We start from the raw sequence: 112,744 nt of genomic DNA, 5'->3' as shown, positions 1-112,744 counted from the left end.
ATCGAACCGCGCGGTGTCCGCCCCGATGATCGGCGCAAGGGCCCGCGCAAGGTGGGCGGCTATATCGCGGGTAAGCGTGGGCGTCCGGGCAACATCCGGCATCAGGGGCGGCGCAAATAGCGCACCGCTCAATCGGTGGAATAATCAGCGGGGATGATGAAAAGCGGGCAGGGCAGATTGCCCGCCGCGCTGGAAAAATGCGTCACCAGCGGGCCCGGATTGTTCCCTTTGGCCGCCCCCAGCACCAGCGCTGCGATCCCGGGGTGCTTGGCAAGGTAATCGCTGATCACCTTCTGGCTGCTGCCGATCATCACCGAAATCGTCGGCATGATCCCGCTTTCCGCAAGCAGATTGCCTGCCACCGCATGGGCGAGCATTTCGGCGCGATCCCGCGCTTCGGCCTCGATCGTGGCCTGCACGCCGCCAAAGGCACTAAAGCTTTGCTGTGCCACCAGCGCAAGCAGATGCACAGCACCGCCGCAGCCCGCAGCTTGCGCCGCAGCATAGCGCAGCGCCGCCGAGGCTTCTTCGCTTTCGTCGATGATCACCAGAAAAGTGCGCATGGCATGCCCCGTTCGCCCGACCTATCCCTGCATTCGTATGGTTTGGCAAGACCGTGCGCGGCAAGCCTTGCGAGGGGGCCGCAAATTGGCCAGAGAGCCAGGGCAAGATGATCGTGTGTTCGGGAGTGGAAGTTCATCATGGCCTTGGAAATCAGGATGCCGGCCTTGTCGCCGACAATGGAGGAAGGCACGCTGGCGCGCTGGCTCGTCAAGGTGGGCGATACCATCCAGTCGGGCGACATCATGGCCGAGATCGAAACCGACAAGGCAACGATGGAATTCGAAGCGGTTGATGAAGGCGTGATCGCCGAAATCCTGATCGAGGCCGGAACAGATAACGTGAAGGTCGGCACCGTAATTGCCCGGCTCGCGGTCGAAGGCGAGGACACCGCACCGGCAGGCGCACCAGCACCCACGGCGGCGCCTGCGCCTGTGGTTTCAGATGCCGCTGCGGCGGCCTCGGCGGCGGATGGTCCGGCGGCGACACCGACAGCGCGCCGTCTGGCGGCGCTTCACGGCGTTGATCTGGCGAGCCTCACGGGTACCGGCCCCAAGGGCAAGATCACTAAGGAAGATGTCGAGGGAGCGATGGGTTCGGGTCAAAGCGGATCACCAGCGCCTCCTCCTGCTGCGGCCTCCGTGGCAGCCTCGGGCGAACGTGTGATCGCCTCACCGCTCGCCAAGCAAATCGCCGCATCGCGCGGAGTTGATCTGGCGCTGGTCAGCGGCACTGGCCCCAATGGCCGGATCATCAAGGCCGATGTCGAAAGCTTCGATCCTGCCAGCGTGGCGGCTTCCGTCCCTGCGGCCGCAGTCAGCGCACCCGCGCCCACACCGGCTTCTGACGTCGCAGGCGGCGCGCCTTACACCGAAGACAAGCTGTCCAATGTCCGCAAGGTGATCGCCCGCCGCCTCACCGAAAGCAAGCAGACCGTGCCGCACTTCTACCTCACGGTGGATATCCGGCTTGATCCGCTGCTCAAGCTGCGTTCGGAACTCAATGCCGTGCTTGAGCCCGATGGCGTGAAGCTTTCGGTCAATGATTTCCTGATCAAGGCGCTTGCCCGGGCGCTGGTGCGGGTGCCGCAATGCAATGTCAGCTTCCACGGCGACACGCTGCGCCGCTATGCCCGCGCCGATATCTCGGTGGCGGTGGCTGCGCCATCAGGCCTTATCACCCCGGTCATCACCGAGGCGGACAGCAAGAGCCTGCGCGTGATCTCGACCGAGATGAAGGCGCTTGCGGCCAAGGCGCGCGATGGCAAGCTGATGCCGCATGAATATCAGGGCGGCACGGCGAGCCTTTCCAACCTCGGCATGTTCGGGATCAAGCAGTTCGACGCGGTGATCAACCCGCCGCAGGGCATGATCCTCGCCGTCGGGGCGGGCCAGCAGCAGCCTTATGTGGTCGATGGCGCGCTGGCGGTTGCCACCGTGATGCATGCATCGGGCAGCTTCGATCACCGCGCGATCGATGGCGCGGACGGGGCGCAGCTGATGGAGGCGCTGAAGAGCCTCGTCGAGAACCCGATGGGGCTGGTGGTCTAACGCGATGCCCACGGGCGAACTGACGATCAGGGCAACCGCCATGCCCGCCGACACCAACCCCTATGGCGGGGTGTTCGGCGGATGGCTGATGGCGCAGATGGCGTTGGGCGCGGGCTCGCTCGCAAGCCGCGTGGGGCAGGGCAAGGCCGTGGTCGTCTCCGCAACCGATTTCGCCTTTCCCGGCGCGATGGCGGTGGGGGATGAGCTCTCGGTCTATTGCGACCTGCTCGCCACCGGCACCACTTCGCTCACCATCGCCGCCGAGGCTATGGCCCGTGAACGCAATGGCGAGGCGACCCAAACCGTCGCGCGCGGAACCTTCAAATTCGTGCTGATCGGCGAGGACGGCCGTCCGCGCGCCCTTACGAACAAACCCTCTCTTATCCTCCCCAAGGAAAGTTGAAATGGCTAATGATTATGATGTGATCGTGCTCGGCTCCGGCCCCGGCGGCTATGTGGCGGCGATCCGCTGCGCGCAGCTCGGGCTCAAGACGGCGATCGTCGAACGTGAGAACCTCGGCGGCATCTGCCTCAACTGGGGCTGCATCCCGACCAAGGCGATGCTGCGCTCGGCGGAGATCTTCCACTACATGCAGCACGCGGGCGATTACGGCCTCGTCGCGCAGGGAATCGAGGCGGATCTGGCCGCTATCGTCAAGCGCAGCCGCGGGGTGGCCAAGCAGCTCAACCAGGGCATCGGCCACCTGATGAAAAAGAACAAGGTCACCGTCCACATGGGTACCGGCACGCTCACTGGTGCGAACAGCCTGACGGTGAAAGGCGAAAAGGGCGAGGAAGCCCTCACCGCCAAGCACATCATCGTCGCCACCGGCGCACGCGCGCGCGATCTGCCCTTCGCCCCGGCGGACGGCAAGCGCGTGTGGACCTATCGCCACGCCATGACCCCGACCGAACTTCCGGCCAAGCTGCTGGTGATCGGATCGGGCGCGATCGGGATCGAGTTTGCCAGCTTCTACAACGACTTGGGAAGTGATGTGACGGTGGTGGAGATGCTCGACCGGATCGTTCCGGTGGAAGACGCGGATATTTCAAGCTTCCTCGAAAAGAGCCTCAAGAAGCAAGGCATCACCATCATGACCGGCGCCGGGGTGGAGGCCATCACGGTGTCCGACAAGGGCATCACCGCCACCATCAAGGACAAGGCCGGCAACGCCGCCACCAGCGACTTCACCTATGTCATCGTCGCCATCGGCATCGTGCCCAACACCGAGAATATCGGCCTCGAAGGGCTGGCCGAGATGGAGCGCGGGTTCATCCAGATCGATCCCTATGGCCGCACCAAGACGCCGGGCCTCTGGGCCATCGGCGACTGCACGCCCGGGCCGTGGCTGGCGCACAAGGCGAGCCATGAAGGTGTGACCTGCGCCGAAGCCATCGCGCAGGAACTCGGCAACACCGAAGTGCACCCGCATCCGCTCAACCGCAACGCCATCCCCGGCTGCACCTACTGCCACCCGCAGATCGCCAGCGTCGGCCTTACCGAAGCCAAGGCGAAGGAAGCGGGCTACGACATCAAGGTCGGCAGCTTCCCGTTCATCGGCAATGGGAAGGCCATCGCGCTCGGCGAGGCCGAAGGCTTCATCAAGACGGTGTTCGATGCGAAGACCGGCGAACTTCTCGGCGCGCACATGGTCGGCGCGGAAGTGACCGAGCTGATCCACGGCTACACCATCGGCAAGACGCTCGAGACGACCGAGGCGGAGCTGATGCAAACGGTGTTCCCGCACCCGACGCTGTCGGAAATGATGCATGAAAGCGTGCTCGACGCTTACGGGCGGGCGCTGCATTTCTGAAGGCATGTCTGGCGAAAAAGAAAAACCCTCGCATTTAATCAACTGATCGAAGCTAGGGCAATCCCTGCCATTCTTTAGGAACATTCATAGTGATGTCCTTGGGTGAGCCATCGCGAAGAACTTTCAATTGCATCGGCTGCGGCCCGTTAATGGAGTTCCTCCAATTCGTTGCGGTCGCAGGTAGATCATTAACTTGGATCACAATGTCGCCAGGAAAAATATCAGCATCAAAGGCGGGCGAGTTATCGCGCACAAATTGCACAACAAATGCATGGCGCGTTCCAATTTTTTTCATCTCCTCGCTCGAAAGATCGCGGACTTTTAGGCCAGAGCCTTTGCGAGGAATTTCCTTGAAATAAATTGCGGTCTTCGCGTACCGATTATTTGTGTAAGGAACAAATGAAGTCTGCGTTCCTTGAGTAGTAGTAGTGCCTGAATATGTGCCTTGCGCGTACCCTCTGGGTGTTTGTATTGATGCGGTGCCATTTGTATAAGTTGTAGTTGTGTTAGGCAAAACTAGCGGAAGAATACCAGTCTGGGAGGAAATAAGGTTGGTCGAAACGATCATATAACGCGCATGAATTTTTTTCCCTAAGCGCTCGCCATCATTTGTCTTGCTGTTGCTAGAGTTAAAGCTAGTGTACCCAACTGCTACAAATCCTCGGCGAAACATTGCCTCCAAATCTTTGTCTATATCCCCAAATGAAGGTAGCACCTCCGGCTCAGTAGTCGCATCGATCGCCCCTTCCTGGGGGACCGCGACGAAAAACTTCTCCCAATCGTTAGCGACTGCTGGCTGGGCAAATAATGCCAACAAAAACCAAGCCATCTTCCGCATAATTTCCCCCTAGTGCTTATTAGCCATGGTTCGCTGCGGCGTTATCAAGCCGCGCGCTCCTCCATGGCGAGTTGGCCATAGGCCACCCCTGTCAGCGCAAGCAAGACGGCGTAGCCACCGTGAACAAGAAGCGTCCCGCCGCTTGCGCCGATCATGAGGTAGTAAAGGTCGGCTCCGGGTATGACCACGGCCGCCACAAGCCAGACGAGCGCCGCCTCGCGATAGGATTTCCACAGGGCAAGCGGCAGGGCAATCGCGATGGGCCAGAGGTCCAGCAAGCCCTTGAACTGCCCGACCAGGAAGGCGAGCCTCGTTTCGGCCTCGTTCTGCGCAAGGAAACCGGTGCGTTCGGCGATAACGTCTGGGCCGCCGAACAACCAACCGAGGCCCGGCACGATCAACATGATGGCAGAAACAACGGCCAAGGCGTGAGCGACCCAATTCCAGCGCATCGATAGCGACTCTCTCAACATTCTGCATTCTTGGATGCAAGAGTATCACACGATAAGCAAGGATTTCAATGGGATAGGAAGAAATGGCGGACAGGGTGGGATTCGAACCCACGGTAGGCTTGCACCTACGGCGGTTTTCAAGACCGCTGCCTTAAACCACTCGGCCACCTGTCCGCACAGGGCACGCCCTCTAGCTCGTGTTCGTGCGGCTGTCACGACACTTCGCGCATTGGCGCTGGCGGCAATCTGTGACACAGTCAGCGGATGAACTTGCGCTTTGCTTTTCCTGCCCTTGCCCTGCTGACCATCGGCCCGGGTGCTACCCTGCTGGTCCATCCCGCACCGGCGGTTGCCCAGATGGGATCAGCCCAATCCTTCGATGCCTATCTCGAAACACTCAAGGCGCGGGCGCGTGCCGAAGGTGTGAGCGAGGCCACAATTGAACGCATGACTGCGGGACTGACCCCCAATGACCGCGTGATCCTGCTCGATCGTAACCAGCCCGGCAGTGGCACGTCGAGCGGGTTTCCGCGTCTTTCGCCCTATATCGCGACCCATGTGAACAGCGAACGGATCAATACCGGGCGCCGCGTCTATAGGGATTATCCCGGGGCGCTCGCTGCCATCGAGCAGCAATATGGCGTGCCCGGTGCGATCATCGTCGCGATCTTCGGGCACGAAACCAGCTATGGCCGCGTCAAAGGTGATTTCGATCTCGCGCGCAGCCTTGCCACGCTGGCATGGGAAGGGCGCCGCCGCGAACTCTTTGCCAATGAATTCATAGCCCTGCTCAAGATAGCTGACAGAGGTTTTGCGCGTTACGAACTGGTCGGCAGCTATGCCGGCGCCTTTGGCAATCCGCAATTCCTCCCGAGCGTCTATCTGCGCCTTGCCACCGACGGCGATGGGGACGGGCGCGCTGATATCTTCGCCAATCGGGCGGATACCTTCGCCTCGATTGCCAATTACTTCCGCGATGCCGGTTGGCGGCGGGGCGAGCCGTGGGGCGTGCGCGCCAGCGTGCCCGAGGGCTTCAACCCCGATCTCTATCGCCATCGCCTGGCCGCGCCGGTCTGCCCGCGGGTGCATGAGCGCCATAGCCAGTGGAAAACCGTGCGCGAGTGGCGCAGCCTTGGCGTCACGCCGTTCCGGACGATCGCGGATGATACGCTGGCGACCATCTTCCAGCCCGATGGCCCCGGCACCCCGGCATGGCTGCTCACCGGCAATTACCGGGTTATCCTCGAATATAACTGCTCGAACTACTACGCGATGAGCGTGGGCCTGCTGGCTGACGAAATCGTGAACTAGTCGCTGCGGGTGCCTCGCCTTTGCGGGCGGGCGCGCTTATGGAATCGGGCGTGACGAAGGCTGTTTTCTCCCTGATCGCGCGCTTGGCGCTGGTGCTGACGCTGGCCGCCGGTGCTGCTGTGCCTGTTGCCGCCCAGCGTAACCCGGCGCCAGTGACGCCAGAGCTCCCGCCTGCGGCGAGCGCACCTGTTGCCATGCTGGTCGATGTCTCGAACGGACAGGTGCTGCATGCCCGCAACCCGCAGCGGCGGTTTGTGCCAGCCTCGGTCACCAAGGTGATGACGCTTTACCTCGCGTTCGAGCTAATCGCGGAAGGCCGGCTTGACCCTGATCGGATGATGGTGATGAGCCCTGCGGTGTTCCGCGACTGGCGGCGCAAGGGCTCGAACATGTTCCTCAACCTCGGCGATCAGGTGCTGGTACGCGATTTGCTGATGGGGATCGCCAATGTCTCGGCCAATGATGGGGCCGCCGTGCTGGCTGAAGGCTTTTCCGGCTCGGTTCCGGCGTGGACAGACGCCATGAACGCCAAGGCCAGCGCCATCGGCATGACGGGCAGCTATTTTGCGAGCCCCAATGGTTGGCCCGATGAAGGCCGCACGTTCACCACCGCCGCAGATCTCGTGCTGCTGGCACGCACCATGATCCGGCAGCACCCGACGCTCTTCCGGCAATATATCGGGCACCCCGGGTTCATCTATAACGGGATTGCGCAGGTCAATCACGATCCCCTGACCGGGCGCTTCCCCGGCGCTGACGGGATCAAGACCGGCTTCACCAACGAAGCGGGGTTCAATTATCTCGGAACCGCCCGGCGCGGGGATCAGCGGCTTGTGATGGTGCTTGCAGGCGTCCCCGATGGTCGCACCCGCGCCCAGTTGGCGCGCCGCTACATGGAATGGGGCTTCACCGCTTTTGAGCGCCGCCCGCTATATCCGCGCGGGGCGGTGATCGGCGAGGCGCGTGTCCAGAACGGGGCCGCGCGCAAGGTTGCGCTGGTGCCGGAAAGCGCGGTGGCGATCAATCTGCCGCAAGGTCACCGCGCGCCGCTCACAGCAACCATCGACTATGATGGGCCGCTGAAAGCCCCGGTTATGGCGGGGCAGGAGGTCGCGATGCTGAGCATTACCTCACCCGGCATGGCGCCTGCTCGCATTCCGCTGGTCGCGCGCGAGGATGTGGCGCTGGCCGGCCCGCTGGATCGGCTGGTGAATGGGCTGGCCGGGTGGCTGCCGTGGTGATGCCGGGGCGGTTCATCGCCTTTGAAGGCGGCGAGGGCGCGGGCAAATCGACTCAGGCCCGCCTGCTGGCAGAAGCCTTGCGGGCGCAAGGGCGCTGCGTGGCTGTCACCCGCGAACCGGGTGGAACCCCCGGAGCCGAGGCGATCCGCGCGCTTTTGCTCGCACCGCCCGGAGCCAAAGATGGGCGCGCGGGATGGACGCCCGAAGCCGAAGCGCTGCTGTTCGCGGCGGCGCGGGCCGATCACGTGGCGCATCTGATCCGGCCAACCTTGGCGCGGGGCGAATGGGTGATCTGCGACCGCTTTGTCGATTCAAGCCGCGCCTATCAGGGCGGAGCAGGGGGCCTTGGCGACGAAGCGATCCTTGCGCTGCACCAGTTCGGGAGCGGCGGATTGCGGCCCGATCTGGTGATCCTGCTCGAAGCGGACGAAGCGCTTGCGGCCGAACGGCTGCGCGCGCGCGATGGCGATACCAGCGATGCCATTGGCGGGCGGGGCCTTGCCTATCACCGCGCGGTCGCGGCGCGGTTCCGGCGGCTTGCCGAAGATGATCCGCAAGGCTTTGCGATCATCGATGGCACCGGTTCTCCCGCCGCTGTCCATGCCCGGGTGATGGCCGCGCTTGCGCCGCTGCTGGAGGCCCGCGCGCCATGATCGCCTGGCCCAACCACACCGCCGCCTGGGCCGCATGGCGCGATGCGCTGGCGGGGGAGCGGATGCATCATGGTTGGCTGCTCGCGGGCAAGGCGGGCCTTGGCAAGATGGATTTCGCGCTCGCCGCGGCGCGTGAACTGGTCGCCGAACCCGGCGTGCCGCAGCCTGCGGGCGATCACCCCGATATCATCGTGCTCACCTATGGCCCCAAGGACGACAAGGCCGAGAAAGCTGCCGCCGATGGCAAGCCCTATGATCTCGCCCGCAGCATCCGCATCAAGCAGATCCGGGCGATGCAGAAGCGGCTGACGACCCGGCCAACGCTCGGCCAGCGGCGCGCCATCATCATTCATCCGGCGGATGATCTCGAAGTGGCAGCGGCCAATGCGCTGCTCAAGAGCCTCGAAGAGCCGCCGCAGGGCACCTTCTTCCTGCTGGTGGTCAACCGCGCGGCGCGGCTCCTGCCGACCATCCGTTCGCGCTGCCGGATGCTGCGCTTCCCGGTGCTGACGGATGCCGAGTTGGGAGCCATGCTTGCAGCGCAGGGCATTCCCGCCGATCCCGCCATGCTGGCTGCGGCGGAAGGCTCGTTCGGCGCGGCACTGCGCTATGCGGCACAGGATCTCGCGCCGGTCGCCGAAGCGATCGAGACGCTGATCACCCGCGGCGATCCGGGCTTTACGACGCGCGGCAGGCTGGCGGCGCTGATCGGCCCGCGCGCGGATCGCGAGCGGGTGCAGGCGGTGCTGGAGCTGGCGCAATCGCTCACCGCGCGCTGCGCCCGCACCACTGCGCACGAAGGCCACCGGCTGAAACTGGTCGATACCCACGCCGCGCTGGTGCAACTGGCCGTGGAAGCACCGACCTACAATTTCGATCCCGCCATGCTGCCCTTCGAGATCGGCAGCTTGCTTGTCGCCGCGGCCCCCGCTAGCGAAGCGGCCCATGGCTGACCGAGATCTCACCCCCTTCTACATCACCACCGCCATCAGTTACCCCAATGGCCGGCCGCATATCGGCCACGCCTATGAGGCGATTGCCGCCGATGTCATCGCGCGCTTCCAGCGCCTGATGGGGCGGCCCGTGCGGTTCCAGACCGGCACCGACGAACACGGCCTCAAGATGGCGCGCAAGGCCGAGGAGCAGGGCCGTACCCCGCGCTCGCTCGCGGATGAAATGTCCGGCTATTTCCGTGTGATGTGCGATGCTCTGAATATCTCTTATGATCGCTTTATTCGCACCTCGGAGCCCGATCACCACCGCGCCAGTCAGGCGATCTGGGAGCGGATGGCCGCCAGCGGCGATCTCTACCTCGATCGCTACGAAGGCTGGTATTCGGTGCGCGACGAGGCGTTCTACGATGAAAGCGAGCTGGTTGCAGGCGAGGGCGGGGAACGCCTGTCGCCGCAAGGCACGCCGGTCGAATGGACGGTCGAGGAAAGCTGGTTCTTCCGCCTTTCCAAGTATCAGGAACCGCTGCTCGAATTGCTGAACACGCCAGGCTTTCTCGAACCCGTCAGCCGCCGCAACGAGATGATCGCCTTTGTCGAACAAGGCCTGCGCGATCTCTCGGTCAGCCGCACCAGTTTTGACTGGGGGGTGAAGGTGCCCGGTTCGGACAATCACGTGATGTATGTCTGGGTCGATGCGCTGACCAATTATCTCACCGGGCTCGGCTATCCCGATGACACGGCGATGATGCGCGAATTCTGGCCGGCGAGCCTGCACCTGATCGGCAAGGATATCGTGCGCTTCCACACGATCTACTGGCCGGCCTTCCTGATGAGCGCGGGTCTGCCGGTGCCGCAGAAGGTGTTCGGGCACGGCTTCCTGCTCAATCGCGGGCAGAAGGAATCGAAATCGCTCGGCAATGTTACCGATCCGCTCGATCTGGCTGAGTCATTCGGGGTGGATGCCTTGCGCTATTTCCTGATGCGCGAAGTCGCCTTCGGACAGGATGGCAGCTATTCGCCTGAAGCCATTGTTTTGCGTGCCAATGCCGAGCTTGCCAACAGCTTCGGCAATCTGGCGCAGCGCACGCTGTCGATGATTGCCAAGAACATGGATGGGGCGCTTGCGGCCTTCGAGGTTGCCGAAGCTGATGCCGCCCTGCTTGCGACAGTGCAAACGGCTTGCGCCGACGAACTCCCGCGTGAATTCAACGATCTGTCGTTCTCGACCGGGATCGAGGCCTGGCTGCGCGCGGTTTATGCGTGCAACCAATATGTCGATGAGCAGGCGCCGTGGGCACTCAAGAAGACAGATCCCACCCGGATGAAGGCGGTGCTGCAAACGCTGTTCATGGCGCTGCGCGATCTCGCGATTGCGATCCAGCCCGTGGTGCCGAGCAAGGCAGCGTCCTTGCTCGACCAGCTTGGCATTCCCGAAGCCGAGCGCAACTTTTCCGCCCTTGAAGACCGCGCATGGTTCAACCGGCTCGTCGCGAGCGGCGACACCGTCGCCCCGCCGACCCCGCTGTTCCCCCGGCTGGAACTGCCCGCCGATGAGGGGGCAAGCGCCTGATGCTGATCGACAGCCATTGCCACCTTGAATACAAGGGCCTCATCGAGGAGCAGGCCATGGTGATTGCCCGTGCGCGGGCGGCCGGGGTAGGGGCCTTCCTCAACATCTCGACCCGGCAGAGCGAGTGGGATCAGGTGATCGCTACCGCCGCGCGTGAGCCGGATATCTTCGCCAGCGTCGGCATTCATCCGCACGAGGCCGATGCCCACGCCGATCTCGGCCGCGCGGTGCTGCTGGCGGCGACCCACCATCCCAAGGTCATTGCGATCGGGGAAACCGGGCTCGATTACTATTACGACAAGTCGGACAGAGCCGTGCAGCAAGCGCTGTTCCGCATGCATATTGATGTCGCGCGCGAAACGCAGTTGCCGCTGATCATCCATACCCGCGATGCGGAGGACGAAACCCACGCAATCCTCGCCGATGAAATGGGCAAGGGCGCTTTCCCCGCGCTGATCCACTGCTTTACTGCATCGGCCGATTTTGCCGAGAAGGTGCTGGCACTGGGGCTGACAATCTCGCTGTCGGGGATTGTCACCTTCAAGAATGCCAAGGACTTGCAGGATATTGCAAAGATCATTCCGCAAGATCGCTTGCTGGTGGAAACCGATAGTCCTTTCCTTGCGCCAGTGCCCAACCGGGGCAAGGTGTGCGAGCCTGCCTTCGTCGCTGACACCGCGCGATTTGTCGCGGAACTGCGCGGGGTTTCACCCGCAGTCCTCGCCCGGCAAACCACCGCCAACTTCGCCCGCCTGTTCGCAAAGGCCGGGCTGTGAAGCTGATCATGCTCGGCTCGGGCACGTCAACCGGGGTGCCCCGCGTTGGCGGCCCGGACGGGACGGGTGATTGGGGCGACTGTGATCCGGACGAGCCGCGCAACCGGCGGACGCGGGTTTCGATCATTGTCGAAAGCGCGGAAGGCGCGCGGCTGCTGGTCGATACGTCAAGCGATTGCCGCGCGCAGTTGCTCGCCAATCGTATCCCTTCGATCGATGCGGTGTTCTGGACGCATGATCATGCCGATCATTGCCACGGCATCGATGATCTCAGGGTCATGCGCTATGGCCGTGCCGGGCCGATACCCGGTTTTGCCGCGGCGGAAACCGTGCGGCGGCTTCGTCAGCGCTTTGGCTATGTCTTTGCCGGGCAGGATGGCTATCCGACGATTTGCACGATCGACACATTGGATCGCCTGCGGATGATCGCTGGCTTTGGCGTGGACTGGTGCCAGATGGCGCATGGCAGCGGCGAGACGACGGCCTATCGCTTTGAAGCGGATGGCAAGAGTATCGCTTATGCAACGGATTTCAGTGCCATTTCTGATGACATGATCGATCTGTTCTACAAAGTTGATATTCTGGTGAGCGATTGCCTGCGCCGTGAACCGCATCCCACCCATGCGCATCTCGCAATGGCGATTGAGCTGGCTGAACGCTGCAAGGCGGGCCGCGTCGTGCTCAGCCATCTCGACAAGAGCATGGATTACCGCACGCTGTGCGATGAAGTGCCGGAATTCGTTACCGTCGGGTTTGATGGGCTGGAGCTGGTGGCATGAACGAATGGTCGCAAGGTCAGATGATCTCGCTGGTCGCGATGGTCGGCTGGCTGATCCTGGTGGTGAGCGGGTTTGCGTCTTACTGGCTTGGCGCGCGGCAGATTGTGGGGATGGCGCTGGTGTGGGCCGCGATCTTTCTTGGCGCCTTTGTGGTTGTGCTGCTGTTGATGTGAGGGCGGCCGGGCTTGGGAGCCTCTGCACGTCTTGCCTAATTTAACATAATATATATTATCAATCTTGAATTGAGGTCTCCTTGCGATGCACGACCCCGCCACATCTCCCCCCATCAACCGACTGCTGGCCATCATGGCGCGGCTGCGCGATCCCCGCGAAGGCTGCGACTGGGATCTCGCGCAGGATTTCGCCAGCATCGCGCCCTATACGATCGAAGAAGCCTACGAAGTCGCCGATGCCATCGCCCGCAGCGATATGGCCGATCTGCGCGATGAGCTCGGCGATCTGCTCCTCCAAGTCGTGTTCCACGCCCGCATGGCCGAAGAAGCCGGCCTGTTCGGTTTCGATGACGTCGCCGCCAGCATCAGCGCCAAGATGGAAGCGCGCCATCCGCATATTTTCGGCGATCAGACCGGCGCGATGGATGAAGCGCGTTGGGAAGACCTCAAGGAAAAGGAACGCCAGAACAAAGGCGTAGAAAGCGCACTTGATGGCGTTGCTCTGGCGCTTCCGGCGCTGCTGCGGGCGGAAAAGCTTCAGAAACGCGCCGCGCGCACCGGGTTTGACTGGCCCGATCCCGCGGGCTCCGAGGCCAAGATTGCCGAGGAATTGGCCGAATTCAAGGATGCTCCGCCTGAGACCAAGCGTGAGGAAGCGGGCGATCTGCTATTCGCGGTGGTCAATTTCCTGCGCGCCCACGGCATCCCTGCCGAAGAGGCCTTGCGCGCGGCCAATGCCAAATTCGAACGCCGTTTCAAAGGGATGGAAGCGCTGGCCGAAGGCCGCTTTGCCACGCTCAACCTCGAAGAGCAGGAAAGCCTGTGGCGGAAAGTCAAAGCCGCCGAAAAAGGCGGCTGAAGAGCTACGCCGACAAGGCGGCGAATTGGCCCAGCTCCTTGGGGTTGAGGCGCACTGTCACCCGGCGTTGCGGGCCGCTTTCGCCGTCGGCCACATCGGCCTCGGCAATCACCTCGCCATGGGCATGCAGCCACGCCATGCGGCGGCCATCGCTGAGCGGCAGCATCACGGTAATTTCCTGCGCCCCGCCGGTCAGCATCGTGGCAAGCTGTTCCTCCAGCGCCGCGACCCCTTCCCCGGTCGCGGCTGACAGCATCACCGCCACCTGCCCTTCGGCGGCCTCGGTCAATTCGGCGCGCACATCAGCGGGCAGCAGGTCGCACTTGTTCCACACTTCAAGGATCGGGATCGCACTGATGCCGGTTGTGTCATCAACCACGCCAAGATCGGCAAGGACGTCCATCACCTGCTTTTTCTGCGCGGCGTGTGAAGGATTGGCCATATCGCGCACGTGGCAGATGATGTCCGCGCCCGTCACCTCTTCAAGCGTGGCGCGGAACGCCGCGACAAGCTGCGTCGGCAGATCGGAGATAAAGCCCACGGTATCGGACAGGATCGCCTTTTCGACGCCCGGCAGCCGGATCGCGCGCATGGTCGGATCAAGCGTTGCGAATAGCAGGTCTTCGGCCATGACATCAGCGCCGGTCAGCCGGTTGAACAGCGTGGATTTGCCCGCGTTGGTATAGCCGACCAGCGCGATCACCGGCCACGGCGCGCGCCCCCGCCGTTCTCGGTGGAGCGCGCGGGTTTTGCGGACCTGTTCCAATTCGCGCCGCAACCGGCCCATCCGCTGGCGGATCATCCGCCGGTCTGCCTCGATTTGGGTTTCCCCCGGCCCGCCAAGGAAGCCGAAGCCGCCGCGCTGACGCTCCAAGTGAGTCCAGCTACGCACCAGACGGCTCTGCTGATAATCGAGATGCGCGAGTTCGACCTGCAAGCGCCCTTCGGCTGTGGCCGCACGCTCACCGAAAATCTCGAGGATCAGCCCAGTCCGGTCGATCACCTTGCGCTTGAGCCGGGTTTCGAGATTGCGCTGCTGGATTGGCGTCAAGGCGCCATCCACGATCACCAATTCGGCTTCGTGCTGTTCGCACCACACCGCGATCTTTTCGACCTGGCCTGAGCCGAACAGCGTGTTCGGCTGCATCTGGCGAATGGGCAGGATCGCGGCGTGCGCGATCACAACGCCGATCGCCAGCGCCAGTCCGCAAGCCTCTTCGAGCCGTTCGCCCGCATCAATATCATAGCGCAAGGCTCTGATATCAGGGCACAGGACAAGCGCCCGCGCGCCGCGCGTCACCTCGTCCAGCAGGGTTTCATCAAAGCTCAGTCGTCTGCCCTATCGTCAAAATCATCGTCATAATCCTCGCCATCATCGCCATCGCTGGTGAGGTCCACCGGCTGCGCGGGCTGGATGGTCGAGACGGCATGCTTATAGGCCAGTTGCACCGCGCCGTCACGTTCGAGCAGCATGCAGAACAGATCATAGGCGGCAATGCGCCCTTGCAGCATCACGCCATTCACCAGGAACATCGTCACCTGCACATGGGCATCGCTCACCCGGCTGAGGAAGATATCCTGAAGCAGCTTGGCATTCTTGCCGCCGCCGCGTTGCTGGAACTGATCGGGGTTGAGCGACTGGCTCGGCATGATGGTGGAAATGGCGTGCTTGTATACAAGCTGCGATTGGCCATCGCGACGCAGCAGGATCGAGAAATTGTCAAACCACGTGACAATCCCCTGCAATTTCACGCCTTTGACAAGGAACATGGTGACCGGCACCTTGTTCTTGCGCAGCAGGTTCAGAAAAGCATCTTGCAGGCTGCCTTGCCGGCCACCCGCTGTGTTGCCACCACCGCCTGATTTTGCGGAGGCTGCCTCGCTGGTGGCGGGCCGAGGGCGCGGAGAGAGAGTTCGCCCGGTGGACATGTTCAATGCTCCTGTTCTTGGCTGGCCTTCGATGAGACCGGCAAATTGGCGAGACTATCCACGCCGGATGCTCGCAGGCGCACTAAATGGCGTGTCGCTGCCTTAGACGCAATGATTCAATGCAAGGGCAGTTCCCCCTGCCCGAGGCGCGGGCTTATTCTTCGCCCTCACCGCTGCGGCGATCAACCATGCCGAGCAGCTTCAATTTGCGGTGCAGGGCTGATCGCTCCATCCCGATAAAAGCCGCAGTTTTCGAGATATTGCCCGAAAAGCGGCGGATCTGGACGGCAAGATATTCGCGCTCGAAGCTTTCGCGCGCCTCACGCAGCGGCACACCCATCATCGCAAGGATGGTCTCGCCGCTGGCATTGGCCTGTTTGCCGGTGATTTCGGGTGGGAGCATGTCACGCTCGATCTGGGTCAGGCGCTCACGCGGGGTCATGATCACGGTGCGCTCGACGACATTGCGCAGCTGGCGGACATTGCCCGGCCAGTCATAGGCTTGCAGCGCGGCCATGGCATCGGGGAGCACTTCGGGCGGGGCGAGCCCCTGATCATTGGCGTAGCGGGTGAAGAAGTGTTCGGCGAGGGTCGGGATGTCCTCGCGCCGCTGGGCCAGCGGCGGAATCGCCACCGGCACCACATTGAGGCGGTAGAACAGATCCTCGCGGAAACGCTTTTCCTCCATTTCCAGCGTCAGATCACGGGTGGTGGAGGATACCACGCGCACATCAACCCCGATCTGGCGCGTGCCGCCAACCCGCACAAAGCTCTGGTCGGTCAGCACCCGCAGGATGCGCGCCTGCGTGGACAGCGGCATATCGGCGATCTCGTCGAGATAGAGCGTGCCGCCATCCGCCAGTTCGAGCAGACCGGGGCGCACCTGCTTGCCGCCGGATTCCTCGCCAAACAGCTCCTGTTCGAAGCGTTCGGGGGTTATGCGCGCCGAATTGACGAGGACGAAGGCATTGTCGGCCCGGCCGCTCCATGCGTGAAGCAAGCGTGCCGCCACTTCCTTGCCCGCCCCCGCCGGCCCCGAAATCAGCACCCGACTACCGGTGTTGGCAACCCGCTTGAGCGTCGCGCGCACCGCATTGATCGCAGGCGAATTGCCGGTGAACTCACCGCCGCCCCAGCTTCCTTCGCGCAGCCGCGAATTCTCGCGGCGCAGGCGTTCGGTCTCGGTGGCGCGTTCGACCAGCAGCAGCAGGCGCTCGGCCGAGAAGGGCTTTTCGATGAAGTCCATCGCCCCGCGGCTGACCGCGGATACCGCGGTGTCGATATTGCCGTGGCCCGAGAAGATGATCACCGGCAGGTTGGGTTCACGCGCCTTGATCGCATCAAGCAACTCCAGCCCGTCCATCTTGCTGCCATGCAACCACACATCGAGCAACACCAGCGACGGGCGGCGCTCGTCAATGGCGGCCAGCGCAGCGGTGCTGTCGCCCGCCGTGCGGCAGACGTAACCCTCATCGCCAAGCACGCCCGCGACCAGATCACGAATGTCGCGTTCATCATCAACAATCAGGATTTCAAGCGCCATCAGAATGTGCCTTTGCGGTGGTTCGGTGGGCAGAAAGTGGGGTGTGGTCAGCCATCACGCCGCGCCTCCCCCCGCCAGGGACGGGGTGCGAGCAAAGCGCAAGGTCACCAGCGTGCCGCCGCTGGCGCTGCTGGCAAAGCTGATCTCGCCGCCATGCTCGTCGATGATCTTGTTGACGATGGCAAGGCCAAGACCCGTGCCCTTTTCGCGGGTGGTGACATAGGGCTCGATGATGCGCTCGCGATCAGCCGGAAGGCCGATGCCATTATCCTCGATGGTGATCGCGATGGTTTCGCCCAGATCCTTCATGGTGACGGCGATCTTGCCCTGATAGCCACCGCGCGCTTCGGCGGTCCGGGCCTCGATCGCCTCGACCGCGTTCTTGAGCACATTCGTCATCGCCTGGCCGAACTGGTGGCGATCGCACAAGATCTCGCGATCCGTGATCGCCTCGCTGGAAATGGCAAAGCCGATCTCGGAATGCGCGACTTCTTGCAGGAACACTGCCTGCCGGACGAGATCGACAGCATCCTCGCGCCGGAACACCGGCTTGGGGAGCCGCGCGAAGGAGGAGAATTCATCGACCATTTTGCGCAGATCATCGACCTGACGGCGGATGGTGTCGGTCAGCTCGTCAAACAGCGCGCGATCATCCTCGCCGACCTGCTTGCCATAGCGCCGCTTGAGCCGTTCGGTGGCAAGCTGGATCGGAGTCAGCGGGTTCTTGATCTCATGGGCGATGCGCCGCGCCACATCCGACCATGCCGCCTGCCGCTGATCGAGGATCTGGCGGGTGATATCCTCAAAGGTGATGACATAGCCGCGGCTGCCCGGCGCGACGCGCACCGCCAGGGTGAGCAATTCACTGCCCTTGGCATGGGTGATGACTGCCCTGCCCTTGCCTTCGCGCGCCATCTGGCTGAGCTCGGGCGACAATTCCTCAAGCGCACGGCCAATCATCGCCCCGCCTTCGGCACTATCGGGCGCAAGCAGATTCTGCGCGAAACTGTTGATGAGCGTGATGCGCCCTGCATCATCGAGCGAGATCACACCGGCTGTCACTGATTCCAGCACGGCTTCGGTAAAGGCGCGGCGATCATCGATCTGGCGGTTGGCGCTGACGAGCGCCTGCGTCTGCTTTTCAAGCTGCGCCGTCATCCGGTTGAAGGCGCGGTTGAGCAGCCCGATTTCATCCGGGCCGGTGCGTCCATCCACCCGGAGCGCGAAATTGCCCTGCCCCACCTCGCGCGCGGCGCCCACCAGATTGGTGAGCGGTTCGACCTGCCGATCCGCAAAGCGCAGCGCGAACCAGATCGCAAGGCCCACCAGCAACAGGCTGACCGTCACCAGCGCGATGTTGAAGCGCAATTGCAGCGTGCGCGCGCTGCCGGTGAGCCGCTCATAGGCCACCACGATCGATTGCGCGCGCGTCCACGAATTGAACATCGATTCCTCGGTGGTGCGCGCATTGTAGAGGAAAATGCCCGCGGTCGGATCGATGGCGGAGAGCGCTTCGATCCGTTCAGGATTGCCCGAGACCACCACAAATTCGCCCGCATCGAGCCGGGGAAGCGCCGCCTTGGTGAATTCGAGCGGGCTGTTATCTTCGGTCAGATTGAGGATTGCCGCGGTCCGCAGCGAACCATCAGCCATGCGTTGCAGGATCGCGCTTTCGGAGATTTTGCGGCCCTGCGCTTGCAAGGCGTAGAAATCGGGAAAGTCGCGGTCGGTGATATCGAACCGTTCGAGGATGAGGCGCATGTCGCTCGCCATGGTGAGCGTTTCCTGCTGCACATCGCGCTGGTTCGCGTCGTAGTAATTCTGCGCGAGCGCATTGGCGTTTTCCATCAGCCCGCGCGAATCATCGGAAAACCAGAAATCGACCCCGGTCTGGAACAGGAAGGCGGCAAAGCCCGCCACCAGCAGCGTCGGCAGCGCTGCCACCATCGAGAAGAAGAACACCAATCGCACATGCAGCCGCGCAGTGCTGCCCGCCGCCCGCTTGAGCGCAAGCCTGCGTCCCCACAGCACCAGCAAGGCCATGGCGGGAACCAGCGTTGCCATCAGCAACAGCGATACTTGCATGGTGGGAAGCAAATCCGCCTCCCCCGGTGTGCGGGTATAGGCAAGGTAAGTCGCGCCGATCGCCATCACCAGCGCAAGCCCTGCGACCAGTTCCAGCCAGCCAAAGAAATTGGCGCGCCGTGCGCTCAGCACAAAACGCCGCCACCAGCGGGGTGGGCGATTGAGCGCAAGCGGGGAAGATTGACGCGGAAGGCCGACCATCGTTGCAGTGTTACAACACTGGTGTGGCAATCAGGCAAGGGTAAATCGGCAGGTAACCCACCGATGGGCTCATTTGAGCCGGGCACCCGGCCCGGTCTCGAGATCAAGTTCGCTGATCCGCTTGCGCAAGGTGTTGCGATTGATGCCCAGCAGTTCGGCGGCGCGCAGCTGGTTGCCACCGGTCCGGGCCAGCGCATGTTCGATCAGCGGACGCTCGAACACAGCCAGCACCCGGCGATAGATCGTGCCGGGGGCCGGGTTTTCCTCGGCGAGCCAGTGTGTCAGCGCTGCGGCGACACCGCAATCGGGAACCGGCCCGGCAGCCAGCGGCGCCGGGGCCTCATCTCCGATAATGTCGGCCACACTGGCGGCATCGATCACATCCTCGCGCGCCATCAGCGCAAGGCGATAAACCACATTGCGCAATTCGCGGACATTGCCGCGCCAGCTGCGCGCTTCGAGCTTCCTGATCGCATCGGCTGACAAGTGCCGGCGCGGCAAGCCATCTTCGGCCGCAAGGATCAGAAAATGCTGGGCCAGCGCCTCGATATCCTCGCGCCGCTCGCGCAGGGCGGGCAATTCGATCGGCACGACATTGAGACGGTAGAACAGGTCTTCGCGGAAGGTGCCCGCCGCGATCATCGGGGCAAGCGCGCGGTTGGTCGCCGCGATAATCCGCACATTGACCGCAATTTCCTGCCGCCCGCCAACCCGGCGGATACGCCCCGATTGCAGCGCGCGCAGCAGCCGGGTCTGGGCTTCGGCCGGCATGTCGCCGATCTCATCAAGAAACAGCGTGCCGCCATTGGCCTGTTCGAACTTGCCGATCGCCTGCGCCACCGCGCCGGTGAAAGCGCCTTTTTCGTGGCCGAACAGCTCGCTTTCCACCAGATCCGCAGGGATCGCCGCCGTGTTGACCGCGACGAAGGGGCCGGTGCGGCGATTGCCAAGCTGATGGATGGCTTCGGCCACCAATTCCTTGCCGGTGCCGCTTTCCCCGGTGATCAGCACGGTGAGATCATTGCGCAGCACGCGGGTGATCATGCGATAGACCCCCTGCATCGCCGGGCTACGCCCGACCAGCGGCATCCGCTCGCCATCGCCCGCATTCCCGATCTCGTCGACCCCGCCCGCGCTGCGTGCGCTCGCCGCCTGCTTCACCGCGTGAACCAGCTCATCAAGATCAAAGGGCTTGGGGAAATATTCGAACGCCTCGCTTTCGCTGGCGCGCACCGCCGTATCGAGCGTATTCTGTGCTGACAGCACGATCACTGGCAGATCGCCGGCACGTGCCCGCGCCGCGGCAAGCCCTTCGAGCCCGTCGCCATCTTCGAGCATCACATCGGTCAGCATCACATCGAAGCTCTGCTGGCCAAGCCACCGGTCTCGCTCGGCAATGCTCGCGCAATGGGTGATGGCAAAGCCTTCATCCTCAAGCGCGGCGGTGATCACGGTTGCGATGGCGCGATCATCCTCGACCAGCAGGACGTGCCGTTGTGTGCGTTTGCCCATCAGCCTGCCCTCCGGCGCGGAGCCTGCGGCAGATGCAGACGGAAATGGGTGAGCCCGCTGCGCAGGTCGCGATCATGGCTGACATTGCCGCGCATGTCGCGCACCAGCTTGCGCACCAGCGCGAGGCCAAGCCCCTGCCCCGCAGGCTTGGAAGAAACGAAAGGCTCGAACACATGATCGCGCAGCGCCGGATCAATCCCGGGGCCATTGTCAGAAACCGTAATCTCGATCGGCAGCGGGATCGCTTCACCCATGCGGATGGCGCTGAAATTGAGCCCGCTGACAAACCGCGTCTGCACCGTGATTTCAGGCGCGCCGTTTGTCAGCACGGCAGCATCGCGCGCATTCGAGATGAGATTGATCAAGACCTGCTCAAGCGCATCGCGATTGGCCAGCACCGGGGGCAACGAGGGATCAAACTCCTCGCGGATTTCAATCGCCGCGTCACCGCCCGCCTGCACCGTGGCGATGGCCGAACGGATCGCTTCGTAAGGATTGCACGGTTCGAGCGCGCCAATGCGCGTGCTGCCAAGCGCCTGCATCCGATCAATCAGCCGGGCAATGCGATCGACCTCATCGGTGATCATCCGCGCAAGTTTGCGATCTTCGGGCGCTAGCTTGCGTTCGGCAAGCTGCCCGGCGCCGCGAATGGCAGCGAGCGGGTTCTTGATTTCGTGCGCGAGAATGGCCGGGGCGCTCAACATCGCTTCACCGCTTTGATCGGGGGCGTTATCCTCATGCCCGAGAGCCGAGAGCGTGATAACCCGCCATCCGGGATGATTGCCCAGCGGGGAGGCGGTGAGGTTGACCCGCATTTCCGTCTCACCGATCACGAGCGTCAGATCGCGCACCACCAGCGCCGCGTCATTCACAGCGAGCCGCTGCGCCACCCGCGGATCGCTGATGCCAAGCCGATCCGTCAGATGCGTGCCAATCAGGCGCTTGGCACTGATGCCGAGCAGGTTTTCAGCAGCATGATTGGCCTCGGCAATGCAGCCTGCGTCATCGATCAGCAGCAGCGCAAACACCAAGCCACTGATCTGCGCGCGCGCGCTGGGGCGATCATCGCTTGCGGGCGAGGCCAGAACCGCCGCCACTTCCCCCGGCGCCGTGCTGTCGGCCACGTTCAGGCCGCCTCGCGCAGCAGGAACGGGGTGTAGAACCGCTCGATCTCGCCCAGCACCTGATCGGGATCATCGATGAAGTTCGCCATGTTGCGGAACTCGGCCGAGCCATGCATCCCCTTGGTGTACCAACCGAGATGCTTGCGCGCCATCTTGGTGCCGGTGTCGCGGCCATAGTGATCGAGCATGCGGTGGTAATGCTCCACCAGCACGGCATATTGTTCGTTGATTGCCGGATCGGGCAAAGCTTCGCCGGTGCGCCACCAATGCATGATCTGGCCGAGCAGCCACGGCTTGCCATAGGCGCCGCGCCCGATCATCACGCCATCGGCACCCGACAGCTCAAGCGCTTTGGCCGCATCGGCGATGCCGCAGATATCGCCGTTGACGATAACGGGGACGGTCACTGCGTCCTTGACCTTGCGGATAAAGGCCCAGTCGGCGTGGCCCTTGTACATCTGGTTGCGGGTGCGACCGTGGACGGTGATCATCCGCACACCGAGATCTTCGGCGATCCGCGCCAGTTCCGGCGCGTTGAGGCTGGCATGATCCCACCCCATCCGCATCTTTACGGTAACAGGAACCTTCACCGCATTCACGGTCGCTTCCATCAGTTTCACCGCCAGCGGCACTTCGCGCATCAGCGCGCTGCCCGCAAACTGGCCGACAACCTTGCGCACCGGACAGCCGAAATTGATGTCGATGATCGCCGCGCCATTGCCTTCCTGGATCTTCGCCGCTTCGGCCATGCTGGCGGGATCGCAGCCGACAAGCTGCATCGACACCGGCTCTTCGATCCGGTCCCACGCGGTCTTCTGGGTGCTCACGCGGGTTTCGCGGATCGCCGCCTCGCTCGCCACCATCTCGGTGACATTGAGGCCTGATCCATAGCGGCGCACAAGCGTGCGGAAGGGCATATCCGTCACCCCTGTCATCGGGGCGAGCACCACCGGCTCGGCCACCACGACGGGTCCGATCTGGATCGGCTTCATCGCCGGGGGAGTGGGTAGCGCGGTCATGGTGAGAGGGCTTTGCCTAAATTATGGGCAGCGCATAGTGGATTGCACAAAGCCCGTCCAGCGCTTAAGCGCTGCGCCGCTATGGCAGGTGCGCCTCCCTCCCTTCCCCCTTTTGCAGCCATCATCGTTGCCGCAGGCAAGGGGCTGCGCGTGGGCGGTGATACGCCCAAGCAATTCCGCAACTGGCGCGGCAAGCCAGTGCTGCGCCATTCAGCCGAGGCCTTGCTGGCAGCCGGTGCGGCTCCGCTGATCGTGATGACGAGCGCGGATGGCGCGGCGGCAGCCAACGCAGCGCTGGCAGGCCTGCCCTTTACCCTCGCACAGGGCGGCGCGACCCGGCAGGAATCGGTGCTCGACGGGTTGGAAGCGCTCGCAGCACAGGCGCCGCAAGCCGTGCTGATCCATGATGCCGCGCGGCCCGATCTGCCGCGCGCCGTGATCGCCCGGCTGCTCGGCGCGCTCGCCGATCAGCCGGGCGCCATTCCGGTGCTGCCGGTGGTGGATTCGCTTGCGGTTGATGATGGTGCCGGGCAGATGGTCGGCAAGGCCGAACGCGAGATGCTGCGCCGCGTGCAGACCCCGCAGGCCTTCCGCTACGCCGATATCCTCGCCGCGCACCGCGCCTGGGCCGGGCCGTTGGATGCGGGCGATGATGCGCAGGTGCTTGCGGTCAGCGGTGGTTCAGTCGCGCTGGTCGAAGGCGATGAACGCCTCAAGAAGATCACATTTGCCGAGGATTTCGTGGACACGACTGCACCTGCATTTCGCATCGGCCAAGGCTATGACGTCCACCGCCTCGAGACAGGTGAGGAGCTCTGGCTGTGCGGGGTGCAGATCCCGCATGACAAGGGCCTTTCCGGCCATTCCGATGCCGATGTCGCGCTCCATGCCATCACCGATGCGGTGCTGGGCGCGATTGGCGCGGGCGATATCGGCACGCATTTCCCGCCCAGCGATCCGCAATGGCGCGGCGCACGGTCGGCGCAGTTCCTTGAACATGCCGTGTCGCTCGCGCGCGAGGCGGGCTATACTGTTGCCAATTGCGACCTCACGCTGATTTGCGAAGCCCCGAAGATCGGGCCGCACCGGCCTGCCATGCGCGCGGCCGTTGCCCGGATCATGGACCTTGGCGAAGATGCTGTCAGCATCAAGGCGACCACGACCGAACGGCTTGGCTTTACCGGCCGGGGCGAAGGCATCGCCGCGCAAGCTATCGTCCTGCTGCAACGCGCCTGAACAGGAAAGACCACGATGAAACTCACCCAAGCTCTGGCCCCCGCACTGGCTTTGGCCGCCCTTGCCCAAGCGCAGGCGGCGCAGGCCCAACAAGCCTGCGTGCCGCCCGCTGATCTGGGCGATACCATCATCTATGCCCTGCCGATTGCCTATGATGCGGCGCGCACATCCTGTGCCAGACAATTTGCGAAGGACGGCTTTATCGCCCGCGGCGGTGACAAGTTCATCTCTGGCTTCCGCGCGCGCCAGAATGCCGCGTGGCCCGGCGCGATGCGCACGATGCAGGCACTGGTCGCCGGACAGCAAGGTGCGGGCAAGACCGGGGATCTTGATCTGGCAGGGCTGGCCAAATCGCTCCCGCCCGAAACCCTGCGCCCGCTGGTGGATGGCCTGATGGGGCAGATGATTGCAGGCGAAATCAAGCCGGCAAGCTGCGGCAAGATCGAACGGGCGATGGAATTGCTCAGCCCCTTGCCGGTCGACAATGTCGCCGGGCTGATGGGCTTCATGCTCGAAATCGCCGACATCAAGGAGCCGAGCATTTGCCCGGCCCAGATCCTCAAGAACACGCGCTGAGAAAAGACCCCCCCATGCCGCTTCATCTGGTTCCTGCTGATATCGCCGCGCTCGCCGAACGCGTCGTCGCCGAGAATGCGGCGCAAGGACGCAAGGTCGCGGTCGCGGAAAGCTGCACCGGCGGCTTGGTGGCGGGATCGCTTACCGAAATCGCGGGATCATCGGCGGTGTTGGAGCGTGGCTTTGTGACCTATTCGAACGAAGCCAAGATGGAAATGCTGGGGGTCGCGCAGGATATCATCGAAACCTTCGGCGCGGTCTCGATCGCCTGTGCGTGGTCGATGGCCAAAGGCGCGCTAGAACGCTCACATGCTGATGTTGCGGTGGCAATCAGCGGGGTGGCCGGGCCGGGTGGCGGCACCGCGCTCAAGCCGGTTGGCACAGTGGTCTTCGCGCGAGTCGTGCGCAACAGCGATGGCGAACCGGAGGGCGAACTCAAATTCTTCGAAGGTGGCGAAGGCCCCGATGGCCGCGCCACGATCCGCCATCAGGCGACGCTTTGCGCGCTCGAACTGCTGTTGCCGTAAAGCTGCGCGGCGCGGGTTTCGAAGGCTTCCACCATCTTGCGAAAGGCCTTGTCGAAATACTGGCCGGCGATCTTCTCGAACAGGCGGTTCTTGAAGGTGAATTCCACGAGGAAATCGATCTCGCAGGTGTGATCGTCGATCGCGCGGAAGGTCCAGACATTGTCGAGGTCGGAAAGCGGCCCGTCGACATAATGCACGTCGATCTCGTGCGGCCGTGCCTTTTTCACGCGCGAGGTGAAGCTTTCGCGGATGGCCTTGAAGCCCACCACCATGTCGGCGATCATCTCGGTTTCGCTGTTCGAGCGCACGCGGGTGGCGATCACCCACGGCAGAAACTCGGCATAGCGGCCGACATCCGCGACCAGATCGAACATCTGCTCGGCGCTGTAGGGGAGCCTGCGGGTTTCGCGGATGCCGGGCATCAGGCTTTCGCCAGCTTCGCCTCACGCGCGGCGCGCATTTTGGCGAAATCATCGCCCGCGTGATAGCTCGAACGGGTCAGCGGGCTGGATGCGACCTGCAGGAAGCCCTTGGCCCGAGCGATCGCGCCATAGGCCTCGAAGGCTTTGGGCGTGACGAATTCCTCTACATGCGCGTGCTTGGGCGTGGGCTGGAGATATTGCCCCATGGTGATGAAATCGACTTCGGCCGAGCGCATGTCGTCCATCACCTGGTGGACTTCGAGCCGCTGTTCGCCCAGCCCCAGCATGATCCCCGATTTGGTGAAGATCAGCGCATTATGCGCCTTGACCTCTTCGAGCAGGCGCAGCGAGGCATAGTAGCGCGCACCGGGGCGGATCGTGGGATAGAGCCGCGGCACGGTTTCGAGATTGTGGTTGTAAACATCCGGCCCGGCCTCGCAGATCATCTCGACCGCGCTGCGCATCTTGCCGCGGAAATCAGGCGTGAGGATCTCGATCGTGGTGTTCGGCGTGGTGCGGCGCAGCGCCTCGATCACCTTGACGAATTGCGATGCGCCGCCATCGGGCAAATCATCGCGGTCAACGCTGGTGATGACGATATGTTCAAGGCCCATCTTGGCCGCCGCGATTGCGGTGTGTTCGGGCTCAAGCGGATCAACCGCGCGCGGCATCCCGGTCTTGACGTTACAGAACGCGCAGGCCCGGGTGCAGACATCGCCAAGGATCATCACCGTGGCGTGCTTCTTCGTCCAGCATTCGCCGATATTGGGGCACGCCGCTTCTTCACACACGGTGTGAAGGTTGAGCTCGCGCATCAGCTTGCGGGTTTCTTTATACCCCTCGCTGACGGGCGCACGCACCCGGATCCAGTCGGGCTTACGCTGGCGCGCGGGACGCTCGGCAGGCTGTTGCGGTTGCGGGGTGCTGGCAAGATCGTTCATGGGGCTCATTTAGGCGCGCACAGGCACACTGGCAACGCCGGTGCGTCATCAAAAACCGCAAACGCGCTTGCAGAGGGCAAAAGAAAAGCGCCGACCTCGCGGCCGGCGCTCTGCTTGTCCGTGGTGGATCAGCGGGCTCAGCCGCCGATCTGCACGCCGTTCATCTTCTGCTTGGCATAGGCGCTCCACAGCATCGCGACCGGAGCGCGCGCCGGTTCGTCAACCTTGGCAAAGGTTTCGATCGCCGCCGCGTAATTGCCCATGCCGATCTGCGCCATCCCCATCCGCTGGAGCACTTCACCGCGCGGCGCGCCCGGCATCGCAAGCGCCTTTTCGAAATAACCAGCGGCCTTGGCATAGTCGCCATAGCTGAGGAAAGTACGGGCCGCGTTCAGCACCTGCGCCAAAGTCGCCCCCGGCTTGTTGGCGGCCGCTTCGGTGGCCGGCAATTCGGTGCGGTCACTCGCAAGGGTGCGGTTGGCCACGGTCATCTGTTCGTTCACCCAGGTATCGCTGCGGTTGACCGTTCCGCTGGCGAAGCCCTTGTCGATCAGCTCCTTGACTTCCTTCGGGTAACGGGCGGCGCGCGCCAGTTCGACGAATGCGAGGTAATCCTGCCCACGTTCAAGCGTGCCGACATCGCGCGACAGGCGCAGCAGATCGAGCAGCGCCTCTTCGTTGCCGCGATCATCCAGCAGGGCCAGATTGCGCACGATGGTGATCGAATCGCGCCAGATCAGCGCGCGGGCATCTTCGGCGAGCCACAATTGCAGCAGGTCATAGGTCTGCGGGGCGAGTTGGTTGTCGAGCCCGGTCTTGATGCCGTAGCCGAACCAGCCCTGCTCGATCGAGCCGACCTCGGCCTTGCGCGCCGCCATGGCGACCTTGAGCGCTTCAAAGCCCTCATCAAACATGCCATCGCCCATGTAGAGCTGCGCCAGCTGATACCTCATGATAGCGTCCGAAAGCTGCTCGTTCGTGAACTTGTTGTCGATCGCGCGCTGCAGGTAGGTGCGTGCCTGCGGCGAGTTCTTCATGCGGTAATTGAGCTGGAAGCCGATGTAGTTGAATTGTCCCAGCTGCTCAGCCGGAACCTTGCCGCTGTTCAGCATCAATTCGAGGCCGCGCAGCTGCATCGCATCGTCCTGACCCTTCACCGCGGCCGAATAGGACATTTGCCCGGCCTGGAGCTGTTCGTCGGGCGACACTGCCAGCGCGGTCAGCTCTTGCAGCTTGGGCGAAAGCGTCGCGAGATCAGCGCCCGCAGCAATCTGCGCTTCAAGCGCCTTGTAGGCTTCGATAAATTCCTTGGAATAGACGGGCTTGGCGGCGTTCTTGTCGTCCTTCTTCTTTTGCGCATGGGCCACATCGGCAAAGCCGAAGGTACCGACCAGCGCCGTTCCACTGACAAGAGCCACGGCCAGCGCCAGCTGGCGACCAAGACGCAGGGGACGGTGGGCGAGGAAAGGCGAAGTCATGGCAAGCTATCTCCCAAATATTCCATGGCACGCGCGCCAAACAACGCGCTGCTTGTGTGCGTTCATGCCGGGCCGCTCTTGAACGCAAGCCAGCGATTTTGCAATTCCCTCTAGGTGAGGCGGGCTGAACGGGCTTTGAATGGTGCAAGGCAGAGGCCATGCCGTGACAAAAGGGCGGCAAATGTGGAAAAACTGCCCGAAGTTCCCGTCATGTTCCCGCTGACTTGTAGCGCATTGGCACTGTCGGGCCTACATTGGCGCCATTCCCGAGCGCCCGATGCGCGCCACCCCTTTTTCGGAAATGGTCTGAACCTTGAGCGACGACAGCGACATCATCGATTCCCCTGCCCCTGTCCCGATGGGCGGCTTTGAACGCATCGACATCGTCGATGAAATGAAGTCGAGCTATCTCGACTATGCGATGAGCGTGATTGTCTCGCGCGCGCTGCCCGATGTGCGCGACGGGTTGAAGCCGGTGCACCGCCGCATTCTCTTCGCCAGCCAGGAAGGCGGCTTTGTCGCCGGGCGCCCCTATCGCAAGAGCGCGAAGATCGTCGGGGACGTGATGGGTAACTATCACCCGCACGGCGATGCCGCGATCTATGATGCGCTGGCGCGCATGACCCAGCCCTGGTCGATGCGGGTGCCGCTGATCGACGGGCAAGGCAATTTCGGCTCGATGGACCCCGATCCGCCCGCTTCGATGCGCTACACCGAAGCGCGATTGGCGCGAGTGGCGAATTCGCTGCTCGATGATCTCGACAAGGATACGGTCGATTTCACCGAGAACTATGACGGCAGCCGGCAGGAGCCGACGGTGCTGCCCGCCCGCTTTCCCAACCTGCTCGTCAACGGCGCGGGCGGGATCGCGGTTGGCATGGCGACCAATGTGCCGCCGCACAATCTGGGCGAAGTGATCGATGCCTGCTTTGCCTATATGGACAACCCGGCGATCTCTTCGGAAGAATTGATCCAATATGTGCCCGGCCCGGATTTCCCCACCGCGCCGCTGATCCTCGGCACGCATGGCGCCCGGCAGGCCTACACGACCGGGCGCGGCTCGATCCTGATGCGCTGCCGTCACGAAATCGAGACCGGCCGGAATGATCGGCAGAGCATCGTCTTCACCTCGATTCCCTATCAGGTCGGCAAATCGAACCTTGTCGAAAAGATTGCCGAAGCCGCCAAGGACAAGCGGATCGAAGGCATTTCGGATATCCGCGATGAATCTTCGCGCGAAGGCGTGCGGGTGGTCATCGATCTCAAGCGTGATGCCACCGCCGAGGTGGTGCTCAACCAGATCTGGCGGCACACGCCGGCGCAATCCAGCTTCCCCGCCAACATGCTGGCGATCCGCGGCGGGCGGCCCGAAACCCTTACCCTGCGCGACATCATCCAGAGCTTCATCACCTTCCGCGAGGAAGTGATCACCCGGCGCACCAAGTATGAACTCGCCAAGGCGCGCGAACGGGCGCACCTGTTGCTGGGCCTTGTCGTCGCAGTGTCGAACCTCGACGAAGTCGTGGCGATGATCCGCAGCGCGTCCAACCCTGCCGAAGCGCGCGCGCGTCTCCTCGCCAAGGAATGGCCGATCGGCGATATCGCGCAATATATCCGTCTGGTCGAAGCGATCGAGCCAAGCGCGGATGAAAGCGGCGGCACCTATCGCCTGTCCGAACGGCAGGTGAAAGCGATCCTCGAACTGCGCCTGCACCGCCTTACGGCGCTTGGCCGTGACGAAATCGGTGATGAGCTGAAGGAACTCGCGCTCGCCATCGAGGAATATCTCGCCATTCTGGCTGACCGCGTGAAGCTCTATGCGGTGATGCGCGAGGAGCTGGCCGAAATCCGCGCAACCTATGCGACCCCGCGCCTCTCCGAAATCGCACCCGCTTGGGATGGTCTTGAAGATGAAGACCTGATCGAGCGCGAGGAGATGGTCGTTACCGTCACGCATGATGGCTATATCAAGCGCACCGCGCTCAACACCTTCCGCGCGCAGGCCCGCGGCGGCAAGGGCCGTTCGGGCATGGCGACCAAGGACGAGGACGCCATCGTCGAGCTCTTCGTCACCAGCACGCACAACCCGGTGCTGTTCTTCACCAACACCGGCCGCGTCTATCGCATGAAGGTGTGGAAGCTCCCCGAGGGCGGGCCGCAGACCAAGGGCCGCCCGATGGTGAACCTCCTGCCGCTGGGCGATGAGGAACGGGTCACCAACGTTCTCCCCCTGCCCGAGGACGAGGCCGAATGGGCCGATCTCAACATCGTGTTCGCGACCGAACAGGGCATGGTGCGGCGCAATTCGATGGACGCCTTCGCCAACATCCCCACCGCGGGCAAATATGCGATGGGCTTTGTCGAGGGATCGGGCGACCGGCTGATCGGGGTGCAATTGCTGCGTGAGGAGCAGGAGATTTTCCTCGCCTCCGACAGCGGCAAGGCGATCCGCTTCTCCGCCACCGATGCCCGCGAAACCAAGAGCCGCACCGGCATTGGCGTGCGCGGGATGAGCCTCAAGAAGGGCGGCAAGGTGGTGAGCCTTGCGGTGCTCGATCCGCTGTCTGCCGATATGGAAACCCGCGAGGCCTATCTGCGCGCGGCGGCGTGGAAGAACAACGAGAACGCCCCCACCCTTCCCGCCGAGCAGATGGCAGCGATGGCCGAGGCCGAGGAATTCATCCTCACCATCACGGCCAACGGCTATGGCAAGATTTCCTCGGCCTATGAATACCGCACCACCGGGCGCGGCGGCCAGGGGATCACCAATATCGGCCAGCCTGAAAGCAATCCCGAGCGCAACGGCCCGGTGGTGGCAAGCTTTGCCGTCCACCACGGATCGCAGCTCATGCTGGTGACCGATCAGGCCAAGCTGATCCGGCTCGGGATCGATTTCCGCCACCTGATCGAAGGCGGGTTCGACAGCCTTAAGGGCTTTGCGATTTCCGGGCGTGGTTCCTCGGGTGTGCGGATCTTCGATGTCGCCAAGGGCGAACACATCGTGGGTGCGGCCCTGATCGAAGGCGCGGACGATGAAGAAACCGAGGCCGAGCCGGACGCGGTGAGCGGCGGCGAACCCTCCGTCACCTGACGGTGCGTTCGCCCCGCAAGGTCTGCACCACCCCGGTCGCGATCATCAGCTGGCCGGCATAATAAAGCGGCCAGATGAGATAGGTCGGCACGGGTTCGAGGCTCACCGGCCCCATGCGCGAGAAGATCAGCCAGTCGCTGACGATGAACAGCACTGCCCCGGTGCCGACACGGTAGCGGGGGAAGCGGCTGAGCCATGCTGTCGCCGCCATAGCGCCCAGCGCCGCCGCATAGAGCGCGATCTCGGGCTTGAGGCTGAGCAGGTAACTCACCAGCGGGGTGCTGATCAGCAGCGCCGCCGCCAGCAGCTTCTGGCTTGGCGTGGTGCGAATACGGCGCTGGCGCAGGTAGAACGCCACAGCCACCAGATGGGAGGCAAGGAACAGCGCGCCGCCCGCGTTGAAATCAAGTTCGAGCACCATGTCCCCCGCTGCTGACAGCGCGAGGGCCAGCACGAAGATCGCCCCGTCGAGCCCCTGCCCTGCCCGCCGCCACGCATAGGTCGCAAGCAGGCCCACGGCGGCGCCCTTGAGGGCAATCAGCCACACCTCCCCAAGCGGATTGTCGCGCAGGAAATAGTAGGCAACCGCCGCCGCCACGCTGGCGAGCAGCCACGGGCGATGTTCGATCAACGCCTGTTTTGCCATGATCTGCCGCCCTCCTTTGTCGCTTGCCCCAGCACAAATGCTTGCAGGCGGGCTAACACGCAATTACCCCGCCCGCCATGTTGGCAAGCACCCGAACACATGATGTGCACATAATTGGCGGCGGGCTCGCAGGCAGCGAGGCGGCATGGCAACTGGCGCAGGCCGGTGTCAGGGTGCGGCTGTCGGAAATGCGCGGCAGCGGTTCGATGACCCCGGCGCATCAGACCGATGGATTGGCGGAGCTCGTCTGCTCCAATTCCTTCCGCTCGGATGATGATACCAAAAATGCGGTGGGCCTGCTGCATCACGAGATGCGCGAACTCGGCAGCCTGATCATGCAGGCCGGTCACACCGCGCGGGTGCCAGCGGGCAGCGCCATGGCGGTGGACCGCGATGTCTTCTCTGCCGAAGTCGAGAAGGCTTTGCGCCAGCACCCCAATGTGACCATCGTGCGCGAGCGGGTGGATGCCCTTCCCGAAGCGGGCCTCACCATCGTCGCTACCGGGCCACTGACAGCAGAAAGCCTTGCGGCCAGCATCGTCAAGGCGACCGGGGCAGAGCGGCTCGCCTTTTTCGATGCGATCGCGCCGATCGTCTATCGCGACAGCATTGATATGAGTAAATGCTGGATCCAGTCACGCTGGAACAAGCGCACCGATGCCTCCAACGAAGGCGGCGATTACATCAACTGCCCGATGACGAAGGAGCAGTATCTCGCCTTTCATCGCGGTCTGATCGAAGGCGAAAAGGGCGAGTTCAAGGCGTGGGAGAAAGACACGCCCTACTTTGATGGCTGCATGCCGATCGAAGTCATGGCCGAGCGCGGGGTTGATACCCTGCGGTTCGGCCCGATGAAGGGCGTGGGGCTCGATAACCCCTACGATACCTCACCCGAATTCCCGCAAGGCCGCTGGCCCTATGCCGTCGTGCAATTGCGGCAGGACAACAAGCTTGGCACGCTGTGGAACATGGTCGGCTTCCAGACGAAGCTGAAATATGCCGCGCAGGTCGAACTGTTCCGCACCATTCCGGGGCTGGAGAATGCCGAATTCGCGCGCCTTGGCGGGCTGCATCGCAACACCTTCCTCAATTCACCCGAGGTGCTTGATCGCCAATTGCGGCTGCGCGCCGCGCCGCATATCCGCTTTGCGGGACAAGTTACCGGGTGCGAGGGCTATGTCGAAAGCGCTGCCATCGGACTTGTCGCCGGATTGATGACAGCCTGCGAACTCGCCGGGCAAAGCTGGCAACCCCTACCCGCGACCACCGCGCTCGGCGCGCTGCTGTCGCACATCACCGGCGATGCGGCGGCCGACACCTTTCAGCCGATGAATGTGAATTTCGGGCTGTTCCCGCCGCTGCACGAAGTGGGCAAGAAACAACGCAAGGAAGCCTATACCGAACGGGCCAAAGCGGATCTGGCGCGCTGGATCCGCGAGACCCGCTCGAAGGTTCCCGCCTAGCTCAGCACTTGCAGGTTGGCTTTTTCGCAGCCGCCTTGGGCGCGGTGGTGGCAAATTCTGCGCGGGTCAGATGGCCGTTGCCATCGCTATCCGCCCCGGCGAACTTATCGACCGTGGCGACCGCCCATTCCTCGAAAGTGAGCAGATTATTGCCATCCTTGTCGAGCTTGCGGAAAGGATCGGTGCGGGCGGCCAGCAATTCGTTGCGGCTGATGAGATTGTCGCGGTTGCGATCAAAGCGATCAAACCGCATTTCTTCGCGGGTGCGCGCGGTCACTTCAGGGGGAACCGGGCCTTTGCGCTCCCCCGGATCAGCGAGCGGCAGAGCATCATCGGGCGGTACCGGTGCGAGCGCGGGCGGCGGCGGGGCCTTGGCCTCAATCTCGGCGCGGCCCTGCCACCAGAACATGCCGATACCCGCGAACATCAGCGCCAGCACGGCTCCCAGAATGGTTCGCTGCATGGTCTGCGCCCCGCTGCCCGCCTACAATGGCGCGAGAATAAACCCAATCAACGCAAAAGGATAGCTGCCTTTGCCGCCTGAATGGCGGCACCGCGCCCTTCCATCAGAGGACGCCCGCCCCGCCCCAGCGCGCGCGCTCCCAAAGCGCCCAACACAGCAAGCGGGCGCGCAGGTGGATCGAGCCGGGCGCGCGTTTCTGCCGCGGCAAGCCCGAGCCGGACCAGCAGATCGCGCTCCGCCGGGCTGGAAACCCCGGCCGCCAGATCGGCAAGCGCCCACACCTGCGCAGCGGTGAGCGCCTTGGCAAACCCGCCGGTTCCTTCGCCGCAGCCGCAAGCGATGACCAGCGCCGCGCCGCGCCCGGCCGCAAAGGCCAGCACTTTGTCTTCACCCAGCGGTTGAGGATCGAGCAGATGTTCCCAGCCATCCACCATGCCGATCAGCGCCGCGCTGTCCCCGCCCCAGCTTTGTCCGATGGCATCAAGCACGCGGTCGCCCTGTGGCCGCTTCGCGAACGGCTGCTGCAAGGTCTCGCGCCACCATGCCAATCGCAATTGGCCCAGCATCGGTTCGGAGGTCTTGGCGACCAGCTGTGACAAGCGCTGGTCGAGCGCCAGCGCAGCCTCCAACTGTGCGCGCTGGCCCACCGGGCAGTAGCCCAGCGCAATCCGCGATGCGAGCGGCAAGAGGTCTTGATCAATCATAACCATCATGTCGCCGCTATGCCGGATTGACGAGGTCTGGCAAACATTGTGTCTCTTAACGAGGCCCTGCGCCAATCACGTAGTCTTTCGGACATGGTCTTTCGGACATGCTTAGCCGATCCTTAACCATGTGGCTTGAGACTCCGCTCACTATTTGCGGGTAAAAATTACGTTTGCATAGTCACTCGCACGCTTTGGGTCGGGTGCCTGGATGAAGGGCGTGTTAAGGAATGAGCCAGCGAATATTGCGGCGCAGACCGTTCTTGCGAGCGCTTCTGCGGGACACTTCGGCAAACACACTGGTGATCGCCGCGGCCTCGCTCGTGCCGCTGATTGCGACAATCGGTGGGGCAGTCGACATGAGTCGCGTCTATCTCACGGAGTCCCGTTTGCAATCCGCTTGCGATGCGGGCGCTCTTGCTGCGCGTCGCTCGATGCGCGGGGTGACGTGGACTGGTGAAGACCGGACGACTGGCGAGAATTTCTTCAACATGAACTTTCCTACGGGCAAGTATGGCACCAGCGGTCTTGCTGTCGAGTACTCCGCGAGCAACGATGGTAAGGTTACGGGTGTAGCCTCCACCTCGGTACCGATGACCTTGATGGCGCTGTTCCGGTCGGACAGCGTCCAAGTGTCGGTCGCCTGCACAGCAGATCTCAATCTTCCCAACACTGATGTCATGCTGGTGCTGGATACGACGCTGTCAATGAATGACCCTAATCCGGGCGATAGCATCCGTCGCATCGATGCGCTGACCAATGCGGTTATGTCATTCTACGATACGCTTGAGGCAGCCAAACCGGTGGGTGCCAATGTGCGTTATGGCTTTGTCCCCTACTCGCACACGGTAAATGTCGGCATGCTGCTGCACCGCGACTGGATCCAAGATTTCGGAACCTATGATTCGCGCGAGCCCGACGGGATTCATACCTGGCAGACACAGGGCAGTGCACCAAGCCAGACAATTACCAGCAGCACTTGGCGTACCTTGGGCGGCACCAACCAGACTCGCCCGCGCTATCAGGCGCCATCAGAAAACTGCCCGACCAGCCTGCCGCGCGAAAATTGGAGTGACACTTACACAGGCTGGAGCGCTTGGGATCCGTCAGCGAGCGCCCTACCGCGTAGCAGGACCCGTATTCGCACGCGCAATGGCACTGAGTTTTCGATCGCCCGTGACGCCAACGGCAATTGCTGGGTTACGCCGCGCGATTTCAACAATTTCCGCGAAGAACAAACGGAAACTGTCCGGGAAAACCCCAATGCCGGCAATCAGCCGGGGGTCAACACCAACACCGCACGACACTGGATCTATCGCCCGATCGATTATGATATGCGCCCGCTCAAGGGCTCAGGTCCTGGCGACGCTCCGGTATCGGGCGGCTCCTTCAACGCGCCTGTCAATGATAACCAGACGGATCGTGTGATCCGCTGGCCCGATGGCGACCGCGCCTGCATCGAGGAACGTGCCACACGTCGCACGAGCGAAACACTGCTGACTCCGCGTTACGACATGGATGTCGATCTGATCCCTGATCCAGACAATCCGGCGACACAGTGGCGCCCCTATCTGCCAGCGGTTGTCTACACGCGGAATGTCACCTCCGGAAACCGCGAGGCCGAGCAGCGCGTTTCCACCAACCCGCATCAAAATGGACAATGGATCTTCAGCCAGCTCGCGCCGACAAGCACACGGACGATCAGTCTCACCAGCACGCAGAACTACTTCAACCCGTTTGGCGGCAACTTCGGCGTTTACGAGGGCGCCTGTCCATCTCCTGCGCGCAAAATGGGCAGCATCACTCGCATGCAATTGCAGAGCTACATGAGCTCGCTTCGTCCGCAGGGGTATACGTATCACGAAATTGGCATGCTGTGGGGGCTGAGGCTTATTTCGCGCGAGGGGCTTTTCGCGCAGGAACACCGTAGTGCCGATGGGAATGGTGCGGTCCAGCGTCACATGATCCTTATGGTTGATGGCCAGAAGGATACCCGGCCCTTTACCTATTCGGCCTGGGGCGTGGCAGCGACTGCACGCAGGCGCACGCCCACTAATGCATTTCCTTCTCGCGCTATGGAAGACGCCGTTTCTGAAGAAAGGCTTGCCGAGCTTTGCACAGTCGCGAAGGATAACAAGAACATCACCTTGTGGGTCATCGCCTTCGGTACGAATCTTGACGAACAGCTTGTCGCCTGCGCTTCTCCCGGCCGCGCTTTCGAGGCACGCAATGCCGCAGAATTGACCGCGACTTTCACCAATATTGCGACACAGATGGCCGAACTGAGGCTTTCGGAATGATCGGACGGCGGCGAGCGGGGCGGGCATCGGCATGCTCGCTTCGCAAGGATCAGAAGGGCGCAACCATCGTCGAGTTTGCGATCGTCGCGCCCGTGCTCATTGCAATCCTCGTTTTCCTGTTCGACACCGGATACCTGCTTTATGCCAGCGCCATCCTGCGGGGCGAAGTCAATGCGGCTGGCCGATCATCGACCCTCGAAACGGCCAATGACACGACTCGCGCCGACTACGACGCGCAGGTCAGCGCCCAGGTCCAGCGGTTGGTTCCCCATGGGACAGTGTCCTTCACTCGGACAGCTTACAACACATATGGTCTTGCGCAGTCACGGGCAGAGCAATTCAACGACACAAATGGCAACAATGTCTGTGACAATGGCGAATCTTTCGTCGATGCCAATTTCAACGGTCGGTTCGACCTGGATGGTGGCCGTGATGGTGGTGGCGGCGCCCGGGACGTGGTGATATATACTGCAACGCTCGAATATGATCGGCTTTTTCCGGCAGACGCTGTCCTGGGATTTGACAGGACCGTTCGTATCGACGCCACGACCTTGCTGCGCAACCAACCGTTTGACGCGCAATCCGTGCCGCCGACGAGGACTTGCCCATGATCAGTCGACAACTTGCGCCCTTTGGCATCCGGCTGTTCGACTGCCTGCGCAACAATAGCAGCGGCCTTGCCCTTACGGAATTCGCATTCGCTCTGCCGATCCTAATGATGCTGATGGCTTCCGGTCTCGAGCTGGCCAATTATGTGATGACAACCAAACGCATGGGCGACCTTGCCGTGCTGGTGGCAGATAATGCTGCGCGAATGGGCACGCGCGGCACCCTCAATATCAATCAGATATCCGAGGCCGAGATTAATGACGTCTTCATTGGCGCGACCTTGCAGAGCGGCAATATGGATATCCAGACCCATGGACGCATCATTCTCTCCAGCTTGCAGAGGAACGCAGATGGCGGCCAATGGATCGCATGGCAGAGATGCCTTGGCGGTCTAGATGTCGACTCCGCTTATGGTCAGGAGGGAGAGGGTGCAACAGGCACAAGCTTTCCCGGCATGGGGCCCTCAGACCGGCGGATCGAAGCCGCCGCCGGATCGGCCGTGATGGTGGTGGAAGTTTCATACGAGTACCAACCTGCGGTCGGGCTGATCGCGCTCCCCTCAACCCGAATGACGGAGCTTGCCGCCTTTATCGTGCGAGAAGCGCGCGACCTGACGGCCACCCCCCGTAATCCGGAAGGAGTTGCCGTCTCGCAATGTGATTGACGGCACGCCGGTCAGCGATAGCAGACCTGACGCGCTGCCGCCGCAATGCGCGGCGCATCGATCAGAGCCAGCTTTTCGAGGTTCGCGGCGTAGGGCAGCGGCACATCTTCGTTGCAGACCCGCATGACCGGGGCATCGAGATGATCGAAGCCCTCCTCCATGCAGATCGCGATGATCTCGCTCGCGATGGAGCAGGTCGGCCAGCCTTCCTCGGCCACAACAAGCCGGTTGGTCTTGGCAAGGCTTTCCAGCACGGTTGCCTTGTCGAGCGGACGCAGGGTGCGCAGATCGATCACTTCGGCATCGATCCCTTCTTCGGCCAGCGTTGCCGCGGCTTCAAGCGCAAGACCCACGCCAATCGAATAGGATACGATGGTTACGTCCTTGCCCGCGCGCATGATCCGCGCCTTGCCGATGGGCAGGACATAATCCTCGACATCGGGGACATCGAAGCTGCGGCCATAGACCAGCTCGTTCTCGAGGAAGACAACCGGATCCTCGCAGCGGATCGCGGCTTTCATCAGCCCCTTGGCATCGGCTGCATCATAGGGCGCGATCACGGTCAGGCCCGGCACGCTCGCATACCACGGGCCGAAGTTCTGCGAGTGCTGCGCGCCAACGCGGCTCGCCGCACCGTTCGGACCGCGGAACACGATCGGGCAGCGCATCTGGCCGCCTGACATGTAATTGGTCTTCGCGGCCGAGTTGATGATGTGATCTATGGCCTGCATCGCGAAGTTGAAGGTCATGAATTCAACAATCGGGCGCAGACCGCCCATGGCTGCGCCCGAGCCGATCCCGGCAAAGCCATATTCGGTGATCGGCGTGTCGATCACGCGCTTCGGACCGAATTCGGCAAGCAAGCCCTGCGTGACCTTGTAGGCGCCCTGATACTCGGCGACTTCCTCGCCCATCACGAACACGCGCGGATCGCGGCGCATTTCTTCGGCCATCGCATCGCGCAGCGCTTCGCGCACCGTGGTGCTGGTGAAGCTGGTGCCTGCCGGGATCGCCGGATCAGCCTTTGCCGCGGCGGCCGCAACCGGCGCAGGCTTTTCAACCTTGGGGGCTGCTGCCGGAGCAGGCGCGGCCTTGGCAGCGGGCGCTGCCGTGTCCTCACCCTCGGCCGCGATCAGCGCGATCACGGTGCCGACCGCCACATCCTCGCTCCCCGCCGGGACCATGATTTTCGTGAGCACGCCTTCATCGACGGCTTCGAATTCCATCGTGGCCTTGTCGGTTTCGATCTCGGCCAGAATATCGCCTGCGCTGATCACATCGCCTTCAGCCTTGAGCCAGCGGGCGAGATTGCCTTGCTCCATCGTCGGCGAAAGGGCCGGCATCTTGAGTTCGATCGCCATGGCTCAATACTCCTCCACCAACACATCGGTGTAGAGTTCGGCCGCACCCGGCTCGGGCGAGTTCTCCGCGAAATCAGCGGATTCGGCCACTTGGGCGCGGATTGCCTTGTCGATGACCTTCAATTCGTCCTCGGTCTTGCCGGTTTCCATCAGGGTCTTCTTGAGCCCCTCGATCGGATCGTGATGATCGCGCTGTTCCTGCACTTCCTCGCGGGTGCGATACTTGGCAGGGTCAGACATCGAGTGGCCGCGATAGCGATAGGTGTTGCATTCCATCAGCACCGGCCCATTGCCCGCGCGCACATGGGCGAAGGCGACTTCGGCGGCGGCGCGCACTTCGAGCACGTCCATGCCATTCACTTCCATGCCGGGAATGCGGAAAGCGGTGCCGCGGCGGTAGAAGCGGGTTTCGGCCGAGGACCGCTTGGTTGCGGTGCCCATCGCATACTGGTTGTCCTCGACCACGAAGACAATCGGCAGCTTCCACAAGGCCGCCATGTTGAAGGTTTCATAGACCTGGCCCTGATTGGCCGCGCCATCGCCGAAATAGGCAAGGCACAGCCCGCCATCATTATTATATTGGTGCGCCAGCGCGAGGCCCCCACCCAGCGCCACCTGCGCGCCGACAATGCCGTGGCCGCCGTAAAACTTGTGCTCGGTCGAGAACATGTGCATCGACCCGCCCTTGCCCTTGGAAATCCCGGCTTCACGGCCCGTCAGCTCGGCCATGATCACCTTGGGATCGATCCCGTAGGCGAGCATGTGGCCATGGTCGCGGTAGCCGGTGATCACGCTGTCGCGCGCCGGATCCAGCGCCGATTGCAAGCCGATAGCGACCGCTTCCTGCCCGATATAGAGGTGGCAGAACCCGCCGATCAGACCGAGCCCATAAAGCTGGCCCGCCTTTTCCTCGAACCGTCGGATCAGCAGCATCTGACGGTAGAATTCGAGCATTTCCGCCTCGGATGCCTTGTAGCGCTTGTTTGCTTCAAAGGCGTCCTGCAACGAGTGCAACAGGAAGTCCGCGTCGTCAGACGAAGCTGGGGCGGAAGCCGGTTTGCCCGGACTGGAAGGCTGCTTGGCCAAGATCGATGTCCCTCTCTCTGGCGCACTCATGGGGAGGAGCTTGCGCGCCCATTGCTATAAGCGCTGGGCTAGGCAGAACGCAACGTCAAGCCGATCATGCAATGCTATGCGCAGACATAAAATGTCGCGCGGCTGGTTGGAAAATTCATTCGTCTTCGAGCGTGATGACGACTTCGTCTTCGCCCAGAACGCCGAGATTTTCGCGGACGAGTTCGCTGGCCAGATCGGGATCAGCGGCCTGCGGATCGAGCAGCATCACCCGGTTGCGCAGCGCATCGCGCTTGGCCGTGAGTTCGGCAATCTCGGCCTTGCGCTGATCCAGCGCGGAGAGGTTCTCGCTCCATGCAAGCAGCCCCGTCGGCCCGGCAATGGCAAAGCCCGTCAACGCCAGCAGGACTGCGAGCGCTGCAAATTGCCGTAACTGTTCGCGCTGTGGTTTACGCATGATCTGCAAGGTTCCCCGTTCCTGACCTTCACAGAATCACACTTGCGGGTTGGCTGCAAGCCTAATGCGCCGAGGCGGGATCATTATGCGCATCAATAACTGCGCGGGAGGCCGAGAACGTGTTCGGCGAGATAGGAGAGGATGAGGTTCGTCGAGATCGGCGCCACGGTGTAGAGCCGCGCTTCGCGGAACTTGCGCTCGACATCGTACTCTTCGGCGAATCCGAAGCCGCCGAAGGTCTGCACGCACATGTCGGCCGCCGCCCAGCTCGCTTCGGAGGCGAGCAGCTTGGCCATGTTGGCCTCCTCGCCCGGATTGCGGCCTTCGTCGTAAACCCGCGCGGCGTGATACACCATCAGCTCGGCGGCCCGCATCTGCGCGTAGCAGCGCGCGATCGGGAACTGCACGCCCTGGTTCTGGCCGATGGGCCGCGCGAACACGCTGCGATCCTTGGCATAGCCCGTCGCCTTCTCGATGAACCACTTGGCGTCCCCGATGCATTCGGCGGCGATCAGGATGCGCTCGGCGTTCATGCCGGAGAGGATGTAGCGGAAGCCCTTCCCCTCCTCACCCACCAGCGCCGAAGCGGGAATGCGCAGATCATCGAAGAACACTTCGCACGAGGAGTGATTCATCATCGTGCGGATCGGCTTGATCGTCATGCCGCCCGCCAGCGCAGCCTGCATATCAACGAGGAAGATCGAGAGCCCTTCGGTCTTGCTCGCCACCTCCTCGCGCGGGGTGGTGCGGGCGAGCAGCAGCATCAGATCGGAATGTTCGGCGCGGCTGGTCCAGATCTTCTGGCCGGTGATGACGTATTCGTCCCCGTCGCGGACGGCGCGGGTCTTGAGGCTGAGCGTGTCGGTGCCGCTGGTGGGTTCGCTGACGCCAAAGGCCTGCAACCGCAATTCACCGCTGGCAATGCGGGGGAGATAGGCCGCCTTCTGCTCGGGCGAGCCGTAACGCAGGAGCGTGTTCATGATGTACATCTGGGCGTGGGCGCTGGAGCCGTTGCACCCTGACGCCTGAATCTCCTCCATGATCACGCAGGCCGCCGCCAAACTGAGGCCGCTGCCGCCATGCTCAACCGGGATCAGCGCGGCGAGGAAACCTGCCTTGGTCAGCGCGTCGACGAATTCCGCCGGGTACGCCCGCACCGCATCCTTGGCGCGCCAATATTCCCCCGGAAAGCCATCGCACAGCGCGCGCACCGCGCGGCGGATTTCGGCCAGTTCCTCGGGCTCGTGGGCGGACTCGGACACGCATGCTCTCCTGTCTGAAGGCGATTGGCTTGCCGCTTCACGCGTCCCAAGTCCACCTCACCATTAGGACTGCTTTCGGACAAGACTTGACCCGTGGCAATCCCGTTTCGATCTGCTACTGACTGAAAAAACGGGAGAATCCACCATGCAGATCATCGCGCACGATCCCGCTCGCTTTACCGATCTTCCGGACTATCCTTTCGCCGAAAACTGGCTGCCGATCGATCTTGGCGATGGCCTTACCGCCCGGATGCACTACCTTGATGAAGGGCCAAAAGACGCCCCGCCGCTGCTGCTGTTCCACGGCGAACCTTCATGGTCCTACCTCTACCGCAAGATGATCCCGCTGCTGGTGGACGCGGGCTTTCGCTGCCTCGCCCCCGACCTCATCGGCTTCGGCAAGAGCAACAAGCCGGATGACCCCTCCTTCTACACCTATGCCCGCCACGTCGACTGGCTCAAGCAATGGCGCAATGCCGTGGTGCCGGACATCGCCGGGCTGTTCTGTCAGGACTGGGGCGGCCTGCTCGGCTTGCGCATGGCCGGGCAGGAACCAGGTCGCTTTGCTTTCGTCGTCGCGAGCAACACCTTCCTGCCGACCGGAGGTGGCAAGGCCTCACCCGGCTTTCTGGCGTGGCGCGAATTCGCCAAATCCTCGCCCGAATTCCGCATTGGCGGGATCATGCACCGCGGCTGCCAGAGCGGGCTCAGCCCCGAAGAGATCGCCGCCTATGATGCCCCCTTCCCGGACGAAGCGAGCAAGGCCGGCGCCCGCGCCTTCCCGCAGCTCGTGCCGATCGAGGATGACAAGGACGGGGTGGCTGACAACATCGCCGCGTGGCAGGGCCTCGCGGGCTTCGACAAGCCCTTCCTCACCCTGTTCGGCGAAGATGATCCCGTGCTCGGCCAAACCGCCCCCCTGCTCACAAGCCGCATCAAGGGGGCCGCAGGCCAGCCTCATGCGATGCTCCCCAAGTGCGGCCATTTCAGCCAGGAAGACCACCCCCGCGCCTTGTCCGATGGCGTGATCGCGATGGCGCGCAAGGCAGGGTTTCTGGTTTGAGCAAGCACCCCTCTCCTGCCACGCTGACCCGCGCCCAGGAATGGGCGCTGACCCTGTGTGTCGCGGTGGTCACGGCCAATGCCTATTACATTCATCCGATCATTGGCGAGGTCGCGCGCGACTTCGAGATCAGCGAAGCGCGCATCGGGATAGTCCCAGCGCTCAACCAGTTGGCGCTGGCGCTCGGCATCCTGCTGTTGCTGCCGCTGGGCGATATCTATTCGAACCGCCGCCTGTGTATCATCTTTGTCAGCGGCCAGACCTTTTGCATGCTCGGCATGGCGCTGGCAGACGGGTTGGCGCTGTTCACGCTCGCCTCGACGCTGTTGGGTTTCGTGACGATTGCCCCCTATCTCATCCCGGCCTTCGCCTCGAAGCGCGTGGCCCCTGCGCGCCTCGGTCAGGTCACCGCGCTGCTGACCGCCGGCGTGCTGTTCGGCATTCTCGTCGCGCGGGTGGGCGCGGGGCTGGTGGCCGAATATGCCGATTGGCGGATCATCTACTGGGCCGCCTTTGCGCTGATGGTGATGGTGACCCTCGCCTTGCCACTGGTGATGAAGAGCGAGCTTGCCACAAGCAAGCAGCACGGCGGCAGCTATGCGCGCCTGATTGCCTCGGTTTTTCATCTCGCCCGCGAACACCGCGACATGCGGATTTCGGCGCTGATCCAGGGGCTCAATTTCGCAAGTTTCACCGCGACCTGGCTGGCGCTGGCGCTCCATCTGACCAGCGATGCGATGGGCTATGGCACGGATGTGGTCGGCTATCTGGCCGGGATTGCCGCGATCAGCATTTTCTCGACCCCGCGGCTCGGGCGGTGGGCTGACAAAATCGGCGCGCGGCGCGCGCGGCTGATTGTGTCCGTGGTGCAGATTGCCGGGGTCAGCCTGCTTTATCCGCTGGGCTTTCATGTCTTGACCCTGCTGGTGCCGCTGCTGATCATCAACATGGTGGGGCCGAGCATTGATGTGACGGGCCGGATGACTTTCCTTGCGCTCGCCCCGGAGATCCGCACCCGGCTGACGACCTTCTATGTGGTTGCGATGTTCATCGGCGGGGCCATCGGCAGCGTCGCGGGCACGGCCACCTATGATGCGGGCGGATGGGGCGGCACATGCCTTTTGCTGCTGGCCAACGCGCTCGGCATTCTGGCACTGTCGTGGCATGCCGACCGGCAATTTCGCGCGCAGGAAAAGTGGTGACCCCGGCGCGATTCGAACGCGCGGCCCCCAGATTAGGAATCTGATGCTCTATCCGGCTGAGCTACGGGGTCCCGCGGCGAGCAATAGCAGGGTGAGCGTGGGGCGCAATATCGGCCCGTAGGGCCGCAAGGCGAAGGGCCTCAAGCAGTGCAACGATAGGCCAACAAGAACGCCCGCCCGCAGTGGGTGCAGCTATGCTGCGCGTCTAGCGAGGACCGCATCGCGGAGGCGATGCGGAAGACAAACACGTTTCAATTCAACTTTTCGGGCGGCGCGACCGGAAACAGGATTGGCGCCACCGGCACGCCTTCCTCGGCAAGCGCCTTGGCTTCGGCAAGACTGGCCTGCCCGTGGATCGGCGCCGGGCTCTCTTCGCCATAATGCATCGCACGGGATTTCTCGGCGAAGGCATCGCCCACCCAGGTGCTTTGCTTGAGCGCTTCGGCCTGTGCAGTGGCGATGGCTTTGAGCGCCTGCGCCATTTCGGGCGGGATCGGCAGGTTGGTCGCGTGGTGCGGAGCATCCGCGGGCGCAGCGGCAGGGACGGCCGCGGGGCGCTGGTTGCCCTTGGCAGGCACGGCCGGAGCCATGGGCGCCTTGGTCACCGCCGCAGAGCCACAATGCGGGCATTCGACCAGCCCACGCGCGCGCTGGCTTTCGTAATCGGCAGACGAACCGAACCAGCCTTCAAAGCGGTGGCCGCCCTCGCAGGAAAGATCGAAGACAATCATGACAAATCAGGATTTGGGAATGGGTCGGCGGTTGGCAAGAGCGGGCACCTGCGCGCGCACTTCGGCGATGCGGTTCAGATCGATCTCGCAGAAGGCGAGACCGGACGCGTCACCGCCCATGTCGAGCAACACCTCGCCCCATGGATCAACCACCAGCGAATGGCCAAAAGTCTCGCGGCCATCGGCGTGATGCCCGACCTGCGCGGGCGCGATGACAAAGGCGCTTGCCTCGATCGCGCGGGCGCGCAGCAGGGTGTGCCAATGCGCGCGCCCCGTCGGCACGGTGAAGGCGGCCGGCACCGCGATGCAATCGCAGCGGCGATTGCCAAGCGCCTCATAAAGCGCGGGAAAGCGCATATCGTAGCAGATCGACAGGCCAAGCCGCCCGACAGGCGTATCCTCGACCGTCACCACCGCCCTGCCCGGCTCATAAGCCGCGCTTTCCCGCCACGCCTCGCCCGTTGCGAGCGCGACATCGAACATATGGATCTTGTCGTAGGTGATCGGCGGTGCCAGATCGGGGCGGAAATAATGGCTGCGATTGGCCCACTTGCCGCCCGCTGTCGCCACCGGCATCGAGCCGATCGCGATTTCGAGGTGCTGCTTGGCTGCAATTTCCGAGATGCGGTCGATCATCTCGGATGGGCCATCGCTTTCGATCCACGCGCGCGCCCGCGCCCGGTCCCGGTCGAGCAGCAGCGACATTTCCGGCGTGAACAGCGCCAATGCGCCCTGCTCGGCACATTGCTTCGCGGCATCTTCGATCACCGCGAGATTGGCGTCGGGATCAATCCCCGAACACATCTGGAGAATGGCGATTTGCGGCATCAGCCTGCCAAAAGCGCGTCAAGCTTGCCCGCCGCTTCGAGCGCCGCGAGATCATCCGAGCCACCGACATGATAATCGCCGATGAAGATCTGTGGCACGGTCATCGCGTGCGGGGCGCGTTCGCGCATCTCGATCTGCTTGGGCCCGCCCATGGTGATGTCATATTCGGTGAATTCCGCGCCCTTTTCGGTCAGCAGACGCTTGGCCCGAACACAGAAGGGGCAGGCAAACTTGGTGTAGATATCGATTTGCGGGCGGGCCATCATCACCTCTTGAAACAGATTGTCGCCTCACCAGATAATGGCTGTTGCCACGTTTCGCCAGTCTCGGGAAACAGCGGTAACTTTCCCAGCGGGTGCTGCATGAGGCAGGCCCGCGCACTGAACCAAATTGCTCAGACAAGAGGATTTGTACCATGTCGCGTTTTGACCTGACCCCTTACCGCCGCAGCACTGTGGGCTTTGACCGCCTGTTCGACCTGCTCGAAAATCAGGCGCGCCTGAATGCCGGCGACAATTACCCCCCCTTCAACATTTCGCGCAGCGGCGAAGACAATTATCGCATCACGCTTGCTGTCGCCGGGTTCCGCCCGCAGGATATCGACATCACTGCCCAGCAAAACCTGCTGGTGGTGCAAGGCAAGAAGCGCGAAGAGCTGGATGATGGCTCGCAGTTCATCCATGTCGGGATCGCCAATCGCGGTTTCGAACGGCGTTTCGAACTGGCCGATTTCGTCCGCGTGGAACGCGCTGATCTCGCCGATGGCCTGCTGATCATCGATCTGGTGCGCGAAGTCCCCGAAGCGATGAAGCCCAAGAAGATCCCGGTCGGCGGCCAGCAGCCCTTGCAGGTTGTCACCAACGAAGCGGATGATCGCTCGTCCAACGCGGCCTGATCGCAGATTCTTCTGATCGGAAAACAAGAGAGGGCGGATCTTGCGATCCGCCCTCTCGCGGCTTGCGCCGCCCTGTCCGATCACATCCGTCCGGGTCGCAGAAGACGGACAAGACCGAGACAAGCTCTGTGTTTGCCTGAGAACCGTCCTGATCGGACGATCCCTACAAGCGGAAACTTTTTTGTGCCTTCGCGCCGCCTTGCGCAGCGTTGCTAGGCTGTCTTTAAGGCTGCCTTAAGATTTCGCGCAAGAGCAAACTTACATTCTTGTTAAGTACGGTGAAGCTGCACGGCCCGGTTCCGCAAGCCCCATCCCGAATTGGCACAACCCTGCCCGCAAATCTTGAACCCGATCACGGCTTTCCCGCGCGATCAGACAAGCCGCGATTGCTCCACCGCCGCGGCAATGAAGCCGGCGAACAGGGGATGCGGATCAAACGGCTTTGATTTGAGCTCGGGGTGGAACTGCACACCAATGAACCACGGGTGCTCCGGCCGCTCCACAATCTCGGGGAGCAGGCCATCGGGCGACATCCCTGCGAAAATGAGGCCCTGCTTTTCCAGCGGCTCGATATAGGCGCTGTTGACTTCGTAGCGGTGGCGGTGGCGCTCGGAAATCAGCTCGGACCCGCCATAGATGCGCGAGACATGGCTGTTGGCGCTGAGCTTGGCGGGATAGGCGCCAAGCCGCATCGTCCCGCCCAGATCGCCGCCCGATTGGCGCTGTTGCAGGCCTTCCTTGCTCATCCATTCGGTGATGATCCCCACGACCGGCGTATCGGTTTCGCCGAACTCGGTCGAGGAGGCCTTGGAGAAGCCCGCGGCGCGCGCGCCTTCGATGCAGGCCATCTGCATCCCCAGACAAATCCCGAAGAACGGCACGTTCCGGGTGCGGGCAAAGCGCACGCTGGCAATCTTGCCTTCGCTGCCCCGTTCGCCAAAGCCGCCCGGCACCAGAATGCCATGCATCGGTTCGAGCGCGGAAATCATCGCGGCTTCATCATCGCCTTCGAAGATTTCGGCATCGATCCACTTGATGTTGACCTTGACCCGGTTGGCGAGCCCGCCGTGGATCAGCGCTTCGTTGAGACTCTTGTAGGCATCTTGCAGGCCGACATATTTGCCCACCACCGCAATCGTGACTTCGCCTTCGGGGTTGAAATAGCGATCGGTGACATCGTGCCACGCCGTCAGATCGGGAGTCGGCGCATCGGTAATGCCGAAACTGCGCAGCACTTCGGCATCGAGCCCTTCGGCATGATATTGCAGCGGCACCGAATAGATCGAGGGGGCATCCAGCGCCGGGATCACGGCTTCGGGCCGCACATTGCAGAACTGCGCGATCTTGCGCCGGTCGCTTTCGGGAATCGGGTGCTCGGCGCGGCACAGCAGGATATCGGGCTTGATGCCAAGGCTGGCAAGCTCGCGCACCGAATGCTGGGTCGGCTTGGTCTTCAGCTCACCCGCCGCGGCGATATAGGGCACCAGCGTGACGTGAACGGACAGCGTCTGGAGCGGTTCGAGCTCGTTCCGCAGCTGACGGATCGCCTCCATGAAGGGCAGCGATTCGATGTCGCCCACCGTGCCGCCGATTTCGCACAGGATGAAATCGTGATCGTCCTGATCGGCGAGCGCGAAGGCCTTGATCTCGTCGGTCACGTGCGGGATCACCTGCACCGTCGCGCCAAGATAATCGCCGCGCCGTTCGCGCGCGATGATGTCGCGGTACACCCGGCCCGAGGTGATGTTGTCGCTCTGCCGCGCGGAAACGCCGGTGAAGCGTTCGTAATGCCCGAGATCAAGATCGGTCTCGGCCCCGTCGTCGGTCACATAGACTTCGCCGTGCTGATACGGGCTCATCGTGCCCGGATCGACGTTGAGATAGGGATCGAACTTGCGGATGCGGACCTTGTAGCCACGCGCCTGCAAAAGGGCCGCCAGAGAGGCTGCCATGAGACCTTTGCCGAGCGAGGAGACCACGCCGCCGGTGATAAAAATGAACCGCGCCATGGGAGTTGGGCCTTAAGCTGCGAGATGGATTCGAGGCAAGCGAATTGCGCTGGCCCGGGGCCAGCCATCCACAGCCTGGTTGCAAGATGGGGCCGGTCAGACCGGCGGTTGGACACTATGCAGGCATAGAGACGCGCTGGGCGCCGCTACGATTCCCGCACAGCTATCCCTGAAAGGGAAGGATTATTCCGCGAGCGGATCGGCGGCCGGAGGCGCGGCCTCCGGCGTTGCGGCTTGCGGGGCCGCTGCCGGCGCATCAGCTGGCGGAGCGCCGACCGGATCAGCGAGCAGATCATTGCTGCCGGCCGGCGGGGTCACGCTACGATCCAGCGTGGTGCTGACCGTCGAAGCCCCGCTTTCGCGCACCGCGAGCGCGGCCAGCACGATCGAGAGCGTGACGAAAGCCACCGCCAACCACTTGGTTGCGCGGGTCATGAAATCAGCCGCACCGCGCGCGCCAAGGGCACCCGACGGGCTGCCGCCAATGCCCAGCCCGCCGCCTTCGGAGCGCTGCATCAGCACCACGCCAACAAGCGCAGCGGCAATCAGCGCCTGCACCACAGTGAGAAAAAGAAACAGCGACATGAAACAGCTCTTATCTGGAAGATCAGCCCATCATCTAGGCGGGGTTGGTGCTCGCGGCAAGGGCAGCAAGCGCGAATTGGCATTGGGGCTCAATTGTCGGAGGGTTCCCCGACAGCCAGTGCGATGCCCATGAAACTGTCGGCAGTGAGGCTTGCACCGCCCACCAGCGCGCCGCCGACATCGGCAACCCGCAGGATTTCCCCGGCATTCTCGGGCTTGACCGAACCGCCGTATAGAATTCGCACATCGCCGCCCTGCTCTTCGCCGAATTGCTCGATCAGCAATGCGCGGATGGCGGCGTGCATTTCGCCGATATCCTGCGGGGTTGCGGTGTTGCCGGTGCCGATCGCCCAGATCGGTTCATAGGCAATGGTGATGCGCTCCGCGATATCGGCAAAGCCTTCGGGCAGCCGGGGAAGCGAAGCGGCCAACTGGCCGCGCACGAAAGCAATCGCCTCGCCGCTTTCGCGGGTTGCGGCGTTTTCGCCGCAGCACAGGATGATCTTGAGACCCGCAGCCAGCGCTGCCTCGGCCTTGGCGCGCACCAGATCGTTGCTTTCACCGTGGCCTTCACGCCGTTCGGAATGGCCAAGGATCACGAATTGTGCGCCCGCATCGGCGAGCATGGCGGCCGAGATATCGCCGGTGAACGCGCCGCCTTCGGCCTCGTGGCAATCCTGCGCACCGACAGCGATCAGTTCGGCTTCGCGGTGGATCGGGTGAATGAGTGTGTAGGGCGGCGCAATCGCCACCTCGACCTTGAGGAGCCGCTGCGCCGCGCGATCAATCGCACGCGCTTCGGACAGCATGGCGCGGGTGCCATGCATCTTCCAGTTTCCGACAATATATGGCCGACGCGCCATTGCAGTGTCCTGTTATAAAGCGAGAGAGAGGGAGGTCTGTTCTGTGATTCCCGGCGCCTTTAGGGCCGTCGGGGCCGCCGCGCTAGAGCAGGAACCGCTGCCAGTCAAAGCAACCGGGCTGATTTTGCGGGTGCTGCGAGCGCAAAATGACCAAGAGGCATGTTGCCGCGCGGCGCTCGCGCCGATAAAGCGCACCGCACACAACACCCTCGCGTGTTGCCATCATCTGACACCGCTGTCCGGCCCCCGCCTGGCATCGGAGGGATCATCTGACCTATGCTTTCGCTGTTCCGCCGCTTTTTCCAGTCCAAGATCGGCCTGCCGCTGTTTATCGGCTTTCTGGTGCTGATGGCCTTTGCTTTCGCCGCGGCCGACATCACCGGCACGTCCTTCAGCGGGGTTTCCGCCAGCAGCCGGGTGGCAGTGGTCGGCGGAGAGCCGCTTCCGGCATCCGAAGTCACAAGCGGCGCGCAGATCGCGCTCGAACAGGTGCGGGCGCAGGTTGACCCGACGATCACCATGCCGGCCTTCATCGCACAGGATGGGTTGGATGAAGTCGTCAAGCAATTGATCGATCGCTATGCCATCGGCGCTTTCGCCCAGAAATACGGCCTGCGCGCCGGGAAAAACCTGATTGATAGCGAAATCCTCACCATCCCTGCGTTCCGCGGGGCGACGGGCGAATTTGATCAGACCATCTATCAGGCTGCGCTGCGCCAGCGCGGGATTACCGATGCGACGCTGCGCCGCGATCTGCGCGATGGCCTGCTCGAACAGCAATTGTTTGAATCGACCATGGGCGCCCCGCGCATGCCGGAAAAGGTCGCGCGGCACTATGCATCGCTTGTGCTGGAACGGCGGCAGGGCGAAATCGCGCTGATCCCTTCGGCCGCCTTCGCTCCCACCGCCGATCCGACCGCGCAGCAGCTTGACGCGTGGTACAAGGATAATCGCGCGCGTTTTGTCCGCCCGGAACGCCGCGTGCTGCGTTTTGCGGTGTTCAGCGCCGATCAGCTAGGCCTTGATCCCACCCCGAGCGAAGCCGAAATCGCCGCCCGCTTCAAAGCCAATGCCGATGCCTACAAGGCCAGCGAACAGCGCGCTGTCAGCTATTTCATCGTCCCGACCGAAGATGCAGCCAAGAGCTTTGTCACCCGCCTCAAGGGCGGCATGACGCTCGAAGCGGCCGCGCGTGATGCCGGTTTCAATGTCGCCAAGGGCGATCTGCGCGGCAAGGACGAGCTGGCCAATTCCACCAGCCTCGCCTTTGCCGAGAGCGTTTTCAAGGCGAGTGAGCGCGGCGTTGTCGAGCCGACAAGCGGCACGCTGGGGTGGTATGTCGCCCGGGTCGACCGGGTGGTGCGCACACCGGCGCGCACGCTGGCGCAGGCCTCGTCTGAAATCGCCGCGCAGCTGCGTCAGGAAAAGCTCGCAGCGGCTGTGGCCCAGCGCACCAGCGAGATCGAAGCCGAGATCGACAATGGCACCGCACTGGCGGAAGTCGCCAAGGCCTATAATCTCAAGGTTGATACCACGCCCGAATTGCTCGCCGATGGCCGCATCTATGGGCCGCAGGGCGGACAGGTTATCGCGCAGCTGATGCCGTTGGTGGCGACCGCATTCCAGATGGAAGAAAGCGCGCCGCAGCTTGCCGAACTGACGCCGGGCCGCGAATTCATCATCTTCGATGTCGCCCGGATCGAGGAATCGCGCGCCGCGCCGCTCGCTGATATCCGGGCCGAGGCTGTCGAGGGCTGGAAGCGTGCCGAAGGCGCCAAGCTGGCGCGTGCCGCAGCGGATCGCGTGCTAAAGAAAGTCGTGGCCGGCACCCCGCTGGCTACCGCGCTCGCCGCCGAGAACAAGCCGGGGTTCGAGCGTGAAACCGTCAATCTCAAACGGCGTGAACTGATAGCGCGGCGCGATGGCAATGTTCCGCCGCCGCTGGTGCTGATGTTCAGCATGGCACAGGGTTCAGCCAAGAAGCTTGAAGCCCCCCGCGACCTCGGCTGGTATGTGGTCGATCTCGCTGCGATCACGACTGATCCGGTCGATTCCGAGCCGGGGCTGGTTGACCAGACCCGCCGTTCACTCGCCCCGACCTTGTCGCAGGAATATCGTGCGCAGGTGACGGCGGCGATCCGCAAGGAAGTCGGGGTTGAGCGCAACGAAGCGGCCATCGAAGCCCTGCGCAAGCAGCTCGCTGGCGGCGTCTAGGCTTGTCTGACCGCGCTGAAACCGTTTGATGTCTGATCCTGCCTCTCCTGCCGCGCTTCCTGCCGGTGCGCTTGAAAATGCCGCTGCGGCGGTGCAGGCACTGAGTGTCGGCAAGGCCGCGCTGGTATGGCGGCGGGTGATCGCCGACAGCGACACCCCGGTGGGCGCAGCGCGCCGCCTGATGATCGAAGGGCGCGGCGATTTCCTGCTTGAATCGGTCGAAGGCGGCGAAGTGCGCGGGCGTTACAGCCTGCTCGGCCTCGATCCTGATCTGGTGTTCCGAGCAAGCGATGCGCGCGCCGCGATCAACCGTAATTGGCAGGTCGATCGCGAGGCCTTCACGCCGTGCGCAGGCGATGCGCTGGTGGAATTGCGGGCATTGGTCGCGGCCTGCCGGATTGCCGATATTCCCGCCGCGCTGCCCCCGGCCCTCGCCTGCCTTGTCGGCTATTTCGGCTACGAGACCATCGGCCTCGTCGAAAAACTGCCGCGGGCTGCGCCGAGCCCGCTCGAATTGCCTGACATGCTGTTCGTGCGCCCGACGCTCATTCTGGTGTTTGACAGCCTGACCGATGAATTGTTCGCCATTGCGCCGATCTGGCAGGCGGAGGAACCGGCCCGCGCCGTCGCAGCGGCGGGTGAGCGGATCGATGCCTGCCTCGCCGCGCTTGGCCACCCGCGCCCTGCCGAACCGCGCGCACCGCTTGATGTCGCCCTGCCCGAACTGACACCGGTTTTGCCGGGTGAGGCCTACAAGGCGATGGCGCGCAAGGCGAAGGAGTATATCCTCGCAGGTGACATTTTTCAGGTGGTGCTGGCACAGCGCTTTACCTGCGATTTCCCGCTGCCGCCGCTGTCGCTCTACCGCGCCTTGCGCCGGGTGAACCCCTCGCCGTTTCTCTATTTCCTCGATCTGCCGGGCTTTGCGCTGGTCGGATCAAGCCCGGAAATCCTTGTCCGCGTGCGCGATGGGGAGGTGACGATCCGCCCGATTGCGGGCACGCGTCCGCGCGGCAAGACCCGCGAGGAAGATGCCGCGAACGAAGCCAGCCTGCTTGCCGATCCCAAGGAACTGGCCGAGCATCTCATGCTGCTGGATCTCGGGCGCAATGATGTGGGCCGCGTGGCCGCGGCGGGCAGTGTTACCGTCACCGACAGCTTCACCATCGAGCGTTACAGCCATGTGATGCACATCGTCAGCAATGTGGTGGGCAAGCTGGCCGCGCCGCATGATGCGCTCGATGCCCTGTTTGCCGGGTTCCCGGCGGGCACAGTCTCCGGCGCGCCGAAAATCCGCGCCTGCGAAGTGATTGCCGAACTCGAAGGCGAGACGCGCGGTGCCTATGCCGGCGGGGTCGGCTATTTCGCGCCCGATGGTTCGGTCGATTCCTGCATCGTGCTGCGCACCGCTGTCATCAAGGATGGGGTGATGCATGTGCAGGCGGGCGCGGGGATCGTCGCCGACAGCGATCCTGATTACGAGCTTGCCGAATGCAAGGCCAAGGCCGGGGCGCTGATCGCCGCCGCGCGCGAAGCCATGCGGATCGCGGCCGAACCGGAGTTCGGCCAGTGAAGCGCCTCGGTCTTGCCGTGATCATCACCATGCTCGCCGCGTGTTCGGAACAGCCCGCCGGTGAACCGGTGATGCGCGCGCGGCTTGATGGCAAACCCATCGCGGCTGCAACGGCGGCGCCAAAGCCCGATCCCTCACCCAGCGCCAGTGAAGCGCCCTCGGCCTGCCGTCAGGTGGTGTTCGAGGACGTGCCGCTCACCCATTGCATCGCCGATCCGGCGCAGCACCGCATCGCCATGGCCAATGCCGCAGCCGACGGGCAACCCTTCGGCTCGCTCGCGGCTTTTGCGGCCAGCACCGATGCTGCCACCATTGCCTTTGCCATGAATGGCGGGGCCTTTGGCGATGATCTCAAGGCGCTTGGCTACTATGTCGAAGGCGGCGAACGGCTCAGCGAATTCAACCGCGGCGATGCGCCCGAAGGCAATACCAACAATTTCTTCATGAAACCCAACGGCGCGTTCTTCGGCAGCGGCGGCACCTGGCGCGTGCTTTCGACCGACGCCTTCTACGCCACGGTCTCCGATCGCCCGCAATTCGGTACGCAGTCCGGGCCGATGCTGGTGATCGGGGGCAAGCTGCACCCGGAGATTCAGGACAACGGCCCCTCGCGCGCGGTGCGCAATGGCGTTGGCGTCGATGCCAAGGGCCTTGCGCATTTCGTGATTTCCGATGCGCCGGTCAGCTTCGGACAATTGGCGCGGTTTTTCCGTGACGAGTTGAAAACACCCCATGCGCTCAGTCTTGATTCCAAGGTGTCAGCGCTGTGGGACCCGGCGCGGGGACGGCTCGACAAGGCGCGCAACGGCCCGATCATCGTGGTGACGAAACGCGAAAAGGCGAACGCAGAATGATCCTCGTCATCGACAATTACGACAGCTTCACGTTCAACCTCGTCCATTACCTGATGGAATTGGGGGCGGACGTGCGCGTCGTGCGCAATGATGCGCTGACCGCTGCCGAGGCGCTGGCGAGCGGGGCGCAGGGCTTTCTCATTTCGCCCGGTCCCTGCACCCCGAGCGAGGCCGGGATCAGCCTTGATCTGGTCGCGGCCTGCGCAGACGCGGTCAAGCCGCTGCTTGGCGTGTGTCTGGGCCATCAGGCGATCGGCCAGCATTTCGGCGGGCGCGTGGTGCGCGGCGGCCTGATGCATGGCAAGACTTCACCCGTGACGCATGACGGCAGCGGCGTGTTCTCCGGGCTGCCCTCCCCCTTCACCGCGACCCGTTATCACTCGCTGGTGGTCGAAGATGCACCCGCTTGTCTTATCGCCAATGCCGAGGCGACAACGCCGGGGCTGGACGGCAGCAGCGTGATGGGTTTCCGCCATGCCAGCCTCCCGATCCACGGGGTGCAGTTCCACCCGGAAAGCATAGCCACCGAGCATGGCCATGCCCTGCTCGCCAATTTCCTCACGATCTGCGGCATGAACCCGCGCATGCCCGAAAGGCTGATCGGATGAGCGCCCTCCCCGATATCACCACCCCTCTGACCGAGGCCGAGGCCGAAGCCGCCTTCGGCATCATCCTCGACGGCGCCCCGTCAGAAGCCGAAATCGGCGCCTTCCTGATTGCGCTTTCGGCGCGCGGCGAAACGGCAAGCGAGATTGCCGGGGCAGCGCGGGCGCTGCGTGCCCGGCTGATCCCGATCGCCGCACCCGACAACGCCATTGATGTCTGCGGCACCGGCGGTGATGGGCATCATACGCTCAATGTTTCGACCGCGGTCAGTCTGGTGGTGGCAGCATGCGGCGTGCCAGTAGCCAAGCACGGCAACCGCGCAGCCTCGTCCAAGGCGGGCGCGGCCGATACGCTCGAAGCGCTGGGGCTCGATATGGATGCCGCCGGGCGCAGCGCGGAAAAGACGCTCGCGGAAATCGGCATCTGCTTTCTCTTTGCCAAGAATCACCACCCGGCGATGGGCCGCATCCAACCGATCCGCCGCAAGATCGGGCAGCGCACCATCTTCAATCTGATGGGGCCGCTGTCCAATCCGGCAGGTGTGCAAAGCCAGCTGATCGGGATTGCCCGCCCGGCCTATGTGCCGATCTATGCCGATGCGCTGGCCCGGCTTGGCACGGCGCGTTCGCTGATTGTCTCGGGCGATGAAGGGCTCGACGAATTGAGCCTTGCCGGGGGCAACGAAGTCGCGCTTGTCAGCCGCAGCGGGTTCGAAATGCGGCGGGTCGATCCGGGCGTGGCCGGGCTGCCCTCTGCGCCGGTCGAAGCGATCCGCGGCGGTGATGCCACGCATAATGCTGCCGCGCTCAAGGCCCTGCTGATGGGCGCGCCCGGCCCCTATCGCGATGCGGTGCTGTTCAACGCGGCGGCGGCGCTGCTGGTCGCAGGGGTCGGCAGCGGATGGCATGATCGGGTGGCATGCGCTGCCGAGGCGCTTGATTCCGGCCGTGCCAGGACGCTGCTGGAACGCTGGATCACGCTGGCGGTTTGAGAAAGACATGAACAAGCTCGAAGAAATCTGCGCCGCCAAGCGCCTCGTCGTGGATGCCCGCAAGCTTGCGACCAGCGATGCCGCGCTGGCCGCTGCCGCGCGCACCCAGACCCCGCCGCGCGGATTCGAAGCGGCGCTCCGCGCGTGCGCCGAAACCGGCTTCGCCCTGATTGCCGAGATCAAGAAAGCCAGCCCGTCCAAGGGCCTGATCCGCGAGGATTTCCAGCCCGCCGATCATGCCCGCGCCTATCAGGCGGGCGGTGCGGCGTGTCTTTCGGTGCTGACCGATGCGCCCTATTTCCAGGGGCACGAAGATTACCTGATTGCCGCACGTGCCGCCTGCGATCTGCCGGTGCTGCGCAAGGATTTCATGGTCGATCCGTGGCAATGCCTCGAAGCGCGCGCGATCGGGGCGGACGCGATCCTGATCATCGTGGCCGCACTGGAAGACAGCGTGATGGCCGAGATCGAGGCCGCAGCGCGTGAGCTGGGGATGGATGTGCTGATCGAAGTGCATGACGAGACCGAGCTGGAACGCGCGGTGACGGTGCTCGATTCGCGGCTGATCGGGGTCAATAACCGCGATCTCAAAACCTTCACCACCTCGCTCGCGGTGACCGAACGGCTTGCCCCGCTGATGCCCGAAGGCACGTTGGTTGTCGGCGAAAGCGGGATCAACAGCCACGGCGATTGCGTGCGGTTGGCCAAGGCCGGGGTGCGCACGTTCCTTGTCGGGGAAAGCCTGATGCGGGCGGATGATATGGCCGCCGCTACGGCCGCGCTGCTGGATGGCGCCGCCTGATCAAAGCGCTGACTGTCCTAATGCGTCCGAACGTGGCAAGACCTTCGGCATGACGCGCCCCGATCCTGTTTGCCGGACGTTTTCGGTATCGCCTGCAGGGGTGGTTTTTCCCGCTTATAACAGTGTCTCAATTGTCTCCATCACAGCTTGTGGCGCGCAAAAATGAACGAACAACACCCGGCCGGCCTCACGCATCTCGATTCTGAAGGCGCGGCCCGCATGGTCGATGTTGGCGGCAAGCCGGCAACGGCGCGGCGCGCTGTCGCAAGCGGCATCATCACCATGTCTCCCGAAGCGCTCGCGGCTATCCGGGCGGGCGATGCGCCCAAGGGTGATGTGCTCGGCACGGCGCGGCTGGCGGGGATCATGGCCGCCAAGCGCACCGGCGACGTGATCCCGCTGTGCCATCCGCTCGGGCTCGAAGCCGTAAGCGTCGATTTCGCTTTCGAGGATACCGCAATCCGCGTGACCGCCACCGCCTCGCTCACCGGCAAGACCGGGGTGGAGATGGAAGCCATGGTGGCGGCCAGTGTGGCCTTGCTGACGATCTACGACATGGCCAAGGCGATCGATAAGGGCATGGTCATCGCCGAAGTCCGCCTGATCGCGAAGTCGGGCGGAAAGTCGGGCGACTGGAAAGCCCCTGCGGGATGAGCGCGGCGCTCAGTCTGGAGGAGGCGCAAGCGCGGCTGCTTGCGCTGGCGCCTGCCCTTGCGCCGGAGGCTTGCGCGGTGGAGCAAGCGCTCGGGCGGTATCTCGCCGCCGATCTGTCCGCCGCGCGCACCCAACCCCCGGCTGACCTTTCGGCGATGGATGGCTATGCCCTGGGCGGGCAGGGCCCGTGGCAGCGCATGGGCGAAAGCCGCGCGGGCGCGCCCTTTGCTGGTTCTCTCTCCACAGGCCAATGCGTGCGCATCTCCACCGGCGCGCATCTGCCGCACGGGGCTGATCGGGTGTTGCTGCAAGAAGACGCCCACCTCGCCGGTGATACAATCAGCACCGATCAGGACCCAGCAGCAGGAAGCCATGTCAGGGCGCGCGGGTTTGACTTTCGCGAAGGGGATCGCCTGCTCGTGCGCGGGACGGCCATGACCCCGGCCCGCATCGCGTTGGTTCTGGCGGCGGGGCATGGCCAAGTTTCCGTGGCGCGCCCGGCGCGGATTGCGATCCTCGATACGGGGGATGAACTGGCTTCCGATCCGGCGCACTGCGCGCCCCACCAGATACCCGCCAGCAACGGCGGCATGCTGGCCGCCATGCTGGCGCCGCTCGGCTGCGAGGTTATCCGGCTTGGCCCCATCGGGGATGATCATGCCGCGCTGGCCGCAGCCCTTTCACAGGCCGAAAGCGCCGACATCCTCATCACCTCGGGCGGCGCATCGGTAGGCGATCACGATCTCGTGCAGGACGCGCTCACCCGCTGGGGCGCGCAGATCGCCTTCTGGCGGATCGCCATCAAGCCCGGCAAGCCGATGATGGTGGCGACCCGCGGCGCGCAAGTGGTGCTCGGCCTGCCCGGCAACCCGGTATCGTGTTTTGTGACGGCCTTCCTGTTTGCACTTCCGCTGGTGCGCGCGGCGATGGGCGCAGCCGCGCCCCTGCCCAGGCGTCATGCGCTGGTGGCAGGCGAGGCTTTGCCTGCCGTGGGCAAGCGGCGCGAATTCCTGCGTGCGGTGCTGGGCCCTGATGGCGCGCGGCTCAGCGGATCGCAGGACTCCAGCGCGCTGGCCTCGCTCGCCGCTGCGGACTGCCTGATTGATCGGCCTGCCGACAGCCCTGCCCTGCCCGCAGGCAGCACGATCACGGGCTTCCTTCTCCATAATGGCTGAATTGCGCCACTTTCCCATGTGGGCGCGCTTGACTCGGGTGTCGGAGTTGCCTAATTGTTCTGCATCCGTTCACCTTATTGGCGGATGGAACGTGCGCTGATCGCACCCGTGGACGGATCGTTCCGGGTGCCTTGGCAAGCACGCGAGCGATTATCATGAGCCGCTTCTTGGGAAGAGGCTTGTGGGTGCGACCACGGGAGATGTCTCAATGCTGACGGCCAAGCAGCACGAATTGATCCGCTTCATCCAGCAACGGCTTGAAGAAACCGGCGTCTCGCCGAGTTTCGAGGAAATGAAGGAAGCGCTCGATCTCAAGAGCAAATCGGGTGTCCATCGCCTGATCTCCGCGCTGGAAGAACGCGGCTTTATTCGCCGCCTGCCCAATCGGGCGCGTGCGCTCGAAGTCATCCGCCAGCCTGAGGATGCGACCCCGGCACCGCGCCCTGCGCTGCGGCTTGCGGCGGATAATGCGCCTGCGCCTGCGGCACCCAAGCTGCGCGAGGCAGCGAATGATGTGATTGATATCCCCCTGCACGGGCGGATTGCAGCGGGCGCCCCGATCGAAGCGCTCGAAGGCCAGACGTCGCTTCCCGTACCGGCCGCGCTGCTCGGTCCGGGAGAGCACTATGCGCTCGAGGTATCGGGGGATTCGATGGTCGAAGCCGGGATCTTCGATGGCGATTTCGCGCTGGTCCGGCGCACCAGCACCGCGCGCGAGGGCGAGATTGTCGTCGCGCTGGTGCGGGGCGAGGAAGCGACGCTCAAATATCTGCGCAAGGAAGCGGGCAAGGTGCGGCTCGATCCGGCCAATGCCATGTATGATCCGCAATATTATGAACCGCACGAGGTTGAGGTTCAGGGCAAGCTCGCCGGGCTTCTGCGGCGCTATCGGTGATCGGGATTGCGCTGCGTCTTCGGCCTTTCGCGGGATTGAAGGCGCGGCGCAACTTCTCGGTGCGCTTGCCACCAGCCATGCGCGCCCTGATCCTCGGCAACGCTGCGGATGCGCGCGCGTTCAAGATAAATCGCAAGCCCGCCCGTCTGATCAAGCATCCGGCGATCCGCCTTCAGCCAGTGCGGCCGGCAGGAATAGGGCAGGTAACGCTCCGCAATCACGATGTCGCTGCGCATGCAGGCGGCGGCGAGTGCCCGCTCTTCGATACGGATCCCGTTGCGCGCCATCAGCACGCGCCATTCCCGCCCGGCGCGGGCGATGGTCATCAGGCAAAATGCTTCCGAGCATTGCGCACCGGGCCAGTGGGTGATGGGCACCAGCTCACCGGCATGGCCCGCCAGCTCGATCAGATTGTCGCGGGTGTAATCTGATCGGCTGTCGCGCAAAGAGAGCAAACGGCGCGTGCCGCTGTCCATCACCACGAGCCCGACCTGCCGACCATCGCGGCTGACAAGGATATCGGGGACAGGGGTGGCAGCGATCATCGCCAGCGCCAGCAGGATCGGGGCGAAGCCAAGCAGACGCACACGCCCCTGCCACAAGGCAAGCCAGAGCGCGCCGATGGCGAACACACCCATGGTCGCACGGCTGATCTGCGGCATCAGCGTGACCGAACCGGGCAGCGCCGCCGTGGCATGCGCAAGCGCGAGCAGCCAATCCAGGGCAAGCTGGACGAGCCACCACACTGGCCCGCCCCAGCCCACCAGATCAAGCAGCAATGCGAGCGCGATCAGCGGCATCGCCACGAAAGTCACCAGCGGGATCGCCAGGAGATTGGCAAAGGCTCCGTAAAGCCCCGCGCGATGAAAATGGAAGAGCACGATCGGCATCAGGGCCAGTTCGATCACGAGCCCGGTCGCAAAAAGCAGCACGGCCTTGCGCCCCAAGCGCCAAAGGGCGGCCTCATCACGCGGGGCGAGGAAGGCCCGCACCGGCGCGCACGCCGACAGCGCGACAATCGCCACCACCGCAGCAAAGCTCATCTGGAAGCTTGGCCCGATAGCGCTCTCCGGCCAGAGCAGCAGCACGAAGCCTGCTGCAATTGCCACCATCCGCAGCGACAGGGCGTCCCGCCCCAGCGCCAGCGCCATCAGCACCAGCATCGCCGCCGCACAGGCCCGCACGGTTGGCACCTCGGCGCCGGTAAGCAAGGTGTAGCCCAGCCCCGCCAAGGCGCCGCAGCCCGCTGCCACCACCGGCAAGCACAGCCGCAAGGCAAGGGTCGTCGACAGCGCCAGCAACCGGATCGCCAAAGCATAGGCCGCCGCCACTACCGCGCTTACATGCAGCCCGCTGATCGAAAGCAGATGAGTCAGCCCCGCATCGCGCATCGCCGCTTCATCACGCGCATCGATCGCACCGCGATCACCGCTGGCAAAGGCTGCCGCAATCGCACCGGCGGAACCTGCGACGCGCGCCCGGACATGGGCGGCGAGCGCCCGTTGCATTGCGGGAAGACCACTATCGCGCGGGGCGGCGGTGATGATCTGTACCTCACCCAGCGCGCTCCCGGTTGCTGCGAGGCCCTTGAACCAGGCAGCCCGCGCAAAATCATAGGAACCCGGCAACATCGGCGGCGCGGGTGGCATGAGGCGCGCGCGCAAGCGGATCACCGCGCCCTCGGCCACGGCATCACGCGCTGCGGCAAGCTGATCAGCCGGCACATTGACCCTGATCTTGATCGCGGCACCGGTGTCAGCATCGCGCACCGCCAGCGTCAGGCGCGAGCGCGCTTCAGCGGGCTGATCCTCGCGCTCCAGCACATAGCCATCAACCTGCATGATCATGGGGCGCGCAATCGGGACTGCACCCACCAGCTCGGACCGCGCCCAGATCACAGCCACCCCGGCGCTGAACACGAGGCCGCAAGCGATGGCGGCCTGCCGCAGATGGCTGCGGCTCGCCTCCGCCGCGCTGCCAAAGGGCCACAGCAGCATTGCCCCCAGCGCGAGCAGGGCGCCGCCGGCTATCGCCGCCCACCATTGCCACGGGCTTGCCAGCATGAACCAGGCGAAGATCCCCGCCATGAACATGACCGCGAGCCACGGCGCCTTGTCAAACCCGGCCTTGCTGAGGAAATCCTCCACGGCGCCCGCCGCAGCCGGGCCCATCGCACCGAGCGATGCCCTGCTGGACAATCGCCCCCCACTTTGCCAAGGGGCAGCGCGATGCAGCGCGGCCTCCGGGCGTTCGTCGCCCTCGCCTGCCATCGGAATGATCGGTGCGTCACGCATCGGCCACTCCCTCGCTCGGCCCAGTGTGAACTAACCCGCTCGATAGAAACAGGAATTCCTGCCATATGGCAAGTGCAAGCAACGCAGATCACGTTCCGGTGACCCGCAAGGTCGTGACTCGTTTTGCGCCCTCGCCGACCGGCTTTCTCCATATTGGCGGCGCCCGCACCGCGCTGTTCAACTGGCTCTATGCCCGCCACCATGGTGGCACGTATCTGCTGCGCATCGAGGATACCGACCGCGCCCGTTCCACCGAACCCGCGATTGCCGCGATTTTTGACGGGCTCGCGTGGCTCGGCCTGCAAGGGGACGAGCCACCGGTTTTCCAGTTTGCCCGCTCCGAACGTCATGCCGCGGTCGCGCACCAACTGCTCGAAGCCGGCCATGCCTATCGCTGCTATCTGACGCAGGACGAGCTCGCTGCGCGGCGCGAACGCGCACAGGCCGAACGGCGCGCGTTCCGGATCGACAGCGAATGGCGCGATGCCACGCCCGATCAATGGCCCGAAGGCCAAGCCTATGTGGTGCGCATCAAGGCCCCCCGCAGCGGTGAAACCACGATTGCCGATGCCGTGCAGGGTGCCATCACCGTGCAGAACGCCGAGCTGGATGATTTTGTCATCCTGCGCTCGGACGGCACCCCGACCTACATGCTCGCAGTGGTGGTCGACGATCACGATATGGGCGTGACCCACGTGATCCGCGGCGATGATCACCTCAACAACGCCTTTCGCCAGCTGGTGGTGATCCGCGCAATGGATGCCATCGAAGGCGGCTGGCCCGATCCGGTCTATGCCCATATCCCGCTGATCCACGGGGCCGATGGCGCCAAGCTGTCCAAGCGGCACGGCGCGCTTGGTGTCGATAGCTATCGTGACGAGATGGGCATTCTGCCCGAAGCGCTGTTCAATTACCTGCTGCGTCTTGGCTGGGGCCATGGCGATCGCGAGGAGATCACCCGCGAGGAAGCGATCACGCTGTTCGATCTTGCTGGCGTCGGCAAAAGCCCGTCGCGCTTTGACCTGAAAAAGCTCGAAAATCTCAACGGGCACTATCTGCGGGCGGCCGATGATGCGCGCCTGGCGGGGCTTGTGGCTGAACGGATGGGCCATGATCCCGATCTTGCGCTGTTGGCAGAGGCCATGCCGGTGCTTAAACCGCGCGCGAAGAACCTCAATGAACTGGTTGAAAGTGCTGCCTTTCTCTTTGCAACGCGCCCGCTTGCCATGACCGAGAAAGCCGCCGAATTGCTCACCGATGAGGCGCGTGCAACATTGCGCGCAATTTACACAGCGCTCGCAGCGCAAAACGACTGGACAAGCGAGACGCTCGAAGCCACTACCAAATCGCTCGCCGAGGAACTGGGATTGGGCCTTGGCAAGCTTGCGCAACCCATGCGCGCGGCGCTGACGGGGACGACAACCTCGCCCGGCATCTTCGATGTTCTGGTCCTTCTCGGACGGGATGAAGCTCTGGCCCGGATCGACGCGCAGGCTGCGTAAGCTGCGACCATAACTTGGACAGGAGACACACCTTGGCAGACAAGCTTGCGAAACTCGAAATCGGCGGCCAGTCTTACGAATACCCGGTGATCGGGGGCAGCACCGGCCCCGACGTGATCGACATTCGCAAGCTTTATGCGCAAACGGGTGCCTTCACCTTCGATCCCGGCTTCACCTCAACCGCAAGCTGCGAAAGCGCACTCACCTATATTGATGGCGATGAAGGCGTGCTGCTGCACCGCGGCTATCCGATTGGCCAGCTCGCCGAACATTCGAGCTTCATGGAAGTCTCCTACCTGCTGCTCAATGGCGAATTGCCGAGCAAGGACGAGCTCGACGACTTCACCTACACCATCACCCGTCACACCATGCTGCACGAACAGCTGATGACATTCTACCGGGGCTTCCGCCGCGATGCGCACCCGATGGCGATCATGTGCGGTGTGGTGGGCGCGCTCTCGGCGTTCTATCACGACAGCACCGACATTTCCGATCCCGAACACCGCAAGATCAGTTCGCACCGCCTGATCGCGAAGATGCCGACGATTGCCGCGATGGCTTACAAGTATTCGATCGGTCAGCCGTTCATGTATCCGGACAATTCGCTGTCCTACACCGGCAATTTCCTGCGCATGACCTTTGGCGTTCCGGCCGAGGAATATGAAGTGATCCCGGCGGTGGAACGCGCAATGGATCGCATCTTCATCCTGCACGCTGATCACGAACAGAACGCCTCGACTTCGACCGTGCGCCTCGCCGGCTCATCAGGGGCAAACCCGTTTGCCTGCATCGCGGCCGGGATCGCCTGCCTGTGGGGTCCGGCGCATGGCGGGGCCAACGAAGCCGCGCTCAACATGCTCAAGGAAATCGGCACGCCCGACAAGATCAAGCACTATATCGAGCGCGCCAAGGACAAGAATGATCCGTTCCGTCTGATGGGCTTCGGCCACCGCGTCTACAAGAACTACGATCCGCGCGCGACGGTAATGCAGAAGACGGTGCGCGAGGTGTTTAACGCGCTCAAGGTCAATGATCCGCTGTTCGAGACCGCGCTCCAGCTCGAAGAAATCGCGCTCAACGATGATTACTTCATCGAGAAGAAGCTGTTCCCGAATGTCGATTTCTACTCGGGCATCATCCTCTCGGCGATCGGCTTCCCGACCACGATGTTCACCGCGCTCTTCGCGCTGGCCCGCACCGTGGGCTGGGTGGCGCAGTGGAATGAGATGATTTCCGATCCCGGCCAGAAGATCGGCCGTCCGCGCCAGCTCTATACCGGCCCGACGCAGCGCGATTACGTGCCGCTGGACAACCGCTGAACCGGGACGAGCGGCAAGCCATCGCGATGATCAAGCTTGCCCTCACCTTCCTTGGCGGCCTGCTGATGGCCTTCGGCGCCCTGTGGGCGCTGCAAGGTCTCGGCATTATCGCTTGGCCACCGCAAAGCGCCATGCTCGCCCAGCGCGAGTGGGCGCTTTACGGCGCCATTGCAGCCACTATCGGGTTGGTGATCCTGTGGTTGGCGAGCCGGATCGGCCGCACCCGGTAATCAGTCCGCGCGCGGCAATTCGAGCATGAACGAGGCGCCTTCGCCCTCGCGGCTGATCACTGACAAATCGCCGCCCATCGCACGGGCAAGCAAGCGGGCGATGTAGAGCCCGAGGCCCGATCCCTTGTCGCTGCCGCCGGCGCTGTCGCGGCCGAGCCGTTCGAACTTCTCGAAGATCCTGAGCACTTGCTCGGCGCTGATCCCCGGCCCTTCATCCCGCACGACAACGGCAACCCGCCCGTTCTCGGTCGTCACAGCGCTGATCCACACCGCGCTGCCTTCGGGCGAATAGGCAATCGCATTGCTGACAAGATTGATGAGGATTTGCAGCACCCGGCGGAACTCGGCCCGCGCCAGCACTGTGCCATCCGCGCCGGCCACATGCAGCGCGATGCGCCGATCATGGGCTCGCACGCCGAGAATGCCGACCGCCTTGCGCGCCGCATCGACCAGATCGACCTCTTCGGCGAGCGTTGTGAACCCCGGCGCTTCGACCACTTCGAGATCGGCGAGATCATCCAGCAGGCCCGCGAGGTGCTGCGCGGCATTCGCGATTGTCGCAGCGTAATGGCAATAATCCTGATGGAGTGGCCCCGCGAGCCGTGCACGGATCGTCTCGGCATTGGCGGCAATGCGCGCCAGCGGCTGGCGCAAAGCCGGGGTGAGCGTGCGGGCAAAGAGACGGCTGTCTTCGCGCGTTGCGGACGCAGGCGGCGTTGCCTCCTCCGCCAGCGATTCGTCAGCAATCAATAGCAACTCGAAGCCAAGCGGTTCGCGCCCGCCGCCATATTCGGCAATCGGCATCAAGCGCGCGCGCCAGTTGCGCGCCGAACCCGGCACTTCGCACGCGGCGCCATCAAGCAGCCGCCAATGCAACGGGCGGCGGTGGGCAATATCAGGCAGCGCGATCAGATCGCTCCACAAGGCACCCGGCTGCGCGGCCAGCGCGTCGGCGAGGCCTGCACCATCCGCGCTCAGCACACCAATAGTCTGGACATGCTGGCGTGCATCAAGCCGCAGCGTGATCTCGGCGCTCGCACGGTCGATGGCATCGAGATAATGGGCCAACGCATGGCTGCTGGCGAAAGCGGCCGGGCTGCGCTGCCAGCTTTCAACGAGCAATTCGCAGCCGCCCCCGGCCTCGATCCCGCGCGGATTGATCCGCACGAAGCCGCTGATCATATCCTCGCCATCGAAGGCCGAGAATGCCCGCGCAATCCGTAGTCCGATGGCGCGGGCGTGCTGCACCTGTTCGAGCAATTCGGGAATGGCGAGCGTGCCCGGCAGCGATCCGCCACAGCGCTCCTGCAACAGGGCCAGCGGCGTATCCGCAATCAGCAGCCGATCCCGCTCATCGGTCAGGCCGCGAGCGGCGGCGAAGCTTTCGGCCTGCTCCATCACCTAGCCACGCTCCAGCGCGATCGCATCAAGCTCGCCAAGACGCGCGCGGGCCTGCTGCGGCGTGATCTCAGCGATGTCCGCCAGCCACCCGCCCGGTGCCGCGATCAGCAGCATCTGGCGTTCGATCCCCGCAAGATCGAGCCCCGCAGCGCGCAGGCCCAGCGCCAGTCTCGGCGATTGTTGTTCGTGGCAGGCGTGAATGGCACCGGCGCGCTCCATGCCGGCCAGCGCGGCGAGCCCTTGGGCAAAGAGTGCAAGGCCCGCCCGGTCAAAAGCGAGGCACGCCACCACCGCACGGCGCATCGCGACGACGAGGCGTTCGAGCAACGCCAGACGGGTCGCCGCCTCGTCATAGCTCGCCATCAGCGCAGCCAGGCCTGCGGCGCTGCCGGGCTGGTCGCGGTTCGCGCCGATCTGCAAGGCTGTCCGGAACAGATCGGCGGGCAGTTCCGCAAGCGGCAATTCCATGCGCCGTTGGCTTTGCATGAACCGCGTCTGCGCCGCGAGCACGTTCATCGAGAGCTCGGCCACGGCCTGATCATCCGATGCGATCAGCTCTTGCAGCAGCGGGCTCAGCACCGGATCGAGCGAGAGCCGCTGTTCGAAACGCTCCGCCAACTGGCTCTCGAGCGCCAGCGTGTGAATATGCGCCAGCAACGCCTCATGCACCCCGAGCTGCACCACCAGCGCATCGATCTCGGTCGCCGCGTGATCACTCACCGCGGCCGGGCCGCGGCCACCGGCATGAAGCTGTGTCGCCAGATCGCGCAGCATCCCACGCACCCGCGCGACAACAGCTTCGCTCACCAGCGAGGGCCCATCGTTGGCCAGCAAATGGCGCAGCACCGGCAAGGTCGCAACCGCCGCACGCTGGCTACGGGCAAGCTCCGCCGCGAGCAAATGCCCGGGACGAAGATGCGCAGCGTGATCGGCAGAAAAGGTGCCCATAAAATCGCTTATAGGCCGTGATCGTTAATTCCGCCCCAAGAGATTCAAATTCAGTCTCATTACGGGAAGGGTCTTTCAGCTTTCATGAACAAACACTGCGCCAGCGCACCCAGCGCCAGCAGCGCGGTGGCCTCTGCCAGAAGGCCAAACCCGGCGGCGAGCGCGAGCACAGCAAGCTGCGCTGTGCGATCCCGCCAACAGGCTTTCACACCGGGTGGCGCCGCCTGTTCGGCCAGACGAATCGTGCCAATCGCCAGCAGGCCAAGCGCTGCGATCGGCCCCAGCCCCAGCGTCGCCGCCAGCACAGTAGCGGCGAGGACATCGCGTCCCGGCTCGCGCAGGTGGGTGAATGCCGCAGGCAGCTCCCGATCCAGCAGGCTTTGCCGGATCCGGGCAAGGTTCCCCGCCATATCGAAAGCAAGGCTGCCCAGCACCGCGGCAATCACGGCGGCAAGCGGCCAGCCCCACAACGCGCAGCCAAGCGCGATCAGCAAAAGCGCAAGACCGCCGATAGTGGCGCCCGGCGCGGCAATTTGCAGCCGCAGCACACCCATCCGCGCCGCCAGCACCGCCGCAAGCGCAAGCCCCGGTGCGTTCCACACTGCGGGCTGGCGGTGCTGCGCGATCAAGGCGTGTTCTTGGGCCGTGATCGCTGCGCTATCGCGCGCCCAGAACCAATCGCGCGGCGCGCGCTCGGAGGGCGACAGCACATGGCACGGGGTCCCGGCTTGCAGCGCCATGCGCAGCAGCAGCGAGATCGCGTTGCTTTCGGGCGCGAAGGCATCGAGGTTCTGCGCCGGAGCCGCGCGCATCAGCGCAACCCCCGCCCAGCACCGCGCGGCATCAATGCGCTCGCAATCGGCGGGAAAGGCCGTCGCTTGCGGATCATCATCGGGCAAACAAAGCACGATCTTGCGCAGCGGCTTGGCAGTCCCTTGCGGGGCCAGCAGCGGGGTCAGCAGCGCGCGATCGGGCACCAGCCCATCGCCCAGCATCAGCAATTCATCTTCGGCATGGAGCACCGCAGCCAGATCGGCAAAGCGGGCAAGGCGCTGGAAGGCGAGCCCCTTGGCTTTGCAGGCCTCTTCGAGAGCGACAACCGCCGCGCTCTTGCGCGCGGCCAGCACGATTATCCGCTGGCAGCCCAAGGCCTCGGCAACACCGGCCTGCCACGCCAGCACGCTGCGTTCCGCCAGCATGAGATCGGCGCGCAGGGCACCTTCATCGGTCGCCAGAAGGGCAGACAGCAAACCCGTGCGCATCAAATTCCCTTTGCCCGCCAAACCACTCCGCTGGGGTCAGAGCCTGTCGCATGACTATGCCACAGCACGGCTGGCGGGCAAGCCTGCGCATGCCGCAAGGGGTGTTGGCGGAATGGAACTGAAAAGGCTGCTCAGCGGGTGAAGCGGGCGAGAATGGCTTCGATCTGGCGGATCACCGCCGGTTCGCCCGGCGCGCTTGTCAGGGCGTTTTCCGCCGCAGCCATCAATTCATCGGCGTTGAAACTGGCTGCAAGGCCTTTCAACCGCATCGCAGCGACAGTCCAGTTGCCGTCGCATCTTGCACGGGTCAACAGATCGAGTTGGCGCCGCGCGCTCTCGACAAAGGCCGCGCGCAATTCATGCAGCAGGGCTGCATCGTCCCCGGCTGCTGCCGCGATTGTCGCATCGAGTGCACCATTATCAAAAGCCATGGCCCGCTTGTGCGAGAGTTTGGGTTAAAGAAGGGTTTATCCGTGCCCTTGGTGTGGTAGGATGGCGCATGGCAGAGAGGCACAGATTTCGCGCGTTGGACACCACCGCAGGTGGGGTCACGGATGGTCGGCAGGATGACACATCGTTGCTGCTTGATGAAGCCAGCATGCTGGCCGAGCCGGACATGATGGCGACCGCGCAGGATGATCCCGAAGCAGAAACGCGCGCCAGCACCCGCCTTGGGCCGCTGGTTCTGGCGATTCTGGCTGTCGCGGGCTGGAGCGGATTTTATCTGTGGGCGGTGCGCGGCGCCCTGCCCGTTACCCCGCGTGTTGGCGCTGGTCTGATCGCCGAATGGGCGATCCCGGTGCTGCTGATCGGCATCGTGTGGCTGATCGGGATGCGCCATTCGCGCGCCGAAGCGGGACGCTTTGCCGACAGCGCGGCCCTGCTGCGCCGTGAAAGCGCCTTGCTTGAAGAGCGGCTTACCATCGTCAACCGCGAGCTTAGCCTCGCACGCGAATTCCTTGGCACCCAATCGCGCGAACTCGAATCGCTGGGTCGTATCGCGGCTGAACGGATTTCCCAGCACGCGACCGAACTGCAAAGCCTGATCCGCCACAACGGCGCCGAAGTGAGCGCGATTGCCACCACCTCGGAAAGCGCGCTCAGCAATATGAACTTGCTGCGCGACAATCTGCCGGTGGTGACCAATTCCGCGCGCGATGCCACCAACCAGATCGGCAATGCCGGGCGCACCGCGCAGGAACAGGTGGATCGGCTGATCGCCGCATTCGAGCGGTTGAACCAGTTTGGGACCGCCACCACTGCACAGGTCAAAACCCTTGAAGGACGGATCGGCACCACGCTTGGCACCTTCGAGGAACAGGTTGGCCGGATCGAAACGCTGGTGTCCGATCGCTTTGCCGCGCTGCAAAGCCAGGTGACGAGCAGCCGCACCGAGATTGCGACACTCGAAGCCGAAGCGCTGGCCGCGCTCGAGACGCGCCTTGCCGAATTGCAAAGCGCCGCCGCGCACTATGATGCCGCGCTCGCCCAGCGTGCAGGCGCGTTTGAAGAACAGATCGAACAGCGTCAGGCCGCGTTTGAAACGCGCGAGGCACAGGCCAGCGAAGTGCTTGCCCAGCGGCTTGCCGAACTTGATGATGCGCTCGCACAGCGGCGCGAAGCCCAGCTTGCCGAAACCGGCAAGCTGGTCAGCCACGGTGCCGAGTTGTCGGCGCAGCTTGATGCGCTCAACGCCATGATCGGCCGTATCCAGCAGGCGAGCATCACCGCCCGTGACGAGTTGGGCCAAGGCCTTGGTGCCTTTGGCGAGCAATTGGCGGCCAAACAGGCGGCGGTCGACGAGACCCGCAACGCACTTACCGGTTTGACCGAAGCCAGCATCCGCATGCTCGAAATCATCCAGTCAGGCGCGCGCTTTGTCCGCGAGGATCTGGCCGGGAGCATTGCCGAAGCTTCCGGCACTATCGCCGAAGCCAGCACCAAGGCGTCGGCAACGCAGGGGCTGATGCTGCAAAGCGCCGCCGAGGGCGCAAGGCTTTCCGACTATCTGGTGACGACCCGGGGCGAAGTCGCGGCCACCGATGCCGCCATCCGCGAACTCGAAGCGGGCTTTGCCGCGCTCAATGATGATGCACTGGCGCGCCTGCAAGGCCTGCGCGGCGGCTTTGCCCGCCTCGCCGAAGAAAGCGGGGCGTTGACGCAAGAGAGCCAGGACGCGCTGCGCAAGGCGCTGGGCGACATCGAAGCCACGCTGGCACAAAGTCTTGCCAAGCTTGACGAGGCGGCGCGCAGCCAACTTCCCGCGCTGGCAGAGACGATGGCAAGCGATACGGTCGCCGCGCTCGAACGCAGCCTGCGCCATGAAGCCGCCGCGACAATCGGCAAGCTCGAACAATCCGCCGCCCATGCATCGGGCGTCGGGCGTGAAGCCGTGGTGCAGCTGCGCGATCAGCTTGCGCTAGTGAACGAATTGACGGGCAATCTTGAACAGCGGGTCGCGCGCGCACGCGAACTGGCCGAAGAACAGGTCAATAATGATTTCGCCCGGCGCATGGCGCTGATCACCGATAGCCTCAACTCTGCTGCCATCGACATTACCGGCGCCCTTTCCACCGAAGTCTCCGACACCGCATGGGAGGCCTATCTCAAGGGGGATCGCGGCATCTTCACGCGCCGCGCCGTGCGCCTGATCGACAGCGGAACTTCACGCGAGATTGTCGATCTCTACCAGCGGGATGAGGCATTCCGCGCCCATGTCAGCCGCTACATCCATGATTTCGAAGCCATGCTGCGCACGCTGCTATCCGCACGCGGCGGCAACGTGATGAGCGTGACGATGCTGGGATCGGATATGGGCAAGCTTTACGTGGCGCTGGCGCAGGCGATCCAGCGGCTGCGCGCCTAGTCGTTCAAGACGGAGGGCGGCTTGGGCAGGAAATCAAGATCCGCCATCGTCACCCAGCCCTGCTCATAATTGACGACGAACAGCGTGGTCAGCACGGCGGCGACCACAGTTGCGCGCGCGGCCAGACGGCGCGGGTTGAAATTGACGGGCGCGGATTCGGCCTGGCCCGGCACCAGCGGCTCACCCGCTTCTTCAGCGGTGCGCACACCGAAGGGCAGCATCAGAAACGCGCTGAACACCCAGAACAGGAAATAGATCGCGAGGATCGAGGTGATCTGCATCAGGCGGTGGCCCCGTGCGCTTGCGGCATCAGCACGCGCACTTGCGGGCGCTTGCCCGACCAGCGCTGCGCCGCGCGCCGCGTGGCAAGGCGGGCCGCTTCGTGCACCGCGGCGGGATCGCGCGCCGCTGCGCCCTTCAATTGCTGGAGCGCGACGAGAATATCGCTCTGCGCTTCGGCGATGAAATCGGGCATGTCTTCATCGAGCGGCAGGCCAATCGCTTCGATCAGCGGCGGCGCGCCCTTGGTCAGCACCACCACGATCACCCCTTCCCCGGCGATCCGGCGGCGCATGGTGATCGCCTCGCCATTGGCCGGGGCGATGATATCGCCATCAAGCACCAGACGGCCGGCGCGCACCTGCGCAAGCACGCCCGGTTCCCCGGGCGCAAGCCGCACCAGATCGCCATTGGCCTGCACCACCGATTTCGGAATGCCGCACTCCTTGCCCACCCGTGCCTGTTCGCGCATGTGCCGCATCTCGCCATGCACCGGCACGAGGATTTCAGGGCGCAGCCAGCCATAAAGCGCTTCGAGCTCGGGCCGGCCGGGATGGCCTGAAACATGGATGAAGGCTTGCCGGTCGGTCACCATCGTGATCCCGCGCGCGGCGAGCTGGTTCTGGATCCGGCCAATCGCAATTTCATTGCCGGGGATCTGGCGCGAGGAAAACAGCACCACATCGCCCGCGACCAGTTCGATCGGGTGGTTCTTTTCCGCAATGCGGGCCAGCGCCGCGCGCGGTTCGCCCTGCCCGCCGGTGGCGATGATCAGAACCTCGCCGCGCGGCAGCCGCATCGCGGTGTCAAAGTCCACCGGCTGCGGGAAATCGGCGAGATAGCCATTATCCTGCGCCACATCGATGATCCGATCGAGCGAACGGCCTGCGACACAGATCTGACGCCCGGTCTCGCGCGCGATATCGCCCAAGGTCTGAAGCCGCGCGACATTGCTGGCAAAGGTGGTAACGACCACCCGCTTGCCGGTGTGACGGGCGATCTCTTCCATCATCGCGCGATAGACCGCACCTTCGGAGCCCGAGGGTTTGGGATTGAACACATTGGTGGAATCGCACACCAGTGCGAGCACGCCTTCATCGCCGATGGCGCGCAGGTCTTCCTCGGTGGTCGGCTCGCCGATGATCGGTTCTTCATCGAGCTTCCAATCGCCGGTGTGGAAGATCCGCCCGTATGGCGTGTCAATCAGCAACGCATTGCCTTCGGCGATGGAGTGGGCCAGCGGGAGGTAGGTCACGGTAAAGGGGCCAAGCGCAATCTGGCCGTGATCCTCTTCGATGATGTTGAGTTCAACCTTGCCGAGCAGCCCGGCTTCCTCAAGCTTGCGCGCCACCAGATCAGCGGTGAACGGCGTCGCATAGAGCGGCACGCCCAGCTCGCCCGCGAAGTATGGCACCGCTCCGATGTGATCTTCGTGCGCGTGGGTCAGCACAATACCAATCAGATCATCGGCGCGTTCCTCGATGAAGTCGAGATCGGCAAACACCAGATCAACGCCGGGATATTCATTGCCCGAAAAGGTCATGCCCAGATCGACCATCAGCCATTTGCCCTGACAGCCATAGAGATTGACATTCATCCCAATCTCGCCCGAGCCGCCGAGTGCCAGAAACAGCAATTCGTCTTCGGGGGTAAAGTCTTTTTTCAATTCGGTTCCCGTTCGTAAATCCGGATCAGGCCAAAGCCTGCCGCGCCAGAATGGCGAGCCCATCAAGGGTCAGGTCTGCATCGACATGGTCGAAGATTTCGGTGGCATCATCAAACAGGATCGCCAAACCGCCGGTCGCCACCACCTTGGCGGGACGGCCGATTTCCGCCTGCATCCGTGCGATCAATCCTTCCATCATAGCGACATAGCCCCAGAACACCCCGATCAGCATCTGATCTTCGGTGTTGCGCCCGATCACGCTGCGGCTTTCGGGCGCGCGGATCGCGATGCGGGGAAGCTTGGCCGTCTTGCCCACCAACGCATCGAGCGACAGGTTGATCCCCGGCGCGATCGATCCGCCTTTGTAGGCGCCGGTGAAGTCGACCATTTCGAACTTGGTGGCGGTGCCGAAATCGACCACGATCAGATCCCCACCATATTTGTGATGCGCGGCAAGGATGTTGAGCGCGCGGTCGGCGCCGAGCGAAGAAGGCTGATCGACATCAAGCGCAAAGGGCCAAGCCGCCTTGCCCTGCCCGGCAAAAACCGGGGTGATGCCGAAATATTTCTGGCACAGCACAGTCAGGTTATGATCGGCCCGCGGCACCACCGAGGCGACAATCACATGCGCGATCTCGCTGCGATCCACGCCTTCGATCTTGAGCAGCTGGAGCAACCACACCGCATATTCATCCCCCGTCCGGCGCGGATCGGTGGCGATGCGCCAGCGCGCCCGCGTGGTATGCGTGCCGTCCGGGTTCAGATCGAACAGCGCAAAGACCACATTGGTGTTTCCGACATCAGCGCCGAGCAACATGGGGTTAGCCTTTCTTCAAACCAGATCGCCTGCGCGAATGACACGTTCTGTCCCGTCCGCCAAGCGCAGCCGCAAGGCGCCATCGGATTCTTCGAGCCCGGCGAAGGTGCCCGACAGTCTGACGCCTTCCGCATCATGGACTGTCAGCGCCGATCCCTGGCTGTGGATCGAGGCGTTGAGAAAGGCGCGCAAAGTGGCCGCAAGACCGAAGCTGCGCCAATCGGCGAGCCGTGTCGCAAAATGGCGGGCAAGGCTTGCGACAAAGGTTGCAAGCTGCGGTTCCACGCCATGATCGGCAAGAGCCGCCGTCTTGCGGTCGGGCAATTGCGGCGCGCGGGCAAGGTTCACCCCGATGCCCACCACCACATGACCGCGCACCATCTCGAGCAGGATGCCCGAAAGCTTGCCCCCGTCGAGCAGCACATCATTGGGCCATTTGAGCGCGAGCGCCTCGTCGCTGCCCAAAGCCTCGGCAGCCGCGTCGCGCACAGCGAGCGCGGCAACAAAGCTGAGCGAGGCCGGTGGCGGCGCAAGATCGGACAGCTGCACCGCGCATGATCCCATGAAATTGCCCGCGCCATCAAACCAGGTGCGGCCTTGCCTGCCGCGCCCCGCGGTCTGGCGCCGAGCGACCAGCCACTCGCCCTCGCGCACCGGCTCTCCCGCGCGCAAGGCGGCCGCGAGATCGGCGTTGGTCGAGCCGGTCTCCTCGATCAGCCGGAAAGCCCCCGAGGCGATGGTCACACCGCGAGGAACAGCGCGCCGGCCGCCTTTGCGGCAAGATCGGTCAGCGACGGCGTCAGCAGATAGCCGAGCGGCGAGATGATCAGCGCGGTGAGCGCCAGCAGCGCCCAATGCGCCGCGCCGCTCTTACCGGTCACGACACCGGCAGGCTCATCAAAGAACATCACCTTGACGAACTTGATGTAGTAGAAGGCCCCGATGACGCTGGCAGCAATGGCAATCGCGCCAAAGGCCACCAATCCGGCCTCAACCGTCGCCTGGAAGATCACGAACTTGCTGTAGAAGCCGAGCAGCGGCGGAATCCCGGCAAGGCTGAACATGAACAGCAAGAGCGCCCAGGCAATCGCCGGCTGTGTCAGCGAAAGCCCGCGAATATCCGCGAAGGTTTCAAACAGCGCGCCATCCTCGCCGCGCAGCATCAGCAGGGCAACAAAGCTGCCCACGCTCATCGCGACATAGATGAACAGATAGACGAGCATTGCCGCGGCGCCTGCCTCGTTGGCCACGGCAAGGCCGAGCAGGATGAAGCCGATATTGTTGATCGAGGAATAGGCCAGCAGGCGCTTGAGATTTTCCTGCCCGATCGCGCCGAGCGCGCCGAACACGATCGAGGCCAGCGCCGCAAACATCACAATCTGCTGCCATGCGAGAACTTGCCCGCCGAACACCTCGAACACCACCCGCGCGGTGAGCGCAACGCCAGCGACCTTGGGCGCGGTGGCGAAGAACGCCGTAACCGGGGTTGGCGCACCTTCATAGACATCGGGCGTCCACATATGGAACGGCACCGCCGAAATCTTGAAGGCGAGCCCCGCCATCACAAAGATGAGACCGAACATCGCGCCCAGTTCCAACTCGCCTTCGAGCCCGGCGCGCACGCCAGTGAAGCTAGTGCTGCCGGTGAAGCCGTAAAGCAGGCTCATCCCGTACAGGATGATCCCCGAAGCGAGCGCGCCCAACACGAAATACTTGAGGCCCGCTTCGCCCGAACGCAGATCGCGGCGCAGGATCGCCGCGAGCACATAGGCAGTAAGACTGTTGAGTTCGAGCCCGAGATAAAGGCTCATGAAATCGCTCGCCGAAACCATGACGCTCATGCCGACACAGGCGAACACCACCAGGATCGGATATTCGGCGCGCAGGCCCCGCTCGGTCCCGGCCGCCGCGCTGTTGAAGAAGGCCGGCGCAATGATCAGGGCCGCAATCGCGGCAAGATAGATCAGCGCCTTGGCAAATAGCGCAAAGCTGTCGATCCGCAGCAGGCCGCCAAAGGCAAGGGTTTCCGGCCCGTCAGTGCCGAAATGCAGCCCCGGCACCAGCATGAACCCGGCCGCAAACAGCGCGGCGACCGCAAGAATGCTGACAAGCCGCGCGGCCTTGTCGCCGCTGAAAGCCGCCACCATCAACAGCGCAAGGCCCGCGCCCGTCAGCAGCAATTCAGGCGCGATCAGCGCAAAGGAATGGGCGAAGTCCATTAGTGTGCGCCCTCCTCATGAGACGCGGTATGCTCAAGGGCGTTGGCGGCGTGTTCGCGCGGCGTGCCCATCACAGGGTTGCTGTCGCTTGCCGGGGCGGCGGTTGCGATACGCGCATCAAGCGCGGCGATATCGGCGCGCATCGGCGCAAGAAAGCTTTCGGGATAGACGCCCATCCACAGCACCACCGCGGCGATCGGCACCATCATGGCCCATTCGCGCGGCCTGATATCCTTCATCGCAGCAGCATCGGCGTTCTTCTGACCGCCGAAAGCAACGCGGCGATAGAGGTAAAGCATGTAGGCCGCGCCCAGAATGATCCCGGTGGTCGACACCAGCGCCACCAGCGTCGAGGTCTGATAAATGCCCGCAAGCGAGAGGAACTCACCGACAAAGCCGCTCGTCCCCGGCAGGCCAATGCTCGCCATGGTGAAAAGCAGGAAGAACAGCGCGTAATGGGGCATGTTGATGGCAAGGCCGCCGTAGCGGGCGATTTCGCGGGTGTGGAGGCGATCATAGATCACGCCCACGCACAGGAACAACGCACCCGAAACGAGGCCGTGGCTGAGCATGACGATCATCGCGCCCTCAAGCCCCTGCACATTGAAGGCAAACAGGCCGACGGTGACAATCGCCATGTGCGCGACAGAGGAATAAGCGATCAGCTTCTTCATATCGGCCTGCACCAGCGCGACCAGCGAGGTGTAGACCACGGCAATCATCGACAGCGTGAAGACCAGCCATGCAAACTGCGCCGATGCTTCGGGGAACATCGGGAGGCTGAAGCGGATGAAGCCATAGCCGCCCAGCTTCAGCAACACGCCCGCGAGGATCACGGAACCCGCCGTCGGCGCCTGCACGTGGGCATCGGGGAGCCAGGTGTGGAGCGGCCACATCGGCACCTTCACCGCGAAGCTGGCGAAGAACGCGAGCCACAGCCATGTCTGCGCGGCAGGCGGGAAATCATACTGCATCAGCGTCGGGATGTCGGAGGTGCCGGCCTCGGCCACCATCCAGAACATCGCGATCAGCATCAGCACCGAGCCGATCAGGGTGTAGAGGAAGAATTTGTAGCTCGCATAGATGCGGTTATCGCCGCCCCACACCCCGATGATCAGATACATCGGGATCAGGCCCGCTTCGAAAAAGACGTAGAACAGGAAAATGTCCTGCGCGGCGAAGGTGCCGATCATCAGCACTTCCATGAACAGGAAGGCCGCCATGTATTCGCCCACGCGCTTGGTGATCGCTTCCCAGCTTGCAAGGATGCAGATCGGCATCAGGAACACGCTCAGCATGATCAGCAGCAGCGCAATGCCATCAATCCCGAGCGCATAGCTGAAGCCCGCGAACAGCTCGGCGCGTTCGGTGAACTGCCACTGCGCACCGCCAATGTCGTAATTCGACCACAGCACCAGCCCGAGCGCGAAGGTAACCAGCGTCGCACCCAAAGCCGTCCACCGCGCCAGCGCAGCAGGAGAAAACAGGCAGATGGCCGCGCCTGCCATGGGCACGAGCATCATAGTTGAAAGAATGGGAAGGCCTTCCATTACGAAGCGCGCTCCTAGAACAGGACAAAGGTGACGGCGGCGATCAGGCCAAGCAGCATGATCAGCGCGTAGGTGTTGAGATAGCCGGTCTGCATCCGCTTGGCCGCGACCGAGCCGCGCGCCACTGCATCCGCCACCCCGTTGGGGCCAAAGCGATCAATGATGCCGACATCGCCCGCCTGCCAGAACAGCTTGCCCAGCGCAAAAGCGGGCTTGACGAAGATCGCGTCATAGAGCTCGTCGAAGTACCACTTGCGGTAAACGAACTGGTGCAGCGCGCCGAAGGTGGCGACAAACTTCGCCGGAAGATCAGGCTTGGCGATGTAGGCGAGATAGGCACCCGCAAAACCCAGCACCATCACGACAAAGGCCGAATACTTCACCCAGTAAGGCACGGCATGCATCGCGTGGATCAGCGGCTCGTTGTAAAAGATCGAGCCTGCCCAGAACGCCGCGCTGTCAAGGAAGCTGGGTGCGAACACCTGCCCTGCGGCCACCGCGCCGATGGTCAGCACCCCGAGCGGGATCAGCATCGACACCGGGCTTTCATGCGGATGATAGCCGCCGGTGGTGTCCTCGCCTGCTTGCTCGGGCGTCTTGTGCACGGAATGCTGGATGTGCTCGCTCTCGATCCAACGCGGCTTGCCCCAGAAGGTCAGGAACATCAGACGCCACGAATAGAAGCTGGTGAGCAGCGCCGCGATCACGCCAAGCCAGAAGGACATGACCGAGATCTGCGTGCCGCGCGCAAAGGCGACTTCGAGCACGGCGTCCTTCGACCAGAAGCCTGCAAAACCGACCCCGAGGTGATAAACGCCGAGGCCCGTGATCGCGAGCGTGCCCGCCAGCATCGCGTAAAAGGTGAGCGGGATGTGCTTACGCAGGCCGCCGTAATAGCGCATGTCCTGTTCGTGATGCATCGCATGGATCACCGAACCGGCACCGAGGAACAGCAGCGCCTTGAAGAAAGCGTGCGTGAACAGGTGGAACATCGCCACGCCATAGGCGCCGACGCCCGCGGCGAAGAACATGTAGCCAAGCTGCGAGCAGGTCGAATAGGCGATCACCCGCTTGATGTCCCACTGGGTGGTGCCGATGGTCGCGGCGAAGAAGCAGGTCGCAGCGCCCACCACTGTCACGATCGCCAGCGCCGTCGGCGCGGCTTCGAACATCGGCGAAAGCCGGCACAGCATGAACACGCCCGCGGTCACCATGGTGGCCGCGTGGATCAGCGCGGACACCGGCGTCGGCCCTTCCATCGCGTCGGGCAGCCAGGTGTGCAGGCCGAGCTGTGCGCTCTTCCCCATCGCGCCGATGAACAGCAGGATGCACAGGATATCCATGGTATAGAGCCGCATGCCAACAAAGGTGATGGCCGAGCCGCTCATCCCCGGAGCCGCAGCAAGGATTTCCGGGATCGACACCGTGCCGAACACAAGAAATGTCCCGAAAATGCCGAGCATGAAGCCAAGATCGCCCACGCGGTTGACGACAAAAGCCTTGATCGCGGCCGCGCCTGCGGAGGGCTTCCTGAACCAGAACCCGATCAGCAGATAGGAGGCCAGCCCCACCCCTTCCCAGCCAAAGAACATCTGGACAAGGTTATCGGCCGTCACCAGCATCAGCATCGCGAAGGTGAACAGCGAAAGATAGGCGAAGAAGCGCGGTTGATCCGGGTCTTCCTCCATGTACCCCCACGAATAGAGGTGCACGAGCGCCGAAACCGAGCAGATCACCACCAGCATGATCGCGGTCATGGTGTCGACCCGCAGCGCCCAGTCAAAGCTCATGCTGCCCGATTGCACCCAGCTGAGCACGGGCACGACTTCGGCAGTCGCGGTGCCACCGAGGAACCCGAGGAAAATCGGCCAGCTCAAGCCCGCCGAAAGGAACAGCGCGCCTGTCGTCACCGACTTGGCGGCCACATTGCCGATCATGCGGTTGCCGAGCCCGGCGATCAGCGCCGCAAGCAGCGGGGCAAAGACGATGAGGAGGATTTGCGTTTGCATCGCGCTCACCCCTTCATCCGGTTGATATCGTCAACCGCGATCGAACCGCGACCGCGGAAATAGATCACGAGGATCGCCAGCCCGATGGCGGCTTCGGCCGCTGCCACAGTCAGCACCAGCATGGCGAAGATCTGGCCGACCAGATCCTGCATGAAGGCCGAAAAGGCGACGAGATTGATGTTCACGCTGAGCAGGATCAATTCAATCGCCATCAGGATGACGATCACATTCTTGCGGTTGAGGAAGATCCCCAGCACTCCGATCACGAACAGGATCGCGCCCACAGTCAGATAATGTTCAATGCCGATCACAGCTCGACCCCTTGCCCGATTTCCGGGTTCTTCATGATGGTTGCCTCTTCCGGACGCCGACGGATCTGCTTGCCGACATCCTGCCGCGCCCGTGCGCCGGGCTTGGGCGGCTGGAAGGTCAGCACGATGGCGCCGATCATGGCCACCAGCAGGATGATCCCGGCCAGTTCGAACAGCAGGATATAGCGGCCGAACAGCAGGGCGCCGATCGCCTCGATATTGCTCGCGGTGGCAGGCTGCATCGCGCTGCCATCAGGCGCGCCGAGAGTCAGCCCGCCGGCACTATAAACGCCAACTGCCAGCAGCAATTCCGCCAGCAGGATTGCTGCCATCAGCAGGCCCAGCGGGAAATTGCGGATGAAGCCTGCGCGCATGGCCGCGAAATCGATGTCGAGCATCATCACCACGAACAGGAACAGCACGGCGACCGCCCCGACGTAGACAATCACCAGCAGCATCGCGAGGAACTCGGCCCCCACCAACACCATCAGGGCGGCTGCGTTGAAAAAGGCCATGATCAGCCACAGCACCGAATGCACCGGGTGCCGCGCCATGATCACCATGACCGCGCTGGCGACCACGATGGCCGCAAACAGGTAAAAGGCGAAAACCTGTATCATGATGTGCCTCCGCCGATCTGTCTCCCCGGCAAAAGCCGAGGTCCAGAAAGCGGCATTGTGATCCCTTAGTCCAAGTGTGACCCCGGCCTGCGCCGCGATCGCCACGTATCAATTGTAAGACCCCGTGTCCGTCCGGTGCGCCCTAGCGATAGGGTGCGTCGGCTTCAAGGTTGGCCGCGATGGCCCGCTCCCATTTGTCACCATTCGCAAGCAGCTTGGCCTTGTCGTAAAGCAGCTCCTCGCGGGTTTCGGTGGCATATTCGAAATTCGGCCCTTCCACGATCGCGTCGACCGGGCAGGCTTCCTGACAAAAGCCGCAATAGATGCACTTCGTCATGTCGATGTCGTAGCGCGTGGTGCGGCGGCTGCCATCGGCGCGCGGTTCGCTTTCGATGGTGATCGCCTGCGCCGGGCAGATCGCCTCGCACAGCTTGCAGGCGATGCAGCGTTCCTCACCATTCGGATAGCGCCGCAGCGCATGTTCGCCGCGGAAACGCGGGCTGAGCGGCGATTTCTCGAACGGATAATTGATCGTCGCCTTGGGCTTGAAGAAATACTTCAAGGTCAAGGCATGCGCCTTGAGGAATTCCCAGAGGGTGAAGCTTTTGATCAGATGCGAAACGGTCGTCATGCGAAATGCCCGGTGGCCATCAGATAGCCGGAAATGAGAACGACAAAGAACAGGCTCATAGGCAGGAACACCTTCCAGCCAAGCCGCATCAACTGGTCGTAGCGGTAACGCGGCACCGTCGCCCAGATCCAGCTGAACATGAAGAAGAACATGAAGGTCTTGAGCAGGAACCAGATGATCCCCGGCACCGCATAAAGCACCGGAATATCCAGCGGCGGCAGCCACCCGCCCCAGAACAGCAGCGTGTTGAGCGAGCACATCAGCAGGATGTTGGCATATTCGCCAAGCCAGAACAGCGCGAAGCTCATCGAGGAATATTCGGTCTGGTAACCGGCGACGAGTTCGCTTTCCGCTTCGGTCAGATCAAACGGCGCGCGCGCGGTTTCCGCCAGCGCCGAAATGAAGAACACCACCCACATCGGGAACAGCAGCGGGTGCACCACATAGCCGTTGATGATGCCGAGGCCGAAACCCTTCTGCGCCTCGACGATCCCGGTCATGTTGAAAGTGCCGGCAAACAGCACCACGCACACCAGCACGAAACCGATCGAGACTTCGTAGGAAATCATCTGCGCCGAGGCGCGCATCGCCGAGAAGAACGGGTATTTGGAGTTCGACGCCCACCCGCTCATCACCACGCCGTAAACGCCGAGCGACGAGATCGCGAGGATGTAGAGCAGGCCGACATTGATATCCGCCAGCACCACGCCCGCATCAAACGGGATCACTGCCCATGCGGCCAAGGCCACCGTGAAGGTGATGATGGGGGCGAGCAGGAAAATGCCCTTGTTCGCCGCCGACGGGATGATCGTTTCCTGGAGGAAGACCTTCAAGCCATCGGCAAAGGACTGGAGGATACCAAACGGCCCCACCACATTGGGCCCGCGCCGAAGCATGATCGCGCCGAGCACCTTGCGGTCGACATAGATCACCATGGCAACGCTGAACATCACCAGCAGCGCGATGATCAGCACGCCCGCGATGGTCGCGATGGTCCAGGCCCATTCGTAGGACAGGCCGAAGGATTGGAAGAAGGCGGTCACTTACATTCCTCCCCGGCACGGGGAGGGGGACCACGAAGTGGTGGAGGGGCACCCCGCCCGGTTCGATCTCTTGGAGTTGCGGAGCAGCCGGACGGGCCCCTCCACCATGCTGCGCATGGTCCCCCTCCCCTGAAGGGGGAGGATGTGCGTCGCGCTCATTCCGCAGCCTCCTTGATATCAGCGCCGTGGAGCAATTCGTCCGAGCACTGCTGCATCACCGCGCTGGCGCGGGCGATGGGGTTGGTGAGGTAGAAGTCCTTGATCGGATAGCCCGCAAGCTCGCCTTCGAACTTGGCGCCGCTGTCCGCCTTGGGCAGCGCGCCGTAATCCGCGAGGCCTTCTTCGCCCAGCGCGGGCACAGCGGCGATCATCTTGGCCTGCAATTCGCCGAAGCTGTCGAAGCCGACGGTCACGCCCAGCGCGTCCGCCAAAGCGCGCAGGATCGTCCAGTCCTCGCGCGCATCACCAGGCGCGAAGACCGCCTTCTCGGCGAACTGCACCCGGCCCTCGGTGTTGACGTAAGTCCCGTCCTTTTCGGCATAGGACGCGCCCGGCAGGATGATGTCGGCGTGATGCGCGCCCTTGTCGCCGTGGTGGCCGATATAGACCTTGAGCGACCCTGCGTAGGGCGCATAGTCCATCTCGTCCGCGCCGAGGCTGAGCAGCACCTTGGGGCTGGCCGCCGCAATGTCGCCCATCCCGTCCGGAAGCGTGAAGCCGAGCATCAGCGATGCCATCCGCGCCGCCGAGACGTGGAGCACGTTGAAACCGTTCCACCCGTCCCGCACCAGATCGAACTTGTCGACCAGCTTGAGCGCCGCCGGCAGCGCGCCCTTGGCCAGCGCCGCCGCACCGAGGATCACCGCCGGACGCTTCGCTGCCTTCATGACGTCACCCAATTCCTTGGGGACGCGGTTCAGGATCTTGAGATCAGAGCCGAGGAAGGTCGCCGGATAGGTCGGGTCCCATTCGGGGCCGATGATGAAGACCTTGGCCCCCGCCTTCACCGCCTTGCGCAGGCGGACATTGAGCAGCGCGGCTTCCCAGCGGACATGGCTGCCGACGATCAGGATTGCGTCAGCGGTCTCGATCCCGGCGAAGGTCGAGTTGAAATTCACCGCCGCGAGGTTCGACACATCGTAGGTCATGCCGGTCTGCCGCGCTTCGGTGAGGTTCGACCCGCAGGCATTGACCAGCGCCTTGGCGGCAAACATCGTCTCGGCGTCGAGCAGATCGCCCGCCACCGCTGCAATACTGGCCTTGTCGCCTTCCAGTGCGGAGGCGATCATCCCGAAAGCCTCGGTCCATTCCGCGGGCTGGAGCTTGCCGTCACGGCGCACCCAGACGCGGTCAAGCCGGCGCTTGGTAAGGCCGTCGACCTGATAGCGGCCCTTGTCTGACAGCCACTCCTCGTTGACGTCGTCATTCACCCGCGGCAGCGCGCGCATGACTTCGCGGCCCTTGGAATGCAGGGTGATGTTGGCGCCCACGGCGTCAGACACGTCGATGCTGAGCGTCCGCTTGAGTTCCCACGGCCGCGCCTCGAAAGCATAGGGGCGGCTCGTCAGCGCACCCACCGGACACAGGTCGATCACGTTGGCGCTCAATTCATGCGCCGCCGCCTGTTCGAGATAGGTCGTGATCTGCATGTCCTCGCCGCGGTAGAGCGCGCCGATCTCGTCCACGCCCGCGATCTCCTCGGAGAAGCGCACGCAGCGGGTGCAGTGGATGCAGCGGGTCATGATCGTCTTGATCAGCGGGCCCATGTACTTCTCGGTGACCGCGCGCTTGTTCTCGTGGTAGCGCGAACCGCCGCGGCCATAGGCGACCGCCTGATCCTGCAAGTCGCACTCGCCACCCTGATCGCAGATCGGGCAATCGAGCGGGTGGTTGATGAGCAGGAACTCCATCACCCCTTCGCGCGCCTTCTTGACCATGGGTGAGTCGGTGCGGATTTCCTGACCCTCGGCAGCCGGCAGCGCGCAGGAGGCCTGCGGCTTGGGCGGCCCGGGCTTCACCTCGACGAGGCACATGCGGCAATTGCCGGCGATGGAGAGGCGCTCATGATAGCAGAAGCGCGGGATTTCCTTGCCCGCCAGCTCGCACGCCTGGAGCACAGTCGCGCCCGCCGGGACCTCGATTTCCTGACCGTCTACGGTGACCTTAGGCATTGGGAAAAGCCTCGTTGTCGCGGAGAACCTTCCGTGAAATCAGAACCAGAAGGCTCATAAGCACGATGGGGGAGAGACAAGTAGCCACGTAACCCACGAGCGAAAGTTCACCGCCAGCGAATTCATCATATCGCGCAATCATCACGACAGGAGCGCATGCGAGAAGCACAAAAATCAGAAAACGATAAAGAATTTTCATCACTCCGCCGCCTCCGCGAATTGCGCGTTGTGTTCGTTGATCCGCCGCTCCAGCTCCGGCCGGAAATGGCGGATGAGGCCCTGGATCGGCCACGCCGCCGCATCGCCCAGCGCGCAGATGGTGTGGCCTTCGACCTGCTTGGTCACCTCGTGAAGCATGTCGATCTCCTCGATCGCCGCATCGCCGGTGCGCAGGCGCTCCATCATGCGCCACATCCAGCCCGTGCCTTCGCGGCAGGGGGTGCACTGGCCGCAGCTCTCGTGCTTATAGAAGTAGGACAGGCGACTGATCGCGCGGACGATATCAGTCGACTTGTCCATGACGATCACGGCCGCGGTGCCGAGGCCGGAACCGAGTTCCTTGAGCCCGTCGAAATCCATCGGCGCGTGGCGGATCTGTTCGGCGGGAACCAGCGGCACCGAAGAACCGCCGGGGATCACCGCCAGCAGGTTGTCCCACCCGCCGCGAATGCCGCCGCAATGCTTTTCGATCAGCTCTTCGAAGCTGATGCTCATCGCCTCTTCGACGACGCAGGGCTTTTCCACGTGGCCGCTGATCTGGAACAGCTTGGTGCCCTTGTTGTTCTCGCGCCCGAAGGAGGAGAACCACGCAGCCCCGCGCCGCAGGATCGTCGGTGCGACCGCGATGCTCTCGACGTTGTTGACCGTGGTAGGGCAGCCATAGAGGCCCGCGCCCGCCGGGAACGGCGGCTTCAACCGCGGCTGGCCCTTCTTGCCTTCAAGGCTTTCGATCATCGCGGTTTCTTCGCCGCAGATATAGGCCCCCGCGCCGCGGTGCATGAAGACGTCGAAATCATAGCCCGAACCGCAGGCGTTCTTGCCGATCAGGCCTGCATCATAGGCTTCGTCGATCGCCTTCTGGAGCGTTTCGGCCTCGCGGATATATTCGCCACGGATGTAGATATAGGCCGCCCGCGCGCGCATCGCGTAGCCCGCCACCAGCGCGCCTTCGATCAGCTTGTGCGGATCATGGCGGATGATCTCACGGTCCTTGCACGAGCCCGGCTCGGATTCATCAGCATTGATGACAAGGAAGCTCGGTCGGCCATCGCGGCTTTCCTTGGGCATGAACGACCACTTGAGCCCGGTCGGGAAGCCCGCCCCGCCCCGCCCGCGCAGGCCGGATGCCTTGATTTCCTCGATGATCGCGTCCTGCCCGCGCGCGAGCAGCGCCTTGGTGTTGTCCCAATCGCCGCGCATTTGCGCGGCTTTCAGGCCCCAATCCTGAAAACCATAGACATTGGTGAAGATCCGATCCCTATCGGCCAGCATCACAGCTTTCCTTGGTTTTTGGCGCGCTTCAGGCGCACCAGAGAAATCACTTGGAACACCAGTCCCATCCCCATCAGGATGACGCCCATTTCCGGTTTGCCCGTGGCGGTGAAGAATGCGCCAAGGGCAAAGCCGGTGAGCCCTGCTCCGGCAAAGGCGAGCGTCAACGGGTTCATCCGATCATTCCTTGTTGCCACAGGCCTGCCAGCGCCAGCACGATGAGCAGGATCACGCCCACGCGCACGAGGCCCATCAGCACCTTGTAGGCGATGAAGCCAAGCACCAGCGCGCCAAGCAGGGGGACAAGGCTGTTCATCCGTTGCCCTTGCCCCCGAACAAGCGGCTGAGCGCGCCGAAGCCGCCGAACAGGAAGCCGAGGATGGCCCACACCACCCAGCTATCCCCGCTGATCCATTCCCACGCCGCCAGCGTGAGGAAGATCAGGCCGACAAGACCGCCGCCGAGTTCAGCCTTTCTTGCCATCACCACTCGCTCCGGTAATCGTGGTTGGCGCTGACCATGTCCTTGAGCGTGGTCGGCCCGCCCGAAGGCTCGGAGGTGTGGCGGCCCGGCTCCTGCGTGCCCGCCTTGGGCGTTTCGCCCCGCGCCAAGGCATCGAGCACCGCGTCGAGACGTTCGACCGTCAGATCCTCGTAATTGTCATCGTTGATCTGGACCATCGGCGCGGTGGCGCAATTGCCCATGCATTCGACCTCGGTGAGGGTCCAGAGGCCATCCGCCGAGACCCCGCCCTTCACCATCCCGCGCTTCTTGCAGGCGGCGATGATGTCGTCCGAGCCGCGCAGCATGCAGGGCGTGGTGCCGCACACCTGCACGTGGAATTTGCCGACGGGTTTGAGGTTATACATGAAGTAGAAGCTCGCGACTTCGAGCACGCGGATCACCGGCATGTCGAGATAGGCCGCGACATATTCGATCACCGGCAGCGGCAGCCAGCCCTGCGTATCGGTTTCGCTACCCACCTGCCGCTGGGCGAGATCGAGCAGCGGCATCACCGCCGAACGCTGGCGTCCGGCCGGATATTTGGCGATGTGCCAATCGGCCTTGACCTTGTTTTCCGGTGTCCACGCGAACCCGCCCCAGCGGGCGCGCAGTTCGGGGGTATCGGGAGCAGGGGTACGGTCAGCCACGACGATCCCTCCAGATCGTCGCCCCCGCGAAAGCGGGGATCCCGCTTGGCGTGGCGACGGTGGAAAAGGTTAGATGGATCCCCGCCTTCGCGGGGATGACGGCAAGGGTAAGGTTCACCGATCACACTCCCCGAACACCACGTCGATCGCGCCGAGAATGGCGGTCGCATCGGGCAGCATGTGGCCGCGGCTCATCATGTCCATCGCCTGAAGGTGCGAGAAAGCCGTGGGGCGGATCTTGCAGCGGTACGGCTTGTTGGTGCCGTCGCTGACGAGATAGACGCCGAATTCGCCCTTGGGGCTTTCGGTTGCCACGTAAACCTCGCCCGCCGGGACGTGGAAGCCTTCGGTGTAAAGCTTGAAGTGGTGGATCAGGCTTTCCATCGATTGCTTCATTGCGCCGCGCTTGGGCGGAGAGACCTTGCCATCGGTGCTCGCGACCGGGCCCTGCGGCATTTGCGCAAGGCACTGCTTGATGATCTTGGCGCTTTCGTAAACTTCCTTCACGCGCACCATGAAACGATCATAGCAATCCGAATTGGTGCCGACCGGAATGTCGAATTCCATGCGGTCATAGACATCATAGGGCTGGCTCTTGCGCAGATCCCACGGAATGCCCGCAGCGCGGATCATCGGGCCGGAAAAGCCCCAGGCAATCGCATCATCGCGGCTGACAATCGCGATATCGACATTGCGCTGCTTGAAGATGCGGTTGTCGATGACAAGGCTCATCGCATCGCCGAACAATTGTGGCAGGCGGTTGTCGATCCAGTTGCCGATATCGACCAGCAGCTTTTCGGGGACATCCTGGTGCACGCCGCCGGGGCGGAACCATGCCGAGTGCATCCGCGCGCCGCTCGCCCGCTCGAAGAAGTTCATGCAGTCTTCGCGCAGTTCGAACACCCACAGGTTGGGCGTCATCGCGCCCACGTCCATCACATGCGCGCCGATATTGAGCATGTGATTGCAGATGCGGGTCAGCTCGGCGAAGAGCACGCGCAGATATTGCGCGCGGATCGGCACTTCGAGATTGAGCAGCTTTTCGATCGCCAGCACATAGGAATGCTCCATGCACAGCGGCGAGCAGTAATCGAGCCGATCGAAATAGGGCAGCGCCTGCAAGTAAGTCTTGTGCTCAATCAGCTTTTCGGTGCCGCGATGCAGCAGGCCGACATGGGGATCGATCCGCTCGATCACCTCGCCGTCCAGCTCCATGATCATGCGCAGCACGCCATGCGCCGCCGGGTGCTGCGGGCCGAAATTGATCGTGTAATTGGTGATGACCTCGCCTTCGGTGGTCGGCGATTCTTCGAGTTGGAAGCTCACTTGCCGCCCTCCTCTTTGGCCTTTTCGTCACCGGGCAGGACGTAGTCCGCGCCTTCCCACGGGCTGAGGAAATCGAAGGTGCGCATTTCCTGCGCCAGTTCGACAGGTTCATAGACCACGCGCTTTTCCTCTTCGGAATAGCGCAGTTCGGTGTAGCCCGTCATCGGGAAGTCCTTGCGGAAGGGATGCCCTTCGAAGCCATAATCAGTGAGGATGCGGCGCAGATCGGGGTTACCGGCAAAGGTCACCCCGTACATGTCGAACACCTCGCGTTCGAGCCAGCCTGCATTGGGCCACAGCGTCGTGATGGTCGGCACCGGCGTGTTCTCGTCGGTCGAACACTTCACGATCACGCGGTGGTTCTTGGTGAGGCTCAAGAGCATGTAGACGACTTCGAAGCGTTCGGCGCGCGCGGGATAATCGGCGCCCGCAATCTCCATCATCTGCTGATAGTGGTGATCATCGCGCAAGGTCCGCAGCACCTTGGCAATCGCATCGCGCTGGACGCGGAAGATCACCTCGCCGTGGGATTCCTCCGCGGCGATCAGCCAGACGCTGATGCTTTCGGAAATCGCCGCGATCACACCGTCGTTCGATGCAAAGCGCGGAGCGGAATGCACAACCTTCATGAAATGGCCCCTTACCGCTCGATCGTGCCGACGCGGCGGATCTTGCGCTGCAATTGCATCACGCCATAAAGCAGCGCCTCGGCAGTCGGCGGGCAGCCGGGCACGTAGATATCAACCGGAACGATCCGGTCACACCCGCGCACCACCGAATAGGAATAGTGATAATAGCCGCCGCCATTGGCGCACGAACCCATGCTGATCACATATTTGGGATCAGACATCTGATCATAGACCTTGCGCAGCGCCGGGGCCATCTTGTTGCACAAGGTGCCGGCCACGATCATCACGTCCGACTGGCGCGGGGAGGCGCGCGGCGCGATGCCGAAGCGCTCCATGTCGTAGCGCGGCATGTTGACGTGGATCATTTCGACCGCGCAGCAGGCCAGGCCGAAGGTCATCCACCACAGGCTGCCGGTCCGCGCCCATTGGAACAGTTCTTCGGTCGAGGTGACGAGGAAGCCCTTGTCATTGACCTCGCTTTCGAGCGCCTTGAAGAACGCGGCGTCAGGCTGACGCAAGGCGCCGCCCTGAGCGGTGGCGATAGCAGACATGTCTGACAGCCCCTGGGGAGGAGAAACCGTGTTTGTCATTCCCAGTCCAACGCCCCTTTCTTCCATTCATAGGCCAGCCCCACCACGAGGATGAACAGGAACACCATCATCCCGACCCAGCCCACCATCTGGGTTTCCTTGAGGCTTACGGCCCAGGGAAATAGGAAGGCTGCTTCGAGATCGAAGATGATGAAGCTGATCGCCACCAGATAGAAGCGCACATCGAACTGGCTGCGCGCATCCTCGAAAGCCGGGAAGCCGCATTCATACTCAGAGAGCTTTTCTGCGTTGGGGTTGTGCGCACCCGTCAACCGGGAGACCGCCATGGGCGCGACCACGAACAGGATCGAAAGCCCGAAGGCGATAAATATGAAGAACAGTATCGGCAGATACTGGCTGAGGTCGATCACGGCCATGTCCAAGCAATTAATCCCGGGTGGTCCCGTAGGCTTGTAACATAGCAGGCGCAAGAGCGCGACTCGTTGAAAACCCCGCATGAGTGTTGCAGGAATTTCAACACCTCATGCAGTCGAGAGCGCGCCCTGCGCGTTCCGCGCAACCCCTGCGGTGCGGGCTATTTCAGGAGCCGCGCCGCTGCCTTGGCCGATGCCGCGCCAAAGGGCGGCTTGAGCCCTCCAAGCTTGGCCACATCGACCTTGGGCTGGTGATAGACCGCGCGGGCATGGCTGAACTCGCGGAAGCCTTCGACCGAATGGTAACTCCCCATCCCCGATGGCCCGATCCCGCCGAACGGCAGGTCTTCCATCGAGACGTGGAAGATCACGTCATTGGTCGTCACCCCGCCCGAGATCGTGCGGGTGAGCACCCGTTCCTGTTCGCCCTTGTTCTCGCCGAAGTAATAGAGACCAAGCGGGCGATCATGCTCGTTGACATAGTCCACCGCCTGATCGACTGATTTATACGTCGTCACCGGCAGGATCGGGCCGAAGATTTCCTCCTGCATCGCCGCCATGTCCTGCGTCGCATTGCGCAGGATGGTGAGCGGCAATTTTCGCTGGTTGGAATTGCCGAAATCCTCGCCCGCAGGGTTGACCTCGATCACTTCGGCGCCCTTGTCGCGCGCATCTTCGATCAGGCCTTTGAGCCGCGCGAAGTGGCGGTCGGAGACAATTGCGGTGTAATCCTCGTTATCAAGCAGCGTGGGGTACATTGCCGTGGCCCCGGCGACGACGCCCGCAATCGCATCCTGCTCCTTGTCTTCGGGCACGATCAGATAGTCGGGCGCAAGGCAGATTTGCCCGGCATTCATCATCTTGCCCCAGGCGATGCGTTCTCCCGCCTTGGCGAAATCCGCGCTGCGCCCCATGATCACCGGCGATTTGCCGCCCAGTTCAAGCGTGACCGGCACCAGATTTTCCGCCGCCGCCTGCATCACCCGGCGCCCCGTTGCGGTCGAGCCAGTAAAGACCAGATGATCGAAGGGCAGGCTCGAAAAGGCGCCTGCGACGTCCGGTCCGCCGGTGATGACAGCGACTTCCTCGGGCGCGAAATATTCCGCCGTCAGCTCCGCCATCAGATCGCTGGTGCGCTCGGTAAATTCCGACGGCTTGATCATCGCGCGGTTGCCCGCGGCCAACACCTGCATCAACGGGACGAAGGCCAGCTGGAGCGGGAAGTTCCACGGCGAAAGAATGCCGATCACACCCTTGGGCTCATACCGCACCTCGGCCCGCGCGCCGAGCAGGCCAAGCGGAAACTGCACCTTGCGCTTTTCGGTCTTGGCCCAGCGATCCATGTTCTTGAGCGCATCGTGCCCCGCGCCCACCACCGAGCCGATATCGGTGATCATGGTCTGCGCCGCGGGGCGACCGCCAAAATCCGCGCTCATCGCCTTGGCAAAGGCCTCGCCATGCTCGCGCACCAAGGCCATGGCGCGGCGGATGCGGTCCTTGCGCTGCGACATCGGCTCCGGGCGGGACGCCGTGAAAGCATCGCGCTGGCGTTGCAGCAGGGTTTCCATCTCGGCGCGGCGATCATCGGCCATGTCATTCTCCCGTAAGACATAGATGCGTTTTCATTTGCGACGTGTTGTTGCGCAAAGCGCGCAGGTGCGCAAGCGGCGGCGCTCACCCCCACCGTAGCCTGACTGCCTCTGCATTGCGATGGAAAGCGGGATGACGGCCTTTAGCGAGCGCAAAGTGCTAATCGGGTTCGGGCAAAACCGAAACAAGGCGAAAGCGTTCGCACCACAGGAGCATCTCGGGATCGAACCCTCCGTTGCGCTCGAAATAGCTTTGATGCGCGCTACGCCAATAGCCGAGACTTAAGTCGCCTTCGCCCTCCGCAGCAGCAAAATCCTCATCGACCTCCTTGAACCGAATTCGGCGGATCTCGACAGTCTCAAGAATAGCTCTAGGGCGCCCTTTCCCGTCCTCGGCAACCCATTGCGCGCCGACTTGACCTCCCTCGGCATCGGCGGCTGCGCTCCAGCACGTCGCACGTTTTCGGCCAGCGAGTATCAGGTTCAGAAGTTCATCGGCCAATTCGGGACTGTCGCCGAACGCCGAACGGGGTAAGGCGGCCCAGAATGATGGTTCGCTCATCGTGACACTTGCTCGTGGTAAGGCGGGATTGACAAGCTCGTCATAGCGACGTCAGCGCGCTTGGCCAAAGACCCTTGCGGTCGATAGCGGCCAATCTGCTTTTGACCCAAACGCAGTCAAACCCGCCCTCTTTCTCGATGCACAGTAAGGCCCGCATTGCCTGCGTGTGACGATTGGTGCTTCACCACCCCAACCCATCGCCCCCTGCATTGCAAATGCCGCATTGCAACATTACTACCCCGCCCAACCAAGACCCATAAGCTCGCAAAAGGAATCCATGCACATGGCCCAGCTTTCTCCCGCCGATCCGGTTGTGATCCTCTCCTATGCGCGCACCCCGATGGGCGCGATGCAAGGCGCGCTCGCAGACGTTTCGGCGACCGATCTGGGCGCGATTGCGGTCAAGGCTGCGGTCGAACGCGCAGGCGTGGCAGGCGAGGATATTGATCGCGCCTACATGGGCTGCGTGCTGCCTGCCGGGCTCGGTCAGGCTCCGGCACGCCAGGCCGCGATCAAGGCCGGTCTGCCGCAATCGGTGCAAGCCACCACCGTCAACAAGGTTTGCGGCTCGGGCATGCAGACGGTGATCATGGGTGCAGAAGCACTCGCCAGCGGCACCATTGATGTGGTGGTGGCGGGCGGCATGGAAAGCATGACCAATGCGCCCTACCTCCTCAAGAAGCACCGTTCGGGCGCGCGCATCGGGCACGATACCGCCTATGATCACATGTTCCTTGACGGGCTTGAAGATGCCTACGAGCCGGGCCGCGCCATGGGCACCTTTGCGCAGGATACGGCCAATGCCTACCAGCTCACCCGCGAAGAGATGGATGCCTATTCGATCGAATCGCTCGCCCGCGCCAACCGCGCGATCGCGAGCGGCGCCTTTGCCGATGAAGTCGTGCCGGTCACCGTGGCTTCGCGTGCAGGCGACGTCGTCGTCGAACAGGACGAAGCCCCTGCCAAGGGCCGCCCCGAAAAGATCCCGCAACTGAAGCCCGCCTTCGCCAAGGACGGGACGATCACCGCCGCTACCTCAAGCTCGATCTCGGACGGCGCAGCCGCCGTGGTGCTGACCCGGGCGAGCGTGGCGGAGGCCAAGGGCCTTGCACCCGTCGCCCGGATTGTGGCCACCGCCGCCCATGCCCAGGCGCCGGCGCTGTTCACAACAGCGCCGATCCCGGCGATCCGCAAGGTGCTCGACAAGGCGCGGTGGAGCGTTGCGGATGTCGATCTGTTCGAAGTCAACGAAGCCTTCGCCTGTGTCGCCATGTTCGCGATGCGCGATCTCGGCATTCCGCACGACAAGATCAATGTGAACGGCGGCGGCACCGCTCTCGGCCACCCGATCGGCGCCAGCGGCACGCGCATCATCGTGACCTTGATCAATGCGCTCAAGCAGCAGGGCAAGAAGCGCGGCGTCGCCAGCCTCTGCATCGGTGGCGGGGAAGCCACGGCGGTGGCGATCGAACTGGTCTGATGGCGAGGGTTCGCCGGGCAGCCTTACGGGTTGCCCGGCAGCGCCTCGATCCCGAACAGGCGTTCAGCGAGCACCCAGCCCTTGCGCCCTGCGGCATCGATTTCGCACCAACCTGTCTCGCAGCGCAGGTAACGCGCCACGACGCCCGGCTCCGCCCGCCAGCGCAGCGCCGAGGCGGCACGCGGTTCGGCTCGCAGATCGGCAAGACCCTTGCCAATCACGACCACACCGCGCTCCGGTGTCAACTGGCTTGCCGCCACCCAGCCCTGTGCCCCTGCGACATCGCGCACGAGCCGCCAGCCTTCGCGCGTACGTATGACCTTCACCGGCATGCCCTTGCGCTTGTAGACCCATTCGACCGGGTAATCCCGGCTCGGCCCGACGCGCATGTTGACCTGTTCATAACGCAGCGCCGCCCAATAGGGCACGGCACGCTCCTGCGCGCGCACTGGATCACACACCATGGTGAACGCCATCATCAGGCACAGGCTGATCACTGCAAAAAGACGCAATCCCATCATCGCTGCCCCCCTTACGCTGCGAGCGTCCCGGATTTCAAGCGCGCTGATACCCCTTGCGCGCAGGACTGCGCCATTCGCCCGCTTGACCTTGCGCCCCCTGACGCATTAGCCCGCTTGCCATGTCCCCAACCGATCTTCCTGCCACCCGCCCCGCCCGTCCGCTGGCTGGCTTGCCGCGTGTCGTCGTCACCCGTCATCTGATGCCAAGCATCGAGGCGCGGATGCGCGAATTGTTCGATGTGGTGCTCAACGAAGCGGACACCCCGATGAGTCGCGATGCGCTGGTTGCAGCAATGCAGGATTGCGATGTGCTTGTGCCGACTGTCACCGACAAGATCGATGCCGCGATGATCGCGGCTGCCGGCGACCGGCTGGGCCTGATCGCCAGCTTTGGTGCGGGGACGGAACATATTGATCTCGCCGCGGCGGCTGATCGCCGCATCATCGTCACCAACACGCCGGGCGTGTTCACCGATGATACCGCCGATCTCACGCTCGCGATGATTATCGGCGTGCCGCGCCGCGTGCGCGAAGGCACCGCGCTGGTGCGCCGCGGCGAATGGACCGGCTGGGCGCCTTCGGGCCTGCTTGGGCGCAAGCTCGCTGGCAAGGTGCTGGGCATTATCGGCATGGGCCGGATCGGACAGGCGGTTGCCCACCGCGCCCGCGCCTTCGGGCTCGAGATCGCCTATTACAACCGCAAGCCCCTGCCCGAAGCGCTCGAGCGAATGCTCGGCGCGCGCTATGTCGGCGAAATCGATGCGCTGGTGGCCGAGGCCGATATTCTCACGCTGCACTGCCCGCTGTCAGACGAGACGCGCGGGCTGATCGATGCGCGCAGGCTGGGCCTGATGAAGCCGGGCGCCAGCATCATCAACACCGCACGCGGCGAGCTGATCGATAACGAGGCGCTGATTGCCGCGCTTCAATCCGGCCATCTCGCGGGCGCGGGGCTCGATGTCTATCCCGAAGAGCCCAAGGTTGATCCGCGCCTGATCGCGCACCCCAATGTGATGACCCTGCCCCACATCGGCAGCGCCACCGCCGAAGGGCGCGAGGATTCGGGCCACAAGGTGATCGCCAATATCCGCATGTGGGCCGACGGCCACCGTCCGCCCGATCAGGTGCTGACCGCACTGGTGCGGGGCTGAACGCTGCCGCCACCGCACCAGCGCGCGCGTATCAATCCCCCGTCAAAATCCGCTCGACCAGCTCGCCCACGCTCGGCGTGTAGCCGTTCGAGAAGAACGGATCGGTCTTGAAGCGGTAGGCCGCATGGCCGGCGAAGGCGAGATTGTCCGCCGGATCACCGCCATGGGCGATATCCTGCAAGGTCTTCTGGATGCAGAAGCTGCGCGGATCAGCCAGCCTGCCAGTGGTGAAATCGTCGTGATCCTTCCAGCTCGAGAAGGCGCAATGCGACAGGCAGCCCATGCAGGCCTGCTGATCGGTGCGGATCTCGTCGCGCTTGTCAGGGGTCACGAAGACAATCGTGCCATCGGGGGTCTTGAGCGGTTCGGTATGCCCGGCGCGCATCCACGCATCGGCCTTGGCCCGGTCTTCCGGGCGCACCCAGAAGCTGCGTGACTTGCCATCATCGCCAAGCTGCACCGTGCCGTCTTCCTCGCCGCGCTTGAAGAACGGGATCTGGCGTTCGGAACGGTGCATCAGATCATAGAGGAACGGCGTTTTGACCGCGCTCGAATAGAACCCGGTGGGCGAGAACTTGTGGAGCAGCACATCGCCCGGTTCGAGATCGCGCAGCATGTTTTTCCAGGTATCGGGGATCGGGCTTTCGCGGGTCAGCAAAGGCCGCGTGCCGAACTGGAAGGCAATCGCGCCAAGCTCGGGATTGTCGATCCAGTCATTCCATTCGCGCAGATACCACACCCCGCCTGCCATCACGATCGGGACACTATCGGGGACGCCTTCGGCGCGCATCGTCTCGCGCAGCACCTTGACGCGCGGATACGGATCTTGCGGCTGGGTCGGGTCTTCAGCGTTGGAGAGGCCATTATGCCCGCCTGCCAGCCACGGGTCTTCATAGACCACGGCAGCCATCAGATCGGGGACCTTGTGATAGGACCGCTTCCACAGCGCGCGGAAGGCACGGCCCGAGCTGACAATCGGCAGGTAGTTGACGTTGAAGCGCGCCGCGATCTCGGCAAGCTTGTAGGGCATCCCCGCCCCGCAGGTGACGCCGGTGACGAGGCCCTTGGTGCGTTCCAGCACGCCTTCGAGCACGGCCTGCGCCCCGCCCATTTCCCACAGCACATTGATGTTGATCGCGCCCCTGCCGGCGGCGATATCATAGGCTTTCTTGACCTGCGTGACCGCGCCATCAATCGCGTAGCGGATCAGCTCCTCGTGGCGTTCCTGCCGGGTCGCGCCGTGATAGACCTGCGGGATCGGCTTGCCATCCGCATCATAGGAATCCGCGTTGACGGCAGAAACCGTGCCAATGCCACCTGCGGCTGCCCACGCCCCTGAGCTTGCATGATTGGTGGCAGAAACACCCTTGCCGCCTTCGACCAGCGGCCACACCTCGCGCCCGCCATAGAAGATCGGGCTCAATCCCTTGAACAATGAAAATCCCCTTTTGTGCGGCTCTTCACAGAACCGCCTCGCGCATTCCCTTAATCGCCGGGAGCGCACCTAGCAATCTCTGGCGGTGCCCTCAGGATGATGCAAGCTTGCAAGGCTTGATTGCGCTCGCTGCAACGCGCGATTTGCCGCGTCCGAAGCGGGCAAAATATCCCTGATTATCGGGCAGTTCCGTAAACTCGATCAGCTGGTAGCCGATGGCTTCGAATTCACAGAACAACAGGCTGTGCGGCAGACCATGGCGCCCGGCGGGGCGATCGGTTTCCACCACAATGATTTCGCCGCCTGCCGTCAGCGCGGGCCACATGCGCCACAGGAAGGCGTAAGGCTCGGCGACCTCGTGATACATGTGAACGAGGAAAATCCGGTCAAAACTGTCGACCGGAAGTTGCGGATTGTCTTCCTCGCCAAGCTTGATCGAGATGTTCTCAAGCCGCTCGCGTTCAACCCGGCGGCCGAGCCGTTCAAGCGCATCACGGTTGATGTCCTGCGCCAGCACGCGGCCATCCGCGCCGACCCGATCGGCAAGCCGGACGGTGTAATAGCCCTCGCCCGCGCCGATATCGGCCACCGTCATGCCGGGACGGATATGAGCGAGATCCATGACGATCTGCGCCTCGCGCAATTCGTCGCGGCTGTCTTCATTGCCAAAGGCCGTCGAAACCGGGCGATCAACCGGGCGATCGGGCTTGGGGAATTCGAGCGCGCTGTCAGAGCGCGGCGCGGCTGGCAGCAGCCCGCTTTCGCAGCCTGCGAGCACCGCCGCGGCCAGCACAGCCAAGGCGAAACCCGCGCGAACCATCAGTCCACATCCTCGACATCGGCCTTCTCGCCGGTAACGCGCTGGGCCAGCGCGGCCGCGATGAAGGGATCAATCGCGCCATCGAGCACATCAGCGGGCGTGTTCGAGACCACGCCGGTGCGCAGGTCTTTCACCATCTGATAGGGCTGGAGCACATAGGAGCGGATCTGGTGCCCCCAGCCAATATCGCTCTTGGCCGAATGTTCGGCGCTGGCGGCTTCTTCGCGGGCGCGCATTTCGGCTTCGTAAAGCCGGGCTTTCAGCATGTTCATCGCGATTTCGCGGTTCTTGTGCTGGCTGCGGTCCTGCTGGCTCGCCACCACGATACCGCTGGGCTGGTGGGTGATGCGCACGGCAGAGTCCGTGGTGTTGACGTGCTGCCCGCCCGCACCGCTCGCGCGGTAGGTGTCGATCTTGAGATCAGCCGGATTGATATCAATCTCGAACGAATCGTCGATCACGGGATAGACCCACACGCTCGAAAAGCTGGTGTGGCGCCGCGCCGAGGAATCATAGGGACTGATGCGGACAAGCCGGTGCACGCCGCTTTCAGTCTTGGCATAGCCATAGGCGTTCTCGCCCTTGATGAGCAGCGTGGCCGACTTGATCCCGGCCTGCTCACCCGCCTGATACTCGACCGTCTCGACCTTGAAGCCGCGCCGTTCGGCCCAGCGGCCATACATGCGGAAGAGCATCTCGGCCCAGTCCTGGCTTTCGGTGCCGCCTGCGCCGGCATGGATTTCGAGATAGGTGTCGTTGCCATCCACCTCGCCCGAAAGCAGTGCCTGCACCTTGTCAGCGTCAGCACGCTCGGCCAGCCCGGCCAAGGTGGCCAGACCATCTTCGATGATGCTGTCCTCGCCTTCGGCCTCGCCCATCTCGATGAATTCGATGGCATCGGCCATTTCGGCGGAAATCTCGTTGACGGTGCCGATCGCTGATTCCAGCGTCTTCTGCTCGCGGCTGATCGCCTGCGCTTCCTTGGGATTGTCCCACAGCGCAGGATCCTGCACGCGCGCATTCAACTCGTCGAGGCGGCGCAAGGCGCGCTCCCAGTCGAGCGACTGGCGCACCAGCGCCAGCGCAGCCTCGATCCGATTGATGTAAGAGAGGGCCTCAGCCCGCATAGATCACCTTCATGCTCACACGCGACAATTCCGGCTCCGCTTAGCGGGGAGCGCGTGATTGTAAAGCAGCGAGCCTATTTGCGCAGTTTGCGCACCGCTTCGAGCGTCTTGGCGACATGGCCGCGATAATCGCCGCTGGAATAGACGGTTACGATCTTGCCATCGCGCCCGATCACATAGGAGGTGCGGTTGGCGAGGCCCGAGCTGCCCATCGCGACATCATAGGCCGCGATCACCTTGGCGTTGGCCACGCCGACCGGGAAGGCATCGCGGCATTCCTCGCGGCTGAAACGCTTGAGCGTGGCGATATCGTCATTGGACATCCCGATCACGCTGGCGCCGAGCGCCTTGAACTGCGGCATGGCCTCGGCAAAGGCATTGGCTTCAAGCGTGCAGCCGCTGGTGAAGGCCTTGGGGTAGAAATAGAGCACCACCGGCCCCTTCGCGAGCGCGCTCGAAAGCGAGAAGCCGAATTCCTTGCCGGCAAGCGCGGCCTGCGTCGAGAAGGTCGGGGCCTTGGCGCCTTCGGCCAGTTCGGCTGCGGCGGGTGCAGCAGCGGTGAAAGCAAGGGCGAAAGCGGCGGTGAGCGGGGCGAGTTTTGTGTTCATGAGCCTTCAAACCTTCCAACAGACAAGCGGTTCCGCACACCCAGCCTAATAGAGCCCGCCTTTTTCCTCGGCGAGATTGCGCGGCATCGCATCGGGATCATCGTCCTCGCTGGCGCGCAGATTGGCGCTGCCGGCCCGGATGAGCGCAAGGATTTCGTTACGCCGCGCGGCGATTTCGTCCTGACGGGTGTAACGATCCGGCTCGGTATCGGGCTTGAAGGCTTCCCAGATGATCGCCGAGCGGGGATCATCGGTCGGCCAGCCATCGAACACCTGCTTGCCCGACCGGCGATCAACCCGCACCATCCGCACCCCGGCCGGGGCAACCGCGGGCACATCCGACCACTTGTCGCGCGACTTTTCGATCAGGCTCTTGATGATCGGGGCGGCAATCGTGCCGCCATAGGCATAGCCGCCCATGTTGCGCGGCTGATCAAAGCCAACATAGGCGCCCGCCACGATCGCCTGCGTGCCACCGATGAACCACACATCCTTGGGGCCGGTGGTGGTGCCGGTCTTGCCGAACAGCGGCAGGCCAAGCGGATTGAGCACCGTCGCCGTTCCGCGGCTGACAGCGCCGCGCAGCATGTGCATCACCTGAAACGCGGTGCGCGCGTCCATCGCCTGCTCACCGCGCACACCAAAGCGCGGCATCGGCTTGCCATCCCATTGCGGCATCGAACACCCGCGGCATTCCCGCTTGTCCGCCCGCCACAGCACTTTGCCGCGGCGATCCTGCACGTAATCAATCACGGTGGGCGGGTTGAGCCGACCATGGTTGGCGAGCGCGGCATAGGCGGCCACCATCCGGCTTACCGTGGTTTCGCCTGCGCCAAGCGCGGTTGAGGGATAGGCCGGGAACTTGCCGATATCGAGCTTTTCGATCGCCTTGACGACATTGTTCATGCCCGCAGTCATGCCGATCTGCACCGTCATGATGTTCTGCGATTGCTCGAGCCCGTAGCGCATCGGATATTGCCCGCCGCTGCCGGTGCCGCGGATGCACTTCTCGCCCAGGTTCGCGCCCTGATAATAGCAGAACCGCGAGTTATCGATCTGGGTCGATGGCGTCATCCCGCTATCAAGCCCGGTCGCATAGACGAAGGGCTTGATGGTCGAGCCCGGTTGGCGCATTGCTTGCGTGGCGCGGTTGAAGTCCGAGAGGCGGTTATCGAACCCGCCCTGCATCGCCAGCACCCGCCCGGTCTGGGCCTGTTGCACCACCAATGCGCCTTGCGCTTCGGGCACGGTGCGCACCTGCCATGCGCCGCCCGAAGGGCTCGCCACGATCACATCGCCGGTTTTGAGCCGATCCGGCAACCCGCCGAGGGGCGCTTCGGTCCCGTCGGAAAAGCCGATCCGCGCCGAAGATCCGTTGCGCTGCGTGACCACGCCAACCCGCCAATTGCGATAGCGGATGCCAAGCGGCGAGGCCGCAAGCTGGCTCGCCCAATTGCCTTCGCTCACATCAATGGTGGCCAGCGGGCCTGTCCAACCCCGGCCGCCGTGATAGCGCAGCAGCCCTTCGCGCAGCGCCTCGCGCGCGGCATCCTGCATCCCGGTGTCGAGCGAGGTGCGCACCCACAGCCCGCCTGCATAGACGCTGTTGGGGCCATCTTCGGCCGTCTCGCCAAACTGATCAATCAGCTGGCGGCGGACCTCCTCAAGGAAATAGCCCGCATCCGCGCTGCGTTCAGCGCGCTGCTGTACCAGGCCAAGCGGCTTGGCGAGCGCAGCGCGGCGTTCAGAGCCTGAGATAAAGCCATTGGCTTCCATGCGATCGAGCACAAAGGCCCGGCGGGCCAGTGCCGCCTGCTCCTGCCCCTTGCGGCCATAACGCTCGGGCGCCTTGGGCAAAGTTGCAAGGAAAGCCATTTCATGCAGCTCAAGCGCGTCAACGTCCTTGTCAAAATAGGCGCGCGCGGCCGCCTGCACCCCGAAAGAACGCCGCCCGAGCGGGATCTCGTTGAGATACAGTTCAAGGATCTGCTCCTTGGTCAGCACCTGTTCGATGCGCCCGGCGAGGATTATTTCCTTGAGCTTGCGCGTCACCGAATATTCATCGCCCAGCAGCAGGTTCTTGGCGACTTGCTGCGTGATGGTCGAACCGCCGACCGCGCGTTCCCCCGAACCCATCTTGAGCGTGTAATCGACCACCGCATTGGCAGTGCCCATGAAATCGACCCCGCCGTGGCTGAAGAAATTCTTGTCCTCAGCGGCAAGGAAGGCTTCGATCAACTTCTGGGGGAAATCCGCATATTGCAGCTGCACCCGGCGCTCACGGGCATAGGAATGGACAATTTCGCCATCAAACCCGCGCACCACCGTCGGCAGCGGGGTTTCGTAGGTCAGCAGCGCCTCGGCCTCGGGCAGATCGCGCACCAGCCACACGAACATGGCGATCCACAGGAACAACCCGAAGGCGGCGGCTCCGGCAGCGATCCGGAACATCAGGCTTTCACGCCACCTGCTGCGGAACCATGCGACAAGCCCGCCGATATCGCGGTTCACGCGGTACCGGAAATAGGCCCAATTTGGCAGGCCAGTCGAGGCGGAGGCAGGCTCGGTCATGCGGGAGAGGCGCGATTAGCACGCAGGCGCGCCCAATTGCCAGCGTGTTTCGCGGATTATCCCTCCTCGCCCGCGCGGCGCGCGAAATAGATGCGGATGGCCCGCGCCAGCACCGCGGCATAGGCCTGTCGCCCTTCCGGCGTGGTCAGGCGCGCCCGATCGGCATCATTGGTGACAAACCCGCTTTCAAACAGCACCGAGGGAACATCGGGGGCCCGCAGCACCGCCAGCGCGGCCGAGCGCTTGGGCTGGGTCACAAAGGGCAAGACCCCCGCGCCCTCGCGCAGCACCACGCTGGCGAAAATCGCGGCGTCATCCTGCGTGCGCTGCTGCGCCAGTTCGACAAGAATGGTGCTCACCACCGCGCTTTCGCCCGTGACCACCAAACCATTGACCCGGTCCGCGTTGTTTTCGCGCGCGGCAAAGCGCGCGGCGGCCTCGCTCGAAGCCTCGTTCGAAAGGGTGTAGACGCTTGCGCCGCCCACGCCGTCCGCATCGCCTGCGGAATCCGCATGGATCGAGATGAACAGATCCGCGCCCAGTTGCCGCGCCATTTCCGGGCGATCCGCCAGCGCCAGGATGCGATCATCCTCGCGCGTCAGCGCAACGCGGATCGTGCCGATCTTCAGCAGCTCGGCGCGCAGCGCTTTGGCGATGGCGAGGGTGATGTCCTTTTCGGCAAAGCGCGCCCCTGCCTCATCCGTCCCGACAGCACCGGGATCGCGTCCGCCATGCCCGGCATCGATCACCACCAGCGGGCGCGAGGGATCTTTCGGGCCGGCCACACCCGGCAGCGCCAGCGGGCCTGCCGGCGCTTCCAGCGCAAAGCGCAGCACATAGTCGCGGCCCCATTCGGGCAGGATAATACGCTGGCCGAGCGCGGCCACACTGCCCAGCACAACGAGCGGCAGGCCAAGCATGAGCAGAATGAATGCGCGCAGGCTCATCGTGGCAATTGCTTAAGGCCTTGCCTTTAAAAAGCGCAATAGAGTTGCTTGGATTAACCCACGGTGCTAGCAACCCGAGATAAGGGCTCAAGTATGGTCAGCAATCGCGCTTCCGTCTCTTTGATGCCCGCCGGCCGGACATTCTGATATCCGGCTCCAGACAGGTTGATGCAGTGACGAGACGCTTTTTCCCGCAGATTTGCACCCCGCCCGCTTCGTGCGGCGGCGTGTTTGCGGGCCAAGCCGCGGCGGTTTGCCGCAATCCCGTTCCAGCAGACACGAACTTCGCGCCTTTCGCTTTCCGCGAATCCGGTGTGACAACCAACCCCGGCCTTGGCTTTGCCCGCGCCGGTTCCCAACACAATACGCGCCCCCTTTACGCCCCCATGCGGGCAAGGCCGGGCGCATGGAGAATATTCAATGGCAACGCGCATGCTTATCGATGCGCGCCACCCGGAAGAAACCCGGGTGGCGGTTCTGCAAGGCAACCGGATTGAGGAGTTCGACTTTGAATCTGCCGAACACAAGCAGATCAAGGGCAATATCTATCTTGCGAAAGTAACCCGGGTCGAACCGTCGCTTCAGGCGGCCTTTGTCGACTTTGGTGGCAATCGCCACGGTTTCCTCGCTTTCAGCGAAATCCACCCCGATTACTACCAGATTCCCAAGGCTGATCGCGAAGCCTTGCTCGCCGAAGAGGCCGAAGCGGCCGAAGAGGAAGAGCGCCTGCGCGCCGAGGAAGAAGAAGAAGGCATTGCGCCCGGCGACGAATATGACGCCGAGGATGACAGCGGCGAAGCGCTCGCCGAAGATCTTGCCGAAGATGGCATCGAGGAAGTCGACACCTCCGACAAGGATGATGTCGCCACCATCGAAGGCGGCGCGGTCGAAGATGGCGGATCGGACGACGAGGACGACGACAGCGACACTGCCGAAGGCGATGAAGGCCGCGAACGCGGTCGTCGCGGGCGCCGCCGTCAGGGCAAGGGCGCCGACAAGAGCAAGAACAGCCGCAGCCGTGCCAAGCAGGTCGACGAAGTCCGTGCCAAGCGCATGGCGCTGCGTCGCCGCTACAAGATCCAGGATGTCATCCAGCGCCGTCAGGTGCTGCTGGTGCAAGTCGTCAAGGAAGAGCGCGGCAACAAGGGCGCGGCGCTCACCACCTATCTGAGCCTTGCCGGGCGCTACACCGTGCTGATGCCCAACAGCTCGCACGGCGGCGGGATCAGCCGCAAGATCAACTCGACGAGCGATCGCAAGCGCCTGAAGGAAATCGTCGCGGAGATGAAATTGCCGCGCTCGATGGGCCTGATTGTCCGCACCGCGGGCCTTTCGCGCACCAAGCCGGAAATCCGCCGCGATTTCGATTATCTCGCCCGCCTGTGGGACGAAATCCGCGAAAAGACTCTCGCTTCGGTCGCGCCGGCGTTGATCCATTCGGACAGCGATCTGATCAAGCGCGCGATCCGCGATATCTATAACAAGGAAATCGAGGAAGTCGTCGTCGAAGGCGAGGATGGCTACAAGTCGGCCAAGGCCTTCATGAAGCTGTTGATGCCCAGCCATGCACGGCGGGTGAAGGCCTATGTCGATCCGGTGCCGCTGTTCCAGCGCTATGGTGCGGAAGATCAGCTGCGCGCGATGTATGATCCGATGGTGCAGCTCAAATCGGGCGGCTACCTGATCATCAACCCGACCGAGGCGCTGGTTTCGATCGACATCAACTCGGGCCGTTCCACCAAGGAACACGGCATCGAGGCGACCGCGCTGCACACCAATCTCGAAGCCGCCAAGGAAATCGCCCGCCAGCTGCGCCTGCGCGACATGGCCGGGCTTGTCGTGATCGACTTCATCGACATGGAGTATTCCTCCAACATCCGAAAAGTCGAAAAGGCGATGAAGGACGCGCTCAAGCATGATCGCGCGCGCATCCAGGTCGGCCGCATTTCCAGCTTCGGCCTGATGGAAATGAGCCGTCAGCGCCTGCGCACCGGCGTGCTCGAAGCGACCACCCGCCCCTGCCCGCATTGCGACGGCACCGGTCTGGTGCGCACCGCTTCATCGGCAGGGCTTTCGGCGCTGCGTCTGATCGAGGACGAAGCCGCCAAGGGCAAGGGCACGCAGATCCGTCTGGCCGCCAGCACCGAAGCGGCGATCTACCTGCTCAATGAAAAGCGCGCCGATCTGGTCGAGATCGAACAGCGCTACGGCGTGGCCGTCGAAGTCGTTCCCGAAGGCGAGAACGAAGGCGCGAAGATGACCGTTTCGTCAAGCGGTCCGCGCCCCTCGCAGGCCCCGCGCTTTGATCCGATCATCGAGGACGAGGAAGACGATCTCGATCTGCCCGAAGAGGATGAGGACGAGGCCGAAGAAGAGACCCGCAACGAACCGCGCGAACGCGGCGACAGCGATGACGAAGGTGGTCGCCGCAAGAAGCGTCGCCGTCGCCGGGGTGGCCGTAACCGCAAGCGCGAAGATGGCGAAGGCAGTGCAGGCGGCGAAGACGGCGGCACCGATGATGCCGGCGACGATGGCGAAGGTGACAGCGAGTCCGAAGCCAGCGGTGATGCCGCCTCCGAAAACACCGGCGAAGATGGCGGTGATCGTCCCAAGAAGCGCCGTCGGCGCGGTGGGCGCGGTCGCAACAAGCGCCGTGGTGACGAAGGCGAAGGCACTGGCGAGGCCAGCACCGACAACGACAGCGACGCAAACGACGCCGAAGGCGAAGCTGCCAGCGATGCCGAGGTCACTGCGCCTGCCACTGCGCCTGCGGTTGAAGTGGCGGATGAGCCGGTCGCTGACGAGGTCCCTGCCGAAAAGCCCAAGCGCAAGCGCGCGCCGCGCAAGCCCAAGGTTGCGGTTGATACCGCCGAAGCGGCTGAGAGCGTCGACGTGGCCGAGCCTTCCGCTGCTGCGGAAGTCGTGGAGACGGCAGAAGCGGCAGAAGCGGTAGAAGAAGCCCCTGCCGAAAAGCCCAAGCGCAAGCGTGCGGCCCCGCGCAAGAAGGCCGCCGCCGCCGAAGCCGCTGATGAAGCCATCAGCGCGCCCGTCGCCGAGGAACCGGCCGCCGCACCGACCGCAGATGCTGCACCCGCAGCCGAAAGCGCCGATGCACCCGAAGATAACGGGGGCAAGCCGCGCCGCGGCTGGTGGCAACGCACCTTCGGCGAATAATCCGCACCAACACTGGATCATGCAAAAGGGCGGGCGCAGGCAACTGCACCCGCCCTTTTCATGTCAGCTTGCGCGCCGCGCCCCACTCCATCCATCCGGCAAAGCGCGGCGCTTGGTGCGTGTAGCCCTTCCCCAGCGTTTCGACGGCGAAGCCTGCCTGATCGAGCGCGGCGCTGATCGGGCGTGTCAGGTGACAGCCCCCGGCAAGGCGCTTCCACACAGGCTCGATCCGCTCCTGCCAGCGCGCCACGCTGCGATCGGGTGCGAGGCCATGCTCGCAGAACAGCAGCGCGCCGCCGGGCCGCAAGATGCGGCGCATTTCGCCCAGCACCTGCGCCGGATCATGCACCGAACACAAGGTAAAGGTGCACACCACCGTATCAAAACGCCCATCGGGAAAGGGGATCGCCTCGCCGCGCGCCTGCCGGATATCGGCCTGCCAGCCCTTGGCTGCGGCAGCCTGCCGCGTCGCATCGAGCAGGCCTTCATGCGGATCAATCCCGGCGTAGGAAGTGATCGCCTTGGTGTCGTAGAAGGCATGATTGATCCCGCCGCCGCAGCCCAGCTCGAACACATTGCCCTGTGCCAGTGGCACCACGGCCGCGCGGCGCTTCATCACTTGCCCCTGCGAACAGGCGCAGGTGATCAGCTTGGGCATGATGCGCGCCTCGTACCATGCTGCCAGTCCCATTCCTGCCCCTCCCCTTTTGCCCTCTTTCCCGCCACGGCAATGCGTGGCACGTTACGGGCTCACCGCCAAGCGCCACGAGATGACAGGATTTTGCCATGACGACGACCACCGCGAGCAGATCGCCCTTCCGGTTCCATCCAACCTTGTGGATCTGCGCGGCGATGTTGCTGGCTTTCCCGGCGCTTGGCACCGTGATGAGCGAGGAAGTCAATTGGGGGGCGGAAGACTTCGCGATCTTCACCCTGATGCTCGCCGGGTTGTGCGGCGGGATCGAGGCGGCGTGGTACTGGCTTGATTCGCCGCGCTGGCGCATTGGCGGCGCGCTGTTCGGGGTGCTGATGTTCCTGACGCTGTGGGCGCATCTGGCGGTGGGCCTGTTCGACTAGGCCGGAACCTCCGCTCCGCGAAAATCGAAGACCCGGCCCGATTGTTCGGGGGTGAGCGCGGCAAGCACGCCGAGAAGGTTCGCCGCCGCATCAGTCGGCGTGGTAAGCTGCCCTTCGGGCAAACCGCTCTGGAAGGGTTGCGACAGCGCGCTGTCGACCGTGCCGGGATGCAAGCCGGCAACCACGCCTTGGGGATGGGTGCGCGCCATTTCGAGCGCGAAATTGCGCAGCAGCATGTTGAGCGCCGCTTTCGAGGCGCGGTAGGAATGCCACCCGCCCAGACGGTTATCGCTGATCGAGCCGACCCGCGCGCTGAGCGCAGCGAAGACAAAGCGTTCATCCTTCGCCATCAGCGGCAGAATATGCTTTGCAATCAGCGCCGGGCCGATGGTGTTGATGGCGAAGACTTCGGCCATGACATCAGAATCAAGCCGCTTCAGCGTGCGCTCCGGCCCGGTGCCATCGGCCAGCGTCAGCACCCCGCTGGCGATGATCACCCATTGCGGGCGCTGATCGCGCATCAGATTGGCCGCATCGGCAATGCTGGATTCGTCGGAGAGATCGAAATCGAACGGACGGAACGCCTTGCCCCGGGGGCCTTCTCCGCGCCTTGTGCCGGTATAGACCAGTTCGGTGCCGCCCGCAGCCAGCGCTTCGGCAACCGCGCGTCCGATCCCGCCCGACGCGCCGAACACGGCGGCGCAGCGCGGCCAGACCTCGGGCGATTTTCCTAATGCGTTCATATCACTTAAAGTCGCGGCATGGGCTTAGGGTTCCGTCATTTTGGCCTGCTATTTGACCGCGTGTGCCAGCCCCCCCCGTTTTTGCGCCTATGACAGTGTCTCATATGTCTCCATCATGTCAGGCTTTGCGCCCTGCGCGCCGCGCTCAACACATATGCCAATCCTCGCAAGCAAGCCCCGCTTGCCTCGTGTCACAACTCCGCTAGATAGGCTTCGCACAGGTTCATGGGGATCCGAATAGATGGCGACTTTCACTCTCCCGGCAAATTCCAAGATCAAGCCGCAGGGCAAGGTGCACAAAAGCACCGGCGGACGGGTGAAGTCGTTCAAGGTCTATCGCTACGATCCCGACAGCGGGGAAAATCCGCGCTACGACAAGTTCGAGATTGATCTCGATGAATGCGGGCCGATGGTGCTCGACGCGCTGTTCAAGATCAAGAACGAGATCGATCCGACGCTGACCTTCCGCCGTTCGTGCCGCGAAGGGATCTGCGGGTCGTGTTCGATGAACATGAACGGTAAGAACGGCCTTGCCTGCACCACCGCGATCGAAGATCTCAAGGGCGAAATCCGCATCACGCCGCTCCCCCATATGGACGTGATCAAGGATCTGGTGCCTGATTTCTCGCACTTCTACGCACAATATGCCTCGATCAAGCCGTGGTTGCAGACGGTGACCCCGACGCCGTCGGGCAAGGAACGCCTGCAATCGCCCGAACAGCGCGAAAAGTTGGATGGTCTTTACGAGTGCATCCTGTGCGCCTGCTGTTCGACCTCGTGCCCGTCCTACTGGTGGAATTCGGACAAGTTCCTTGGCCCGGCGATCCTGCTCCAGGCCTATCGCTGGCTGGCCGACAGCCGGGACGAGATGACGGGTGAACGTCTCAACGAGCTCGAAGACCCGTTCCGGCTCTATCGCTGCCACACCATCATGAACTGCGCGAATGTCTGCCCCAAGGGTCTCAGCCCGGCCAAGGCGATTGCCGAAACCAAGAAGATGATGGCCGAACGCGCCATCTGAGGCGTTCGGAGCAGCAGCATGGCGGACGCGGGCGAAAGAGCCATTCCTTTTGAATATCGCCCGCTCGATGCCGCCGATTGCGGCGGCGAGGCAGGCTGGTTCACCTGGAACATGGTGGATCGCACCCGCTTCAACACCGCCGTACTCGGCGAGATGCGGGTGCGGCGCGAAGGTGCGCTCTGCCGCCTGCGCATGTTCCCCGAACGGCGCCACACCAATCTCACCGATAATGTCCACGGCGGGGTGACGCTCGCGCTGATCGATATCTCGCTGTTTGCCGCGATGCATATCAATGGCAGCGGCGAGGCGGGCCCTTCCGTCACGGTGGAACTCTCCACCCAATTTGTCGGCGGCGGCGATCCGGCGCGCCCTCTCGATGCGGTGACGGAGATCATTCGCGAGACCGGCAAGATGCTGTTCCTGCGCGGCCAGTGCGTGCAGGTGCGCGCAGACGGGCACGAGGACATCATTGCCAGCTATTCGGGCATCATCCGCAAGATGCGCTCGCGTGCGCCGTGACCGGGGTGCTTGCGCGCTATGACGCGCTGATTGCCTCGGGCGAATTGCGCCCCGATCCCGATCAACGTGCCGCTGCCGGGTGGCTGGCGCAGGTACAGGCCGCGCTCGAAGCGCCGCCGCCCCGCCCCGGCCTGCTGGCGCGGCTGATCGGCAGCAGCGCCACCACGCCGGCGATCCGCGGGCTTTACATGTGGGGCGGTGTCGGGCGCGGCAAATCGATGCTGATGGACCTGTTCCATGCCTCGCTGGCGATCCCGGAAAAGCGCCGCGTGCATTTTCATGCCTTCATGCAGGAAGTCCACGCGGCCCTGCGCGAGGCGCGCAAAAGCGAAAGCGGCGATCCGATCCCGCCGGTTGCGGCCAAGCTCGCTGCCGGACTGCGCGTGCTCGCGTTTGACGAGATGGTGGTGAACAATTCCGCCGATGCCATGATCATGAGCCGGCTGTTCACCGCCTTGATCCGCGATCACGGGCTGACGGTTGTGACAACTTCGAACCGCGCGCCCTCGGAACTCTACAAGGACGGGCTCAACCGCGAGCATTTCCTGCCCTTTATCGCGCTGATCGAGAGCGATCTTGATGTGCTGACGCTGGACGGGCCGACCGATTACCGGCTCGACCGGATCGGCGGGCTTGCCACGTGGCACTCCCCGCTGGGTGATGCTGCAACCGCCAAGGTGCGCGAGGCCTTCTTCCGGCTGACCGACTTTGCCCCCGAAGACGCGGCCCATGTCCCCTCGCAGGACTTGGCGGTGGGCGGCGGGCGCACGCTGCATGTGCCCAAATCGCTCAAAGGCGTTGGCGTGTTCAGTTTCAAGAAGCTGTGCGCCGAGGCGCGCGGTGCCGCCGATTACCTCGCCATCGCGCGCGCCTTTCACACGGTGGTGCTGGTCGGCATTCCGCAGATGGGGCCGGAAAACCGCAACGAGGCCGCGCGGTTTGTAACCCTGATCGACGCGCTCTACGAACACCGGGTCAAGCTGTTCGCCACCGCCGCCGCCGCGCCGCGTGACTTGTATCGCGCGGGCGATGGCGCCTTTGAGTTCGAACGCACTGTCAGCCGGTTGATGGAAATGCAGAGCGATGCCTATATGGCGCTCGGCCATGGGCTTGAAGGCTAGGCCGCAGCCGTCAGGCCGCTTTGCGCCCGGCGTCGCTTTCGAACCATTCGATCAGCATCGTGAGGACATGGCGTAGCGATTGTTCCTGATCCTCAAGCCGCGCTTCAAGTTGGGCCAGCGCAGCCTTGAGCGCCGGATCACCCCATGCCGCGCTGTCCTCTTCGCCGGGTTCGCGCGCGGGCGCCGCGCCCGTGCGCCGCAGCCGCCGCAGCGCTGCTTCCAGCTCCGCCGTGCGTGCATCGCGCCGCGCCAGCATCGTCGCGGCATCGGCGAGCATGGCAGAGGCCGCTGCCCGCGTATCGACCGGCGGTTCCGGCTCGATGCTGAGCGCGCTCGCCAGCGGGGCCGCGCCGCGGGTTTCATCGGCGGCCATCTCGTCAATCACCGCCTCAAGCATGGCGCTGGTCAATGCGCCCTGCTCCTCGATCGCGCCCAGCAGCATCACCCGGTTCATCACCTGATTGACCCGGCGCGGAATGCCCTCGGTGTGCCGGTAAATCCCCGCCATCAGATCAGGGCCCAGTGCCGGGTTGCTGCCTTGCCAGCCCACCTGCCGCAGGCGATGCGCGACATAAAGCCCGACCTCATCGCCGCTCAAGCCTTCAAGATGGTGCGAGGCAATGATGCGCTGGCGCAATTGTTCAAGCGCGGGATGCTGTGCCAGCGTGCGGCGGAATTCGGGCTGACCCAGCAGCAGGATTTGCAACAGCGGACGCGTGCCGAGCTGAAAGTTGGAGAGCATGCGCAATTCTTCGAGCGCGGTGAGATCAAGATTCTGGCACTCATCGACGATCAGCAGCGCGCGGCGCCCGGCGCGGGCTTCGTCTTGCAGGAAGCGCTCGATGGCGGCGAGCACGCCCGCCTTGTCCTGCCCTTCTGTCGCCAAGCCAAAGGCAGCGGCCACCATGTGCACGAGGCCAGCGCCATCCAGCGCGGTGGTGACCAGCTTGGCCGTGGTGAGTTCGGCAGGATCAACCTGCGCCATAAGATGCGCCACAAGGGTCGATTTGCCTGCGCCGACTTCGCCGGTGATGACGATAAAACCTTCGCCCTGATTGAGCCCGTAACCGAGATAGCTCAGCGCGCGGCGGTGGCTCGCGCTCTCGAAATAGAATCGCGGGTCAGGCGTCAGCTGGAACGCGCGGGCCGCAAGACCATAGAATTGTTCATACATCAGCGTGAACCCAAGGCATTCGGACATGGCGGCACAATCAGGCCGGTGGGGCGCAAGCTCTCGCAGAAAGTGGTGAATAATGTGTTAGTTAATCGCTGGCCAGCACACAGGCCTTGGGGCAAGCGCCGGGCAAAGCGGGATCGGTCAGATCAGCATTTCCCTTGCCGGGCCATGGCCAAGGAACCCGCTCGGCGATGCGCTGGCGCCATAGGCTCCGGCGCAAAAGATCGCGACCAGATCGCCCACAT

Annotated in this window: 109 protein-coding genes, 2 tRNA genes and 1 pseudogene (2 of these 112 only partly in view); 44 read left to right on the top strand and 68 right to left on the bottom strand. The window is 63.5% G+C overall.

The annotated features are described in order from the left end of the window. A protein-coding gene (gene rnr / locus SOQ14_RS11690) for a ribonuclease R (protein ID WP_322898297.1) crosses the window boundary here: on the top strand, positions 1-120 show its 3' end. The gene continues 2,208 nt to the left of window position 1, outside the view; 120 of the gene's 2,328 nt are visible here — the last part of the coding sequence; its start codon lies off the left edge, out of view; it ends in the stop codon at positions 118-120. An 8-nt stretch (positions 121-128) separates the two neighbouring features. Here rnr and SOQ14_RS11685 read toward each other — a convergent pair whose 3' ends face one another. Then, complete coding sequence (locus tag SOQ14_RS11685) at positions 129-563, bottom strand: universal stress protein (RefSeq protein ID WP_322898296.1); 435 nt, start codon at positions 561-563, stop codon at positions 129-131. 138 nt (positions 564-701) lie between these two features. Here SOQ14_RS11685 and SOQ14_RS11680 point away from each other — a divergent pair, with 138 nt between their 5' ends. From SOQ14_RS11680 to lpdA, 3 genes are read left to right on the top strand one after another with little or no spacing between them, the layout of a single operon-like run. Further along, complete coding sequence (locus tag SOQ14_RS11680) at positions 702-2,111, top strand: 2-oxo acid dehydrogenase subunit E2 (RefSeq protein ID WP_322898295.1); 1,410 nt, start codon at positions 702-704, stop codon at positions 2,109-2,111. 4 nt (positions 2,112-2,115) lie between these two features. Then, positions 2,116-2,514 carry an acyl-CoA thioesterase gene (locus tag SOQ14_RS11675; protein ID WP_322898294.1) on the top strand — a complete coding sequence of 133 codons (399 nt, stop codon included), beginning with the start codon at positions 2,116-2,118 and terminating at the stop codon, positions 2,512-2,514. 1 nt (position 2,515) lies between these two features. Next, positions 2,516-3,925 (top strand): dihydrolipoyl dehydrogenase, encoded by a 1,410-nt coding sequence (lpdA, locus tag SOQ14_RS11670; protein ID WP_322898293.1) that lies wholly within the window; start codon positions 2,516-2,518, stop codon positions 3,923-3,925. 52 nt (positions 3,926-3,977) lie between these two features. Here lpdA and SOQ14_RS11665 read toward each other — a convergent pair whose 3' ends face one another. The 3 genes from SOQ14_RS11665 to SOQ14_RS11655 all read right to left on the bottom strand — a co-directional run bounded on the left by SOQ14_RS11665 (position 3,978) and on the right by SOQ14_RS11655 (position 5,389). Further along, positions 3,978-4,754, bottom strand: coding sequence for a PDZ domain-containing protein (locus SOQ14_RS11665; protein ID WP_322898292.1), 777 nt, complete (start codon positions 4,752-4,754; stop codon positions 3,978-3,980). 53 nt (positions 4,755-4,807) lie between these two features. Beyond that, complete coding sequence (locus tag SOQ14_RS11660; RefSeq protein WP_322898291.1) at positions 4,808-5,215, bottom strand: hypothetical protein; 408 nt, start codon at positions 5,213-5,215, stop codon at positions 4,808-4,810. An 84-nt stretch (positions 5,216-5,299) separates the two neighbouring features. Next, positions 5,300-5,389 (bottom strand) — tRNA-Ser (locus SOQ14_RS11655). A 90-nt stretch (positions 5,390-5,479) separates the two neighbouring features. Here SOQ14_RS11655 and SOQ14_RS11650 point away from each other — a divergent pair. From SOQ14_RS11650 to mazG, 9 genes are all read left to right on the top strand, one after another. Further along, positions 5,480-6,526: a lytic murein transglycosylase gene (locus SOQ14_RS11650; protein ID WP_322898290.1), complete on the top strand. Its 1,047-nt coding sequence runs from the start codon at positions 5,480-5,482 to the stop codon at positions 6,524-6,526. A gap of 50 nt (positions 6,527-6,576) precedes the next feature. Then, the gene (locus SOQ14_RS11645; RefSeq protein WP_322898289.1) at positions 6,577-7,767 is read left to right on the top strand and encodes a D-alanyl-D-alanine carboxypeptidase family protein; all 1,191 of its coding nucleotides are present in this window, start codon (positions 6,577-6,579) and stop codon (positions 7,765-7,767) included. Then, on the top strand, positions 7,764-8,420 hold the full coding sequence (gene tmk, locus SOQ14_RS11640) for a dTMP kinase (RefSeq protein ID WP_322898566.1): 657 nt from the start codon (positions 7,764-7,766) through the stop codon (positions 8,418-8,420). Before SOQ14_RS11645 ends, tmk begins: the two co-directional genes overlap by 4 nt. Continuing rightward, the gene (locus SOQ14_RS11635) at positions 8,417-9,373 is read left to right on the top strand and encodes a DNA polymerase III delta subunit-related protein (RefSeq protein WP_322898288.1); all 957 of its coding nucleotides are present in this window, start codon (positions 8,417-8,419) and stop codon (positions 9,371-9,373) included. Before tmk ends, SOQ14_RS11635 begins: the two co-directional genes overlap by 4 nt. Then, positions 9,366-10,943, top strand: a complete 1,578-nt coding sequence (metG, locus tag SOQ14_RS11630) for a methionine--tRNA ligase (RefSeq protein WP_322898287.1) — start codon at positions 9,366-9,368, stop codon at positions 10,941-10,943. The genes SOQ14_RS11635 and metG overlap by 8 nt, the downstream gene beginning before the upstream one ends. Then, the gene (locus SOQ14_RS11625) at positions 10,943-11,719 is read left to right on the top strand and encodes a TatD family hydrolase (RefSeq protein WP_322898286.1); all 777 of its coding nucleotides are present in this window, start codon (positions 10,943-10,945) and stop codon (positions 11,717-11,719) included. The genes metG and SOQ14_RS11625 overlap by 1 nt, the downstream gene beginning before the upstream one ends. After that, on the top strand, positions 11,716-12,498 hold the full coding sequence (locus SOQ14_RS11620) for an MBL fold metallo-hydrolase (protein ID WP_322898285.1): 783 nt from the start codon (positions 11,716-11,718) through the stop codon (positions 12,496-12,498). Before SOQ14_RS11625 ends, SOQ14_RS11620 begins: the two co-directional genes overlap by 4 nt. Further along, complete coding sequence (locus tag SOQ14_RS11615) at positions 12,495-12,671, top strand: hypothetical protein (protein WP_322898284.1); 177 nt, start codon at positions 12,495-12,497, stop codon at positions 12,669-12,671. Before SOQ14_RS11620 ends, SOQ14_RS11615 begins: the two co-directional genes overlap by 4 nt. 85 nt (positions 12,672-12,756) lie before the next feature. After that, positions 12,757-13,530, top strand: a complete 774-nt coding sequence (mazG, locus tag SOQ14_RS11610; RefSeq protein WP_322898283.1) for a nucleoside triphosphate pyrophosphohydrolase — start codon at positions 12,757-12,759, stop codon at positions 13,528-13,530. Positions 13,531-13,534: 4 nt separating this feature from the next. Here mazG and hflX read toward each other — a convergent pair whose 3' ends face one another. The 7 genes from hflX to dusB form a co-directional block, all read right to left on the bottom strand. After that, entirely contained in the window at positions 13,535-14,830 is a 1,296-nt protein-coding gene (gene hflX, locus SOQ14_RS11605; RefSeq protein WP_322898282.1) for a GTPase HflX, read from the bottom strand. A 26-nt stretch (positions 14,831-14,856) separates the two neighbouring features. Next, positions 14,857-15,459 carry an RNA chaperone Hfq gene (gene hfq / locus SOQ14_RS11600; RefSeq protein ID WP_322898281.1) on the bottom strand — a complete coding sequence of 201 codons (603 nt, stop codon included), beginning with the start codon at positions 15,457-15,459 and terminating at the stop codon, positions 14,857-14,859. Between the two features lie 154 nt (positions 15,460-15,613). Next, positions 15,614-17,002 carry a nitrogen assimilation response regulator NtrX gene (ntrX, locus tag SOQ14_RS11595; RefSeq protein WP_322898280.1) on the bottom strand — a complete coding sequence of 463 codons (1,389 nt, stop codon included), beginning with the start codon at positions 17,000-17,002 and terminating at the stop codon, positions 15,614-15,616. Between the two features lie 54 nt (positions 17,003-17,056). Next, positions 17,057-19,288 (bottom strand): sensor histidine kinase, encoded by a 2,232-nt coding sequence (locus SOQ14_RS11590; RefSeq protein WP_322898279.1) that lies wholly within the window; start codon positions 19,286-19,288, stop codon positions 17,057-17,059. 69 nt (positions 19,289-19,357) lie between these two features. Beyond that, on the bottom strand, positions 19,358-20,800 hold the full coding sequence (locus SOQ14_RS11585; RefSeq protein ID WP_322898278.1) for a sigma 54-interacting transcriptional regulator: 1,443 nt from the start codon (positions 20,798-20,800) through the stop codon (positions 19,358-19,360). Next, complete coding sequence (locus tag SOQ14_RS11580) at positions 20,800-21,924, bottom strand: two-component system sensor histidine kinase NtrB (protein WP_322898277.1); 1,125 nt, start codon at positions 21,922-21,924, stop codon at positions 20,800-20,802. The genes SOQ14_RS11585 and SOQ14_RS11580 overlap by 1 nt, the downstream gene beginning before the upstream one ends. Before the next feature lie 2 nt (positions 21,925-21,926). Next, positions 21,927-22,943, bottom strand: a complete 1,017-nt coding sequence (dusB, locus tag SOQ14_RS11575; RefSeq protein ID WP_322898276.1) for a tRNA dihydrouridine synthase DusB — start codon at positions 22,941-22,943, stop codon at positions 21,927-21,929. Between the two features lie 81 nt (positions 22,944-23,024). Between dusB and SOQ14_RS11570 the strand changes: the two genes are divergently transcribed. Genes SOQ14_RS11570 through SOQ14_RS11560 form a run of 3 tightly spaced genes read left to right on the top strand, consistent with a single transcriptional unit; the run spans position 23,025 to position 25,282 of the window. Beyond that, on the top strand, positions 23,025-24,179 hold the full coding sequence (locus SOQ14_RS11570; protein ID WP_322898275.1) for a bifunctional 2-C-methyl-D-erythritol 4-phosphate cytidylyltransferase/2-C-methyl-D-erythritol 2,4-cyclodiphosphate synthase: 1,155 nt from the start codon (positions 23,025-23,027) through the stop codon (positions 24,177-24,179). A 15-nt stretch (positions 24,180-24,194) separates the two neighbouring features. Continuing rightward, positions 24,195-24,755 (top strand): hypothetical protein, encoded by a 561-nt coding sequence (locus SOQ14_RS11565; protein ID WP_322898274.1) that lies wholly within the window; start codon positions 24,195-24,197, stop codon positions 24,753-24,755. Positions 24,756-24,769: 14 nt separating this feature from the next. Next, a complete protein-coding gene (locus tag SOQ14_RS11560) occupies positions 24,770-25,282 on the top strand; it encodes a CinA family protein (RefSeq protein WP_322898273.1) in 513 nt (170 codons plus the stop codon). Here the strand turns inward: SOQ14_RS11560 and SOQ14_RS11555 are convergent. From SOQ14_RS11555 to SOQ14_RS11545, 3 genes are all read right to left on the bottom strand, one after another. Further along, a complete protein-coding gene (locus SOQ14_RS11555; protein ID WP_322898272.1) occupies positions 25,243-25,704 on the bottom strand; it encodes a type II toxin-antitoxin system RatA family toxin in 462 nt (153 codons plus the stop codon). The genes SOQ14_RS11560 and SOQ14_RS11555 overlap by 40 nt on opposite strands. Continuing rightward, positions 25,704-26,654 carry a lipoyl synthase gene (gene lipA / locus SOQ14_RS11550; protein ID WP_416232758.1) on the bottom strand — a complete coding sequence of 317 codons (951 nt, stop codon included), beginning with the start codon at positions 26,652-26,654 and terminating at the stop codon, positions 25,704-25,706. The genes SOQ14_RS11555 and lipA overlap by 1 nt, the downstream gene beginning before the upstream one ends. Positions 26,655-26,782: 128 nt before the next feature. Beyond that, positions 26,783-28,123, bottom strand: coding sequence for a tetratricopeptide repeat protein (locus SOQ14_RS11545; RefSeq protein ID WP_322898270.1), 1,341 nt, complete (start codon positions 28,121-28,123; stop codon positions 26,783-26,785). Positions 28,124-28,436: 313 nt separating this feature from the next. Between SOQ14_RS11545 and gyrA the strand changes: the two genes are divergently transcribed. Beyond that, complete coding sequence (gene gyrA / locus SOQ14_RS11540; RefSeq protein WP_322898269.1) at positions 28,437-31,214, top strand: DNA gyrase subunit A; 2,778 nt, start codon at positions 28,437-28,439, stop codon at positions 31,212-31,214. Here gyrA and SOQ14_RS11535 read toward each other — a convergent pair. Continuing rightward, positions 31,207-31,860, bottom strand: coding sequence for a lysoplasmalogenase family protein (locus SOQ14_RS11535; RefSeq protein WP_322898268.1), 654 nt, complete (start codon positions 31,858-31,860; stop codon positions 31,207-31,209). The genes gyrA and SOQ14_RS11535 overlap by 8 nt on opposite strands. Before the next feature lie 77 nt (positions 31,861-31,937). On the opposite strand from SOQ14_RS11535, the gene trmFO reads away from it, so the two are divergent. Next, a complete protein-coding gene (gene trmFO, locus SOQ14_RS11530) occupies positions 31,938-33,323 on the top strand; it encodes a methylenetetrahydrofolate--tRNA-(uracil(54)-C(5))-methyltransferase (FADH(2)-oxidizing) TrmFO (protein ID WP_322898267.1) in 1,386 nt (461 codons plus the stop codon). 1 nt (position 33,324) lies between these two features. On the opposite strand, the gene SOQ14_RS11525 is transcribed toward trmFO, so the two are convergent. Both SOQ14_RS11525 and SOQ14_RS11520 read right to left on the bottom strand, forming a co-directional pair. Further along, positions 33,325-33,786, bottom strand: a complete 462-nt coding sequence (locus tag SOQ14_RS11525; protein ID WP_322898266.1) for an EF-hand domain-containing protein — start codon at positions 33,784-33,786, stop codon at positions 33,325-33,327. 47 nt (positions 33,787-33,833) lie between these two features. Next, the gene (locus SOQ14_RS11520; protein WP_322898265.1) at positions 33,834-34,496 is read right to left on the bottom strand and encodes a hypothetical protein; all 663 of its coding nucleotides are present in this window, start codon (positions 34,494-34,496) and stop codon (positions 33,834-33,836) included. 296 nt (positions 34,497-34,792) lie between these two features. On the opposite strand from SOQ14_RS11520, the gene SOQ14_RS11515 reads away from it, so the two are divergent. Genes SOQ14_RS11515 through SOQ14_RS11505 form a run of 3 tightly spaced genes read left to right on the top strand, consistent with a single transcriptional unit; the run spans position 34,793 to position 38,063 of the window. Beyond that, positions 34,793-36,790 carry a pilus assembly protein TadG-related protein gene (locus tag SOQ14_RS11515; protein WP_322898264.1) on the top strand — a complete coding sequence of 666 codons (1,998 nt, stop codon included), beginning with the start codon at positions 34,793-34,795 and terminating at the stop codon, positions 36,788-36,790. Next, positions 36,787-37,401: a TadE/TadG family type IV pilus assembly protein gene (locus SOQ14_RS11510; RefSeq protein ID WP_322898263.1), complete on the top strand. Its 615-nt coding sequence runs from the start codon at positions 36,787-36,789 to the stop codon at positions 37,399-37,401. The genes SOQ14_RS11515 and SOQ14_RS11510 overlap by 4 nt, the downstream gene beginning before the upstream one ends. Then, positions 37,398-38,063: a TadE/TadG family type IV pilus assembly protein gene (locus tag SOQ14_RS11505; protein ID WP_322898262.1), complete on the top strand. Its 666-nt coding sequence runs from the start codon at positions 37,398-37,400 to the stop codon at positions 38,061-38,063. The genes SOQ14_RS11510 and SOQ14_RS11505 overlap by 4 nt, the downstream gene beginning before the upstream one ends. Before the next feature lie 11 nt (positions 38,064-38,074). Here SOQ14_RS11505 and SOQ14_RS11500 read toward each other — a convergent pair whose 3' ends face one another. The 4 genes from SOQ14_RS11500 to SOQ14_RS11485 form a co-directional block, all read right to left on the bottom strand. Then, entirely contained in the window at positions 38,075-39,424 is a 1,350-nt protein-coding gene (locus SOQ14_RS11500; RefSeq protein ID WP_322898261.1) for a pyruvate dehydrogenase complex E1 component subunit beta, read from the bottom strand. A gap of 3 nt (positions 39,425-39,427) precedes the next feature. Then, the gene (pdhA, locus tag SOQ14_RS11495) at positions 39,428-40,510 is read right to left on the bottom strand and encodes a pyruvate dehydrogenase (acetyl-transferring) E1 component subunit alpha (protein ID WP_322898260.1); all 1,083 of its coding nucleotides are present in this window, start codon (positions 40,508-40,510) and stop codon (positions 39,428-39,430) included. 145 nt (positions 40,511-40,655) lie between these two features. Further along, on the bottom strand, positions 40,656-40,955 hold the full coding sequence (locus SOQ14_RS11490) for an FtsB family cell division protein (protein WP_322898259.1): 300 nt from the start codon (positions 40,953-40,955) through the stop codon (positions 40,656-40,658). Positions 40,956-41,047: 92 nt separating this feature from the next. Then, on the bottom strand, positions 41,048-42,217 hold the full coding sequence (locus SOQ14_RS11485; protein WP_322898258.1) for an acyl-CoA dehydrogenase family protein: 1,170 nt from the start codon (positions 42,215-42,217) through the stop codon (positions 41,048-41,050). A gap of 145 nt (positions 42,218-42,362) precedes the next feature. Here SOQ14_RS11485 and SOQ14_RS11480 point away from each other — a divergent pair, with 145 nt between their 5' ends. Continuing rightward, positions 42,363-43,280, top strand: coding sequence for a haloalkane dehalogenase (locus SOQ14_RS11480; RefSeq protein ID WP_322898257.1), 918 nt, complete (start codon positions 42,363-42,365; stop codon positions 43,278-43,280). Continuing rightward, positions 43,277-44,482: an MFS transporter gene (locus SOQ14_RS11475; protein ID WP_322898256.1), complete on the top strand. Its 1,206-nt coding sequence runs from the start codon at positions 43,277-43,279 to the stop codon at positions 44,480-44,482. The genes SOQ14_RS11480 and SOQ14_RS11475 overlap by 4 nt, the downstream gene beginning before the upstream one ends. Here SOQ14_RS11475 and SOQ14_RS11470 read toward each other — a convergent pair. From SOQ14_RS11470 to grxC, 4 genes are all read right to left on the bottom strand, one after another. Then, positions 44,477-44,553: transfer RNA gene (locus tag SOQ14_RS11470), tRNA-Arg, on the bottom strand. The two genes, SOQ14_RS11475 and SOQ14_RS11470, sit on opposite strands and share 6 nt — an antisense overlap. Positions 44,554-44,733: 180 nt before the next feature. Then, positions 44,734-45,213 carry a DUF1178 family protein gene (locus tag SOQ14_RS11465; RefSeq protein WP_322898255.1) on the bottom strand — a complete coding sequence of 160 codons (480 nt, stop codon included), beginning with the start codon at positions 45,211-45,213 and terminating at the stop codon, positions 44,734-44,736. A gap of 6 nt (positions 45,214-45,219) precedes the next feature. After that, positions 45,220-46,041, bottom strand: a complete 822-nt coding sequence (locus SOQ14_RS11460; RefSeq protein WP_322898254.1) for a carbon-nitrogen hydrolase family protein — start codon at positions 46,039-46,041, stop codon at positions 45,220-45,222. Next, positions 46,041-46,304 carry a glutaredoxin 3 gene (gene grxC, locus SOQ14_RS11455; RefSeq protein ID WP_322898253.1) on the bottom strand — a complete coding sequence of 88 codons (264 nt, stop codon included), beginning with the start codon at positions 46,302-46,304 and terminating at the stop codon, positions 46,041-46,043. Before grxC ends, SOQ14_RS11460 begins: the two co-directional genes overlap by 1 nt. 152 nt (positions 46,305-46,456) lie before the next feature. On the opposite strand from grxC, the gene SOQ14_RS11450 reads away from it, so the two are divergent. After that, the gene (locus tag SOQ14_RS11450; protein ID WP_322898252.1) at positions 46,457-46,936 is read left to right on the top strand and encodes an Hsp20 family protein; all 480 of its coding nucleotides are present in this window, start codon (positions 46,457-46,459) and stop codon (positions 46,934-46,936) included. Positions 46,937-47,307: 371 nt separating this feature from the next. Here SOQ14_RS11450 and pyrG read toward each other — a convergent pair whose 3' ends face one another. The 3 genes from pyrG to tpiA all read right to left on the bottom strand — a co-directional run bounded on the left by pyrG (position 47,308) and on the right by tpiA (position 50,393). Further along, positions 47,308-48,945 carry a CTP synthase gene (gene pyrG, locus SOQ14_RS11445; RefSeq protein ID WP_322898251.1) on the bottom strand — a complete coding sequence of 546 codons (1,638 nt, stop codon included), beginning with the start codon at positions 48,943-48,945 and terminating at the stop codon, positions 47,308-47,310. A gap of 183 nt (positions 48,946-49,128) precedes the next feature. Further along, on the bottom strand, positions 49,129-49,530 hold the full coding sequence (gene secG / locus SOQ14_RS11440; protein WP_322898250.1) for a preprotein translocase subunit SecG: 402 nt from the start codon (positions 49,528-49,530) through the stop codon (positions 49,129-49,131). 89 nt (positions 49,531-49,619) lie between these two features. Beyond that, a complete protein-coding gene (tpiA, locus tag SOQ14_RS11435) occupies positions 49,620-50,393 on the bottom strand; it encodes a triose-phosphate isomerase (protein ID WP_322898249.1) in 774 nt (257 codons plus the stop codon). Positions 50,394-50,669: 276 nt separating this feature from the next. Here tpiA and SOQ14_RS11430 point away from each other — a divergent pair, with 276 nt between their 5' ends. The 9 genes from SOQ14_RS11430 to lexA all read left to right on the top strand — a co-directional run bounded on the left by SOQ14_RS11430 (position 50,670) and on the right by lexA (position 60,157). After that, positions 50,670-52,607 (top strand): peptidylprolyl isomerase, encoded by a 1,938-nt coding sequence (locus SOQ14_RS11430; protein WP_322898248.1) that lies wholly within the window; start codon positions 50,670-50,672, stop codon positions 52,605-52,607. A 28-nt stretch (positions 52,608-52,635) separates the two neighbouring features. After that, complete coding sequence (locus SOQ14_RS11425; RefSeq protein ID WP_322898247.1) at positions 52,636-54,180, top strand: anthranilate synthase component I family protein; 1,545 nt, start codon at positions 52,636-52,638, stop codon at positions 54,178-54,180. Beyond that, positions 54,177-55,034 (top strand): phosphodiester glycosidase family protein, encoded by an 858-nt coding sequence (locus tag SOQ14_RS11420; RefSeq protein ID WP_322898246.1) that lies wholly within the window; start codon positions 54,177-54,179, stop codon positions 55,032-55,034. Before SOQ14_RS11425 ends, SOQ14_RS11420 begins: the two co-directional genes overlap by 4 nt. Further along, positions 55,031-55,642, top strand: coding sequence for an anthranilate synthase component II (locus SOQ14_RS11415; protein ID WP_322898245.1), 612 nt, complete (start codon positions 55,031-55,033; stop codon positions 55,640-55,642). The genes SOQ14_RS11420 and SOQ14_RS11415 overlap by 4 nt, the downstream gene beginning before the upstream one ends. Further along, a complete protein-coding gene (trpD, locus tag SOQ14_RS11410; protein WP_322898244.1) occupies positions 55,639-56,631 on the top strand; it encodes an anthranilate phosphoribosyltransferase in 993 nt (330 codons plus the stop codon). The genes SOQ14_RS11415 and trpD overlap by 4 nt, the downstream gene beginning before the upstream one ends. A 7-nt stretch (positions 56,632-56,638) precedes the next feature. After that, positions 56,639-57,433 (top strand): indole-3-glycerol phosphate synthase TrpC, encoded by a 795-nt coding sequence (gene trpC, locus SOQ14_RS11405; protein WP_322898243.1) that lies wholly within the window; start codon positions 56,639-56,641, stop codon positions 57,431-57,433. 162 nt (positions 57,434-57,595) lie between these two features. Next, on the top strand, positions 57,596-58,087 hold the full coding sequence (moaC, locus tag SOQ14_RS11400; RefSeq protein WP_322898242.1) for a cyclic pyranopterin monophosphate synthase MoaC: 492 nt from the start codon (positions 57,596-57,598) through the stop codon (positions 58,085-58,087). After that, the gene (locus SOQ14_RS11395) at positions 58,084-59,262 is read left to right on the top strand and encodes a molybdopterin molybdotransferase MoeA (protein WP_322898241.1); all 1,179 of its coding nucleotides are present in this window, start codon (positions 58,084-58,086) and stop codon (positions 59,260-59,262) included. The genes moaC and SOQ14_RS11395 overlap by 4 nt, the downstream gene beginning before the upstream one ends. A gap of 208 nt (positions 59,263-59,470) precedes the next feature. After that, the gene (gene lexA / locus SOQ14_RS11390) at positions 59,471-60,157 is read left to right on the top strand and encodes a transcriptional repressor LexA (RefSeq protein WP_322898240.1); all 687 of its coding nucleotides are present in this window, start codon (positions 59,471-59,473) and stop codon (positions 60,155-60,157) included. Here lexA and SOQ14_RS11385 read toward each other — a convergent pair. Further along, complete coding sequence (locus tag SOQ14_RS11385) at positions 60,148-62,451, bottom strand: ComEC/Rec2 family competence protein (protein ID WP_322898239.1); 2,304 nt, start codon at positions 62,449-62,451, stop codon at positions 60,148-60,150. The genes lexA and SOQ14_RS11385 overlap by 10 nt on opposite strands. Positions 62,452-62,516: 65 nt before the next feature. On the opposite strand from SOQ14_RS11385, the gene gltX reads away from it, so the two are divergent. Genes gltX through SOQ14_RS11370 form a run of 3 tightly spaced genes read left to right on the top strand, consistent with a single transcriptional unit; the run spans position 62,517 to position 65,502 of the window. Further along, the gene (gene gltX / locus SOQ14_RS11380) at positions 62,517-63,953 is read left to right on the top strand and encodes a glutamate--tRNA ligase (protein ID WP_322898238.1); all 1,437 of its coding nucleotides are present in this window, start codon (positions 62,517-62,519) and stop codon (positions 63,951-63,953) included. 32 nt (positions 63,954-63,985) lie between these two features. After that, a complete protein-coding gene (locus tag SOQ14_RS11375) occupies positions 63,986-65,272 on the top strand; it encodes a citrate synthase (protein ID WP_322898237.1) in 1,287 nt (428 codons plus the stop codon). A 26-nt stretch (positions 65,273-65,298) separates the two neighbouring features. Beyond that, positions 65,299-65,502 (top strand): hypothetical protein, encoded by a 204-nt coding sequence (locus SOQ14_RS11370; RefSeq protein ID WP_322898236.1) that lies wholly within the window; start codon positions 65,299-65,301, stop codon positions 65,500-65,502. Here the strand turns inward: SOQ14_RS11370 and SOQ14_RS11365 are convergent, their stop codons facing one another. From SOQ14_RS11365 to SOQ14_RS11350, 4 genes are all read right to left on the bottom strand, one after another. After that, complete coding sequence (locus SOQ14_RS11365; RefSeq protein WP_322898235.1) at positions 65,503-66,900, bottom strand: sensor histidine kinase; 1,398 nt, start codon at positions 66,898-66,900, stop codon at positions 65,503-65,505. Between the two features lie 3 nt (positions 66,901-66,903). Next, a complete protein-coding gene (locus tag SOQ14_RS11360; RefSeq protein WP_322898234.1) occupies positions 66,904-67,851 on the bottom strand; it encodes a hypothetical protein in 948 nt (315 codons plus the stop codon). A gap of 59 nt (positions 67,852-67,910) precedes the next feature. Beyond that, positions 67,911-69,113 carry a hypothetical protein gene (locus tag SOQ14_RS11355; RefSeq protein ID WP_322898233.1) on the bottom strand — a complete coding sequence of 401 codons (1,203 nt, stop codon included), beginning with the start codon at positions 69,111-69,113 and terminating at the stop codon, positions 67,911-67,913. 131 nt (positions 69,114-69,244) lie between these two features. Beyond that, positions 69,245-69,544 (bottom strand): Hpt domain-containing protein, encoded by a 300-nt coding sequence (locus SOQ14_RS11350; RefSeq protein WP_322898232.1) that lies wholly within the window; start codon positions 69,542-69,544, stop codon positions 69,245-69,247. Between the two features lie 95 nt (positions 69,545-69,639). On the opposite strand from SOQ14_RS11350, the gene SOQ14_RS11345 reads away from it, so the two are divergent. Next, positions 69,640-71,979 carry a coiled-coil domain-containing protein gene (locus SOQ14_RS11345; protein ID WP_322898231.1) on the top strand — a complete coding sequence of 780 codons (2,340 nt, stop codon included), beginning with the start codon at positions 69,640-69,642 and terminating at the stop codon, positions 71,977-71,979. Here SOQ14_RS11345 and SOQ14_RS11340 read toward each other — a convergent pair. From SOQ14_RS11340 to SOQ14_RS11225, 24 genes and pseudogenes are all read right to left on the bottom strand, one after another. Further along, on the bottom strand, positions 71,976-72,260 hold the full coding sequence (locus tag SOQ14_RS11340) for a DUF1467 family protein (RefSeq protein ID WP_322898230.1): 285 nt from the start codon (positions 72,258-72,260) through the stop codon (positions 71,976-71,978). The genes SOQ14_RS11345 and SOQ14_RS11340 overlap by 4 nt on opposite strands. After that, the gene (locus SOQ14_RS11335) at positions 72,260-73,924 is read right to left on the bottom strand and encodes a ribonuclease J (RefSeq protein WP_322898229.1); all 1,665 of its coding nucleotides are present in this window, start codon (positions 73,922-73,924) and stop codon (positions 72,260-72,262) included. The genes SOQ14_RS11340 and SOQ14_RS11335 overlap by 1 nt, the downstream gene beginning before the upstream one ends. A gap of 25 nt (positions 73,925-73,949) precedes the next feature. After that, positions 73,950-74,741 carry a type III pantothenate kinase gene (locus SOQ14_RS11330; protein WP_322898228.1) on the bottom strand — a complete coding sequence of 264 codons (792 nt, stop codon included), beginning with the start codon at positions 74,739-74,741 and terminating at the stop codon, positions 73,950-73,952. Between the two features lie 15 nt (positions 74,742-74,756). Next, positions 74,757-75,485, bottom strand: a complete 729-nt coding sequence (locus SOQ14_RS11325; protein ID WP_322898227.1) for a biotin--[acetyl-CoA-carboxylase] ligase — start codon at positions 75,483-75,485, stop codon at positions 74,757-74,759. Beyond that, positions 75,482-76,960, bottom strand: a complete 1,479-nt coding sequence (gene nuoN / locus SOQ14_RS11320) for an NADH-quinone oxidoreductase subunit NuoN (protein WP_322898226.1) — start codon at positions 76,958-76,960, stop codon at positions 75,482-75,484. Before nuoN ends, SOQ14_RS11325 begins: the two co-directional genes overlap by 4 nt. Continuing rightward, a complete protein-coding gene (locus tag SOQ14_RS11315) occupies positions 76,960-78,510 on the bottom strand; it encodes an NADH-quinone oxidoreductase subunit M (RefSeq protein WP_322898225.1) in 1,551 nt (516 codons plus the stop codon). The genes nuoN and SOQ14_RS11315 overlap by 1 nt, the downstream gene beginning before the upstream one ends. Before the next feature lie 14 nt (positions 78,511-78,524). Next, positions 78,525-80,519 carry an NADH-quinone oxidoreductase subunit L gene (gene nuoL / locus SOQ14_RS11310; protein ID WP_322898224.1) on the bottom strand — a complete coding sequence of 665 codons (1,995 nt, stop codon included), beginning with the start codon at positions 80,517-80,519 and terminating at the stop codon, positions 78,525-78,527. Between the two features lie 5 nt (positions 80,520-80,524). After that, a complete protein-coding gene (gene nuoK / locus SOQ14_RS11305) occupies positions 80,525-80,830 on the bottom strand; it encodes an NADH-quinone oxidoreductase subunit NuoK (protein WP_322898223.1) in 306 nt (101 codons plus the stop codon). Beyond that, positions 80,827-81,450, bottom strand: coding sequence for an NADH-quinone oxidoreductase subunit J (locus SOQ14_RS11300; protein WP_322898221.1), 624 nt, complete (start codon positions 81,448-81,450; stop codon positions 80,827-80,829). The genes nuoK and SOQ14_RS11300 overlap by 4 nt, the downstream gene beginning before the upstream one ends. Positions 81,451-81,592: 142 nt before the next feature. Then, positions 81,593-82,081, bottom strand: a complete 489-nt coding sequence (gene nuoI / locus SOQ14_RS11295) for an NADH-quinone oxidoreductase subunit NuoI (RefSeq protein WP_322898220.1) — start codon at positions 82,079-82,081, stop codon at positions 81,593-81,595. Then, complete coding sequence (nuoH, locus tag SOQ14_RS11290) at positions 82,078-83,124, bottom strand: NADH-quinone oxidoreductase subunit NuoH (RefSeq protein ID WP_322898219.1); 1,047 nt, start codon at positions 83,122-83,124, stop codon at positions 82,078-82,080. Before nuoH ends, nuoI begins: the two co-directional genes overlap by 4 nt. A 155-nt stretch (positions 83,125-83,279) precedes the next feature. Next, on the bottom strand, positions 83,280-85,295 hold the full coding sequence (gene nuoG, locus SOQ14_RS11285) for an NADH-quinone oxidoreductase subunit NuoG (protein ID WP_322898218.1): 2,016 nt from the start codon (positions 85,293-85,295) through the stop codon (positions 83,280-83,282). Beyond that, positions 85,288-85,494, bottom strand: a complete 207-nt coding sequence (locus SOQ14_RS11280; RefSeq protein WP_322898217.1) for a hypothetical protein — start codon at positions 85,492-85,494, stop codon at positions 85,288-85,290. Before SOQ14_RS11280 ends, nuoG begins: the two co-directional genes overlap by 8 nt. Then, entirely contained in the window at positions 85,494-86,786 is a 1,293-nt protein-coding gene (gene nuoF, locus SOQ14_RS11275; RefSeq protein WP_322898216.1) for an NADH-quinone oxidoreductase subunit NuoF, read from the bottom strand. Before nuoF ends, SOQ14_RS11280 begins: the two co-directional genes overlap by 1 nt. Continuing rightward, positions 86,786-86,962 (bottom strand): hypothetical protein, encoded by a 177-nt coding sequence (locus tag SOQ14_RS11270; RefSeq protein WP_322898215.1) that lies wholly within the window; start codon positions 86,960-86,962, stop codon positions 86,786-86,788. The genes nuoF and SOQ14_RS11270 overlap by 1 nt, the downstream gene beginning before the upstream one ends. Then, positions 86,959-87,102 (bottom strand): hypothetical protein, encoded by a 144-nt coding sequence (locus SOQ14_RS11265; RefSeq protein WP_322898214.1) that lies wholly within the window; start codon positions 87,100-87,102, stop codon positions 86,959-86,961. The genes SOQ14_RS11270 and SOQ14_RS11265 overlap by 4 nt, the downstream gene beginning before the upstream one ends. Continuing rightward, complete coding sequence (locus tag SOQ14_RS11260) at positions 87,099-87,269, bottom strand: hypothetical protein (protein ID WP_322898213.1); 171 nt, start codon at positions 87,267-87,269, stop codon at positions 87,099-87,101. Before SOQ14_RS11260 ends, SOQ14_RS11265 begins: the two co-directional genes overlap by 4 nt. Continuing rightward, positions 87,269-87,937 (bottom strand): NADH-quinone oxidoreductase subunit NuoE, encoded by a 669-nt coding sequence (locus tag SOQ14_RS11255; RefSeq protein ID WP_322898212.1) that lies wholly within the window; start codon positions 87,935-87,937, stop codon positions 87,269-87,271. Before SOQ14_RS11255 ends, SOQ14_RS11260 begins: the two co-directional genes overlap by 1 nt. A gap of 114 nt (positions 87,938-88,051) precedes the next feature. Continuing rightward, entirely contained in the window at positions 88,052-89,263 is a 1,212-nt protein-coding gene (locus SOQ14_RS11250) for an NADH-quinone oxidoreductase subunit D (RefSeq protein WP_322898211.1), read from the bottom strand. Positions 89,264-89,280: 17 nt separating this feature from the next. Next, positions 89,281-89,892, bottom strand: a pseudogene (locus tag SOQ14_RS11245) (NADH-quinone oxidoreductase subunit C); the annotation flags it as partial. 11 nt (positions 89,893-89,903) lie between these two features. Further along, positions 89,904-90,443, bottom strand: coding sequence for a NuoB/complex I 20 kDa subunit family protein (locus SOQ14_RS11240; protein ID WP_416232757.1), 540 nt, complete (start codon positions 90,441-90,443; stop codon positions 89,904-89,906). Between the two features lie 35 nt (positions 90,444-90,478). Further along, positions 90,479-90,853 (bottom strand): NADH-quinone oxidoreductase subunit A, encoded by a 375-nt coding sequence (locus tag SOQ14_RS11235; RefSeq protein WP_322898565.1) that lies wholly within the window; start codon positions 90,851-90,853, stop codon positions 90,479-90,481. Positions 90,854-91,017: 164 nt separating this feature from the next. Beyond that, on the bottom strand, positions 91,018-92,448 hold the full coding sequence (locus SOQ14_RS11230) for a coniferyl aldehyde dehydrogenase (RefSeq protein WP_322898209.1): 1,431 nt from the start codon (positions 92,446-92,448) through the stop codon (positions 91,018-91,020). Between the two features lie 157 nt (positions 92,449-92,605). Beyond that, positions 92,606-93,007: an ASCH domain-containing protein gene (locus tag SOQ14_RS11225; RefSeq protein WP_322898208.1), complete on the bottom strand. Its 402-nt coding sequence runs from the start codon at positions 93,005-93,007 to the stop codon at positions 92,606-92,608. A gap of 283 nt (positions 93,008-93,290) precedes the next feature. Here SOQ14_RS11225 and SOQ14_RS11220 point away from each other — a divergent pair, with 283 nt between their 5' ends. Further along, positions 93,291-94,487, top strand: coding sequence for a thiolase family protein (locus SOQ14_RS11220; RefSeq protein ID WP_322898207.1), 1,197 nt, complete (start codon positions 93,291-93,293; stop codon positions 94,485-94,487). Positions 94,488-94,510: 23 nt separating this feature from the next. Here SOQ14_RS11220 and SOQ14_RS11215 read toward each other — a convergent pair whose 3' ends face one another. After that, positions 94,511-95,005: an SH3 domain-containing protein gene (locus SOQ14_RS11215; RefSeq protein ID WP_322898206.1), complete on the bottom strand. Its 495-nt coding sequence runs from the start codon at positions 95,003-95,005 to the stop codon at positions 94,511-94,513. Positions 95,006-95,127: 122 nt separating this feature from the next. On the opposite strand from SOQ14_RS11215, the gene SOQ14_RS11210 reads away from it, so the two are divergent. Beyond that, on the top strand, positions 95,128-96,159 hold the full coding sequence (locus SOQ14_RS11210) for a 2-hydroxyacid dehydrogenase (protein WP_322898205.1): 1,032 nt from the start codon (positions 95,128-95,130) through the stop codon (positions 96,157-96,159). Between the two features lie 31 nt (positions 96,160-96,190). Here SOQ14_RS11210 and SOQ14_RS11205 read toward each other — a convergent pair whose 3' ends face one another. The 6 genes from SOQ14_RS11205 to SOQ14_RS11180 form a co-directional block, all read right to left on the bottom strand. Continuing rightward, entirely contained in the window at positions 96,191-97,594 is a 1,404-nt protein-coding gene (locus tag SOQ14_RS11205) for an NAD(P)H-dependent flavin oxidoreductase (RefSeq protein ID WP_322898204.1), read from the bottom strand. A gap of 91 nt (positions 97,595-97,685) precedes the next feature. Further along, positions 97,686-98,414 (bottom strand): class I SAM-dependent methyltransferase, encoded by a 729-nt coding sequence (locus SOQ14_RS11200; RefSeq protein WP_322898203.1) that lies wholly within the window; start codon positions 98,412-98,414, stop codon positions 97,686-97,688. Then, positions 98,414-99,541 carry a peptide chain release factor 2 gene (prfB, locus tag SOQ14_RS11195; RefSeq protein ID WP_322898202.1) on the bottom strand — a complete coding sequence of 376 codons (1,128 nt, stop codon included), beginning with the start codon at positions 99,539-99,541 and terminating at the stop codon, positions 98,414-98,416. Before prfB ends, SOQ14_RS11200 begins: the two co-directional genes overlap by 1 nt. 74 nt (positions 99,542-99,615) lie before the next feature. Continuing rightward, a complete protein-coding gene (locus SOQ14_RS11190; protein WP_322898201.1) occupies positions 99,616-100,149 on the bottom strand; it encodes a peroxiredoxin in 534 nt (177 codons plus the stop codon). 45 nt (positions 100,150-100,194) lie between these two features. Further along, positions 100,195-102,720 carry a penicillin-binding protein 1A gene (locus SOQ14_RS11185; protein WP_322898200.1) on the bottom strand — a complete coding sequence of 842 codons (2,526 nt, stop codon included), beginning with the start codon at positions 102,718-102,720 and terminating at the stop codon, positions 100,195-100,197. A gap of 56 nt (positions 102,721-102,776) precedes the next feature. Next, positions 102,777-103,667, bottom strand: a complete 891-nt coding sequence (locus SOQ14_RS11180; RefSeq protein WP_322898199.1) for an N-acetylmuramoyl-L-alanine amidase family protein — start codon at positions 103,665-103,667, stop codon at positions 102,777-102,779. Positions 103,668-104,087: 420 nt separating this feature from the next. On the opposite strand from SOQ14_RS11180, the gene SOQ14_RS11175 reads away from it, so the two are divergent. Continuing rightward, a complete protein-coding gene (locus SOQ14_RS11175; RefSeq protein ID WP_322898198.1) occupies positions 104,088-106,841 on the top strand; it encodes an Rne/Rng family ribonuclease in 2,754 nt (917 codons plus the stop codon). 58 nt (positions 106,842-106,899) lie between these two features. Here the strand turns inward: SOQ14_RS11175 and SOQ14_RS11170 are convergent, their stop codons facing one another. Next, the gene (locus tag SOQ14_RS11170) at positions 106,900-107,532 is read right to left on the bottom strand and encodes a class I SAM-dependent methyltransferase (protein ID WP_322898197.1); all 633 of its coding nucleotides are present in this window, start codon (positions 107,530-107,532) and stop codon (positions 106,900-106,902) included. Positions 107,533-107,627: 95 nt separating this feature from the next. Here SOQ14_RS11170 and SOQ14_RS11165 point away from each other — a divergent pair, with 95 nt between their 5' ends. Next, complete coding sequence (locus SOQ14_RS11165) at positions 107,628-107,918, top strand: hypothetical protein (RefSeq protein WP_322898196.1); 291 nt, start codon at positions 107,628-107,630, stop codon at positions 107,916-107,918. Here SOQ14_RS11165 and SOQ14_RS11160 read toward each other — a convergent pair. After that, positions 107,915-108,661, bottom strand: a complete 747-nt coding sequence (locus SOQ14_RS11160) for an SDR family NAD(P)-dependent oxidoreductase (RefSeq protein WP_322898195.1) — start codon at positions 108,659-108,661, stop codon at positions 107,915-107,917. The genes SOQ14_RS11165 and SOQ14_RS11160 overlap by 4 nt on opposite strands. Before the next feature lie 241 nt (positions 108,662-108,902). Here SOQ14_RS11160 and sdhB point away from each other — a divergent pair, with 241 nt between their 5' ends. From sdhB to zapE, 3 genes are read left to right on the top strand one after another with little or no spacing between them, the layout of a single operon-like run. Next, positions 108,903-109,682 (top strand): succinate dehydrogenase iron-sulfur subunit, encoded by a 780-nt coding sequence (gene sdhB, locus SOQ14_RS11155; RefSeq protein ID WP_322898194.1) that lies wholly within the window; start codon positions 108,903-108,905, stop codon positions 109,680-109,682. An 18-nt stretch (positions 109,683-109,700) separates the two neighbouring features. Continuing rightward, the gene (locus SOQ14_RS11150; protein WP_322898193.1) at positions 109,701-110,201 is read left to right on the top strand and encodes a PaaI family thioesterase; all 501 of its coding nucleotides are present in this window, start codon (positions 109,701-109,703) and stop codon (positions 110,199-110,201) included. Continuing rightward, positions 110,198-111,322, top strand: coding sequence for a cell division protein ZapE (gene zapE / locus SOQ14_RS11145; protein WP_322898192.1), 1,125 nt, complete (start codon positions 110,198-110,200; stop codon positions 111,320-111,322). Before SOQ14_RS11150 ends, zapE begins: the two co-directional genes overlap by 4 nt. Positions 111,323-111,332: 10 nt before the next feature. Here zapE and SOQ14_RS11140 read toward each other — a convergent pair whose 3' ends face one another. Both SOQ14_RS11140 and SOQ14_RS11135 read right to left on the bottom strand, forming a co-directional pair. After that, positions 111,333-112,496: an XrtA/PEP-CTERM system-associated ATPase gene (locus SOQ14_RS11140; protein ID WP_322898564.1), complete on the bottom strand. Its 1,164-nt coding sequence runs from the start codon at positions 112,494-112,496 to the stop codon at positions 111,333-111,335. A 144-nt stretch (positions 112,497-112,640) separates the two neighbouring features. Beyond that, a protein-coding gene (locus tag SOQ14_RS11135; RefSeq protein ID WP_322898191.1) for a pyridoxal-dependent decarboxylase, exosortase A system-associated crosses the window boundary here: on the bottom strand, positions 112,641-112,744 show its 3' end. 1,123 nt of this gene lie beyond the right edge of the window; the window shows 104 of its 1,227 coding nt (coding positions 1,124-1,227); its start codon lies beyond the right edge, outside the window — the gene reads right to left on this strand; its stop codon occupies positions 112,641-112,643.

It is taken from the genome of Erythrobacter epiphyticus (assembly GCF_034653295.1).
In the GTDB taxonomy this organism is placed as follows: Bacteria; Pseudomonadota; Alphaproteobacteria; order Sphingomonadales; family Sphingomonadaceae; genus Erythrobacter.
The sequence above is the reverse complement of the archived record's forward strand: the minus strand, read 5'-3'. Positions and strand labels throughout refer to the sequence as shown.

Excerpts from the sequence above, each read along its gene's own strand:
- SOQ14_RS11360 (WP_322898234.1), bottom strand. The coding sequence starts at position 67,851 with ATGGGCACCTTTTCTGCCGATCACGCTGCGCATCTTCGTCCCGGGCAT.
- SOQ14_RS11150 (WP_322898193.1), top strand. The coding sequence starts at position 109,701 with ATGGCGGACGCGGGCGAAAGAGCCATTCCTTTTGAATATCGCCCGCTC.
- sdhB (WP_322898194.1), top strand. The coding sequence starts at position 108,903 with ATGGCGACTTTCACTCTCCCGGCAAATTCCAAGATCAAGCCGCAGGGC.
- SOQ14_RS11160 (WP_322898195.1), bottom strand. The coding sequence starts at position 108,661 with ATGAACGCATTAGGAAAATCGCCCGAGGTCTGGCCGCGCTGCGCCGCC.
- SOQ14_RS11460 (WP_322898254.1), bottom strand. The coding sequence starts at position 46,041 with ATGCCGCAAATCGCCATTCTCCAGATGTGTTCGGGGATTGATCCCGAC.
- SOQ14_RS11395 (WP_322898241.1), top strand. The coding sequence starts at position 58,084 with ATGAGCGCGGCGCTCAGTCTGGAGGAGGCGCAAGCGCGGCTGCTTGCG.
- SOQ14_RS11625 (WP_322898286.1), top strand. The coding sequence starts at position 10,943 with ATGCTGATCGACAGCCATTGCCACCTTGAATACAAGGGCCTCATCGAG.
- SOQ14_RS11685 (WP_322898296.1), bottom strand. The coding sequence starts at position 563 with ATGCGCACTTTTCTGGTGATCATCGACGAAAGCGAAGAAGCCTCGGCG.
- lexA (WP_322898240.1), top strand. The coding sequence starts at position 59,471 with ATGCTGACGGCCAAGCAGCACGAATTGATCCGCTTCATCCAGCAACGG.
- SOQ14_RS11510 (WP_322898263.1), top strand. The coding sequence starts at position 36,787 with ATGATCGGACGGCGGCGAGCGGGGCGGGCATCGGCATGCTCGCTTCGC.
- SOQ14_RS11615 (WP_322898284.1), top strand. The coding sequence starts at position 12,495 with ATGAACGAATGGTCGCAAGGTCAGATGATCTCGCTGGTCGCGATGGTC.
- SOQ14_RS11220 (WP_322898207.1), top strand. The coding sequence starts at position 93,291 with ATGGCCCAGCTTTCTCCCGCCGATCCGGTTGTGATCCTCTCCTATGCG.
- SOQ14_RS11265 (WP_322898214.1), bottom strand. The coding sequence starts at position 87,102 with ATGAACAGCCTTGTCCCCCTGCTTGGCGCGCTGGTGCTTGGCTTCATC.
- SOQ14_RS11635 (WP_322898288.1), top strand. The coding sequence starts at position 8,417 with ATGATCGCCTGGCCCAACCACACCGCCGCCTGGGCCGCATGGCGCGAT.
- SOQ14_RS11505 (WP_322898262.1), top strand. The coding sequence starts at position 37,398 with ATGATCAGTCGACAACTTGCGCCCTTTGGCATCCGGCTGTTCGACTGC.
- SOQ14_RS11280 (WP_322898217.1), bottom strand. The coding sequence starts at position 85,494 with ATGAAAATTCTTTATCGTTTTCTGATTTTTGTGCTTCTCGCATGCGCT.
- SOQ14_RS11555 (WP_322898272.1), bottom strand. The coding sequence starts at position 25,704 with ATGCCCGGCATCCGCGAAACCCGCAGGCTCCCCTACAGCGCCGAGCAG.
- SOQ14_RS11425 (WP_322898247.1), top strand. The coding sequence starts at position 52,636 with ATGTCTGATCCTGCCTCTCCTGCCGCGCTTCCTGCCGGTGCGCTTGAA.
- SOQ14_RS11190 (WP_322898201.1), bottom strand. The coding sequence starts at position 100,149 with ATGAACACAAAACTCGCCCCGCTCACCGCCGCTTTCGCCCTTGCTTTC.
- SOQ14_RS11260 (WP_322898213.1), bottom strand. The coding sequence starts at position 87,269 with ATGGCAAGAAAGGCTGAACTCGGCGGCGGTCTTGTCGGCCTGATCTTC.
- moaC (WP_322898242.1), top strand. The coding sequence starts at position 57,596 with ATGAACGAACAACACCCGGCCGGCCTCACGCATCTCGATTCTGAAGGC.
- SOQ14_RS11680 (WP_322898295.1), top strand. The coding sequence starts at position 702 with ATGGCCTTGGAAATCAGGATGCCGGCCTTGTCGCCGACAATGGAGGAA.
- dusB (WP_322898276.1), bottom strand. The coding sequence starts at position 22,943 with ATGACCGCGCTACCCACTCCCCCGGCGATGAAGCCGATCCAGATCGGA.
- SOQ14_RS11225 (WP_322898208.1), bottom strand. The coding sequence starts at position 93,007 with ATGAGCGAACCATCATTCTGGGCCGCCTTACCCCGTTCGGCGTTCGGC.
- SOQ14_RS11330 (WP_322898228.1), bottom strand. The coding sequence starts at position 74,741 with ATGTTGCTCGGCGCTGATGTCGGAAACACCAATGTGGTCTTTGCGCTG.
- SOQ14_RS11525 (WP_322898266.1), bottom strand. The coding sequence starts at position 33,786 with ATGCAGCGAACCATTCTGGGAGCCGTGCTGGCGCTGATGTTCGCGGGT.
- secG (WP_322898250.1), bottom strand. The coding sequence starts at position 49,530 with ATGTCGCTGTTTCTTTTTCTCACTGTGGTGCAGGCGCTGATTGCCGCT.
- SOQ14_RS11490 (WP_322898259.1), bottom strand. The coding sequence starts at position 40,955 with ATGCGTAAACCACAGCGCGAACAGTTACGGCAATTTGCAGCGCTCGCA.
- SOQ14_RS11355 (WP_322898233.1), bottom strand. The coding sequence starts at position 69,113 with ATGCGCACGGGTTTGCTGTCTGCCCTTCTGGCGACCGATGAAGGTGCC.
- lipA (WP_416232758.1), bottom strand. The coding sequence starts at position 26,654 with ATGAGCCCCATGAACGATCTTGCCAGCACCCCGCAACCGCAACAGCCT.
- SOQ14_RS11450 (WP_322898252.1), top strand. The coding sequence starts at position 46,457 with ATGTCGCGTTTTGACCTGACCCCTTACCGCCGCAGCACTGTGGGCTTT.
- tpiA (WP_322898249.1), bottom strand. The coding sequence starts at position 50,393 with ATGGCGCGTCGGCCATATATTGTCGGAAACTGGAAGATGCATGGCACC.
- SOQ14_RS11350 (WP_322898232.1), bottom strand. The coding sequence starts at position 69,544 with ATGGCTTTTGATAATGGTGCACTCGATGCGACAATCGCGGCAGCAGCC.
- SOQ14_RS11175 (WP_322898198.1), top strand. The coding sequence starts at position 104,088 with ATGGCAACGCGCATGCTTATCGATGCGCGCCACCCGGAAGAAACCCGG.
- SOQ14_RS11315 (WP_322898225.1), bottom strand. The coding sequence starts at position 78,510 with ATGGAAGGCCTTCCCATTCTTTCAACTATGATGCTCGTGCCCATGGCA.
- nuoI (WP_322898220.1), bottom strand. The coding sequence starts at position 82,081 with ATGACGACCGTTTCGCATCTGATCAAAAGCTTCACCCTCTGGGAATTC.
- SOQ14_RS11365 (WP_322898235.1), bottom strand. The coding sequence starts at position 66,900 with ATGGAGCAGGCCGAAAGCTTCGCCGCCGCTCGCGGCCTGACCGATGAG.
- SOQ14_RS11270 (WP_322898215.1), bottom strand. The coding sequence starts at position 86,962 with ATGAACCCGTTGACGCTCGCCTTTGCCGGAGCAGGGCTCACCGGCTTT.
- trmFO (WP_322898267.1), top strand. The coding sequence starts at position 31,938 with ATGTTGGCAAGCACCCGAACACATGATGTGCACATAATTGGCGGCGGG.
- SOQ14_RS11300 (WP_322898221.1), bottom strand. The coding sequence starts at position 81,450 with ATGATACAGGTTTTCGCCTTTTACCTGTTTGCGGCCATCGTGGTCGCC.
- SOQ14_RS11480 (WP_322898257.1), top strand. The coding sequence starts at position 42,363 with ATGCAGATCATCGCGCACGATCCCGCTCGCTTTACCGATCTTCCGGAC.
- SOQ14_RS11415 (WP_322898245.1), top strand. The coding sequence starts at position 55,031 with ATGATCCTCGTCATCGACAATTACGACAGCTTCACGTTCAACCTCGTC.
- SOQ14_RS11370 (WP_322898236.1), top strand. The coding sequence starts at position 65,299 with ATGATCAAGCTTGCCCTCACCTTCCTTGGCGGCCTGCTGATGGCCTTC.
- SOQ14_RS11570 (WP_322898275.1), top strand. The coding sequence starts at position 23,025 with ATGGCAGGTGCGCCTCCCTCCCTTCCCCCTTTTGCAGCCATCATCGTT.
- nuoL (WP_322898224.1), bottom strand. The coding sequence starts at position 80,519 with ATGCAAACGCAAATCCTCCTCATCGTCTTTGCCCCGCTGCTTGCGGCG.
- SOQ14_RS11660 (WP_322898291.1), bottom strand. The coding sequence starts at position 5,215 with ATGCGCTGGAATTGGGTCGCTCACGCCTTGGCCGTTGTTTCTGCCATC.
- metG (WP_322898287.1), top strand. The coding sequence starts at position 9,366 with ATGGCTGACCGAGATCTCACCCCCTTCTACATCACCACCGCCATCAGT.
- SOQ14_RS11590 (WP_322898279.1), bottom strand. The coding sequence starts at position 19,288 with ATGGTCGGCCTTCCGCGTCAATCTTCCCCGCTTGCGCTCAATCGCCCA.
- mazG (WP_322898283.1), top strand. The coding sequence starts at position 12,757 with ATGCACGACCCCGCCACATCTCCCCCCATCAACCGACTGCTGGCCATC.
- trpC (WP_322898243.1), top strand. The coding sequence starts at position 56,639 with ATGAACAAGCTCGAAGAAATCTGCGCCGCCAAGCGCCTCGTCGTGGAT.
- SOQ14_RS11180 (WP_322898199.1), bottom strand. The coding sequence starts at position 103,667 with ATGAGCCTGCGCGCATTCATTCTGCTCATGCTTGGCCTGCCGCTCGTT.
- SOQ14_RS11230 (WP_322898209.1), bottom strand. The coding sequence starts at position 92,448 with ATGGCCGATGATCGCCGCGCCGAGATGGAAACCCTGCTGCAACGCCAG.
- SOQ14_RS11545 (WP_322898270.1), bottom strand. The coding sequence starts at position 28,123 with ATGACTTCGCCTTTCCTCGCCCACCGTCCCCTGCGTCTTGGTCGCCAG.
- grxC (WP_322898253.1), bottom strand. The coding sequence starts at position 46,304 with ATGGCCCGCCCGCAAATCGATATCTACACCAAGTTTGCCTGCCCCTTC.
- SOQ14_RS11430 (WP_322898248.1), top strand. The coding sequence starts at position 50,670 with ATGCTTTCGCTGTTCCGCCGCTTTTTCCAGTCCAAGATCGGCCTGCCG.
- SOQ14_RS11520 (WP_322898265.1), bottom strand. The coding sequence starts at position 34,496 with ATGGTTATGATTGATCAAGACCTCTTGCCGCTCGCATCGCGGATTGCG.
- SOQ14_RS11500 (WP_322898261.1), bottom strand. The coding sequence starts at position 39,424 with ATGGCGATCGAACTCAAGATGCCGGCCCTTTCGCCGACGATGGAGCAA.
- SOQ14_RS11560 (WP_322898273.1), top strand. The coding sequence starts at position 24,770 with ATGCCGCTTCATCTGGTTCCTGCTGATATCGCCGCGCTCGCCGAACGC.
- SOQ14_RS11585 (WP_322898278.1), bottom strand. The coding sequence starts at position 20,800 with ATGGGCAAACGCACACAACGGCACGTCCTGCTGGTCGAGGATGATCGC.
- nuoG (WP_322898218.1), bottom strand. The coding sequence starts at position 85,295 with ATGCCTAAGGTCACCGTAGACGGTCAGGAAATCGAGGTCCCGGCGGGC.
- SOQ14_RS11170 (WP_322898197.1), bottom strand. The coding sequence starts at position 107,532 with ATGGGACTGGCAGCATGGTACGAGGCGCGCATCATGCCCAAGCTGATC.
- prfB (WP_322898202.1), bottom strand. The coding sequence starts at position 99,541 with ATGCGGGCTGAGGCCCTCTCTTACATCAATCGGATCGAGGCTGCGCTG.
- nuoF (WP_322898216.1), bottom strand. The coding sequence starts at position 86,786 with ATGCTGGCCGATAGGGATCGGATCTTCACCAATGTCTATGGTTTTCAG.
- SOQ14_RS11210 (WP_322898205.1), top strand. The coding sequence starts at position 95,128 with ATGTCCCCAACCGATCTTCCTGCCACCCGCCCCGCCCGTCCGCTGGCT.
- pyrG (WP_322898251.1), bottom strand. The coding sequence starts at position 48,945 with ATGGCGCGGTTCATTTTTATCACCGGCGGCGTGGTCTCCTCGCTCGGC.
- SOQ14_RS11200 (WP_322898203.1), bottom strand. The coding sequence starts at position 98,414 with ATGGTTCGCGCGGGTTTCGCCTTGGCTGTGCTGGCCGCGGCGGTGCTC.
- SOQ14_RS11240 (WP_416232757.1), bottom strand. The coding sequence starts at position 90,443 with ATGTCTGCTATCGCCACCGCTCAGGGCGGCGCCTTGCGTCAGCCTGAC.
- SOQ14_RS11650 (WP_322898290.1), top strand. The coding sequence starts at position 5,480 with ATGAACTTGCGCTTTGCTTTTCCTGCCCTTGCCCTGCTGACCATCGGC.
- SOQ14_RS11215 (WP_322898206.1), bottom strand. The coding sequence starts at position 95,005 with ATGGGATTGCGTCTTTTTGCAGTGATCAGCCTGTGCCTGATGATGGCG.
- hfq (WP_322898281.1), bottom strand. The coding sequence starts at position 15,459 with ATGTCCACCGGGCGAACTCTCTCTCCGCGCCCTCGGCCCGCCACCAGC.
- nuoN (WP_322898226.1), bottom strand. The coding sequence starts at position 76,960 with ATGGACTTCGCCCATTCCTTTGCGCTGATCGCGCCTGAATTGCTGCTG.
- lpdA (WP_322898293.1), top strand. The coding sequence starts at position 2,516 with ATGGCTAATGATTATGATGTGATCGTGCTCGGCTCCGGCCCCGGCGGC.
- SOQ14_RS11665 (WP_322898292.1), bottom strand. The coding sequence starts at position 4,754 with ATGGCTTGGTTTTTGTTGGCATTATTTGCCCAGCCAGCAGTCGCTAAC.
- SOQ14_RS11165 (WP_322898196.1), top strand. The coding sequence starts at position 107,628 with ATGACGACGACCACCGCGAGCAGATCGCCCTTCCGGTTCCATCCAACC.
- trpD (WP_322898244.1), top strand. The coding sequence starts at position 55,639 with ATGAGCGCCCTCCCCGATATCACCACCCCTCTGACCGAGGCCGAGGCC.
- SOQ14_RS11465 (WP_322898255.1), bottom strand. The coding sequence starts at position 45,213 with ATGATTGTCTTCGATCTTTCCTGCGAGGGCGGCCACCGCTTTGAAGGC.
- SOQ14_RS11385 (WP_322898239.1), bottom strand. The coding sequence starts at position 62,451 with ATGCGTGACGCACCGATCATTCCGATGGCAGGCGAGGGCGACGAACGC.
- SOQ14_RS11535 (WP_322898268.1), bottom strand. The coding sequence starts at position 31,860 with ATGGCAAAACAGGCGTTGATCGAACATCGCCCGTGGCTGCTCGCCAGC.
- gltX (WP_322898238.1), top strand. The coding sequence starts at position 62,517 with ATGGCAAGTGCAAGCAACGCAGATCACGTTCCGGTGACCCGCAAGGTC.
- SOQ14_RS11565 (WP_322898274.1), top strand. The coding sequence starts at position 24,195 with ATGAAACTCACCCAAGCTCTGGCCCCCGCACTGGCTTTGGCCGCCCTT.
- ntrX (WP_322898280.1), bottom strand. The coding sequence starts at position 17,002 with ATGGCGCTTGAAATCCTGATTGTTGATGATGAACGCGACATTCGTGAT.
- SOQ14_RS11185 (WP_322898200.1), bottom strand. The coding sequence starts at position 102,720 with ATGACCGAGCCTGCCTCCGCCTCGACTGGCCTGCCAAATTGGGCCTAT.
- SOQ14_RS11140 (WP_322898564.1), bottom strand. The coding sequence starts at position 112,496 with ATGTATGAACAATTCTATGGTCTTGCGGCCCGCGCGTTCCAGCTGACG.
- SOQ14_RS11340 (WP_322898230.1), bottom strand. The coding sequence starts at position 72,260 with ATGCAGATCACCTCGATCCTCGCGATCTATTTCCTGTTCTGGGTGTTC.
- SOQ14_RS11675 (WP_322898294.1), top strand. The coding sequence starts at position 2,116 with ATGCCCACGGGCGAACTGACGATCAGGGCAACCGCCATGCCCGCCGAC.